The sequence below is a fragment of the bacterium genome (assembly GCA_030697795.1).
Taxonomy (GTDB): Bacteria; Patescibacteriota; Minisyncoccia; order JACQLN01; family JACQLN01; genus JACQLN01.
In genome coordinates this window covers 172004-278357 of the sequence record JAUYOV010000004.1, presented here as the reverse complement: position 1 = coordinate 278357, position 106354 = coordinate 172004, and the positions used below count along the sequence as shown (strand labels likewise).

The 106354-nt window shown below is 38.3% G+C and carries 115 protein-coding genes, 3 tRNA genes, 1 other RNA gene and 1 pseudogene (1 of these 120 only partly in view); 89 read left to right on the top strand and 31 right to left on the bottom strand.

What is annotated here, in order from left to right; genetic code table 11:
• From Q8Q95_02565 to Q8Q95_02430, 28 genes are all read left to right on the top strand, one after another.
• Positions 1-328 (top strand): hypothetical protein (locus Q8Q95_02565; GenBank protein MDP3764481.1); only part of this gene is annotated, 328 nt, incomplete at its 5' end.
• A gap of 7 nt (positions 329-335) precedes the next feature.
• Positions 336-602 carry a hypothetical protein gene (locus tag Q8Q95_02560; GenBank protein MDP3764480.1) on the top strand — a complete coding sequence of 89 codons (267 nt, stop codon included), beginning with the start codon at positions 336-338 and terminating at the stop codon, positions 600-602.
• Positions 603-749: 147 nt separating this feature from the next.
• Positions 750-1292 carry a hypothetical protein gene (locus Q8Q95_02555; protein MDP3764479.1) on the top strand — a complete coding sequence of 181 codons (543 nt, stop codon included), beginning with the start codon at positions 750-752 and terminating at the stop codon, positions 1290-1292.
• A 116-nt stretch (positions 1293-1408) separates the two neighbouring features.
• Positions 1409-2215: a ribonuclease H-like domain-containing protein gene (locus tag Q8Q95_02550; GenBank protein MDP3764478.1), complete on the top strand. Its 807-nt coding sequence runs from the start codon at positions 1409-1411 to the stop codon at positions 2213-2215.
• Positions 2216-2304: 89 nt separating this feature from the next.
• Positions 2305-2799 carry a ribonuclease H-like YkuK family protein gene (locus tag Q8Q95_02545; GenBank protein MDP3764477.1) on the top strand — a complete coding sequence of 165 codons (495 nt, stop codon included), beginning with the start codon at positions 2305-2307 and terminating at the stop codon, positions 2797-2799.
• Positions 2800-2956: 157 nt separating this feature from the next.
• Positions 2957-3277, top strand: a complete 321-nt coding sequence (locus Q8Q95_02540; GenBank protein ID MDP3764476.1) for a hypothetical protein — start codon at positions 2957-2959, stop codon at positions 3275-3277.
• A gap of 76 nt (positions 3278-3353) precedes the next feature.
• Positions 3354-3530 (top strand): hypothetical protein, encoded by a 177-nt coding sequence (locus Q8Q95_02535; protein ID MDP3764475.1) that lies wholly within the window; start codon positions 3354-3356, stop codon positions 3528-3530.
• A gap of 69 nt (positions 3531-3599) precedes the next feature.
• Positions 3600-4223: a ribonuclease HII gene (gene rnhB, locus Q8Q95_02530; GenBank protein ID MDP3764474.1), complete on the top strand. Its 624-nt coding sequence runs from the start codon at positions 3600-3602 to the stop codon at positions 4221-4223.
• Positions 4224-4332: 109 nt separating this feature from the next.
• A complete protein-coding gene (locus tag Q8Q95_02525) occupies positions 4333-5718 on the top strand; it encodes an MBL fold metallo-hydrolase (GenBank protein MDP3764473.1) in 1386 nt (461 codons plus the stop codon).
• A gap of 34 nt (positions 5719-5752) precedes the next feature.
• Positions 5753-10795: an AAA domain-containing protein gene (locus tag Q8Q95_02520; protein MDP3764472.1), complete on the top strand. Its 5043-nt coding sequence runs from the start codon at positions 5753-5755 to the stop codon at positions 10793-10795.
• A 111-nt stretch (positions 10796-10906) separates the two neighbouring features.
• The gene (locus tag Q8Q95_02515) at positions 10907-11377 is read left to right on the top strand and encodes a DUF4065 domain-containing protein (GenBank protein MDP3764471.1); all 471 of its coding nucleotides are present in this window, start codon (positions 10907-10909) and stop codon (positions 11375-11377) included.
• 15 nt (positions 11378-11392) lie between these two features.
• Positions 11393-11815 (top strand): hypothetical protein, encoded by a 423-nt coding sequence (locus Q8Q95_02510; protein MDP3764470.1) that lies wholly within the window; start codon positions 11393-11395, stop codon positions 11813-11815.
• 5 nt (positions 11816-11820) lie between these two features.
• The gene (locus tag Q8Q95_02505) at positions 11821-12057 is read left to right on the top strand and encodes a hypothetical protein (protein ID MDP3764469.1); all 237 of its coding nucleotides are present in this window, start codon (positions 11821-11823) and stop codon (positions 12055-12057) included.
• Positions 12058-12061: 4 nt separating this feature from the next.
• On the top strand, positions 12062-13207 hold the full coding sequence (locus Q8Q95_02500) for an aromatic amino acid transport family protein (GenBank protein ID MDP3764468.1): 1146 nt from the start codon (positions 12062-12064) through the stop codon (positions 13205-13207).
• A 119-nt stretch (positions 13208-13326) separates the two neighbouring features.
• On the top strand, positions 13327-13890 hold the full coding sequence (locus Q8Q95_02495; protein ID MDP3764467.1) for a uracil-DNA glycosylase: 564 nt from the start codon (positions 13327-13329) through the stop codon (positions 13888-13890).
• A 129-nt stretch (positions 13891-14019) separates the two neighbouring features.
• Positions 14020-15306 carry a S8 family serine peptidase gene (locus tag Q8Q95_02490; protein ID MDP3764466.1) on the top strand — a complete coding sequence of 429 codons (1287 nt, stop codon included), beginning with the start codon at positions 14020-14022 and terminating at the stop codon, positions 15304-15306.
• 71 nt (positions 15307-15377) lie between these two features.
• Entirely contained in the window at positions 15378-16016 is a 639-nt protein-coding gene (locus Q8Q95_02485) for an MFS transporter (GenBank protein ID MDP3764465.1), read from the top strand.
• A 73-nt stretch (positions 16017-16089) separates the two neighbouring features.
• Complete coding sequence (locus Q8Q95_02480; GenBank protein MDP3764464.1) at positions 16090-16338, top strand: hypothetical protein; 249 nt, start codon at positions 16090-16092, stop codon at positions 16336-16338.
• A 185-nt stretch (positions 16339-16523) separates the two neighbouring features.
• On the top strand, positions 16524-16748 hold the full coding sequence (locus Q8Q95_02475; GenBank protein MDP3764463.1) for a hypothetical protein: 225 nt from the start codon (positions 16524-16526) through the stop codon (positions 16746-16748).
• A 107-nt stretch (positions 16749-16855) separates the two neighbouring features.
• Complete coding sequence (locus tag Q8Q95_02470) at positions 16856-17068, top strand: hypothetical protein (protein ID MDP3764462.1); 213 nt, start codon at positions 16856-16858, stop codon at positions 17066-17068.
• Between the two features lie 6 nt (positions 17069-17074).
• On the top strand, positions 17075-17356 hold the full coding sequence (locus Q8Q95_02465) for a hypothetical protein (protein ID MDP3764461.1): 282 nt from the start codon (positions 17075-17077) through the stop codon (positions 17354-17356).
• Between the two features lie 132 nt (positions 17357-17488).
• Positions 17489-19255, top strand: coding sequence for a DNA polymerase/3'-5' exonuclease PolX (gene polX, locus Q8Q95_02460; protein ID MDP3764460.1), 1767 nt, complete (start codon positions 17489-17491; stop codon positions 19253-19255).
• Positions 19252-19674 carry an NUDIX domain-containing protein gene (locus tag Q8Q95_02455; protein ID MDP3764459.1) on the top strand — a complete coding sequence of 141 codons (423 nt, stop codon included), beginning with the start codon at positions 19252-19254 and terminating at the stop codon, positions 19672-19674. The genes polX and Q8Q95_02455 overlap by 4 nt, the downstream gene beginning before the upstream one ends.
• Positions 19664-19951 (top strand): MGMT family protein, encoded by a 288-nt coding sequence (locus Q8Q95_02450; GenBank protein ID MDP3764458.1) that lies wholly within the window; start codon positions 19664-19666, stop codon positions 19949-19951. The genes Q8Q95_02455 and Q8Q95_02450 overlap by 11 nt, the downstream gene beginning before the upstream one ends.
• A 55-nt stretch (positions 19952-20006) precedes the next feature.
• Complete coding sequence (locus Q8Q95_02445; protein MDP3764457.1) at positions 20007-20138, top strand: hypothetical protein; 132 nt, start codon at positions 20007-20009, stop codon at positions 20136-20138.
• 168 nt (positions 20139-20306) lie between these two features.
• Positions 20307-22076 carry a hypothetical protein gene (locus Q8Q95_02440; GenBank protein MDP3764456.1) on the top strand — a complete coding sequence of 590 codons (1770 nt, stop codon included), beginning with the start codon at positions 20307-20309 and terminating at the stop codon, positions 22074-22076.
• A gap of 55 nt (positions 22077-22131) precedes the next feature.
• Complete coding sequence (locus Q8Q95_02435) at positions 22132-23202, top strand: P1 family peptidase (protein ID MDP3764455.1); 1071 nt, start codon at positions 22132-22134, stop codon at positions 23200-23202.
• The gene (locus Q8Q95_02430; GenBank protein MDP3764454.1) at positions 23195-23896 is read left to right on the top strand and encodes an amino acid racemase; all 702 of its coding nucleotides are present in this window, start codon (positions 23195-23197) and stop codon (positions 23894-23896) included. The genes Q8Q95_02435 and Q8Q95_02430 overlap by 8 nt, the downstream gene beginning before the upstream one ends.
• A 40-nt stretch (positions 23897-23936) precedes the next feature.
• Here Q8Q95_02430 and rplT read toward each other — a convergent pair whose 3' ends face one another.
• The 6 genes from rplT to smpB all read right to left on the bottom strand — a co-directional run bounded on the left by rplT (position 23937) and on the right by smpB (position 26270).
• Entirely contained in the window at positions 23937-24287 is a 351-nt protein-coding gene (gene rplT, locus Q8Q95_02425) for a 50S ribosomal protein L20 (protein ID MDP3764453.1), read from the bottom strand.
• Between the two features lie 6 nt (positions 24288-24293).
• Positions 24294-24497 (bottom strand): 50S ribosomal protein L35, encoded by a 204-nt coding sequence (gene rpmI, locus Q8Q95_02420; protein MDP3764452.1) that lies wholly within the window; start codon positions 24495-24497, stop codon positions 24294-24296.
• 20 nt (positions 24498-24517) lie between these two features.
• Complete coding sequence (infC, locus tag Q8Q95_02415) at positions 24518-25009, bottom strand: translation initiation factor IF-3 (protein MDP3764451.1); 492 nt, start codon at positions 25007-25009, stop codon at positions 24518-24520.
• Positions 25006-25245, bottom strand: coding sequence for a GIY-YIG nuclease family protein (locus Q8Q95_02410; protein ID MDP3764450.1), 240 nt, complete (start codon positions 25243-25245; stop codon positions 25006-25008). Before Q8Q95_02410 ends, infC begins: the two co-directional genes overlap by 4 nt.
• A 156-nt stretch (positions 25246-25401) precedes the next feature.
• Positions 25402-25763, bottom strand: a transfer-messenger RNA (tmRNA) gene (gene ssrA / locus Q8Q95_02405).
• Positions 25764-25829: 66 nt separating this feature from the next.
• Positions 25830-26270, bottom strand: a complete 441-nt coding sequence (smpB, locus tag Q8Q95_02400; protein MDP3764449.1) for an SsrA-binding protein SmpB — start codon at positions 26268-26270, stop codon at positions 25830-25832.
• A gap of 207 nt (positions 26271-26477) precedes the next feature.
• On the opposite strand from smpB, the gene Q8Q95_02395 reads away from it, so the two are divergent.
• Positions 26478-27122, top strand: a complete 645-nt coding sequence (locus Q8Q95_02395; protein MDP3764448.1) for a hypothetical protein — start codon at positions 26478-26480, stop codon at positions 27120-27122.
• Between the two features lie 459 nt (positions 27123-27581).
• Here the strand turns inward: Q8Q95_02395 and Q8Q95_02390 are convergent, their stop codons facing one another.
• On the bottom strand, positions 27582-27953 hold the full coding sequence (locus Q8Q95_02390; GenBank protein MDP3764447.1) for a four helix bundle protein: 372 nt from the start codon (positions 27951-27953) through the stop codon (positions 27582-27584).
• Positions 27954-28006: 53 nt separating this feature from the next.
• Here Q8Q95_02390 and Q8Q95_02385 point away from each other — a divergent pair, with 53 nt between their 5' ends.
• Genes Q8Q95_02385 through Q8Q95_02375 form a run of 3 tightly spaced genes read left to right on the top strand, consistent with a single transcriptional unit; the run spans position 28007 to position 33239 of the window.
• Positions 28007-29002 (top strand): reverse transcriptase/maturase family protein, encoded by a 996-nt coding sequence (locus tag Q8Q95_02385; protein ID MDP3764446.1) that lies wholly within the window; start codon positions 28007-28009, stop codon positions 29000-29002.
• Between the two features lie 19 nt (positions 29003-29021).
• Positions 29022-32654, top strand: coding sequence for a class I tRNA ligase family protein (locus tag Q8Q95_02380; protein MDP3764445.1), 3633 nt, complete (start codon positions 29022-29024; stop codon positions 32652-32654).
• A gap of 6 nt (positions 32655-32660) precedes the next feature.
• Entirely contained in the window at positions 32661-33239 is a 579-nt protein-coding gene (locus Q8Q95_02375; protein MDP3764444.1) for a BsaWI family type II restriction enzyme, read from the top strand.
• Here Q8Q95_02375 and lexA read toward each other — a convergent pair.
• Positions 33231-34577, bottom strand: coding sequence for a transcriptional repressor LexA (lexA, locus tag Q8Q95_02370; GenBank protein ID MDP3764443.1), 1347 nt, complete (start codon positions 34575-34577; stop codon positions 33231-33233). The genes Q8Q95_02375 and lexA overlap by 9 nt on opposite strands.
• 218 nt (positions 34578-34795) lie before the next feature.
• Between lexA and Q8Q95_02365 the strand changes: the two genes are divergently transcribed.
• From Q8Q95_02365 to Q8Q95_02355, 3 genes are all read left to right on the top strand, one after another.
• Positions 34796-35056 (top strand): hypothetical protein, encoded by a 261-nt coding sequence (locus Q8Q95_02365; protein ID MDP3764442.1) that lies wholly within the window; start codon positions 34796-34798, stop codon positions 35054-35056.
• A gap of 179 nt (positions 35057-35235) precedes the next feature.
• Entirely contained in the window at positions 35236-35781 is a 546-nt protein-coding gene (locus Q8Q95_02360; GenBank protein MDP3764441.1) for a SprT family zinc-dependent metalloprotease, read from the top strand.
• 68 nt (positions 35782-35849) lie between these two features.
• Entirely contained in the window at positions 35850-36122 is a 273-nt protein-coding gene (locus Q8Q95_02355; GenBank protein MDP3764440.1) for a hypothetical protein, read from the top strand.
• Here Q8Q95_02355 and Q8Q95_02350 read toward each other — a convergent pair.
• Positions 36119-37813, bottom strand: a complete 1695-nt coding sequence (locus Q8Q95_02350) for a glycosyltransferase family 39 protein (GenBank protein ID MDP3764439.1) — start codon at positions 37811-37813, stop codon at positions 36119-36121. The two genes, Q8Q95_02355 and Q8Q95_02350, sit on opposite strands and share 4 nt — an antisense overlap.
• Before the next feature lie 173 nt (positions 37814-37986).
• Here Q8Q95_02350 and recO point away from each other — a divergent pair, with 173 nt between their 5' ends.
• Positions 37987-38532, top strand: a complete 546-nt coding sequence (gene recO / locus Q8Q95_02345) for a DNA repair protein RecO (protein ID MDP3764438.1) — start codon at positions 37987-37989, stop codon at positions 38530-38532.
• A gap of 96 nt (positions 38533-38628) precedes the next feature.
• Positions 38629-39402: a hypothetical protein gene (locus tag Q8Q95_02340; protein ID MDP3764437.1), complete on the top strand. Its 774-nt coding sequence runs from the start codon at positions 38629-38631 to the stop codon at positions 39400-39402.
• 240 nt (positions 39403-39642) lie between these two features.
• Here Q8Q95_02340 and Q8Q95_02335 read toward each other — a convergent pair whose 3' ends face one another.
• On the bottom strand, positions 39643-40638 hold the full coding sequence (locus Q8Q95_02335) for a reverse transcriptase domain-containing protein (GenBank protein MDP3764436.1): 996 nt from the start codon (positions 40636-40638) through the stop codon (positions 39643-39645).
• Between Q8Q95_02335 and avd the strand changes: the two genes are divergently transcribed.
• The 9 genes from avd to Q8Q95_02290 all read left to right on the top strand — a co-directional run bounded on the left by avd (position 40637) and on the right by Q8Q95_02290 (position 47027).
• On the top strand, positions 40637-40987 hold the full coding sequence (avd, locus tag Q8Q95_02330) for a diversity-generating retroelement protein Avd (protein MDP3764435.1): 351 nt from the start codon (positions 40637-40639) through the stop codon (positions 40985-40987). The two genes, Q8Q95_02335 and avd, sit on opposite strands and share 2 nt — an antisense overlap.
• Entirely contained in the window at positions 40987-41193 is a 207-nt protein-coding gene (locus tag Q8Q95_02325; GenBank protein MDP3764434.1) for a hypothetical protein, read from the top strand. The genes avd and Q8Q95_02325 overlap by 1 nt, the downstream gene beginning before the upstream one ends.
• Positions 41194-41482: 289 nt before the next feature.
• The gene (locus Q8Q95_02320; GenBank protein MDP3764433.1) at positions 41483-42868 is read left to right on the top strand and encodes a hypothetical protein; all 1386 of its coding nucleotides are present in this window, start codon (positions 41483-41485) and stop codon (positions 42866-42868) included.
• 42 nt (positions 42869-42910) lie between these two features.
• Positions 42911-43117 carry a DUF5678 domain-containing protein gene (locus Q8Q95_02315; protein MDP3764432.1) on the top strand — a complete coding sequence of 69 codons (207 nt, stop codon included), beginning with the start codon at positions 42911-42913 and terminating at the stop codon, positions 43115-43117.
• Positions 43114-43566: a retropepsin-like aspartic protease gene (locus tag Q8Q95_02310; protein ID MDP3764431.1), complete on the top strand. Its 453-nt coding sequence runs from the start codon at positions 43114-43116 to the stop codon at positions 43564-43566. Before Q8Q95_02315 ends, Q8Q95_02310 begins: the two co-directional genes overlap by 4 nt.
• A 40-nt stretch (positions 43567-43606) precedes the next feature.
• Positions 43607-44071 (top strand): 8-oxo-dGTP diphosphatase, encoded by a 465-nt coding sequence (locus Q8Q95_02305; protein ID MDP3764430.1) that lies wholly within the window; start codon positions 43607-43609, stop codon positions 44069-44071.
• Positions 44072-44138: 67 nt separating this feature from the next.
• Positions 44139-45494 carry a glycine--tRNA ligase gene (locus tag Q8Q95_02300; protein ID MDP3764429.1) on the top strand — a complete coding sequence of 452 codons (1356 nt, stop codon included), beginning with the start codon at positions 44139-44141 and terminating at the stop codon, positions 45492-45494.
• A 210-nt stretch (positions 45495-45704) separates the two neighbouring features.
• Positions 45705-46538 (top strand): hypothetical protein, encoded by an 834-nt coding sequence (locus Q8Q95_02295; protein MDP3764428.1) that lies wholly within the window; start codon positions 45705-45707, stop codon positions 46536-46538.
• A gap of 279 nt (positions 46539-46817) precedes the next feature.
• Positions 46818-47027, top strand: a complete 210-nt coding sequence (locus tag Q8Q95_02290; GenBank protein MDP3764427.1) for a hypothetical protein — start codon at positions 46818-46820, stop codon at positions 47025-47027.
• Here Q8Q95_02290 and Q8Q95_02285 read toward each other — a convergent pair.
• Positions 47001-47300 carry a four helix bundle protein gene (locus tag Q8Q95_02285; GenBank protein ID MDP3764426.1) on the bottom strand — a complete coding sequence of 100 codons (300 nt, stop codon included), beginning with the start codon at positions 47298-47300 and terminating at the stop codon, positions 47001-47003. The two genes, Q8Q95_02290 and Q8Q95_02285, sit on opposite strands and share 27 nt — an antisense overlap.
• 103 nt (positions 47301-47403) lie before the next feature.
• On the opposite strand from Q8Q95_02285, the gene Q8Q95_02280 reads away from it, so the two are divergent.
• From Q8Q95_02280 to Q8Q95_02215, 14 genes are all read left to right on the top strand, one after another.
• Positions 47404-48312, top strand: coding sequence for a reverse transcriptase domain-containing protein (locus Q8Q95_02280; protein MDP3764425.1), 909 nt, complete (start codon positions 47404-47406; stop codon positions 48310-48312).
• 34 nt (positions 48313-48346) lie between these two features.
• Positions 48347-49618, top strand: coding sequence for a pitrilysin family protein (locus Q8Q95_02275; protein MDP3764424.1), 1272 nt, complete (start codon positions 48347-48349; stop codon positions 49616-49618).
• Positions 49615-50655 carry an AI-2E family transporter gene (locus Q8Q95_02270; GenBank protein ID MDP3764423.1) on the top strand — a complete coding sequence of 347 codons (1041 nt, stop codon included), beginning with the start codon at positions 49615-49617 and terminating at the stop codon, positions 50653-50655. The genes Q8Q95_02275 and Q8Q95_02270 overlap by 4 nt, the downstream gene beginning before the upstream one ends.
• 100 nt (positions 50656-50755) lie before the next feature.
• Positions 50756-52237 (top strand): methionine--tRNA ligase, encoded by a 1482-nt coding sequence (gene metG / locus Q8Q95_02265; protein ID MDP3764422.1) that lies wholly within the window; start codon positions 50756-50758, stop codon positions 52235-52237.
• Positions 52238-52334: 97 nt separating this feature from the next.
• Positions 52335-53231 (top strand): TatD family hydrolase, encoded by an 897-nt coding sequence (locus Q8Q95_02260; protein ID MDP3764421.1) that lies wholly within the window; start codon positions 52335-52337, stop codon positions 53229-53231.
• Positions 53232-53301: 70 nt separating this feature from the next.
• A complete protein-coding gene (locus Q8Q95_02255) occupies positions 53302-55782 on the top strand; it encodes a class I tRNA ligase family protein (GenBank protein ID MDP3764420.1) in 2481 nt (826 codons plus the stop codon).
• A 108-nt stretch (positions 55783-55890) separates the two neighbouring features.
• A complete protein-coding gene (locus Q8Q95_02250; protein MDP3764419.1) occupies positions 55891-56541 on the top strand; it encodes an L-threonylcarbamoyladenylate synthase in 651 nt (216 codons plus the stop codon).
• A 95-nt stretch (positions 56542-56636) separates the two neighbouring features.
• Positions 56637-57872: a serine hydroxymethyltransferase gene (gene glyA / locus Q8Q95_02245; protein MDP3764418.1), complete on the top strand. Its 1236-nt coding sequence runs from the start codon at positions 56637-56639 to the stop codon at positions 57870-57872.
• Positions 57865-58401: a phosphatase PAP2 family protein gene (locus tag Q8Q95_02240; GenBank protein MDP3764417.1), complete on the top strand. Its 537-nt coding sequence runs from the start codon at positions 57865-57867 to the stop codon at positions 58399-58401. Before glyA ends, Q8Q95_02240 begins: the two co-directional genes overlap by 8 nt.
• A gap of 153 nt (positions 58402-58554) precedes the next feature.
• The gene (locus Q8Q95_02235) at positions 58555-59124 is read left to right on the top strand and encodes a CDP-alcohol phosphatidyltransferase family protein (GenBank protein ID MDP3764416.1); all 570 of its coding nucleotides are present in this window, start codon (positions 58555-58557) and stop codon (positions 59122-59124) included.
• 122 nt (positions 59125-59246) lie between these two features.
• The gene (locus Q8Q95_02230) at positions 59247-59510 is read left to right on the top strand and encodes a metal-sensitive transcriptional regulator (protein ID MDP3764415.1); all 264 of its coding nucleotides are present in this window, start codon (positions 59247-59249) and stop codon (positions 59508-59510) included.
• Position 59511: 1 nt separating this feature from the next.
• Positions 59512-61809: a heavy metal translocating P-type ATPase gene (locus Q8Q95_02225; GenBank protein MDP3764414.1), complete on the top strand. Its 2298-nt coding sequence runs from the start codon at positions 59512-59514 to the stop codon at positions 61807-61809.
• 47 nt (positions 61810-61856) lie between these two features.
• Entirely contained in the window at positions 61857-62876 is a 1020-nt protein-coding gene (locus tag Q8Q95_02220; GenBank protein MDP3764413.1) for a sulfite exporter TauE/SafE family protein, read from the top strand.
• 11 nt (positions 62877-62887) lie between these two features.
• The gene (locus Q8Q95_02215) at positions 62888-63277 is read left to right on the top strand and encodes a cupredoxin domain-containing protein (protein MDP3764412.1); all 390 of its coding nucleotides are present in this window, start codon (positions 62888-62890) and stop codon (positions 63275-63277) included.
• 48 nt (positions 63278-63325) lie between these two features.
• Here Q8Q95_02215 and Q8Q95_02210 read toward each other — a convergent pair.
• Together Q8Q95_02210 and Q8Q95_02205 are read right to left on the bottom strand one after the other, a co-directional pair.
• Positions 63326-63412, bottom strand: a tRNA-Leu gene (locus Q8Q95_02210).
• 8 nt (positions 63413-63420) lie between these two features.
• Positions 63421-63657, bottom strand: coding sequence for a GIY-YIG nuclease family protein (locus Q8Q95_02205; GenBank protein MDP3764411.1), 237 nt, complete (start codon positions 63655-63657; stop codon positions 63421-63423).
• A gap of 167 nt (positions 63658-63824) precedes the next feature.
• Here Q8Q95_02205 and Q8Q95_02200 point away from each other — a divergent pair.
• From Q8Q95_02200 to Q8Q95_02185, 4 genes and pseudogenes are all read left to right on the top strand, one after another.
• Positions 63825-64583 (top strand): annotated as a pseudogene (locus tag Q8Q95_02200) (AAA family ATPase).
• Between the two features lie 242 nt (positions 64584-64825).
• Positions 64826-65749, top strand: coding sequence for a ParB/RepB/Spo0J family partition protein (locus Q8Q95_02195; GenBank protein MDP3764410.1), 924 nt, complete (start codon positions 64826-64828; stop codon positions 65747-65749).
• Between the two features lie 72 nt (positions 65750-65821).
• Complete coding sequence (locus Q8Q95_02190; protein ID MDP3764409.1) at positions 65822-66079, top strand: type II toxin-antitoxin system ParD family antitoxin; 258 nt, start codon at positions 65822-65824, stop codon at positions 66077-66079.
• Positions 66076-66321, top strand: a complete 246-nt coding sequence (locus tag Q8Q95_02185; GenBank protein MDP3764408.1) for a type II toxin-antitoxin system RelE/ParE family toxin — start codon at positions 66076-66078, stop codon at positions 66319-66321. Before Q8Q95_02190 ends, Q8Q95_02185 begins: the two co-directional genes overlap by 4 nt.
• Here Q8Q95_02185 and Q8Q95_02180 read toward each other — a convergent pair whose 3' ends face one another.
• Positions 66322-67764 carry a RelA/SpoT family protein gene (locus Q8Q95_02180; GenBank protein ID MDP3764407.1) on the bottom strand — a complete coding sequence of 481 codons (1443 nt, stop codon included), beginning with the start codon at positions 67762-67764 and terminating at the stop codon, positions 66322-66324.
• Between the two features lie 121 nt (positions 67765-67885).
• On the opposite strand from Q8Q95_02180, the gene Q8Q95_02175 reads away from it, so the two are divergent.
• A complete protein-coding gene (locus tag Q8Q95_02175; GenBank protein ID MDP3764406.1) occupies positions 67886-68203 on the top strand; it encodes a hypothetical protein in 318 nt (105 codons plus the stop codon).
• Positions 68204-68241: 38 nt separating this feature from the next.
• On the opposite strand, the gene topA is transcribed toward Q8Q95_02175, so the two are convergent.
• Together topA and dprA are read right to left on the bottom strand one after the other, a co-directional pair.
• A complete protein-coding gene (gene topA, locus Q8Q95_02170; GenBank protein MDP3764405.1) occupies positions 68242-70293 on the bottom strand; it encodes a type I DNA topoisomerase in 2052 nt (683 codons plus the stop codon).
• Positions 70294-70411: 118 nt separating this feature from the next.
• Complete coding sequence (gene dprA / locus Q8Q95_02165; GenBank protein MDP3764404.1) at positions 70412-71488, bottom strand: DNA-processing protein DprA; 1077 nt, start codon at positions 71486-71488, stop codon at positions 70412-70414.
• A gap of 80 nt (positions 71489-71568) precedes the next feature.
• On the opposite strand from dprA, the gene Q8Q95_02160 reads away from it, so the two are divergent.
• Both Q8Q95_02160 and Q8Q95_02155 read left to right on the top strand, forming a co-directional pair.
• Positions 71569-71844: a hypothetical protein gene (locus Q8Q95_02160; GenBank protein ID MDP3764403.1), complete on the top strand. Its 276-nt coding sequence runs from the start codon at positions 71569-71571 to the stop codon at positions 71842-71844.
• A complete protein-coding gene (locus Q8Q95_02155; GenBank protein MDP3764402.1) occupies positions 71837-72196 on the top strand; it encodes a hypothetical protein in 360 nt (119 codons plus the stop codon). The genes Q8Q95_02160 and Q8Q95_02155 overlap by 8 nt, the downstream gene beginning before the upstream one ends.
• A gap of 4 nt (positions 72197-72200) precedes the next feature.
• Here the strand turns inward: Q8Q95_02155 and Q8Q95_02150 are convergent, their stop codons facing one another.
• The 6 genes from Q8Q95_02150 to Q8Q95_02125 form a co-directional block, all read right to left on the bottom strand.
• Entirely contained in the window at positions 72201-74123 is a 1923-nt protein-coding gene (locus tag Q8Q95_02150) for a CarD family transcriptional regulator (GenBank protein MDP3764401.1), read from the bottom strand.
• Positions 74124-74222: 99 nt separating this feature from the next.
• Positions 74223-75467, bottom strand: coding sequence for an ABC transporter permease (locus Q8Q95_02145; GenBank protein ID MDP3764400.1), 1245 nt, complete (start codon positions 75465-75467; stop codon positions 74223-74225).
• Positions 75454-76161: an ABC transporter ATP-binding protein gene (locus Q8Q95_02140; GenBank protein ID MDP3764399.1), complete on the bottom strand. Its 708-nt coding sequence runs from the start codon at positions 76159-76161 to the stop codon at positions 75454-75456. Before Q8Q95_02140 ends, Q8Q95_02145 begins: the two co-directional genes overlap by 14 nt.
• Positions 76162-77679, bottom strand: coding sequence for an efflux RND transporter periplasmic adaptor subunit (locus tag Q8Q95_02135; protein MDP3764398.1), 1518 nt, complete (start codon positions 77677-77679; stop codon positions 76162-76164).
• A gap of 347 nt (positions 77680-78026) precedes the next feature.
• The gene (gene pth / locus Q8Q95_02130) at positions 78027-78602 is read right to left on the bottom strand and encodes an aminoacyl-tRNA hydrolase (protein ID MDP3764397.1); all 576 of its coding nucleotides are present in this window, start codon (positions 78600-78602) and stop codon (positions 78027-78029) included.
• 108 nt (positions 78603-78710) lie between these two features.
• Entirely contained in the window at positions 78711-79724 is a 1014-nt protein-coding gene (locus Q8Q95_02125; GenBank protein MDP3764396.1) for an LCP family protein, read from the bottom strand.
• 100 nt (positions 79725-79824) lie between these two features.
• Here Q8Q95_02125 and lepB point away from each other — a divergent pair, with 100 nt between their 5' ends.
• The 10 genes from lepB (at position 79825) to ftsZ (ending at position 87610) form a co-directional block, all read left to right on the top strand.
• Positions 79825-80448 (top strand): signal peptidase I, encoded by a 624-nt coding sequence (lepB, locus tag Q8Q95_02120; GenBank protein ID MDP3764395.1) that lies wholly within the window; start codon positions 79825-79827, stop codon positions 80446-80448.
• Between the two features lie 95 nt (positions 80449-80543).
• Positions 80544-81821 carry a histidine--tRNA ligase gene (gene hisS / locus Q8Q95_02115; protein MDP3764394.1) on the top strand — a complete coding sequence of 426 codons (1278 nt, stop codon included), beginning with the start codon at positions 80544-80546 and terminating at the stop codon, positions 81819-81821.
• Between the two features lie 556 nt (positions 81822-82377).
• Entirely contained in the window at positions 82378-82710 is a 333-nt protein-coding gene (locus Q8Q95_02110; GenBank protein MDP3764393.1) for an HIT domain-containing protein, read from the top strand.
• 99 nt (positions 82711-82809) lie between these two features.
• Positions 82810-83067: a hypothetical protein gene (locus tag Q8Q95_02105; protein MDP3764392.1), complete on the top strand. Its 258-nt coding sequence runs from the start codon at positions 82810-82812 to the stop codon at positions 83065-83067.
• 137 nt (positions 83068-83204) lie between these two features.
• A complete protein-coding gene (locus Q8Q95_02100) occupies positions 83205-83453 on the top strand; it encodes a hypothetical protein (GenBank protein ID MDP3764391.1) in 249 nt (82 codons plus the stop codon).
• Positions 83428-83700, top strand: a complete 273-nt coding sequence (locus Q8Q95_02095) for a type II toxin-antitoxin system mRNA interferase toxin, RelE/StbE family (protein ID MDP3764390.1) — start codon at positions 83428-83430, stop codon at positions 83698-83700. Before Q8Q95_02100 ends, Q8Q95_02095 begins: the two co-directional genes overlap by 26 nt.
• A complete protein-coding gene (locus Q8Q95_02090; GenBank protein ID MDP3764389.1) occupies positions 83697-84149 on the top strand; it encodes a GatB/YqeY domain-containing protein in 453 nt (150 codons plus the stop codon). Before Q8Q95_02095 ends, Q8Q95_02090 begins: the two co-directional genes overlap by 4 nt.
• Positions 84150-84157: 8 nt before the next feature.
• Positions 84158-84553, top strand: a complete 396-nt coding sequence (ybeY, locus tag Q8Q95_02085; GenBank protein MDP3764388.1) for an rRNA maturation RNase YbeY — start codon at positions 84158-84160, stop codon at positions 84551-84553.
• A 159-nt stretch (positions 84554-84712) separates the two neighbouring features.
• Positions 84713-85942 carry a cell division protein FtsA gene (ftsA, locus tag Q8Q95_02080; protein ID MDP3764387.1) on the top strand — a complete coding sequence of 410 codons (1230 nt, stop codon included), beginning with the start codon at positions 84713-84715 and terminating at the stop codon, positions 85940-85942.
• 489 nt (positions 85943-86431) lie between these two features.
• A complete protein-coding gene (gene ftsZ, locus Q8Q95_02075; protein ID MDP3764386.1) occupies positions 86432-87610 on the top strand; it encodes a cell division protein FtsZ in 1179 nt (392 codons plus the stop codon).
• A 184-nt stretch (positions 87611-87794) separates the two neighbouring features.
• Here ftsZ and Q8Q95_02070 read toward each other — a convergent pair whose 3' ends face one another.
• Positions 87795-88010 carry a hypothetical protein gene (locus tag Q8Q95_02070; protein ID MDP3764385.1) on the bottom strand — a complete coding sequence of 72 codons (216 nt, stop codon included), beginning with the start codon at positions 88008-88010 and terminating at the stop codon, positions 87795-87797.
• Positions 88011-88080: 70 nt separating this feature from the next.
• Positions 88081-88311, bottom strand: a complete 231-nt coding sequence (locus tag Q8Q95_02065; protein ID MDP3764384.1) for a hypothetical protein — start codon at positions 88309-88311, stop codon at positions 88081-88083.
• Between the two features lie 326 nt (positions 88312-88637).
• Here Q8Q95_02065 and Q8Q95_02060 point away from each other — a divergent pair, with 326 nt between their 5' ends.
• Together Q8Q95_02060 and Q8Q95_02055 are read left to right on the top strand one after the other, a co-directional pair.
• Positions 88638-91490 (top strand): vitamin B12-dependent ribonucleotide reductase, encoded by a 2853-nt coding sequence (locus Q8Q95_02060; GenBank protein ID MDP3764383.1) that lies wholly within the window; start codon positions 88638-88640, stop codon positions 91488-91490.
• A gap of 224 nt (positions 91491-91714) precedes the next feature.
• A complete protein-coding gene (locus tag Q8Q95_02055; protein MDP3764382.1) occupies positions 91715-92242 on the top strand; it encodes a cob(I)yrinic acid a,c-diamide adenosyltransferase in 528 nt (175 codons plus the stop codon).
• A 466-nt stretch (positions 92243-92708) separates the two neighbouring features.
• Here the strand turns inward: Q8Q95_02055 and Q8Q95_02050 are convergent, their stop codons facing one another.
• The gene (locus Q8Q95_02050; GenBank protein ID MDP3764381.1) at positions 92709-93263 is read right to left on the bottom strand and encodes an elongation factor P; all 555 of its coding nucleotides are present in this window, start codon (positions 93261-93263) and stop codon (positions 92709-92711) included.
• A gap of 202 nt (positions 93264-93465) precedes the next feature.
• Between Q8Q95_02050 and Q8Q95_02045 the strand changes: the two genes are divergently transcribed.
• The 8 genes from Q8Q95_02045 to Q8Q95_02010 all read left to right on the top strand — a co-directional run bounded on the left by Q8Q95_02045 (position 93466) and on the right by Q8Q95_02010 (position 100318).
• Positions 93466-94617 (top strand): ComEC/Rec2 family competence protein, encoded by a 1152-nt coding sequence (locus Q8Q95_02045; GenBank protein MDP3764380.1) that lies wholly within the window; start codon positions 93466-93468, stop codon positions 94615-94617.
• Positions 94601-95449 carry an MBL fold metallo-hydrolase gene (locus Q8Q95_02040; protein ID MDP3764379.1) on the top strand — a complete coding sequence of 283 codons (849 nt, stop codon included), beginning with the start codon at positions 94601-94603 and terminating at the stop codon, positions 95447-95449. Before Q8Q95_02045 ends, Q8Q95_02040 begins: the two co-directional genes overlap by 17 nt.
• Positions 95450-95544: 95 nt before the next feature.
• The gene (locus tag Q8Q95_02035) at positions 95545-95895 is read left to right on the top strand and encodes a hypothetical protein (GenBank protein MDP3764378.1); all 351 of its coding nucleotides are present in this window, start codon (positions 95545-95547) and stop codon (positions 95893-95895) included.
• Position 95896: 1 nt separating this feature from the next.
• Complete coding sequence (locus Q8Q95_02030) at positions 95897-96265, top strand: hypothetical protein (protein MDP3764377.1); 369 nt, start codon at positions 95897-95899, stop codon at positions 96263-96265.
• Positions 96266-96310: 45 nt separating this feature from the next.
• Positions 96311-96748 carry a hypothetical protein gene (locus Q8Q95_02025; protein MDP3764376.1) on the top strand — a complete coding sequence of 146 codons (438 nt, stop codon included), beginning with the start codon at positions 96311-96313 and terminating at the stop codon, positions 96746-96748.
• 336 nt (positions 96749-97084) lie between these two features.
• Positions 97085-98158, top strand: coding sequence for a nucleoside monophosphate kinase (locus tag Q8Q95_02020; GenBank protein MDP3764375.1), 1074 nt, complete (start codon positions 97085-97087; stop codon positions 98156-98158).
• A gap of 302 nt (positions 98159-98460) precedes the next feature.
• Complete coding sequence (gene nth / locus Q8Q95_02015; protein ID MDP3764374.1) at positions 98461-99186, top strand: endonuclease III; 726 nt, start codon at positions 98461-98463, stop codon at positions 99184-99186.
• Positions 99095-100318 carry a hypothetical protein gene (locus tag Q8Q95_02010; protein ID MDP3764373.1) on the top strand — a complete coding sequence of 408 codons (1224 nt, stop codon included), beginning with the start codon at positions 99095-99097 and terminating at the stop codon, positions 100316-100318. Before nth ends, Q8Q95_02010 begins: the two co-directional genes overlap by 92 nt.
• Positions 100319-100348: 30 nt before the next feature.
• Here Q8Q95_02010 and Q8Q95_02005 read toward each other — a convergent pair whose 3' ends face one another.
• Together Q8Q95_02005 and murD are read right to left on the bottom strand one after the other, a co-directional pair.
• On the bottom strand, positions 100349-100567 hold the full coding sequence (locus Q8Q95_02005; GenBank protein MDP3764372.1) for a hypothetical protein: 219 nt from the start codon (positions 100565-100567) through the stop codon (positions 100349-100351).
• Between the two features lie 2 nt (positions 100568-100569).
• Positions 100570-101970 carry a UDP-N-acetylmuramoyl-L-alanine--D-glutamate ligase gene (gene murD / locus Q8Q95_02000; protein MDP3764371.1) on the bottom strand — a complete coding sequence of 467 codons (1401 nt, stop codon included), beginning with the start codon at positions 101968-101970 and terminating at the stop codon, positions 100570-100572.
• 124 nt (positions 101971-102094) lie between these two features.
• On the opposite strand from murD, the gene Q8Q95_01995 reads away from it, so the two are divergent.
• Positions 102095-102550 (top strand): hypothetical protein, encoded by a 456-nt coding sequence (locus tag Q8Q95_01995; GenBank protein ID MDP3764370.1) that lies wholly within the window; start codon positions 102095-102097, stop codon positions 102548-102550.
• A gap of 44 nt (positions 102551-102594) precedes the next feature.
• On the opposite strand, the gene Q8Q95_01990 is transcribed toward Q8Q95_01995, so the two are convergent.
• The 4 genes from Q8Q95_01990 to Q8Q95_01975 all read right to left on the bottom strand — a co-directional run bounded on the left by Q8Q95_01990 (position 102595) and on the right by Q8Q95_01975 (position 103735).
• Positions 102595-103071: a GNAT family N-acetyltransferase gene (locus tag Q8Q95_01990; GenBank protein MDP3764369.1), complete on the bottom strand. Its 477-nt coding sequence runs from the start codon at positions 103069-103071 to the stop codon at positions 102595-102597.
• Positions 103072-103151: 80 nt separating this feature from the next.
• Positions 103152-103222 (bottom strand) — tRNA-His (locus Q8Q95_01985).
• A 93-nt stretch (positions 103223-103315) separates the two neighbouring features.
• Positions 103316-103564, bottom strand: a complete 249-nt coding sequence (locus tag Q8Q95_01980) for a hypothetical protein (protein ID MDP3764368.1) — start codon at positions 103562-103564, stop codon at positions 103316-103318.
• Positions 103565-103663: 99 nt separating this feature from the next.
• Positions 103664-103735, bottom strand: a tRNA-Arg gene (locus tag Q8Q95_01975).
• A 172-nt stretch (positions 103736-103907) separates the two neighbouring features.
• Here Q8Q95_01975 and clpB point away from each other — a divergent pair.
• Positions 103908-106354: the 5' portion of an ATP-dependent chaperone ClpB gene (gene clpB, locus Q8Q95_01970; protein ID MDP3764367.1), read on the top strand. The gene runs 172 nt beyond the window's last position; 2447 of the gene's 2619 nt are visible here — the first part of the coding sequence; its start codon is at positions 103908-103910; the stop codon falls past the right edge of the window.

Below are 106354 nucleotides of genomic sequence, written 5' to 3'. Positions count from 1 at the left end.
TTTGCCTGTTCGTGTAGTTGTTAATGTGGAAAATACGGATGAAGGGCTTTGGGCTAAAATATCTACGCCAGATGGCAAACTTTCTAACTGTTATACTCAAGCTACTAATGCTACCGAACTGGTTGTAATGATAAACGATGCCATATTTACCCATTTTGAAGTACCGGAAAAGTTTAGAAAGAATCTTGGTTTTTATGTTCCTCTTTCTAATAAACATCTCCGTAAAGAAGAAATGTTTAATAAACTTGTTTCAATGGGGAAGCAGTTAGATGCAAAGGGAGGCAGTGAAACAACGTTAACTCTTAGGAAAGAAATGGCTTGTTTGTAAAATACATATGGCTAAGCCCAAGGGAAGTAAACCCAAGTTAGCCGCATGTACTCCCGAAGATGTTTTTAGCGCAATTAAAAAACTTGGAGGTTTTGAAATACGTTTTGAAAGTGCCAAGCATACTAAATTGATACACATAGCTACAGGCACCGCTTTCACTATTCCACGCCATTCTCCAGTAAACAAACATATGTTAAGAGACTTTGTTGAAAAGTTCTTGGTTGGTGTTTGTCGTTTAGACGAGAAGGAAATTTATAAACACTTGTGGTGTTAAATAATATGAACCAAAAATGATTTATTCGTTTAGTAGATTTTTAAGGCGTAATTGGTGGTTTTTATCTATTGGTTTGTTAGGCATGGAAGAAAATTAAATAGACTAAGATCTGATTCATCTCAAGATTTAAATTTTAAAAATAAGAACATGAAAATAAAAGAAATAATTTTGGCGCTGGCGATTGTGGTGGTGTTGAATCTATTTTTTAATTACGGAGTTTTTACTTTTTATAAAGAACCCAAGTTTGAAAATTTCTGTTCGGTCGAATTAACTCAAAAAGTTTATACCGAAAAAGCTTCGTGTGAAGCGGTGGGCGGGCAGTGGTATGAGAGCAATCAAGTTAATTACGACGGGCGAGTAATGTTTGTAAAACCTCAACCTCAATCGGGCGAAACTAGCTGGTGTGATTCTACAGCTAAATGTAAAGAAAGTTACGATACTGTCCGCGATGTTTACAATCGCAATGTCTTTATAGTTCTTGTTATTTTGGGCCTTATTTCGCTTGGTCTTGGGTTCTTGGTTATAAACGCATCTGCTGTAGCTAATGGCTTTTTAGGTGGTGGCTTACTCTCACTAGTAGTTGGAACAATAAGGTATTGGTCGGATATGAATGAATACTTACGATTTATAGTTTTAGGCCTGGCGCTCGCAATGTTGATTTGGTTGGGGTATAAAAAAATTAAAAATTAAAAATGAAAAAGTAAAAATTATTTTTAATTTTGAACTGTAATTTTTATATTTAATATTTTATTTTTTAATTAGCTTTGATCTTGTATCAAAGCTTTTTAAAATGGTAATATCTTTTAATGCCACAAGATAAAAGATTGGTTTTTGATGTAGAAACTCAAAAGGAACTTGCCGAAGTTGGTGGTTTTAGGAATGTTCATTTGTTAGGAATTTCTGTAGTTGGTGTTTACACTTACGCCGACGATACCTACAAAGCTTACGAAGAAAAGGATCTCTCCGAACTCGAAAAAGTAATGGCCGATGCCGGTTTAATAATTGGTTTTAATACCAAGCATTTTGATTACCAAGTTTTGCAGGCATATTTTAAAAATTTAGTTTTAGCCGAAATGCCTACTTTGGATCTAATGGAAAAACTAGAAGCGGTTTTAGGTTATAGGCCGGGTTTAGGTGCTTTAGCCAGCGCAACGCTGGGCGAGCAAAAATCTGGGCATGGTTTAGAAGCTTTGCAGTGGTACAAGGAAGGTAAAATAGACCAAATTAAAAAATATTGTCTGCAGGATGTTAAATTAACTAAAGATATTTACGAATATGGCCTAAACCACGGTTCGGTTTTATTTGAATCGCGCGTAAGTGGCTTACAAACCGTGCCGGCTAGCTGGAGCACCGCCAAAGAAAAAAAAGATATACAGGCGGTTTTAGCTGACGCTTTTAAAAATAAAAAGTTGGTAGAGATAGATTATGTTTCTATGAAAGCGGAAGATGGCGAAGAAGCCCGCAAGAAAAGAAACATAGAAATTTATTCTATAAAAAAAGATACCATAGAGGCTTATTGCCATACCCGCCAGGATAAGCGCTATTTTAAAGTCCATAGGATTTTAGATGCTAAAGTTATAAACGCAGAACATAAAATTCCAAGCTTGTTTTAAGGATTTTAAGAGGAAGGACCGCCCTTCTAGGAAGGGCGGTCCTTCCGTGGGCTAGCCATATCAGATAGAATTCGCTATATTGGCAAAGTATGATTGATAACAAATTTCACAGCCCATCCAAGGGCGTAATGCTGGTAGCCGATGTGATTCGCGATGTTTACGATTATCTTCGCGAAAGCGCTAAGCATAAATATCAAGTTATAGTGGGTACAGATTCTCAAGTCTATATAGATCGCACGGATTTTGTGACGGCCATTGTGGTACGGCGGGTGGGCGCGGGTGGGCGATATTTTTGGGCGCGCCAAGAACACAAAAATTTTAAAACCTTGCGTGAGAGAATTTATACTGAAACTTTAAAATCTTTAAGCGTGGCCGAGGTGGTTTATAAAAACCTTTTTGAATCTTTAAAAAAAGAAAACTTGCTAGATAATTTTAATTTCGAAATCCACGTAGATGTGGGTGAAAACGGCGCTACGCGCGAAATGATAAAAGAGGTGGTAGGTATGGTTAGGGGCAATGGCTACGAAGTAAAAACCAAGCCGATGTCTTACGGAGCTTTTGTGGTGGCGGATCGTCATACATAGATAGCTTTTAGCTTCTAGCTATTAGCTTTTTAGTAAATGCGACCGCAAAAAGGTTGTTTTTTATTGACTGCGCGCGTTCACTTGACAGGTTATATAAATAGTGTATAATGGGCATATTCAGTAAATAGACAGCACCTTTAATCCCTGGGAGGGTTTTATGGATACATTGAAAAGCTTGAAATTCTGGATTGTGATGGTTACCGCCATCGCCGTAGGGTCAATCACGCCCTTCATTGCACCGACTTTGATTGGTGCTGGGGTGATGTTGGTTTCTATCCTGATCATCTCGTTTTATCTGCGAGAAGAATCGGGAAAGGCCTATTTGACCCCGTTATTCACAAAGATGGGCCTTTTCATGGGATACGATGGCGGAAGCGCCGAATACCCAGAAAAACCCGGCCCCATTTTTAGAGGGGTCGGCATCGGATCCATTCTCTCATGGGTGGTGATTGTGACCGTTGCGTATATTACCAACTAGATCAAAACCATAAGAGCGGGAGGCTCTTATAAATCCTACGGAAAGGATTCCAAACATTTCATATGCGGAGGGGCATATGGAAGGCGATCAGATTCAAGTCAGAGTCATGGAAGCCATTCGCAGAGACGGCGAAGATATCCGTCACTCGGTGGCGGGTCACACGATTCGCGATGCCAGCGATCGGGAGATGCACTACGCCATGAGGCGTATTGGTCTTCTACCCGACTATCGGCTAGGCGAAACCCAGCACTAATATCAACACCTTTCAGCCCCGACGTAACATCGTCGGGGCTGATTTAATTCTTTGCGCTATAATCCATTCATGCACGATTTAGTTTTAGGCATAGACGAAGCTGGTAAGGGTTGTGTTATTGGTCCGCTTTTTTTGGGCGGTTTTTTAATTTCCGAAGAAGATCATTTAATAGATAAATTAAACGATCTTGGCGTTACAGACTCAAAATTACTGGTGGCTAAAAAAAGGGAAGAGATAGCAAAAGAAATTAAAAAAATAGCCCACGGTTATAAAGTTATTAAAATTAGCCCAGCCGATATAGATAAATATTCCATAAATGACTTAGAAATTAAATTTTCGGCTAAACTCATAAATCATTTTTTGCCCCACAGGGTTTATCTGGACGCGCCTGTGTCTGGAACTGGTATTAAAAACTATTGCAAAAATATTAGCTCGCTCTGTTTGAATCAAGATCATAAAATAATCGGCGCTAATAAAATGGATAGCTCTAATATTGCCGTAGCGGCGGCTTCTATTTTGGCTAAGTCGGAACGTGAAAAATATGTTAAAATTTTAAAAAAGACGTATGGTGATTTTGGTTCGGGCTATCCTTCGGATCCTGTAACAATAAAATGGCTTAAGGATTGGCAGAAATCACATGCGGAGTGGCCGAATATAGTGAGGAAGAAGTGGGCAACTTTAGAAAATATCTAATATCCAATTACTAATATCTAATTAATTTCTAATGTCTGAATGTCTAAATAATTTTGTCATTGGTTATTAGGATTTGATTAGAAATTAGGTATTAGTAATTAGAAATTTCATGAAATTATATTTCTACGGCGGGGCCGGTGTGGTTACTGGCGCAAATTATTTATTGGAATGTGGCGACACCAGAGTTTTAATTGACTGCGGTTTACAGCAAGGCGGCCGAATGGCTGAAAAAGAAAACTACGAAAAATTTGCTTACGATCCTTCAACCATAGATGCTGTTTTTATAACCCACGCGCATTTAGATCATGTGGGGCGCATACCCAAACTTTACAAAGAAGGTTTTAGGGGGAAAATTTTTGCTACGCATGCCACCTTGGATTTGGCCCGCGTTAACTTGGACGATTCCCTGCATTTGTTAAAAAGAGAAGCCGAAGAAACTGGTTTAGAACCATTATTTGACGAAAATGATCTTATAGAAATTTGGAAATTAACGCATGGGCGTTCTTACGGCGAAGAGGTTAAGGTAAATAAAAATATTAAAGCTTTTTTTAGAGACGCCGGCCACATTTTAGGCTCATCTATAATAGAATTTTATCTAAATGAAAGTAATCCCTCGACTACGCTCGGGACGTCCCGAAAAACTAAAATTGTTTTTTCGGGCGACTTAGGCAATTCGCCCACCCCGCTTTTAAAAAACACAGAAATTATAACCGAAGCCGATTATGTTTTAGTGGAATCGGCCTATGGCGATAGAACTCATGAAGATCGTTCGCGCAGAAAAGAAAAATTAAAAGCTATAATTGAATCTGTAGTAAAAAATGGCGGCACGTTAATGATTCCAGCCTTTGCTTTAGAAAGAACGCAGGAATTGCTTTTTGAATTAAATGATCTAGTGGAATCCGGCCGAATAAAAAGAATGCCGATTTTTATAGACAGCCCCTTAGCTATAAAAGCCACGGCCATATATCAAAAATATCCGGATTATTTTAATAAAGAGGCTGGTTATTTAATAAAGTCGGGCGATGATCTTTTTAATTTCCCGGGCTTACAGTTTTCTTTAACCACAGAGTCTTCTAAAGCCATAAACGAAGTTTTGCCGCCAAAAATTGTAATAGCGGGTTCGGGTATGTCGGAAGGCGGGCGAATATTGCATCACGAACGCCGATATTTACCCGATCCCAAATCCACACTTTTGATAATCGGTTATCAAACTCAAAATACCTTGGGTCGGCGCCTTTTGGATGGTGCGCAAGAAGTAAAAATGTTTGGCGAGGTTATTCCAGTGCGCGCCGAAGTTAAAGCTATCGGCGGTTACTCGGCCCACGCCGACCAAATTGGTCTTTTAAAATGGGTAAGTGCTATTAAAGGTGTTAAAAAAGTTTTTGTGGTCCAAGGCGAAGAAGGCCCGGCTTCAGTGCTAGCTGGTAAAATCAAAAACGATCTAGGGGTGGAAGCAATGGTTCCTCAAGTAGGTCAGATTCATGATTTGACATAATAGTGCTAATATTGATGATTAATAAAGTAGCTATATGGCAAACAAAATAGGTAACAAAACGGAACAAAATCAAAATAACGGCTTGGCTTTTATCAAAGAAGTTGCCAAGTATTTTATGGATTTCTTGGAAACAGATTTCCATAAACGGCGGAACCCAAAAAGAAGCATCCAATTACGCAATAGTTCAAATTTGCTCATTGGTCTTAATCTTAACAAATACCCATCTTTCAATACGCTCGCATGGAAAGCCGTTACTCGCGGCTTCGATTTTAATGTTTTGAATACCATTCAAGCGGGAGTTTATAGAACAAATATCCCTAAAAATCTCCTTGGTCTTATTGGGCTACAATTAGGCAAAATCAAGCCCAAGCAAATTTCGGAAATAATTGATAAGTTAGCCGAGGAAATAGAAAAATCGACTGCACCTCACCTAAAAGAATATGATCAAGCTCTTACGACCTCTCTTGAAGTAACAGAAAAAGTAATCAAAGCCGAACTCGTATTGCCGTTTATCAGCAACCTTGAAAAGTCGCTGGAAAATTTGAATTTAGGCGATGAAAACAGTATCTATCTCATGGAAGAAGAACTAACCGCTGTTCTTGTAGCGCCATTAGAAAACAAAATTTCTGAAATTGTAAAACTGATTTTGGCGAAGACAGAAGTTGATGTTGCAAAGCAAGTAAAAGAAGTTTTTGAAGTCAAAGATGTTAAATCAAGTATTGTTTCTTTCTTCGAGAATTTCCAAGTCGGCGATCTATTTGCCGAAATATACGAGATGGAAAGAAATAGGACGATTTTAGATAAGCAAGAATTTTATCTTTACTTTTGCGATATAACTTTCAACAATGCTAAATACCCAATTTTCTATATCCCGTTTTCTGTCAGCAAACAGAGCGACGCACTGACCGTCGAATTTGATTCGCAAGTTTATATAAACAAGAAAGCACTTGAATATATTACACAAGAATATAACAAAGAAACTAATCATCACGGAAATCTACAAAGCATAACGGATCGAATAATTTATCTTGCCCAATATAAAGAAAATTTTGGAGAATTGGTTGGCGAGATAATGAATGAGATTACCAACTTTTTTAAACTTGATAAGAAAATTAGCATAACAGACACAGAGCACCAAATTGCAAAAAGTCTTTGGGTGAGAGCGTCAAACGCCCGCTATATTGCCCTGTTTGATAAGTCGGACGAGGCGTTGGTTAATGACTATGAAGAAATTCTAAAACTTCTTGCCTCTGGAGATAGTATTTTGGCGGGAGCATTTAATCAACTCATTGATGATTTCATTTATAGCGAGCCCAAGTCCTTCAAAAAAGTTATAGACGATGAGTGGGACGAAACCGAAACAAGCGAACGCCTTGTTTTCAACAGTCCAATTCCGCTCAATAGTGAGCAACGTCAAATTTTGTCAGCCATCAAAAAAGACGATTGTAAATATATCATCGTAGAGGGACCTCCGGGGACAGGAAAAAGTCATACAATTACCGCGATTGCCTTTGATCATATTTTGAAGGATCAATCCGTCTTGGTTCTTTCTGATAAAAAAGAAGCTCTTGATGTTGTTGAGGATAAGATAACCGAAACACTAAACACAGTACGGTATGATAAGAATTTCCAAAATCCAATTTTACGGCTTGGCAAAACAGGGAGTACTTACAGTAAAATTTTGGCAACAACAGCAATTGAGAATATCAGAACCAATCTGCGGGCAGTAAAGAAAAATCATGACGCGCTTGAGTCAGATATTGAAAAAGTTGGAAATACTCTTAAAGAAGATTTACAAGCGGAGATTTTGGCCTACGGAGAAATTGATCTTAAAGAAATTCACGAGTTGATTGACCTCGAAACTTATTTTGAAGAAAAGGGGTTTCCGCTTGATATTGATGAGGCGATAAAGAATCCGGAATCAGCAGGCGAGTTAGAAGAACTACGATCTATTCTTGTAGATTTGAAAGTAAAATTGAAAGATTATGATTATGATTTTGACCCCAAAGCAAAACCGTCAGAGTTACTTATTAATAACATAAAGTCGGCATTATCTCTCTTGAAAAAATTTCAAACCGACTATGATAAATATTTTCAAGTTGCTGATATTCGGGACAAAGCGACTCGCTTACATAAAGATAAAACCGATTTCACTTTGAGCGGTGAGTCGTTTTTAGAAATTGAAAATTACAGAAACGAACTTTCTTCACACGATACTATATATAACTTACTCGGCACTGAAAAGCCGAGACAATTCGCAGACGTAGATAGTTTGTTGAAAGTTTTGTTTTTCATAAAAAATTGTATAGAAAATCTCAATTCAACTTTTGGACCGAGATTGTCAGAATTATCAATATCAGCAACTTTTTCTGATTTTAATTACAAGCAAATTCAATGGTTCATAGAACAATACGAGAGTTTAAAACTCCCTATCCTTGGCTATCTGTTCCGTGGCAAGCAGGTTGAGGAACTAAACGCAAAATTTAAAAAGACATTCAAAGCGGAAGAATTGAACGCCCCTCAAAAACTAACCGAGAAATTGAAAGAGATTAAACTGGTTGCCGAACAAATTTTTGACTATAAAAAAGACCTTCCCACAACTATCAGAACGATTGATTTGATCGAATCCCTTACCACTCTTATCAAAGACAGCGAGCTTCAAGAAAAATTCAAGGCCTTATTTACTTCGACAAATAAATATCAATCTGCAATCGCTCAACTTCAAAAAACTGATTGGTATAAATCATTCGCTCCAAAAGATATTGAGGAACTAAGGAAGCTTGAGATCGCAGGGAGTGCCGTTTCTGTTTTCACCAAATATAAAGCGATTAGCAACAAAAACTATAAGACAAGCGTTGATGGTATAGAGAAATTTCTAAACGACGATAATTTCTTAGCGGAAATAGAATCTTTGAAAGAATACTCTAGTTTCTTGGAGATTATTACGGACAGTTTTGAAGACTTAACCTATATTGTTTCTCTACTCAATCGTTATCCAAAATTTTCTAAGCAAACAAAAATAGATGAAACGAATATCAGCACATTTATTGATAATGAGCTTTTGAAGGTAGGCGATCTCGAATACTCAAAACTTATTAGATACTTGGGACTTCAACACAAAATAAAAAAGAATTTTGCAGATATTCCACCACTAAATTATGCGGGACAAAAACGAAGTATAGAGGAGTTAGTAACGGCTCAAATGACCCATCTTTTGGATAACAGGTTGATTGACTTCTACGATAATAACCGCACAACGGCCACAGCGTTGCGAGACATTATCAGACAAAAACGAAGATTTCCGAGAGATAAATTTCTAAAACTGAAAGAGGCATTTCCGTGTATTTTAGCTGGTATACGGGATTATGCAGAGTACATCCCGCTAGAGCCGGAGATATTTGATTTGGTAATCATTGATGAGGCGTCGCAGGTTAGCATCGCTCAGGCATTTCCGGCATTATTACGGGCCAAGAAAGTTCTCATTCTTGGTGATAAGAAACAGTTCAGCAACGTCAAGTCGGCACAGGCGCGCACTGAAACAAATAGAGAATATCTTAACGATCTTAAAGCTACTTTCCTTGAGTGTGTTTCTGATGAGGAAACCAATATGGTTAAGCTTGGTAAATTCAACATCAAAACATCTATTCTTGAGTTTTGCTCTTTCATCACTAACTACAATACTCAACTCCTCAAACACTTCAGGGGTTATAAAGAGATTATCTCCTATTCAAATAAGTACTTTTATCAAGACAGCTTGCAGGTGATGAAAATAAGAGGAAAAGCAATTGATGAAGTTTTGCGTTTCTCCTTTATCAAGCATGATGGTAAAAAAGAATTAACCCAAAATACCAATTCTCTTGAAGCGGAATTTATTATCTCGGAATTACAAAGGCTAAAAAAGGCTGATAGTAATTCAAGCGTTGGAATAATCACCCCGCACACCAATCAGCAGAAACTTCTTGTAGAGATGATTAGCAAGTTACTCGAAAAGGATTATTTCTACGACAAATTGAATCTGAAAATAATGACTTTTGACACTTGTCAGGGCGAGGAAAGAGACATTATTTATTACTCGTTGGTTGCCACTGAAGAAGACGACCATCTTTGGGGCGTGTTTATTAAAGATTTGAGCAATGTTGATATTGAAGAGGATGGAAAAATAAAAGCCCAAAGATTAAATGTTGGGTTGAGTCGCGCTAAAGAGTGTATGTACTTTGTGTTGAGCAAGCCAATTGAAAAATATAATGGCTCAATCGGAGAAGCGTTGCGACATTACTACTTTGTGCTTGCCGAAGCGAGGAAAGAACGGAGTATCAGCGAAACCGATGTGAAATCAAAGATGGAGCCAAAAGTCATGGATTGGTTTTACAAAACCGACTTTTGGAAGAAGCACAAAGACGACATTGAATTTATCCCCCAATTTGAATTAGGGAAGTACTTGAAGCAGTTAGAAAAAACTTATAACCACCCAAACTACATAGTTGATTTCCTTCTAGTTTATAAAGATGAAGGCCATAAAGAACACAAAATAATCATTGAATATGACGGATTTAGGGAACACTTTACAAACATTGACGAGATAAATGAGTTTAATTATGAGGATTATCACACCGAAGCTCATGTTTATCGAGAAAAGGTTCTAGAAAGTTACGGTTATAAGTTTTTACGAATCAATAAATTCAATGTCGGTGATGATCCCGTTGCAACGCTCAATGAGAGAATTGGAAATCTGATCAAAAACGGAGTGAGCAGACATAGCAGAATAAATCATATTCATGAGACGATTGAGGGCTTGCAAAATGGGGATATGAAAGAGTGCTCCAAATGCAAAGAGATAAGAACTGCCAATGATTTCAGGGATTCCTCATTGCTTACCAAATATGGTAGGTTCTGTAAGTATTGTAAGGGACATAGTTCATCGTACAGGGTTATGGGAACGACAAAAAGAGTTACAACGGTAACGAGCAATAAAATCTGCCCACGATGCGGAGCAAAAATGATTTTAAGAAATGGTAGACGCGGTAAATTTTATGGTTGTTCAAAATTTCCTTATTGTAAAGGAACACGATCTTATTAAAATTTAGTTCCGCCGCAAAATCCGTCCGTCCAAAAGTAGGTTGAGTAAATTTAGTGTAATATCGGGCGATAGCTTTGCCACCCGCTTGCTGTTTGCTATACTTAATTTATTATGATTCGCGGAATTTTGAGGGCACAAAAAATTGCTGACTATTTTCTCTGGAAAGCAAGTAATGAAAAAAAGGCAATTACAAATAAGAAACTGCAAAAACTACTTTACTATGCACAGGCGTGGTCTCTTGTCTTGCGTGACAAAAAACTTTTTAATGAAAAAATTGAGGCGTGGGTACACGGCCCTGCTGTGCGTGATGTATATTTTGAATATAAAAATTTTGGCTTTGGACCAATTGTTAAAAACGTGAGTAGTGAGGATATTGCGATGATTTCACAGGAGATAAAGAACTTTCTAGATCAAGTGTGGTCAGTGTATGGTAAAAAAGACGCAGCTTACTTAGAGTATCTTTCTCATTCTGAGATACCGTGGCAAAAAGCACGCGAGGGAATTGAATCAAGCGTTGGTTCAGAAAACGAGATTTCACTCAAAGACATGAAAGAGTTTTATGCCGCTAAGCTCAAGCAATAAAAATGTTTTTGAGCTATGACAATTCCAAAACCCGAAGAAGAACAATCGATAAGTTCAATACCCCAGAGGGTAACTGAAATTCCTCAACCAGAAGAAGCTCCGGAGGCAAAACCTCTACTCATTTCATTTGAACGCTATAATCGTGGCGAGTGCCAACTTGATGGAATGAATCCTAAAATGGCAAAAAAAGCACTTCGTGTAGTGCGTGATGTAGGGGTGAATATAAAAGCCGAAGATGATTTTAAAAAATGTTTACCAAAATTAGAAATTACCCCTATTAATAATAGTGGAAACTACAGGAAATTATATAAAGGGTTGTTTGATTTACCCGATGCTGAAATAAAAGAAGCAAAAATTGATTATGACAAAGGCCGTCTTTTCTTTTTTCTTATTGATAGGGTTTTTTATGTTGTTGCGATAAGAGAAAGTCACTATTAAGTGTAATGATTGAACAAAATTTTTCAAAACCTATCGACGGGCTCAGGTCTAAAAAATGGCTGTGGGCTGGTTTAATCATCACTGCGCTTAACCCAATTTTTTCGGGTGTAATTTTGGGTGCTTTATACACAACCGAACCGGGTTTAAAAAAATACGGTCGTATTATTTTGCCTCTCGCTGCAATTTGGGGCGCGATAGCTTTTTGGCTAACTTCTAAATATTTACCGGTAAGCACTATATAGAATTGTGCTAAAAACATTAAGCAATTTTACTTTAGCAGTTTCCACTCTGGTCGGAACCATAATTGGCGTGGGTATGTTTGGTTTGCCTTACACGGCCGCCATTTCTGGGATTGGACCAGTGTTATTTTATTTATTTATTTTGGGTATTTTAGTCATCTTGCTTCATTTAATGTATGGCGAAGTTGTTTTAAGAACATCTACCAAACATAGGTTGGCGGGTTACGCCGAGGTTTACTTTGGTTCATCAGGGAAAACAATTGCCAGCATTATATTTTTTATAAATTTATACTTAGCTCTTTTAGCCTATTTGGTGGTAGGCGGAGAATTTTTAAGGATTATTTTTTCTGGTTTTTTAAATTTTTCTTCGCAAGCTGGTTCTATCGCCTTAGCTATTATCGGTTTTACAGTTGTTTTTAAGGGCATGCGCTTAGCTGGCTGGACAGATTTTTTTCTGGTGGGGGCGATGATTTTATTAATTGGGGGGTTTGTTTTTTACGCTTTTGATATGGCTCGGCCAGAAAATTTAATAAATTTTTCTACTGTTGATTCACTGTTTTTTCCTTATGGCATAGTTCTTTTTGCTTTGGCTGGAGGTTCGGCCATACCAGAAATTAGATCTTTTTTTAAATCAAACGCCAAAAACTATGGCCGAGCCATTGTTTGGGGCACAGTTATTCCTATTTTAGTTTACGCGGTTTTTACAGTGGCAGTGGTAAGTATAAGCGGTGTTTCTACATCCAGAGAGGCTATAGCTGGTTTAAGCGATTTTCTGGGTAAAGGTTTTGTAAAATATGGCGCTCTAGTTGGGTTTTTGGCTGTCATAACTTCTTTTTTTACTATAGGTTTAAATTTAAAAAATTCTTTTCAGTTAGATTTTAAACTGCCCGTCTTGGCAAGCTTTGTTTTAACTGTAGGTGTGCCTATGTATTTGTTTTTCTCTGGTTTTTCCGATTTTATTAAACTAATTTCTTTGGCTGGGGGTGTTATGGGCGGGCTAGAAGCTTTGCTTATAATTCTGCTTTGGACGAGAGCCAGAAAAAAAGGTAATCAATCGCCAGAATATTCTTTATCTTTAAAAACTGGTCTTGTTTTTCTTTTAGCGCTAATGTTTGCATTAGGCGTTGCCTACGAAATTATATATACACTTTAAAATTTCCCCTACTTCGCTAAAGCTTCGCAGGGCGAGCAATATCTAATGCCTAATTTCTAATCAAAACCTAATGTCTAAATCAAAATGATAAAAAAGTTTAGTCATTAGTCATTAAAACCGTGGATAAAAAGTTAGAACTACAAAAACTCAAAGAAGAATTAGAAGAAAACAGTTTGTTGCCTCTGCGTGAATCCAATTTGGTTTTTGGTGAAGGTGATATAAATTGCAAAGTTATGTTTATAGGTGAAGCGCCGGGCTTTAACGAAAACGAACAGCGCCGACCTTTTGTGGGCAGAGCCGGCCAACTTTTAAATACTTTGATAGAAGGCGTGGGTTGGCAGAGGGCAGAAGTTTATATAACTAATATTGTAAAAAGAAGACCACCGGAAAATCGTGATCCACTACCCCAAGAGATAGAAGCTTATAAACCATATCTGACTCGTCAGATAGAAATTATAAATCCAAAACTCATCGTAACTCTAGGGCGTTTTTCTATGAACTATTTTTTACCTACAGCAAAAATTAGCCGAGATCAAGGCAAGGTTTTTAAGTTGGACAGTAGGTTTATAGCCCCAGTTTTTCATCCGGCGGCCGCTCTTAGATCTACGCAAAATATGGAGGCTTTAAAGGCAGCTTTTAAAAGAATCCCCAAGATACTCAAAAAGTGCGAGTCTCTACTTTAGTAGTAAGCTCTGTGGAAAATATGGTTTTTACACCGAAAATAAGCCCATTTTATGCCTGTTTTTGCATAGGGCTGTAGGCTTGACTTCTGTCACCCCAAAAGGGTACAATTGACGAACAATCTGCTTTTAATGTATAAAAAACCACAACTTAGGTTTTTTCTTGTTTTAACAGCTTTTTTAGCTGTTTTTCTGGTTTCCTCAAATATAGCCTTGGCTGTTTCTAAAAACTCCAATTTAGAAAACGGCCGATATTTAATTTCAACTAAAAGCTACTTTATAAAGTCTCTTTTTGGCGTTCAGCACGAATTTGATTCTGGTTTTACGGCCGACCTAACTTCGGGCGAAGTTTGGACACTAGAAAAAATATTTAAAATTAATGTTGTGCCTGTGCCTTTGTATAAAATAAATAGTATAGAGGTGGTTGATACTGTTTCGGCCAATGTGGACGGTGTTGTTTCTGAGACTGTAGCTTCTTTGCAAAAAGACGCTCAAAAAATAAAAGATAGAGATATTTTGCCTACAGCTGGAATTTCTTGGGGGGTGGCTACTGTATACAACGACGATTTTGTAACTTCTACTTCTGGCGGTAAAGGAGTTAATGTTGCTGTTTTGGATACAGGTGTTAATGTTTCTCATCCAGATTTAGTTAGCGACATAAAAGACTGTAAAGATTTTACGCGCGGATCAGTCCCTCGTTCTGCCTGTGAAGATAAAAATGGTCACGGTACGCATGTGGCTGGAATAATCGCGGGCGATGGCGGTTTTGATGCTAAAGGTATTTGGGGCGTGGCGAGCGAGGCTAATTTATTGGTCTACAAAGTTTGCCGCAACGACGGCACCTGTTGGGCGGACGATGTGGCTTCAGCCCTAGATTACGCAGCCAACATAGGTAAGGCCGATATTGCCTTTATGGGTTTGGGTGGAAATAGTGAAAGTTCTGTTTTAAAAAATTCTATAAATTCGGCTTGGAATAAAAATATTTTAATTATTACGGGCGCTGGTAACGATGGTCCGGATAAAGCTTCTATAGATTGGCCAGCCGCTTATAAAAATTCTGTGGCCGTGGGTGCTTTAACTGAAGATAAGATAACAGCTACTTGGTCTAGCCGGGGCGTAAACGATGGGGACTATATAAAAGAGGAGAGAGAAGTTTCTTTTATTGCCCCTGGTGTAAATATAGAATCAACTTGGGTTGATGGTGGTTATAGGTTTCTTTCTGGTACTTCTATGTCTGCGGCTTTTGTTTCTGGTCTTGCGGCTAAAATATGGAATGGTTCGGCTACGAACACAATGACTAATTTAGAAGAATTGAGCCGCGACGTTGGTTTAATAGGCGATGATAATGCCACGGGCTTTGGGGTAATTGTTTTACCAAGAAGCAAGGTAGAAACTCCTCCTGTGTTTTTATTACCCTAAAAAGTAAAATAAAAAACTAAGGCGTAAACTTATCCCGACTATTTAGCGGGATTTTTTGTTATACTATAAGAATGTTCACTGGCGTAAATCGCATTATAAAAGTAATAGTGGCAGCCGACTTTTTTTATAATTCGGCTTTTGCTTCTTTTGGTCCGGTGTTCGCAATTTTTTTAACAAATCAAATTGAAGGCGGTTCGGCTAAGGTGGCTGGTTTTGCCGCTTCAATTTTTTGGATAGTAAAATCTATTTTCCAACTGCCCATCGCGCGTTTTTTAGATAAAACCGATGGCGAACGCGATGATTTTTGGGCGTTATTTTTGGGTTATTTTTTGAGCTCACTTATTCCCATAGCTTATATTTTTGTTACAACGCCGATGCACTTATATATTGTGCAAGGTTTTTATGGTTTTATAATGGCGTGGGCGGTACCGGCTTGGTATTCCATTTTTACGCGCCATGTAGATAAATGGCGCATAAGTTTTGAATGGAGTTTGGATAGCGTGTTTTCAGTTGGGCTGGCCGCCTCGGTGGCTACAGCAGTAGGTGGTTATGTGGCCGATAAATATGGCTTTGTTACGCTTTTCCTTTCGGCTAGCGCCATATCTCTTTTGGCTTCATTGCTTTTGCTTGGTTTGCTTAGCCATCTTAGCCCTAAAAAACGCTACCAAGATAGAATCATACCCGAACGCCACCGCCGTATAGTTCAGTAGACTTATTTTTGTATATTTGGTAGATTTTGGCGTATATGAAGGTTTAATGTTCTTTTAAAAAAGGATGGTGTTTATGAAGTTACCTAAAAGGAAAGGAATTGCACGTAAATTCAAACTTTTTCACGGAAAATGGAAAATCGTCACAAGTAATAGGGATATTCCTGTTGAATTACACAAAGAATTGCGAAATAAAATTAATGTAGTTGACCACGAAATTTCTCTGGATTGTAAAGTGACTAGGTTAGTTTCTCCCTCGGGGAGTTTTTGGGAAGGCGAAGAAGCTATAACAAAAATGTTGGCCTGCCTAAGAAAGGTGGTGTAGTTATGAGAATTTTAAAAAGCATCGGCGAGCTGGTTGCCGTACTGGTCGGTCTTGTTCTTTGTTTGGGCTGGGGTTTGATTCGTGGTTATGCTCTAAACTGGATCCGCCCGATCGTAAAATTGGGATACCTTAGGAAATAAATCCAGGAAGGGCAGTCCTTCCGCAAACCAAAAAGGAGGTGGGTCATGTCTGAAGTTTTACTGTATTTGGTGGTTGGTTCAGTGTATAGCTGGTTTTATGTAAAAGAGAAGACACCGTCCGAATACAGGAAAGGATACTTTGTTCCGCGAGGTATATTTTTTTTGGTGTGTTTGGTAATATGGCCAGTTCTTTTGTTTATTGACGTTTTGATCTTCGTTTTAAAGTTTTTAGGTAAGTTGTTTTCTGGAGGGCCAAAGGCAAAAACATAATCTTGTAACAATCCAAAAAGGTCAATCCTTCCGAAACCACAGGCCTGATGGAAAATCCATCGGGCTTTTTATTTGACGGACAATCTGATAAGGTATATTTTTAAGATATGCCAAAGAAGAAAACTACAATTGAAGATCTAGCTAGAATGGTGGCTAAAGGATTTGAAGAAACCGCTACTAAGAAAGATCTCGGTGATTTGCGTTTGGAAATGAACAGACGTTTTGATAAGGTAGAAAATATTATCTTGATTGATCACAAACGCCGAATAGAGAAATTGGAATTGGATATAAAAGAGCTTAAAAATGCTCTAGCCATGTAAAATGGCGTGGCCATCACATGGCTTTACGCCATAGTTCTTTTAAAAAAGGAGGTTTCCATGGCCGCTTCAAAAGAAAAATCTTTCCAGATTTTAGACGAATATTTTTCCGAGACTCCCGACGAACAAATCGCCAAAGATATGGAAGAATACTGCCCTGAACTTGGCTCTGAAGTTGTTCCAACAATGCCACATGACGAAGGTAGCTGGGAAATGCTTTTGCCAGATGATCCAAAACCAGAAGAAGTTACGCGGCCACTATCGCGATGGCGTAGGTTCGTTCATCTTTAAACTTCAAAAAGGGCGGTCCTTTTGGAACTGCCAAACGGCTCAATGATGTTGAGCCGTTTTATATTTGTTACGCGACTTGCCCGCCAAAGTTTTGCTTAGCAAAATTTAGGTGGGCTTGCTAAGATATAAAAGATGATAAACCAAGAAATCGCCAAGATATTTAAAGAAATCTCTATATTGTTTGCTATGCAAGAGGTGGCTTTTAAGCCACAGGCTTTTGAACGCGCGGCCACGAATATAGAAAACCTAGGCGAAGACTTAAAAGATATATACAAAAGAGGCGGAACCAAAGCTTTAGAAGAAATTCAGGGTGTAGGCAAAAGCATGTCGGAAATGATAGAGGAATATATAAAAACAAAAAAAATAAAGGAACACTTAGCTTTAAAAAAGAAAATTCCGGTAGATATAGAAGGTTTAACCAGTGTGGAGGGTGTTGGGCCGAAAGGAGTTTATAAGCTATATAAGAAGCTAGGAATTAGGACATTAGGCGATTTAGAGAAGGCGGCGAAGGCGGGTTTAATAAAAAGTCTAGAGGGGTTTGGCGAAAAGTCCGAAGAGAAAATTTTAAAAGGTTTAGAATTTGTTAAAAAACATATCTACCGCTATGTTTTGGGTTTTGTTTTGCCGGAAATTAGGGAAATAATTTCACGCTTAGAAAAAAGCCAATATACAGAAAAAGTTTTATTATGCGGTTCGGCCCGCCGAATGCAGGAAACTGTGGGCGATATAGATATTTTAATAACTTCTAAAAAACCAAAAGAAGTTATGGATCTTTTTATTAAAATGCCCGAAGTTGGGCGAGTGGTGGCGAAAGGCGAAACTAAAAGTGTGGTTAAATTAAGAAATGGTTTAGAAATGGATTTACGCGTGGTGGTCCCCGAAAGTTTTGGGGCGGCCGCCCAGTATTTTACCGGAGACAAAAACCATAATGTTGAATTGCGAAAGATTGCTATAGATAAAGGATATAAATTAAACGAATACGGCCTCTTTAAGGTCGCGGAAAGGCGCGGATCAAAACGCGGATTTACGCGGAAAGAGGTTATGATTGCTGGTAAAACCGAGGAGGAAATATATAATAAACTTGGCTTGGATTATATTGAACCTGAACTCCGAACATTATCAGGCGAGATTGAAGCCGCTCAAAATCATATATTACCAAAACTCATTGGGTACAATGACTTGAAGGGAGACTTGCAGATTCAAACTACTTGGACCGATGGCGAAAACACAATAGAAGAAATGGCAGAAGCGGCTATGAAGATGGGTTTAGAATATATTTTAATAACCGATCATACAAAATCCCTTGCTATGACAGGCGGATCAGACGAGAAAAAATTAGAAAAGCAAATGTCTGCGATTGACGAAATTAACTATAAGCTAAAAGCTAAAAGTCGTAAGCTACGAGTTCTAAAGGGAGCAGAGGTTAATATATTAAAAGACGGTTCGCTGGATATAGACGACAAAACTTTAGCCAAGTTAGATATTGTTGGTGTGGCGGTGCATTCGTTATTTAACCTACCAAAAGCCGAGCAAACCAAAAGAATAATTAAGGCGATGGAAAACCCAAATGTAGATATTCTTTTTCATCCAACAGGCCGAATTATTAATAAACGCCCAGCTTACGAAGTTGATATGGTGGAGATCGTCAAGGCCGCTAAAAGAACGGGCACAGTTTTAGAAATAGACGCTTTTGCCGATAGGCTGGATTTAAAAGATGAGCATATAAGAATGGCTTTAGCAGAAGGGGTAAAATTGTCTATAGATTCTGATGCGCATCATACGGATCACTTTAAATATTTAGAACTTGGCATTGCGCAAGCCAGGCGTGCTTGGACCACGAAGTCGGACATCGTGAATGCTTGGCCATTAGAGAAGATGTTGGGATTTTTAAAAAAATGAAACACACAGAAAGCGCTGGCGGTATTGTGATAAACGAAAAAGGTGAGGTTTTGGTTGTAAGTCAAAAAAGGCCCGACCTAAATCAATCTTGGTCTTTGCCAAAAGGCCACATTGAAACAGGGGAAGATGGTTTGACTGCGGCAAAAAGGGAGATTAATGAAGAGTCCGGAGTATCTAGTTTGGAATTGATCAGAGATCTAGGTAGTTATAAGCGCCATAGAATTAACGCCGATGGAGAAGATGATATTTCTGAACTTAAAACAATTTACATGTTTTTGTTTAAAACTATAGAAAAGGATTTAAAACCTGTAGATCCAGATAACCCAGAGGCGAGATGGGTATCTAAAAATGAAGTCGCTAATTTATTGACTCACTATAAGGATAAAGAATTTTTCTTAAAAAATATAAATGAATTTTAAGGATAAAGTTTATAAATTTACACAAAAAATTCCAAAAGGGAAAATAGCCACTTACAAATCGGTTGCGATTTCTATTGGTTCGCCTCGAGCTAGTCGAGGGGTTGCGGTGGTGCTATCTAAAAATTTTGATCCTAAAATTCCCTGCCATCGCGTGGTTAGATCTGATGGTTCTTTGGGCGGTTATAACCGCGGCGGCCCAGCCCAAAAAGCAAAACTCCTTCAAGTAGAAGGAGTTGGCGTAAAAAACGGTAAAGTTGACTTACTGCATACTATTTGACCAAGCTCAGCCTAGTTGACTTAAGAATATAGTTAATATAGTATACTCATATACTATGAGTTTTATCAAAGCCACGCATTATACATATATGCCAAAGACCAGAACAATTAACTGGTTTACTTTGCGCTTACTTAAAGTTAGAAACCAAGGAGGTTTTGATAAAAATATAGCAGTCTACATGGTCTAATCCGATATATTTTATAAAGATAATCATCAAAACCTCCTTCCGGAGGTTTTTTAAGTTTTGGAAATTGGTTTGAGCATCTAAACTGGATGTTCAAACCAGTGTCCTAAAATTTAGGCCACTGGAAGTTCCTTAAAATCCTAACACTACTTTTATCCTAAGGAGGATAATATGTTACGCATTAACAATACTTTTCAGGCGCTCTTTAATACGCCGAGATTGTTTTTTACCTTAAAGGGTAATTCGGTAAGCGAGCAGGTTATTGGTGAACTTAAATCGATGCTTGGCAGTGAACAGGAGTGCATTGTTTTCACAGACGCCAATGAAGTTAAGGCTATGTTTGAAAGCGGAATTTCGCCAGATTCAGCGGTGGTTCTTTTTGACAGCGGTATGATTAAGCAGTTTAGCCCAACGACACAACTTCGTCCCGGTGAATCTTCAAATATTCCTAGTTGGGCATATGGTGCGCAATGGTGCGTTAGAGTTGGTAGAAGTTGTAGAAGAATTGAGGGCTGCGCTCGCCAATTGCGTGCCGATTTTGTTCGCAATTTCCAAGATCGTATTGGTATTGGTTATTATCCATGGGGCAAGCCTCGTCTCAATGAAAAACCTCCGATGAGTGTAAATTTAGGCGATGTATCTAAAGTAATTGGTAGGCTAAACAGTGGTCCGGATTTCGCCCAAGCCATAGCTGATCAAGAAAAGGTTTTAGAATTACCCAAGGATTCTAAAATAAGCTGGATAAGAATTCCTCCCGAACCTCTGGTTTGTGATGAAACTAGCTTAAAACAGATAATGATGGCATTTGATGAGTTTGAAGAATCGAGTTGTAAATTAACCTCTCTTGATAGCAGTGTTCCTGAAATGCTTTTTTCCGGTGTTGATCTTAATGGAGCGCTTAAGGATATTTATCTTTTTCCTACCAAAAAAACATTTTCGGTGCGTCGTCCCGATTTACATTTTACAGGCGATGGTGTATTCGCTTCAGAAAATGACGAGATGCCAGGTGGTTTTGCGGAGCTGGTTCATTTGGATCAAGCCTACGGAGTTAATCAGGATAGGTGGAGAAGATGTTTTGATTGGTTAGTAGAATCTGGGCCAATACTTTTTCTTGTGTCGCATAAGTGGAGTCTATGCTACATGCCCGAAATTAAGTGGTTGGTAGAAGACTTACGGAGACGCGGTTACCCAGCTTTTTTTCTTTCTACCGAACACCTAGATTGTCTCACTATTAATTCTCATGGAGTTTATTTGGGTGAGAAAAAGATCGGTACTATTTGGCGACAATTCCCAATCTTTGAAACCGAAGGTAACAAGTTAGGTGATTTGGTTTGTGCGGCCAGAGACGGTTTTGTGCGTATGGTGCCAGAGTTTGCTCATTTCGGAAACAAAGCTTGGTTTTCTATTTTTAGGAGCCGAGCAGATTTTTTCCGTCGTGAACTTTCTCTAGAATCTTTTTCTGTTCTAGATACGATTCTGCCAGATTCTCACTTGGTTCGTCCTCACAGTGTTCATAAATCTTTTCCGTGTTCTGTGGCTGGATTACACATTGTAGGTATTCTCCAGCTTATACATTTAGAGGAAGAGGAGAGAAACCGATTGGTGCTTAAGGTCTGTGGAGCGAATACTCTATCGGCCAGATCCTATGGTGTTTTGATTGGTCATGGTTTAACTAGCGATACTTGGTCAGACTGGATCAAAGAGCGCTTGGGTTTAAACCAGCCATTTATAGTTCAGCGTCGTTTGGAGAGCGGCGTTGTGCGTATACCGGTTATGAATACTCGCCGAAATTGTGGCGAAGCCTTTAGTTGTCGCATTTTGTTGCGTCCGTGGATGGTTGGTGGGGAGCTCGTCTCTGTTTCTGCTTGTGCTGTACCCTCAAATACTTTTAGGGTTCACGGCATGGTAGATATGGCGGTTGCTCCGGTAGTGTTTGGATAAAAAGTGCGCGGGCTTGAGGTGGAATAAAACTTCAAGCACGCGCCAATTTTAATAAATGAAAAACAAAGAAAATATATTAATAAAAAGATTCAAAGATTATGGCTTTAAAGTCGGTTTTTTGCCATGCGGCAAAAAAAATTCTATAGCCGATGTTTTAGGTGTAAGAGTTGGTCACTTTAATAAAATATCTGGTCGCGATATTAGAACTGGAATAACTATAATTGATCCTGGAATAAAAAATTTATTTAGAAAAAAAATTCCGGCGGCAATTTATGTGGGTAACGGTTTTGGAAAGTTGACTGGCATAACTCAAGTAGAAGAATTAGGTACTTTGGAAACACCAATTGCCCTAACCAATACTTTGGCGGTGGGGCCGGTAATGCGCGGTGTAGTAGATTGGGTTATAAAAAATTCACCAGATATTAAACCAATAGAAACTATAAATACTGTAGTTGGCGAAACTAACGATGGTTGGTTAAATAACATTCATAAAAATTCAATCGGTGCAGACGATGTGTTTAAGGCTTTTAAAAATTTATCGACTAATACAGGGGCGGGTTGTGTGGGAGCAGGTGTTGGCACGCGAGTATTTTCTTGGAAGGGTGGTATTGGCTCGTCTTCGCGTTTAATAAAAATTGGAAATAAAAAATATACATTGGGTGCTTTGGTTCAAACAAATTTTGGTGGAGCATTAAATATTTTAGGATTACCCATAGGAAAAATTCTAGGCGAAACCGATTTTGATAATTTTATTAAAACAGGCGATGGATCTTGTGTGGTTGTTTTAGCAACGGACGCTCCATTTTCAGCTCGCCAGCTAAAAAGAATAGCTAAAAGAGCGGTATTGGGTTTGGCTAAAACAGGTTCTGTGATGGCGCATGGTAGCGGAGATTATATTATAGCTTTTAGTACTAACAGAAATGGTATAGAGGGCGAAGGAGATTTGTCTAAATGTTTGCTCGATGCAGATTTAACGCAGTTTTTCTTGGGAGCCGTTGAGGCGGTGGAAGAGAGTGTTTACGATGCTTTATTTGCTGCCAAAACCACTACTGGTCGAGGAGGTAATACTTTAAAATCTATCCCTAAAGACCAAGTTATTGAAATAATAAAAAATAAAAATGGATAAAAAGAAAAAGTTATTTCGTTTGGGTGTTCTAGGTGGTATGGGGCCAATGGCGGGTATCTGGTTTCAAAAACTTATAATAGACTCAACGCCAGCCAAAAAAGATCAAGACCATATTCAAGTGATCTGTTTTACCAACCCTAAAATTCCAGATAGAACAATATCTTTGACTCAAGATGGTGGTAAAAATTATGTAAAAGAGGTTTGTAAATCGCTTAATGTTCTTGCTAAATCCGGTGCAAGTTTAGTGGCTATCACTTGTAATACTGCCCATGCCAAACTTAAAGAAATACAAAAAAATACTTCACTACCGATATTAGATATGATCGATCTTACGGTAAATAATGTCGCCAGTAATTTTGGCAGTGTGCTTATTTTAGCCACCGAGGCTACTGTAAGAGAAAAGATTTATCAATCAAAAAATGATTCTAATAAAATCAACTGGATCTGTCCGGATAAAAGAACGCAGCAGAAAGTCTCTAAGATTATTTACAGCATAAAAGCTGGATGCGAGAAAAATATTTTAGAAAATATTGTTAGCGTAATAAAAAAATTTGATGAAAATTCCGAAGCTGTTATTTTTGCTTGTACGGAATTTTCTTTGTACGCCGAAAAGGTAAGAAAATTTGTTAAGATTCCAATCGTTGACCCCTTAGAAGTATTAGCTAAAGAAGTGGTTAGGCTTAGCTACAAATAAAAATACCCCCAAGCTTGGGGGTATTTTTATTTAAGTTATATTATTTAACTTTTACTTTTTCTACAATTTTAGCAAAAACCTCGGGATTGTTTTCGGCGATGTCGGCCAAAATTTTTCGGTCTAACTCCACGTTGGCTTTTTTAAGGGCGTTTATAAAACGGCTGTAAGAAATTCCATTTTGTTTAGCCGCGGCACCAACTTTAATCTGCCAAAAAGTTCTAAAGTCACCCTTTTTCTTTTTGCGATCGTGATAAGCTTTGCTCCAGGCATGCAACAAAGCTTCTTTAGCCGCTCGGTAATGCGTATTACGTGACCACTTAAAGCCTTTGGTATATTTTAATAAATTTTTTCTGCGTTTAGACGCAATTGTTCCTCTTTTTACGCGTGCCATATTTTTTTAACTTAATCTTGCAAACGGCATTCTTTCTAAAATATTTTTAACTTCGGGTTTAGCCATAGCTGAACCTTTTCCTATGTTTCTTTTTCTATTACTAGATTTTTTAGCTCTAAAGTGATTCTGGTTTGGGGTTCTGTGCATAAGCTTTCCGTTCTTGGTTACACGGAATCTTTTCGCCATCGATTTGTTTGTTTTTGCACCCATATTTTTCTATGAATCAATATTTATTTATGTATAGTTATAGACCAACCGGAAGGCGAGCTAGTAGGCGAACCATCTGTTTTGTGAGTCTCGGCAATCATCTTCTCAAAAGCTATAAGCTTGGTTCTAGCTAAGTCTCTGAAGGCTTTTTCTCTGCCTCTTAGGAATATTTCTAACCTAACTTGATCACCCTTTTTTAAGAATTTATCAGCTAAACCAGCTTTTACCTCGGTATCGTGCACAGATGTTTTAAGCCCAATACGTACCGTTTTAAGCTCCTGCCTCTTGTTGGAGGCTTTCATTTTCTGTTCGGCTTTCCTTTGGCGGTATTCAAATTTACCATAATCTATGATTTTGGCAACTGGCGGGGTAGCAGTAGGGTTAACTTCGGCTAAATCTAGGCCTTTTTCTTTGGCCATTTTTAAAGCTTCCTGCAAAGTTAAAACGCCCAAGTTTTTGCCGGTTTCATCTATAACTACTAACTTTTCGGAACGTATTTGGTTGTTTATTTTCAAATTAGGTGTTTGTTAACGAAAGCGAAACCAGATCCAGATTTTATATACTTTTCAAATTTATAAGCCTTTTCTTTGTTTGAAAACGCAGAGTACCAGACTAGTTTAAAAGGTTTTTTAAAAGAAGAATATTTAGCTAATCCAGAATTATGCTCCAAGATTCTCTTTTTTAAATCAGCAGTAACACCTTTATAAAAACTGTTATCTCTTAAACTTTTTAAGACATATACGTAATACATAAAGGTTGTCCTACTTCGCTCCTCCTTCGTCAAAGACTACGGAGGACACGGTAAAGCTACGAAGGACACTGCTACTATTCTAATCTAACAAGATCGTTCAATTAATATAGCATGTCTTGTTTAGATTGGTGCGTGCACTGCGTAGCCTTGGCGTAGCAGTGGAGATGGCGGGAATTGAACCCGCGTACAAAAAATTTCTCGATTGAACTAGTACGAAGCCTAACCATTCTTAATTTAAGTTTAACCCTTAAAGAATGGTGAAAAAAATTAAACTTTTGGCGTTGTCTTAGCTTTCAAGTTCGCCTGGCCTGAAAGAGCGGCCCGAAAGGTTGGCACCGCACACTGTTTACTCGGGCGAAAACAGGGCGATGGCTGATAGATTTTAAGCTACAGCAAACGCTGGTTTATTAGCGCTAAATAAGTTTGCACTTACTATTTGTAACCAGTTTTATGAGTTTGTGGTCTACCTCAGCTTCGAATTCTTATCGATACGTTCCTTGTCGATTCATGTCATCCCCGATGTTAATCTTGTAACTCGCAACTTGTAGCTCGTATCTTTTTTCTGAAGTTTCAGGTTACAAGTTTCAAGATTTAAGTTCTCTGGCGATATCTCGGTCGGCGATACGTTTTTTAAGAACTTCTCTCTTATCGCCCTTGCTTTTACCTTTGGCTAAAGCAATTTCTAACTTGATTTGACCGTGCTTATTGTAAACTTTTAGAGGCACAATAGTCAAGCCTTTTTCCTTTGTTTTTCCTTGTAAATACTGGAGTTCTTTTTTGTTAAGTAAAAGTTTGCGCTTGCGTTCGGGGTTATACTGCCCGCTCATATTTTTAGGCTGGTAAGGGGCGATCATGGCTTTCACTAACCAAGCCTCTTCATCTTCTACTGTTATGTATGCGCCTTGTAAACTGTAATGATTATTTCTTATAGATTTAACTTCGCCTCCAAGCAACACCAAACCCGCCTCGAACTTTTCTAGGATTTCGTAATTAAAAAACGCCTTTTTGTTTGTTTTGGCCTCCATTGATTTTAGTTTAACACAGGTTACCGTTGGGTATTATTTGTATTTAAAATTAAGCTGAAAAAATGCTCACGAATCCTTCCAATAGTGCACTCTTGACTTCCATTTGACTATCTGCTACACTTGTATTGTACCTTAATAACTGGTTTATCTGGGGCTCCGGCAGATGTCCGGCATCTTAGATAGCCAAATAAAGAAAGGATTATCGTCATGGCACATCCTAGTGTCGCAGGCGAACTGTACGAAAGCATCACTGGCCAGCTTTTTGAAATTGGCCGACAGCTTCGTCAGCCCAAGGGTTATCCCTACGATCCGGCAAAACTCCAACGCTATTTGCAGAATGCGGTGGAGGGGCGTTTTGGAGATACGGTCTTAAAAATCAACCGCACCCAACCCTTCAACCCCGCCCAGTTTTTGGGCGAAGGTTGGAGCATCTGGAAAGGTCCAGCAGATGGCGATGGTCTCTCGGGCGAGGAAGAACAGGATGAGCGCTCTCTCAACCTCACCGAGCTAGACCTCTCCAACATCCAGTTAGTCACTTGCCTCAAAGAAGACGAGAGTGTCATCAAAGGTGAAGAGAAACTGAAGCGCCTCAAAGCCAAAAATTACGTCCGCCTAGATGCCAAAATCTTCCAAACTCTCTGGGAAAACAAGAGTCTTATTCCCGAAAGTTGGAAAGAAAAAACGAACAGCAATACCACCTTCATTTCCTTTGACGGCACCACCCTTCGCGGTCCGCTTGGCCGCCGCTACGTTCTTTGTCTCTGCTGGGGCGGTGGTGGGTGGGGCTGGTACTGCCGCTGGCTTGAGGGCGGCTGGAGTGCCTACGATCCTTCGGCCGTGCTCGCGAGTTAATAGTCCTTAGAATTCTAGAACTTTTAGATCCTTTGGACTTTGTACTCTAAATTCCCTACGACGTAATGTCGTAGGGAATTTTCTTTTGCAAAATGTTATTATGCAAATGGTATTAGGTGAATACGCGGGCGATTAAGGTTGCCTGCTACCGAAGCCAGTAACCATAAATCGAGAGTATTCCCGATTACGGTTGGGAATAGGGTGGTTTATGGAAGCTTAAAAAAATGAAGATACTCGGTATATAGCGCTAGGGTATTTTAGATACCAAATACGATACAACCCTAAGAGTATTCAAGGGGTGGTGGCATAGGTGGCGCTTTATACAATATATTCGCAGTCCGAATGGCAACCGCAACGTTCTTTATCTCTACTGGAACGATGGTGAGTGGGACTGGAACTACAACTGGCTTGAGAACGACTGGAATGCCAACAATCCTTCGGCCGTGCTCGCAACTTTCTTTATTTCTCTCTCTGCTTTTTGTGGGGAGAGTTTTCTTTATCCCGAGCTATGTCGAGGGGTTTTTGAAGCTGGCCATTCCAGCCACCCAGCATTTTGCCGATTTCTTCTAAAGGTTTTGATACGGCTATATATTTTTTATCATCTAAAGATTTAGTTTCCCATAATACTTGTAATAGGATTTTAAGCGTGTCTGTTTTGCGAAGGGCGTGCTGAACAAACGGGAGCTTCTTTTCTTGCGTTAGAAAAGACGCTGTAACTATCGCTTCAACTATTTCAATAAACATAGAGTCAATTCTGCGGCCAAGCGTGTAGCGATGCGCTTTGGGTAAAATCTGGTAGTATTGAAACCAGATAAAATAGAGATTTTTCATTTTATCAATCAGCGGTGGAAGTCTCGGGGGGGGGGGTTACTTAATGTAGAATTATGAAAACTCAATTGATCCATAGTTTTGAAGATGTTATTAGCGTTGATAATTTGTTATTGGCTTGGCAGGAGTTTATCAAAGGCAAGAGAAAAAGAAAAGATGTGCAGGAATTTGGCTTTAATTTAATGGATAATATTTTTCAACTTAACCAAGACTTGGTCAATTTCACTTATCGGCATGGCATTTACCAAGCTTTCAATATTTCCGACCCCAAACCCCGAAACATACATAAAGCCACAGTTCGGGATAGGCTACTTCACCACGCAATTTATCATATTCTTTACCCTTTCTTTGATAAAACATTCATAGCCGATTCTTTTTCTTGCCGAAAGAACAAAGGCACGCATAAAGCCCTGAATCGTTTTCAGTCTTTTGCTTACAAAGTTGGTCAAAATAACACTAAAACTTGCTGGGTCTTAAAATGCGACATTAAAAAATTCTTTTCCAGTATTCATCACAAAGTTTTGCTAGAGATACTAACTGAATATATACCAGACAAAAATATTATTTGGTTACTCAATAATGTTGTGTCCAGTTTTAAAACAAAACCCAATATTGGTTTGCCCTTGGGCAATTTAACCTCCCAGCTTTTGGTGAATATCTATATGAACAAGTTTGACCAGTTTGTTAAACATAAATTAAAAGTTAAGTATTACATTAGATACCCCGATGATTTTGTGGTTTTATCGCAAGACAAAGAATGGTTAGAGAACTTAATCCCAAAGATTCAAGAATTTTTAATTAAAAATCTCAAACTCACACTCCACCCCGACAAAGTTTTTATCAAAACTCTAGCTTCGGGTGCGGATTTTTTGGGTTGGGTTCATTTTACAGATCATAAAGTTTTAAGAACAGTTACTAAAAAACGGATGATGAAAAGAATTGGAGAGAACCCAGAGCCAGAAACGGTAAGTTCTTATTTGGGGTTGTTGAAGCATGGGAATACTTATGGAATTACCGATATTTTACTAATGTCTTATTTTCCGCTAGCTTAAATGATATATTTAAATCACTATGCGTCACGTTGATTTACCCCAAGAAGAAGAAAAAGTTTTAAAACATTGGCACGATAACGATGTTTTTGAAAAGACTTTAAAAGCCACTAAAGATGGTAAACCTTTCGTATTTTACGAAGGCCCGCCTACGGCCAACGGTAAACCAGGGCTCCATCATGTTTTAGCTAGATCGTTTAAAGATATTGTTTGCCGTTTTCAAACAATGAAAGGGCGCTATGTTTTGCGTCGGGCTGGTTGGGATACACACGGTTTGCCGGTAGAAATTGAAGTCGAAAAAAAATTAGGTTTAAAAAATAAGCGCGAAGTAGAAAAATACGGCATCGCTCAATTTAATAAAGAATGCCAAATATCAGTCTGGCAGTATAAAGATGAATGGGAAAAGCTAACGCGCCGCATGGGTTACTGGCTCGACCTTAAAAACCCATACATAACCTACGAACCGCAATACATAGAAAGTTTGTGGAATATTATAAAAAGAATTTACGATAAAAAACTTTTAGTTAAAGATTATAAAGTTGTGCCTTTTTGTGTTAGGTGTGGTACGCCCATCTCCAGCCACGAAGTGGCGCAGGGTTACGAAACAGTTACAGATAAGTCGGTCATAATAAAATTTAAAGTTAAAAATCCGCCAGCTGGCGGAGAAAACACTTTTCTTTTGGCTTGGACCACGACGCCTTGGACGTTACCGGGAAATGTTGCGTTAGCTGTTGGCCCGAAAGTTACCTATGTAGAAGTCGAAGCTAATGGTGAAAAATATATTTTGGCTCGCGATTTAGCGCCTAAAGTTTTTGGCGAGGCTAAAGTAGAATACAAAATAAATAAAGAACTAACTTCTAGCGAGCTTACTAGACTTTCTTACGAACCACTTTTTGCTGTTAAAGAGTTGGAATCCGAAAATTCGTACAGAGTTTACGAAGCCGATTTTGTAACTACCGCAGATGGTACGGGCATTGTGCATACAGCCGTAATGTATGGCGTCGACGATTTTGAACTCGGTTCCAAATTAAATTTGCCTAAATTCCACACGGTTAATCGTGAAGGAGTTTTTGTAAAATCTGTTCCTATAGTAGGCGGGCTTGCTGTTGTTAGTGAAAACAAAAAAGACCCCATAACCGAAAAAACGATTTTGTTTTACTTAAAAAAACAAAATTTGCTGTTTAATGAGTCAAGCTATAAGCACGAATATCCTTTTTGCTGGAGGTGTAAATCGCCCTTACTATATTACGCCCAAGAAAGTTGGTTTATAAAAATGTCGGCGTTAAGAAACGATCTAATTAAAAATAACGAAAAAGTTAATTGGGTGCCCGAACACATTAAAGATGGCCGGTTTGGCGAATGGTTACGCGAGGTTAAAGACTGGGCTATAAGCCGCGAACGCTATTGGGGAACACCCTTGCCAATTTGGGCATGCACCAAATGCGAACACAAAACTGTTATTGGTTCTTTAGCCGAGCTTAACGAACACCGCCTAGATTCTCCAACCACTTTAATTTTAATGCGCCATGGCGAAGCAGAATCTAACGCTAAAGGTATTTGCAGTGCTTACCCTGAAAAGATTTTAAACCCCCTAACCGAAAAGGGTAGAAAACAAGCAGAGGCATCCGCCCAAAATATAAAAAAACTTTTGGCGGCTAATAAGGTATCGGCCATATATTCATCGGATCTATTAAGAGCCAGAGAGACGGCTCAAATATTGGCGGACGAACTTAAAATAAAAGAAGTAATTTTTGATGAACGCTTACGCGAAATAAACACTGGCGAGTTTAATGGCGGGCCATTTTTGGAATATGAAAAATATTTTAATTCTTTTAAAGATAAATTTATTCGCCCCGCGCCGGCAGGCGAATCGTGGTTGGATGTGGCCAAACGGGTGCGCGAATTTATGATGGATGTTTCTAGAGAACACGCTGGCAAGAAGGTGGTTGTGGTAAGCCATATGGACCCCTTATTTTTAATGCAATTATCTAATGGAATTTATGGCGAAGACGAAACAAAACTTTTGTATCAAAACGCAGTTAAAGATTCTAAACTAGCTTTGTCCCCTGCCGAATTTACTTTTGTAGAAACAAATAACTGGCCCCACGATGAAGAAGGCAATTTAAACCTGCATCGCCCCTATGCCGATAGCGTGTTCCTTAAGTGTTCTATGTGTTCCTCGAAGATGGAACGTATAAAAGACTTGGCCGATGTTTGGTTTGATTCGGGTGCAATGCCGTGGGCGTCTCAAGTTTCCTCCTACGCCCACCCTTCGCTCAAAGCTACGGAGTGGCACAGCAAGGCTTCGAAGGACAAGAAAAATTTAAATATAAAAAATAAAAATTTACCGAAAGACCATTTTCCAGCAGATTATATTTGCGAAGCGATCGATCAAACCCGGGGCTGGTTTTATACTTTAATGGCGGTATCTACCGCTTTAGGCGAAGGTAATCCGTATAAGAATGTAATTAGTTTAAACCATGTTCTAGATGAAAAGGGCGAGAAGATGTCGAAGTCTAAAGGGAACATTGTAGACCCTTGGCTGGTGGGTGAGAAAGTTGGGTTCGATATGATGCGTTGGTATTTTTACACTGTAAACGCGCCGGGCGATAATAAACTTTTTAGTTTGCGCGATATAGAATCTAAAAAACGTAGATTCGCCGATACTTTAATTAATTCGTTTTTGTTTTTAGAAACTTATTACACCGAAGCTCCGAAATCTTTACTAGCCAAAACAGATATTTTAGATAAATGGGTTTTGATTAAAACAGAAATGTTGGAGTTCGAAGTAAATAAATTTTTAGAAAGCTACGACATTACTTCCGCTTCGCGTGCTATAGAAGCTTTTATAGACGAACTTTCTAATTGGTATATACGCCGTAGCCGCCGTAAGTTCCAAAAGCAAAATATAGATGCCGAAAAACTATCGGCTCAAAATACTTTAACCGAAGTTTTAAAACGCGTATCTGTTGTTATGGGGCCATTTGCGCCGTTTATATCGGAATGGCTCTATCAAGAATTACGCGGATTAACGCAAGGATCAGCGCGGATCAGCGCGGATAAAAATCGGCGTTTATCGGCGTTTGGGGAGTCGGTTCATTTGGAAAAATGGCCAAATACCAAAACTGTTAAGGCTTCCGATATTACGAAAGTCATGGATAGAGCCCGCGAAATTGTGGCGCTGGGGCTTGCCGAGCGCGCTCAAGCGGGTTTGCGCGTACGCCAGCCCTTAAATGCTTTATATGTTTCACCGGCTGATTACAATTTAATTGGCGATGTTCTATATATAGTTGCCGAAGAACTCAATGTTAAAAAAGTTTTAAGTGATAGAAAAATAGAAAAGAACAACGTTAATTTGGATACCGAACTTACGGCGGAGCTTAAGGAAGAAGGAATGGTTCGTGAAATGATTCGCAATATAAACGAAATGCGAAAAGAAGCCAAATTAACACCAGAAGATAAAATAATTTTACATTACGAACTTAACCAAAACGCCAACTTTAAAGAATTATTAACTCGTTGGGAACAAGTTATAAAAGCCGAAACTCGTTCTACACAAATTAACTTTGGCATAACCGAACACGAAAATTTCTTGGTCCACAAAGTTTGGAATTATGAAGGATTTGAAATCGGGGTGGGGATTAAAAATATTTAAAATAATATGCCTAATAACTACGAAACAAATAGTCAAAGACAAAGATATGTCCAAAAAAGCGGTAGAGCTTGGGAGCATTTTGTCAGAGATAAAGTAAATCAAGATTTGATTTCTCTTAAATCTAAATTAAAAGTCATAAGAGGTGATGATGCTAGAAATGATAGTAGTTTATGGAAAAAACTTAGTATTCCCGTTGGCAAAATTAATTCTAATCAAAGAATTTGGGGCGATATAGATCTTGTTGTAGTTGATGGAAACAACAATCCCGTTGCAATTATAAGTTGTAAAACTAGTTTACACGGAAGACTTTCAGAATCATTATTTTATGCTGTTGTTTTAAAAGATATGATTCCAAGTTTAAAATTTGTTTTCTCTACTCCTGACAAAGGAAGACAGCAAAGTGGGCGGTCTTGGCAGTCAGAATGGGGTAGTGAAGAAAGTCCAACAAAAGATAGACAACTAGGTTCCCATTATACAGACGGAATATATATTGAAAACAACAAAACTAAATTAGGAGGCAAGTTAAAAGCATTAAGTAGTTTAGCCAAAGACCTTGTTAATTGGTATTCAAACAAATTAAACTAACTTTCCTTGGTTAATTTCTTTTTCTAGTCTGTCTTTAGCGATTTTACAGTATTGAGGAGAAACATCTATGTGTATAAAATTTCTACCAGTTTTGGCGGCTACAGTTGCTACTGTGCCTGTTCCTCCAAACATATCCAAAATAGTACTATCTTTATAGGAATAGAATTTTACTAATCTATATATTAAATCTTCGGGAAATGGAGCTGGATGTCCTTTTCTTTGTCTTTCTGGCCAAATCTGCCAAAATCCATCGGAAAATTTCATAAACTCATCTTTGGTAATATCAGCCATTTTACTATCTCCATCTAAACGATCTTGATCTTTAGAGAAAATCAAAACATATTCCCAAGACGGAACAATATGTGGGTTGGCTGGGCTTTTAAAACTTCCCCACGCAGTTCGTTTTAGCATTGTTTGTTTGTACCATATAATTTCTGTTCGAAATTTCATTCCGAGTTTCCTGAGTTGAGCTATAAAATCGTGATGTATTGGTACAAAATCTTTTATACCAGTTGGAGCAATATTTATAGCAAATCTTCCACCAGGAACTAAAACTCTTTTTGTTTCCTGCCAAACTTTATACAACCAATCAAGATAGTCAGAATACTCCATTTTATCGTTATGATTATCATAGCTTTTTCCAACGTTATATGGCGGGGAAGTTATTGCTAGGTGTACTGAACTTTCTGGTATTTTTTTAATTGTTTCCAAAACATCGCCACAGTTAATTTTATTTACTAAGGTTTCTAGATTACGAATGACACTTATAACCCTGCCTTGTATTTCAAGTTGTTTTACAAATATTGGTTTGAGTTCTGGATTAGCTGGTTGAAGCCTAAAGCCATTTTTTTCTTTATATATCTTTTTTAATGTTGTTTCACTTCCATTTATAAGTGCAACTATACTATCTCCGTCTTTTGCAGTATCTTGCTTACGAACAATCACTGTATCTCCACTAAAAATTCCTTCGCCAATCATACTATTACCATTAACTGTTAAAGCAAAGTGTTCACCCTGTTGAGATAAAAGGTTTTTTGGTACTGATATTTTTTCTGGGATTTCATATGTTTCTATTGGTTCACCAGCCGTGATGGTTCCAACAAGGGGTACGGAAACCAATGTTTCTAAAGATTTAATTTCTATATTTCTTTTTTGATGTTTTTCTTTATTTATATAACCCTTACTTGCAATGGCATCTAGGTGCTCATTAATGGTGGCAGAGGAAGTAAGTTTAAAATATTTCCCGATTTCTTTATGGGAAGGAGCATAGCCTTTCTTATTGCTATATTTAGTTACAAAATCAAGGATTTGTTTTTGCCTAGGAGTTAGATTATTCATAACTTAATTATACTATTTTCAATACCGAAAATTAACCGAAAGTTATCCACAACCGATATAATTCAAGTGCAGATAATTTCATGTTTCTATAAGGTTATAAAAATATTTTACAGGAGTGGGAAAGTTGCGGTAAAATTAAATCAAGAACGGATTAAACTAATAAGAATCGGCTAATAACAGCCTGACATTCTCAAGTATGTTGGGATGTTGTAAATAAGATGAGTAAAGAAGTATTAAAATCAATTAATGTATTTGTTAAATTTGATCCAGTTATGGAAGCAATTACTGGTCAGACAGAAATGAAAATTATTATGAGTCATGACGCACCATTTATTTTTCTCTTGCATAGTATTTTTGCTTCTTATCCTGAAATCCAAAGACGGTACCCGCCGGGCAAACTAATAATGACGCTAAATGGTCAACGACCATCAGAGCACGAACTTCTTAATGATGGAGATAGAGTGGGTTTTTTCATATAAGACTCTTATCCAATGACCCCTACCAACTAGCAAGGACCATCCTTGCCAGAATGTGATAATTTTATGCCGCGAATTACATCTGTGACCGTTGAATGCAAATGTGGGGAGAAGATTTTTAAATATCATAAATTGGCACAAACGACAACCCAACATACTTGAGAATGTTGGTATGTTCTAAAATGGAAAAAATTAAATACACTCTAAAAATAAGTAAGAAAGCCAGAAGATTAAGGCTGGCTATTTATTGCGACGGCGCGGTGGTGTTAACCGCGCCTCATTCGGCTAACCAGAATTTTATAAACCAGTTTGTTAATAAAAACAAAAACTGGATTTTAAAAAAGTTAGAAGGTTTTAAGCCTTTTGTTCCAAGGGTGCCTGTAAAAAATACCAGAAAAGAATTTATTAAACACAAAACCCAAGCATTGGCGTTGGCTCAAAGCAGGGTAGAATATTTTAATAAGTTGTATAATTTTAAATTTAATAAAATTAATATAAGAAACCAGAAAACTCGCTGGGGCAGTTGTTCTAAAAAGGGTAATTTAAATTTTAACTACAAAATTGCGCTTTTGTCGCCAAGTTTTGCCGACTATATTATTGTTCACGAACTTTGCCACTTGGGCGAATTTAATCATTCGCATAATTTTTGGAATTTAGTGGCCAAAACAATTCCAGATTATTTGTCTATAAGAAAAGAACTAAAACACGGCGGTATTGCTTTTTATTAGGACGCTTCAGTGTTAAAATTAAAATATAACTTTAATAAAAGTCGAAAATAGTAATTAAAATTAATACTATGGCAATTAAATTAAATAAAAATAAGACGGGTTTGGCGGTGGGTTTGTTTATGGGTTTATGGCATGCGGTTTGGTCACTTTTGGTTTCTGCTGATTTTGCCCAAAGGTTTTTAGACATGGTTTATGGACTTCACTTCTTAAACAATCCCCATACTGTTTCGGCGTTTATGATGGTTAACGCTGTAAAATTGATTGTATTTACGGCCGTAATGGGTTATGTAATAGGTTTTGTTTTTGCTTTCATTTGGAACAAAGGGCACGGCCGAGATTAGTTAAGCGAGAATTTATAAACTTTAAAAGCAGGAATAGCGTTCGTTCCATAGCCGGTTATTGTTATAACCGGTTTTTGGTTGTTTTTTTGTAACAGGGCTTCAATATTTTTGGCATATTCTGTTGAGATGGTTGGTTTTAAAGGTGAAGCTTCTTCGGCCTTTACAAAGTAAAGTGTAAAGTCTTTAAAAGCCGAGACGCCGTTTTTTTCTATAATATTTTCAAAGTTACTCGCCGTCATAACAGGTATACCGTGGTAATATTGCCTTCGCGAAAAAAGCCAAAGTTGAGCTTGCAAAGCAATATTGTCGTCGTAAATTATGCCGGTTGGCGCCAGTGTGGCGGGGTATTTTTGTGAATAATCTTGTATAACTTTATTTAAATAAGGATTGAGATGTGTAGGTAAATTCTCGGGTCTGTTACCGTTAAAAACAGAATCGAAATATTTATCTAGTTTTACTACGCCGTAATCGGGTTTAGAAAAAGCAAAAAAGTAAAGTTCGCTGCAAATTATGGCAGTAAATATTAAACCAACACTTAAGAATCTATACGGTTTTTGCCATAAAAATAAAATAAACGCAGTTATAAAAAATATGGCAGGAATTACAAGTAAAGAAACAAAACGAATGGCTGAACCAGTTTGGGTTAAAAGTAAAATTATAAAAACAAAAGAAATTAACACTAAAGACAATTCTTTTCTTTGTTTTATGGTGGCGAAAACTAAACTAATCAAGACTATTACTAGGAATGGCATAGAAAACACTGCGGGCAAATTTTCGCCAATTTTAGAAAAAGGATCCTGGGTTTTGCCACCGAAAGCTTCAATGGGCCAAGGGGTATCTTGTTTTAGAAGATAAGCCAACTGCAGATCAAAATGCCCAAAGGTTTTGTAAGAATAAATGTTATAAACAATAACCGGCGAGAAAATTATTATAGCCAAAACGATAGCTAGGCAGATAGATCGCCAGGAAATCCTAGAAGGTTCAACCTTCCAGGAAGGTTGAACCTTCTTAATGACAAGAAAGACAAGGTAAGTTGGAATCAAAAAAACGGCGATATATTTGGTTAACATAGCCATGCCAAACGTTAAGCCAAACTGCCACCAATATTTTTTAGCTTGCGGTGAGCTTGCCGAATCCATCTCAAGCAGTTTTAAAAAGTAATAAATATTTAAAAGTATAAAAAAGAACAAAACAGATTCCAGCATGGCGAGTCGCGAAAGCGAAATATGGGCAAAACTTATGGCGGCAATAAAAGCGGAAATTAAACCGGCCGATTCTTTTTTAAAAAGTTTTTTGCCAATTAAATAAATTAAATAAACAAAACCCAAGCCGAAAATTGCCGAGGGTAAGCGTGAGATAAAAAGTGAATCACCGAATAAATTAAAAAATACTTTTTGAATTAAAAAGAATAAAGGCGGGTGGTCGTGGAAAGATAGTTTAAGCCACCATGGCATATTTGTACCACTCATGGTTCGGTTACTCTCGCCATCCATGAGTCCCTCGACTTCGCTCGGGATAAACCACTGTACCGGCGTGGTTTGGTATGGGCTTTCTAGGTAGTCCAGCCAGCCGATGGATCTAAAAGAATAAAAAGATTCATCAAAAAGGAGTTCGGCCGAACCCAAACCCCATAAGCGCAAAATACCCGCCAGAGCCATAATTGCTATTAAAATTTTACTATTCCTACTCATGTTTAATAGTTTAGCTTAAAAATTGCTCTTTCGCTCGCCAGCAAGTTTTTAAGAAAAATTATCACCCCTCACAGACGATATGGAGCCTCTTTATTTATATAAGATAGTCTTCTCCATAATGCTGTTCGGGATGATAATTTTAATTTAGGATACATGTTATACTTTTACCGTTTATGAAATCTATAGAAGGCATTATTTTAAAAAACACACCTCGCCGTGAAGCTGATGCGGTTTTTACACTTTATACCAAAGAGTTTGGCTTAATGGAACTGCAGGCTAAAAGTGTGCGCAAATATACCGGCAAACTTAGGCATGGCCTAGATATGTTTAATCATGCCGAAGTTTTTTTTGTGCCATCAAAACATATACCGATAATTACAGATTTTAAAATTAAGGATTCGCATTTAATTTTAAAGAATGATTTATACTGCCTAAAGTTGGCGCATTTTGCTACGCAAATTATATTTAGAATCTTTGAACCAGGTATGGGCGAAGAAAAAATTTGGCAACAAACCGCAAACTTCTTTTCTATTTTAAATAATAAATATGCTACTAGAGAAGGCTTAAAGGAGTCGGCTTATTTATGGTGTTATCATATTTTAGATTCCAATGGCTTAAACCCCAGAGCACCAGATTTTAAATTAGCTGATTCCACTATTCTTAGAACAAAGATAAAAGATATGTTTTTAAATAATTTTGGGGTTACTATTGACTTATAGTTGTCAATATGATAGTATGGTTATTAGTACTTAAAAGTTAGTAAAAACCGCGGTCCCGACGATTTCGGGATAACTCATTCCTATAGGAGGTACGCGATGGAAACCATCGTGAGCCGTACTCTGTCGGTGCACAAAGAGCATGAAGTGCTCCTAAAACTTGAGGCCGCTGGCCTCAACGATGAACTTGCCCAGAGAGTCATAGGCTCCAAGGGCAATGACCTTGCCACGAAAGTGGTTAGGCTTATCAGCAACGGCGGCTATGAAGCCACCACTTCGCAGAAAACGGCCCATCAGATAATGGGGCGCAACATGTTTGGGGTAGAGGAAGCGATTCAGTATCTCGGTGTAAAGCCCACGCGAGCGCAGATCTCGGCTTTGGCCGAAGTTCCGTTCACTGAAGCCGAGCTTACCGAGGCAAGAGACACGCATACCCTTGTCGCCATTTTTCCTCTCTCAATCCTGGACATCCGAGGCAAGGTCGCTAACAACGGTCAGCGCCTGTTTTATGAACAGGATTGGTACAACAAGGAGACTTTTGCCAAATACAAGGGCGAAGTCGGATGGCATCTCGTCCGCAAAACTCCGGTTATGGATTCCACGTCCAAGACTTGGGATGATCAGCAGAAGCTACTCGGCAAAGACGAGGAAACACCGAAGGCGCAAGTGGTGGTCTACGCCATCATTGGCCACTTCATGGCTACTGGTGAGCGACTGTTCGAACACACCTATGTCCGAACTTCGTCTCTTGACTCCGATGGCAGCCGCGTTGGCGTCGGCGATTTCGATCGGTTCGGCCTCTACTTCGACTACGACCATGACGATAACCGCTACGACAGTCTTGGCCTGGCCTCCTCTCGAAGTTCCAAATAGGGAGTTGAGTTTTGAAGTATTGAATCCCCGCACCAGAGCGTAGCTCGGTGCGGGGCAGGCTTTTGAATTTTGTTTCTTGAACCTTCGGAAAATCCGAGGGTTCAATTTTTTATAACCAATTATGTTATACTAAATTTATAATGAAAGAGAGTTCCAATTCCAACCAACCAACCAACCAACCAACCAACCAACCAACGTAATTTTTAATTGTGGAATTATAATTATTTTTTAACTCGTCCATCAAGACGGGTTTTCTTTTTTATTAAACCAAAACAAGTTTTTGATTTTTTCCGATAATTTATAACTATTAGCATGAGAAAGCACACCTAGATATGAATTTAGCGATTGTTCAGAAACTCCCTGCTGTATCCTTTTCATTATTCTTCTTTCGGTTCTAGGGCGCAAAATACAATAATGGGGAAATTGCACATAGCCCAAAAAATCAGTTCCTTGATGATATTTGCGCAGAATAACTTTATTGGGATGCAGACGTAGTTTTAGGTTTACATTTAAAAATTCCTGAATCTGGCTAAGCCACTGTTTTAGTTTTTCCAAATCGTTATAAATAATCACAAAATCATCGGTATATCTTATATAAAAGGGAATTTTTAAATGGTGCTTTATATATTGGTCCAGATTATTTAAATAAATATTGGCAAATAATTGGCTGGTTAGGTTGCCTATGGGCAACCCGGGTTTAAAACTCTCTACAATTTCTTTAATTAAGGCCAATGCTTTTTCATCGTATATTTTTCGATCAATAATATTTAACAAAATACCGTGATTAACTGATTGAAAGAATTTTTTAATATCGCATTTTAATATAAAGCATGGTTTATGATTGTTTTGGCTTATTTTTCTTAAAATTTTGTGTAATTGGTTTATGCCCTTGTGAGTGCCTTTGTTTTTTCTGCAGGAATAAGAATTAAAGATAAAAGTTTTTTCAAAAACAGGATTAAGGATATTAAAAACTGAATGGTGCACCACTCTGTCTCTAACCAATGCTTTGTGAATGTGCCTGGGTTTGGGGTCGGTTATATAAAAATTACTATAAGGACTATGCTTATATGTTTGATTTTTTAGTTCTTGGCACAAGCCTAAAATATTTTTTTCCAGCCTGTATTCAAATTGCATAACGTCTTTTCTTTTTTGTTTATCTTTTTTGAATTCTGCCCAAGCTAGAAACAAATTTTCGGCAGAGATTATTTGTTCGTATATATTTTGATAAATTTTCATGGATAGTTTTGATATTCCGCTATTTAAAAAAACCTACGATTTATATAAAGAATTTTATGCTTGTTTGAAAGGTTTTCCCAAGCAAGACAAGTATTCTTTAGGCGAGAAATGCAATTTGATTTTGATTGAGATATTGGGCTATTTGTTGGAAATAAGCAGTTTGGATAAGCTCAAAAGAGTAACATACTTAGAAAGAGTTAGTGTTAAGCTCAATCTTTTTAGGGTTTATGTCCGCTTGGCTAAAGATATTGGTGTTTTAGAGAATAAAAAATATATTTTAATTCAGGAAATGGTTAATGAGATAGGGCGGATGTTAGGCGGTTGGATCCGCTCGTCAAAAACTCATTGATGCAAAACCATAAAACCCTCCTAAAGGAGGGTTTTATGGTTGCAGATGGAAGTTCGAGAGGAGGCCAGGCCAAGATTGTCGTTGCGGTTATCGTCCCAGTTGTTGTTGATGTTGAGGCCGTTCTGATCGAAGTTGCCGACGCTAACGCGGTTGCCATCGGAGTCAAGATTTTGCTTGTTTCCATCCAATATCACCGGAAAGTATGAAATTTATGTTTCTTCTTTCCTGAATTTTACTTGGGAGCATCCGCCTTTGGCGGAATCTCCACCAAAAACAAGCAAGAAGTTCCATCTCCATTTTAGTTCGCACGCTATTAAACCCCGTAAGGTTTAATACTCTGGCGATTCTTTTACCGCCCGTAAAGCTTTGGCGGAAAGGCAAAAATGAGATATCCCGCGAGTTTGAACCATGGTTCAAACTGCATTAGCAGGATATGAATATTATAACATTCCTTTAGCGTGATATTTTTCTCTTGTTACGATACAATTCATCTATATGGCAGATAATTTAGAAGAACTACAAAAAAAGCTTTATACCGAAGAAAAACCGACTTTACCACCGGTTGAAAATATCGCTATTCCTATAGAAGAGCCTATTGTGCCTCCGCCAACAGTAGAAGATACAACTCCTTCGCCGGCTATTTGGAAAAAAATATTTCTAGGCGCGGGTGTTTTCTTTTTGCTGGCAGTAACTGTGGCAGTTTATGTTTTCTTTCGTGGTTTTTATGCTTTTAGAAAAGATCGTATAGAAATTAAAATAAATGCACCGGCCGAAGTTAGTGCGGGCGAAACTGTTACTTGGAAATTGCGATTGGTTAATAAAAACGAAACCGAATTAAAAGATGGTATTTTAACTTTTCAGTTTCCAGATTTTTCGCAGCCGGTAATTTCTACCGCTGAAGCTGATCAATTTAAACAAAGTATTTTAAAGCAAACTATCAATATTCCCGAACTTAAGCCCAGCGGTCTTTATGAAAGAGAGTTCAAAGCAGTTGTTTTTGGCGGTGATAATTTTGAAAGAAAGGCACAGGCAGTTTTTAATTTTAAGCCTTCGGCCGGCACCATTGTTTTTCAATCTATGGCTACGGCCTCTATAAAAATTTCTTCTTTTCCAGTAAGTTTAAACGTGGAATCCTCCGCCGAGACCATTTCGGGCGAAAACGTAGAGGTTAAATTTAAATTAAAAAACGAAGGCGAAGTTGCTTTTAATAACTTAAGACTGCGTTTGGAGTCACCAGCCGGTTTTAGGCTAATAGAATCTTCGGAAAAACTTTCTGAATTTAATAATGTTTGGAGACTAGATTCTGTTTTGCCTCAAGAAGAAAAAACCCTAACTATTAAAGGCGTGGTTACGGGTTTAGAAGGTGAAGGCAAGGTTTTTAGGGCTTTGGTTGAAGGCGCGGAGGGCACAAGTTGGAAAACATATAAAGAAGCCAGCGGCACAGTTAAACTTATTATGGCGCCTTTGGCTTTGTTTATAAATACTAGCCCCGACGGCATAACTTCAGCGCGCGCGAGTGAGACGATTACATATAAAATTGGTTATCAAAATAATTTAGATATTCCACTGGCTAATTTAACCTTAAAAGTTAAGTTTGATAGTGATAGTTTTAATTTAACTTCGGTGCAACCAAGCACTGGTTTAGATTCTGCTTCTAAAACCGTAATTTTAAACCGCGATAACACTTCCAATCTTTTTGGCCTAGAGCCCCTGGAAAAAAAAGAAATAACGCTAAAAATTAAAGTAAAAGATAGTGTGTCTAGTGGCGCTAAGTTACCAGTCACGGTTACTATAGAATCTACTACTAAACCCGAAGGCCTGGCGGTTGACAGAATATTTTCTAGTCAAAGTTTGATCTTAGAGACTAAAGGTGGAGATTGATTTTTTATCATATCTATGCAATAATAAGCAATAATAAAACTTATGAGAAAATCGACAAAATTGCCTGTTATAGATATTAAAAAATATGGCGGACAGCAAGTGGCTATTTTTGGAGGTAAAATAGTTGCCTCCGGTATCAATACAAGTGAGGTTATAGAAAAGGCTAGACAGCAATTGCCTAAGGTTCGTATTCAGGACATTCTTCTTGTCAGTGTACCCAAAAGTTTGATGGTGGTGTATCGCTTATGAAATCTCTGCATGTCTTTCCTTATGGGGTTCGTTTCCGCGAGAATGGGCGAATTGAGGCATTTCCTGCGGTGGAACTTTCAATTTGCGGGTCTGGGACAATGTGCCTACGCGCTATTTTTTATATTGATTCTGGAGCTACTACAACTGTTATCCCTTCTGGCGACGCCGCCGCGCTAGGCTTGGATTTGAGCGATAGTGAAAGGATTATGGTTAGAGGAATCGGAGACGAGACACTTATGGGTCACCGTTGCTATATTAAATTTAAGATTGACAATTTATTATTCAAGGCGCCAGCGATTGTAATGGATAACCCCGCCATCCCTAGGATCCTGGGCAGAGAAGGTATTTTTCCGCGCTTTGGTGTAGTGTTTGATGAATCTAAGCATAGGTCCGCTTTTATAGAAGTAAAGCGGGGAAGTAAAGTTATCGATGGTTTGTTTTTGGGATAAAAAATTTATACGGTGTACTTTTTATAGAGGAGAGTGAAATATGAAGAAGATTTATACTTTATGTGTTCCTTATAAAAATCAGCAGGTTTTACTCGGCATGAAAAAGCGAGGTTTTGGTGCTGGCAGATGGAATGGGTTTGGTGGAAAGGTTAAGGAAGGAGAAACTATCGAAGTTGCAGCTCAAAGAGAAATGCAAGAAGAATCGGGAATTGTTGTTGGTGCCTTGGAAAAAGTTGGTATTATGGATTTTGAATTCGAAGGTAATCCAGAAACTCTCGAGGTTCATATTTTCTGTGTAAAAGATTTTAGCGGGGAAATGGTTGAAAGTGATGAGATGAAGCCAGAATGGTTTAATATAAATAAAATTCCATTTGAATCTATGTGGCCTGCCGATAAGTTATGGTTTCCTATATTTTTAGAAGGTAAGAAATTTAAAGGGCATGTTCTTTTTAAGGATATAAACATAGTTTTAGAAAGCCAAATAGTAGAAGTATCGACTATATAGCTATCACCCGAAAGAATATCGGGTGATTTTTTTTGCTCACAAGCTATCAAATTGTTATAGTATTCTTATGGTAGATTCTATAGATAAAATTGTATCTTTATGTAAGCGCCGAGGATTTGTTTATCCTGGGAGCGAAATTTATGGTGGTTTGGCTAATAGCTGGGATTACGGGCCTTTAGGCGTGGAATTAAAAAATAATATAAAACAGTTGTGGTGGAAAAAATTTGTGCATGGTCGCGACGATATGGTTGGTTTAGATGCTGCTTTAATAATGAATCCGAAAGTTTGGGAGGCTAGTGGGCATCTTTCAAATTTTAACGATCCATTAGCAGAATGTGTTAAGTGTCACTCAAGGTTTAGGGTAGATGAACATGATAAATCCGAAGCACGAAATTCGAAATCCGAAACAAATACCAAATTACAAAACAAAAATAAATGTTCAAACTGTGGAGGAAATCTTGCTGAACCTAAGCAATTTAATTTGATGTTAAAAACTTTTCTTGGTCCAGCCGAAGATAGCTCTAATACGGTTTACTTTCGGCCCGAAACGGCGCAAGCCATGTTCGTTAACTTTAAAAATGTTTTAGATACAACCCGTAAAACAATTCCGTTTGGTATTGCTCAAATTGGTAAAGCTTTTAGAAATGAAATTACACCAGGGAACTTTATTTTTAGAACGCGCGAATTTGAACAAATGGAAATTGAATATTTTATTAAAAAAGATACTTGGCAAGAAAATTTTGAACATTGGCGGAAAGAAATGCTAGGTTGGATGGAAGATGTCGGCATAGATTTAAAACACGTGCACGAAATAGAAATTCCAGCCGAAGACAGGGCTCATTATTCTAAACGCACCATAGATTTTGAATTTGATTTCCCTTTTGGCCGAAAAGAACTTTATGGTTTGGCTTACCGCACCGATTTTGATTTAAAAAATCATGAAAAAGGCTCTGGGCAAAATTTAAAATATCGTGAACAAGGAGATGGTACATCTAGCGGCGAAGAATATTGGCCACATGTTATAGAGCCAACGTGGGGAGTAGATAGATCGTTACTTGCTATTCTATGTAGCGCTTACGACGATACTGATTCATCTCGCACTGTTTTAAAATTAAGCCCAAAAATAGCGCCTTACAAAGTTGCGGTGTTTCCTTTAATGAAAAATAAACCAGAACTTGTGGAGGCGGCTAGAAAAGTTTATGTGGGTTTGAAAAAAGAATTTGTGGTAGCTTGGGATGATCGCGGTAATGTTGGTAAACGTTATTACAGCCAAGATGAAATTGGTACACCTTACTGTATAACTGTAGATTTTCAAACTTTGGAAGATGAAACAGTAACGGTTCGGGATAGGGATACCACTACACAAGAAAGAATAAAAATTTCGGAATTACAAAATTATCTTTCAGACAAAATTTATAGTTAAAAACAATCTCGCACAAAAGACTCGATCCCGCTCCATAACGGAGCGGGATCTCGGAACCCTAAGGACTAGTAACTGAATAGTAGTATATTCTTAGTTTGTTTACAACCAAGTCAATTTGACACAAGATACAATAACTGCTATTATGTTATCAAGCTCAAATAGAGCCTAAATTGTACTCTTAAAACCTTTTAATCACAGGAGAAACTGGCTATGGCTAATGCCCCAGTCGGTGAGATGTCGGCGTGGTCCGGCGTGCTCAAAGATTTTTTCCGTCAGATAGATGACGGCAGTCACACTTTGGAAAGTGTTAAAGCTTTCAACGAACATCGCATAGTGTCTTTGCTGGTAGCTTTAGTGGAGGCAACACAGAAGAAGCTTCAAAAGTTCTTCCGTGTGGATGTTGATCCTCTGCCTCCCGAATTCACCGAAGAGAACTTGGCCAAGTGGGCTGGGTTCGACTTCAGGCCGGTATATCTGCCGATGGAAGGAATTGGCGAGAATTGCAAGCTCAAGAATTGGGTAAAACCTGAAAAATGGTTCTACCAGAAAATCGGGGAAGGCAAGCTCGCCCCCGACAGTGCCAAACTCTACAGAGGTTGGTATCTAGCTGATTTCACCGTCGGTGTGAATTACACCGACGGCACGCAAGTATTTTCCAATGACCCTCTCGCGCTAATCATCAGTAAATTGCGCGAAGAAGGAAAAATCGGCAAACACGATAATACTCCTTCGGGCTCTCGTTTTGCCATTACCAACGATGAATGGCGAGATGTGGTTTGTCCTGCTATCGCCGAAGCATTCGGTTTCAAACCCGAACAGGTTCGGTTGGAGCGGGCTGTAGAGTCCAATGCCATTGGCAATCTCTACGACAGCAATCGCGGCCGATTCAATATGTGGGAGTGGTTCGACGATAAGTTTGAGGACTCCAGCCGGCTTTACGGTGGTCACCGTGAGTACGGTGGTCTAGCCTACGTCAACTACGATTGGTCTAGCAATCGCAGCGGCAGCATAGCTGGTCGTCCTCTGGTGAGTTTCGCAAAGTAGGTTCTTTTCCCCTTGGGCTTTGGCCCTTGGATTTTCCCCCAACGTAAGTTGGGGGATTTTTTTATTTTCACAAATTTGGTAAAATTTTCCTTGAGTAAAGCTAATGAAGAATAGACTAAGGTTTATTCTCGCATTTACTCTCCTGTTTAAAACAGGAAATAACGAAACTCCTTGCTTTAAACTAGATCGGGTATTCTTAGATTATTTAAGAGTTGCCGAGTAAAAAACTATCCGTGGGATGCGGATTTCAGAAAATTTATATTTAGATTTTCGGTGATTATGGACGGTTTAAAGCAAAAATTTGAGGACTCCAGCCGGCTTTACGGTGGTAACCGTGAGAACGGTGGTCTAGCCAACGTCAACTACAATTGGTCTAGCAATCGCAACGACAACATAGCTGGTCGTCCTCTGGTAGTTTCCAAACAAAAGAGCGCCTTATTTTTTAGGCGCTCTTTGCAAAGTTTAGTTGGATTTTATCCAGCCACCTAACATACGACCTATTTCTAAAACCTTTTCCTCAACTAATAGATATTTTTTTATATTGATTGATTTGGTATCGTGAGCAAGACGGATAAGATACTTTAGAAGGTCATTTTTATCGCTACCTCTTATTAAGGTTTCACTTTTTCCATATTTTGATTGGTAACTGGCTGAAAGGATTAGTTCTAAAATTTCTAGAATGGTGTTCTCAATTTTTTGGCCCAAAGTAAATCGTTCCGTCTTGGGAAATATTTTCAAACATTCGTGGAATAATTTATACAATTCACAAATTTTATGCACCAGCGATATTTCAACTCCGTAGGGGGGGGGCTTTAATGGAGAAATTTTCCATAATATTTTTAAAAAAATTATTAGCTTAGAAAACTTGTTTTTAGCTTGGCGCGAATTTAAAAAAGGCAAAAGAAAAAGGTTGGATGTTCAAGAATTTGATTTTAACCTAGAAGATAATCTGTTTCAACTGCATAGCGAATTAAAAAATAAAACATATAAACACAGCCAGTATATTCCTTTTTATGTTACCGACCCAAAATTGCGTCATATCCATAAAGCTTGTGTACGCGACAGGGTTTTACATCAAGCTGTTTTTAGAGTTTTATATCCAATATTCGATAGACATTTTATGTTTGATTCTTATTCTTGCCGAATAGGCAAAGGAACACACAAAGCAGTAACAAGACTAGAAACTTTTTGTCGTAAGTTAAGCCAAAACAATAGCCAAACTATTTTTGCTTTAAAGTGTGATATTAAAAAGTTTTTTGATTCCATAGATCAAGATGCTCTAATTAAATTGATTCAACTAAAGATCAAAGACGATAATGCTGTATGGTTGGTTGAGAAAATAATAGGTAGTTTTAACAAAGGGTTACCCTTAGGCAATGTAACCAGCCAGTTATTTGCCAATATTTATTTAAACGAATTAGACCAATTTGTTAAACATAACTTAAAAGAAAAGTATTATATTCGTTACTGCGATGATTTTGTTATTTTAGGAAGTAATAAATATTATTTATTAAATCTGTCTTACAAAATTAATACTTTTCTTTTTGAGAATCTAAAGCTATTTTTGCATCCAGACAAAATAATTATTCGTAAATACAGGCAGGGTATAGATTTTCTGGGTTATGTGGTTTTGCCTAACCATAGGGTTTTGAGGACTAAAACAAAAAGAAGGATGTTAAGAAAGATTAATGAGAAAAATGTAGATTCGTATTTGGGAGTTTTGAGGCATTGTAAGGGTTTTAATATAAAACAAAAACTGCTATTCTATTTTTAAGATATAGTTTAAATATAATTTTAAAAAACAAATTATGCATAACTTTATAAAAGATGTTTGGCCGAATGGCTTAAGAGCGATTTATGTGCCAATGCAAGGCACGCAAACTTTAACCTTGCTGGTTTTAGCCGGCACAGGTTCTAGGTACGAAACTAAAGATATAAACGGCATCTCGCACTTTTTAGAACATATGTTTTTTAAAGGCACGACCAAGCGTCCGGGCAAATCGGATATTGCGCACGAACTGGATGCGGTGGGCGCGGCTTACAATGCTTTTACAGATAAAGAATTAACGGGTTACTGGGTCAAAGTTGATTCAAAACATTCCGATCTCGCCTTTGATGTGGTAAGCGATATATTTTTAAATTCTAAAATTCCGCAAGAAGAAATAGAAAAAGAACGAGGTGTAATTATTGGCGAAATAGATATGTACGAGGATACGCCGACGCGTAAAGTCGGTGACTTATTTGAAGAATTATTATATGGCGATCAGCCGGCGGGTTGGGATATTGCCGGCCGAAAAGAAGTTATTCGTTCCATTAACCGCCAGCACTTTATAGATTATATGGCTAAGCATTATCGTTCCAAAGGCGTGGTCGTGGTGGTGGCAGGTAACATTACCGCGGAAGACGCCAAAACCAAAGTGCAAAAATATTTTAGTGCGGTAAAAGAAGGCGATGTGCCCAAACCATTGCCCTGCGTGGAATCTCAAGATGCGCCCCAAATAAAAGTTTTTTATAAGGACACCGATCAATGCCATTTGATTTTAGGCGTGCGGGCTTATAATATGTTTGATCCGCGCCGTTGGGCTTTGGGGTTGCTCGCTACAATTTTGGGCGGAGGCATGTCTTCTAGATTATTTATTAGAATTCGCGACGAACTTGGTTTGGGTTATTACATTCGCGCCTCGTCCACACTTTCTTTGGATCATGGTTACTTCGAAGTAAGTTCTGGAGTTGATACGACTAGAGTATACGAAGCTGTAGAAGCCATAATGGCCGAACTTAAAAAGGTAAAAGCCAATGGAGTAGAAGAAAAAGAGCTCCAAAAGGCTAAGGATTTTATAAGAGGCGGAACTTTGTTGGGGCTAGAAGCTTCCGATGATTTAGCCTCATTTTTCGGCCTTCAGGAGGTACTAACCAACGATATATTGACAGTTGAACAAAAGTTCAGTATGATGGACAAGGTTACTTTGGCTGATGTAAAAAATGTCGCCGAAGATATCTTCCAAAACAAGAATCTCAACTTGGCCGTAATTGGCCCGCTTAAGGACAAGACAGGCTTTGAAGGGATATTAAAATTTTGAAATCTCCGTTAGCTCATACCGATATCAGCATAAACACGGAAACCCTACTCCGTGGTTTTGCTATTGTGCTGGGTTTAGCCTTAGTTTATTTAATCCGCGACGTCATAGCGGTGCTTTTGTTTTCTATAATAATTGCGGCGGCGGTGACACCTCTGGCTAATTATTTTCAGGGCAAAGGCATTCCCAGAACCTTGGGTGTTTTTGTTATTTACCTTTTAGCATTCTTGGTACTGGGCACAATACTTTATTTTATAATTTCTCCTTTGTCGGACGAATTAGGCAATCTTTCTTTAACTGTGCCGGTTTACTTTGATAAGGTGAATGGTTTTTTTAAGGTCATAAGAGATTCTGCGCCACAGTATGAACAATTGTTAAACAAGGTCCAAGATAATCTGGTGGCTATCAGTAACGATCTGGCGCATGTTTCTGGAAATATTTTTGGAGCTACCAGCGGAATTTTTGGCGGATTTATTTCTGCAGGTTTTGTTATTGTTATTTCTTTTTATTTAGCGGCCCAAGAACACGGTATTAGTATGTTTTTGCGTGCGGTTACACCCAAAGAAAAACAGCCCTATGTTTTGGGTTTATGGTCTCGCGCTCAATACAAACTGGGCCGTTGGTTGCAAGCGCAGTTGGTGCTTAGTTTAATAGTTGGCGTTTTAATTTATATTGGGCTTTTGATTTTTGGAATTAATCACAGAGTTCTCTTGGCTTTGGTGGCAGGTATTATGGAAATTATTCCAATATTTGGGCCGGTACTGGCCGCGGTGCCTGCTGTAATTTTGGGTTTATTAAAATCGCCCATAGTAGCCCTTTGGGTGCTTCTTGTTTACACTATTGTGCACCAGTTAGAAAATCATGTTTTTGTGCCTAATATAATGAACCGAGTTATCGGTCTTAACCCGGTTATCGTTATAATTTCTTTGCTGGTGGGTGGTGAACTTTTTGGCATACCGGGCATAATTCTTGCGGTGCCGGTAGCTGTAGTTTTAGTGGAAATTATAAAAGATTTTGGACATCATCACGAAGAAAATTAAATATGCCAATATACAAATGGATACGAATGATACAAATAAGTTACAAATATTCGTTAAATCCATTCGTATAATTCGCATAGATTCGTAGATTAGTATACTTATGAAGTTTTATATTACAACCGCCATTGATTATGTTAATGCGAAACCGCACATTGGACACGCTTTAGAAAAGATTCAAGCGGATGTTTTGGCGCGTTATCACAGAATAAAAGGTGATGAAGTTTTCTTTTTAACGGGTACCGACGAACACGGTGTTAAGATTTTTCGCGCAGCCGAAAGAGAGAATAAAAATGCACAGGAATTTGTAAACGAAAACGCAGAATATTTTAAACAGTTAAAAAATGTTTTAAATCTTTCTTGGGATGGGTTTATTAGAACAACCGATCAAGAAGTTCATTGGCCAGGTGTTCAAAAATTATGGCAGGAACTTTCGGAAGCCGGTGATATCTATAAGAAAAAATACAACGGGCTTTATTGCGTGGGTTGCGAATCTTTTAAAACAGAAAAAGATTTGGTGGATGGTAAATGCCCCGATCACCAAAAAGCACCAGAAACAGTAGAACAAGAAAACTGGTTTTTTAGGCTTTCAAAATATCAAAGCCAGATTGCTTCTAAAATTAAAAATGACGAATTAAAAATAATTCCCGAATCTCGTAAAAATGAAATTTTATCTTTTATAGAATCTGGTTTAGAGGATGTTAGCTTTTCTAGGCCTAAAAAAGATTTGCCGTGGGGCGTACCGGTGCCTGGCGATCCCGACCAAGTTATATACGTCTGGTGTGATGCTTTAGCTAATTACATTACAGCTATTGGCTATGGCGATGAAACCGAGCAATTTAAAAAACTTTGGCCAGCCGATCTTCAAGTTGTAGGCAAAGATATTTTACGTTTTCATGCGGCTATTTGGCCGGGTATACTTTTATCGGCTAGTTTGCCATTACCCCAAGCTATTTTTGTTCATGGTTTTATTTCGGTGGAAGGGCAAAAGATGTCTAAAAGTTTGGGTAATATTGTGGATCCTGTGCCACTGGTTCAAAAATATGGCACAGATGCGTTACGTTACTATCTTTTACGAGAAATTCCTTCTTACGATGACGGAGATTTTAGTTTAAGAAAGTTTGAAGATAGATATTCCGCAGACTTAGCTAATGGTTTAGGAAATTTGGTAGCGCGCACAGTTACTTTGGGCGAAAAAATAAACCCGGTAAAGTTTGATTTTGCTACGGATATAGAACCAGAAGTTAAAAAAGCTTGCAACGATTTTTATAAAGCATATGAATCTTCTTTAGACGAAATTAAATTACACGAAGCTTTAATAAATGTTTGGGGTTTGGTTTCTTTTGCCGATAAATATATTAACGATAAAAAACCTTGGGAAATTAAAGACGCCACGTCAAACGTGGTTTCAACTGAAAATCTTAGGAAAGTTATGGCTAATTCTGGCTACTTGCTAGGTGTTATACTAAATTTGGTTGAACCATTTTTACCAGAAACAGGCGAAAAAATTAGAAAACAAATCTGGTTTACAGAATCCGCAATAAACTTTAAGAAAGGCGAGAATTTGTTTCCTAGATTAAACTAGTAAAAATATCATTCCTCACAGACGATATGGAGCCTCTTTATTTATAAATTAGTCTTCTCCATAATGCTGTTCGGAATGATATTTTTTTCTCAAAAACATGCCAAAACTAATAGACGCACATACCCATATTCAATTTGCAGCCTATAAAGACGATAGAGACGAAGTTATTAAAAGATCTTTAGATGCTGGAATTTGGCTGGTAAATGTTGGCACACAGCTAGATACTTCTCTTGAAGCAATCAAACTTGCCGAAAAATATAACGAAGGTGTTTATGCCACGGTCGGTTTGCATCCGGTGCATACCGATAAATCTTTCCACGACCAAGCTGAGCTTGGTGAAGGAGGAATGGAATTTACTAGTAGAGGCGAAGTTTTTGATTACGAAGAATATAAAAAATTAGCTTTACATCCAAAAGTTGTGGCGATTGGTGAATGTGGTTTAGATTATTATGCCGATTTTGCTCGCGAACGGAGTGAGAGATTGCAAAATCGAGCATCCGCCGAAGCTTTTAGCGAAGGCGGATCAGTTGAGCTACGCCAGGAAAAACAAAAACTAACTTTTATAAAGCATATAGAATTAGCTCACGAAGTCAAAAAGCCTTTAATGATTCATTGCCGCGAAGCTTTTGATGATTTGATAGATACCTTAAAAGCTAATAGCTCCAAGCTACAAATTATCCCCGGTATTATCCATTTCTTTAGTGGCAACATAAAACAAGCGACCATGCTTTTGGATATGGGTTTTTATTTTACGTTTGGCGGTGTAGTAACCTTTACTCGCGATTACGATGAAATTATAAAAACAGTTCCGGTAAATAGAATTTTATTAGAAACCGATGCGCCTTATGTCACGCCCGCGCCTTATCGCGGGCAACGCAACGAGCCCGCCTATGTTATAGAAGTAGCCAAAAAAATCGGCGAAATAAAAGGCATTGATTTTGAAGAAGTTTCTCATCATACTGTTGAAAACACCCGCGCTATTTTTGGGATTTAATTTGCCGCATGCTTTTTAAGCAGGTTTTCTTGCTTTAAACCTTCTTTTTCGCTATTTTAAGTAGATGCAAATGGCTAAATACAACCACAAGAGAGTAGAATCTAAATGGCGCAAAAAATGGCTGGCCGAGAAGGTTTACGAACCGGATCTTAAAAACGCTAAGAATCCTTTCTATAACCTAATGATGTTTCCATATCCTTCAGCTGAAGGCTTACACGTGGGTAATGTGTACGCTTTTGTGGGGAGCGATATTTACGGGCGATTTAAAAGAATGCAGGGCTATAACGTTTTTGAGCCGATTGGTTTAGATGGTTTTGGCATACATTCCGAAAACTACGCTTTAAAAATTGGCGAACACCCGATGGATCAAGCCAGAGTTTCCGAGAAAAATTTTTATCGCCAACTGCAAATGATAGGCAATGGTTTTGCTTGGCACGAAAAACTAGAAACTTACGACCCTGAATATTATAAATGGACTCAATGGATTTTTATTCAGTTATATAAAAATGGTTTGGCTTACCGCAAAAAATCGGCGGTTAATTGGTGCCCTTCGTGTTTAACAGTTTTAGCCGATGAACAAGTAATAAGTGGTGAATGTGAAAGATGTAATACTAAAGTTATTAAAAAAGAATTAGAGCAATGGTTTTTTAGAATAACTAAATACGCCGATAAACTTTTAAAAGGTTTAGATAAAATAGATTGGAGCGAAAAAGTAAAAATAGCTCAAAAAAATTGGATAGGTAAATCGGAAGGTGCTTCTATAAAATTTCCCCTTACGCGGATCAACGCGGAAATTAACGCGGATCAACGCGGAATTTTTCTGCGTAAATCTGCGTCAGATCAGCGTGAATCGGCGTATTTGGAAGTTTTTACTACACGCCCAGATACAGTTTTTGGTGTAACGTTTATTGCAATTTCGCCCGAGAAAGCAAAGTCTTGGTTAGATATCGGCTGGCAAGCGCCGAATGAGGTCAGGGAGTATATAAAAAATAATATAACCCCGACGCCTCATGAGGGTCGGGGTCCAGAAAAAACAGGAGTTTTTTCTGGTATCTCGGCCATTAACCCAGCCAACAACGAAAAAGTTCCGGTTTGGATTTCGGATTATGTTTTAGCAGGTTACGGCACAGGCGCAGTTATGGGTGTTCCAGCGCACGATGAGCGTGATTTAGAATTTGCCCAAAAATTCAAATTACCAGTGAGTAGCGCACCTTTAGTCTCTATTGAAGAAGGAATAAAAAAGAGTGGAGGTAAAAAAACAATTCAATTCCGGCTTCGTGACTGGCTAATTTCCAGACAGCGTTATTGGGGTGCGCCTATACCGCTTGTTTTCTGTGAAAACTGCGCAGAAAAAATCAAATCTCAAAAATCAAATCTCAAAAATAAGGGAGAATTTAATTTGGGAGAGTTGGAAAATCCAGGTTGGGTTGTGGTGCCCGAAAAAGATTTACCGGTTAGATTGCCTTACATAAAAAACTTTAGGCCAACTGGTACGAGCCAGTCGCCTTTAGCGGCCGATGAAAAATTTTATAAAGTTAAATGCCCTAAATGCGAAGGTATGGCGAGACGCGAGACCGATGTTTCCGATACTTTCTTAGATTCGGCTTGGTATTATTTGCGTTATGCTTCTGTTAAAGAAAAGAAATACGCTTGGGATCAATCTGTAACTAAAAAATGGTGCCCGGTAGATATGTATATTGGTGGCGCGGAGCATTCTGTTTTGCATTTATTGTATGTGCGTTTTTTAGCAATGGTATTCAAGGACCTGCGTTTAACTAATTTTGACGAACCATTTAAAAAATTCCGTGCCCACGGTTTGTTAATAAAAGATGGCGCTAAAATGTCAAAATCCAAGGGGAATGTGGTTAATCCCGACGAATATATTAAAAATTACGGCGCCGATGTTTTAAGAATGTACTTAATGTTTTTGGGTCCGTTCGATCAAGGTGGTGATTTTAGAGATGGTGGTATAAAAGGGATAATCAGATTCTTGGAAAGAATCTGGAAAATTTCTAATTCCCAATTTCTAATTTCTAAACAAATCACCCTCCTTCGCTCTTTCAGAGCTTCGGAAGGGCAAGCAAATTCCAATATACAAACAAAGATACACAAGACAATCAAAAAAGTTACAGAAGATTTAGAAAATTTAAATTACAATACTTCGGTCTCGGCTTTAATGGTTTTGTTAAATGAATTTGAAGCCAATATAGAATCTGTTGGCAAAAGCGAACTAGAAATTTTTGCTAAGATTTTAGCGCCTTTTGCACCACATATGAGCGAGGAAATATTTAGAGAAATTTTAAAGAATAAAAAATCTATTCATATAGCGCCTTGGCCAAAGTTTGACGTTAAACTGGTCAAAGACAAGGAGGTAGACATAGTAGTGCAGGTTAATGCCAGAATGCGCGCGGTTATTAAAATGCCAGCAGATTCTTCTCAAAAAGAGGTTGAAACGGCGGCTAAAAACAACAAAAATATTTCTAAGTATCTTGTCTCCCCCGTAAAAAAAGTTATTTTTATTAAAGACAGGTTTATTAACTTCGTGGTATAGTGCAATGCCAATATACGAATGCATACGAATTATACAAATAGATGCACGAATAAAAATATTCGCATATAGTATTCGTATCATTCGCATAAATTCGTAAATTAGTATTACGTGAAAATTTTAGATATTCGAAACAATTTTTCTCCGGAACTGGCCTCTAAAGAAGCTGCGCTAGCGTTGTTAAAAGGGCGGGTAGTAGTTTATCCCACGGATACACTTTATGGTATGGGAGTTAATGCTTTTGATAACGATGCCATTAGAAAAATTTTTGCCATTAAAAAACGTTCCGATAAAAAACCATTGCCGGTTATGGTAAATTCCATCAGTATGGCTAAAGCCCTGGCGGTTATAGATAAGCCCAGAGAAAAAATATTAAAAAACTTTTGGCCAGGCCCGTTTACTTTTATATTAAAGAAAAAACCTAGTATTTCTTTTTTGCTTACCGCCGGCAGAAGTTCTATAGCCTTGAGAATGCCCGATAATTATTTTTGCCAAAGCGTTATAACAGATTTTGAAGGACCAATTACTGCAACTTCCGCCAATATTTCGGGCGAAGAGCCGTCTCAAGATCCGCAAGAGATTATAGAGCGTTTTAGCCGAGAAAATTCGCAACCGGATTTAGTGATTGATGGCGGGGTTTTGCCAGAATCCGATCCTTCCACCATAATTGATTTAACCACGGATAATGCCAGAATCGTTCGAATTAACCCAACCAACAAGGAAAATTTTTTAAATATTTTAAAAACAATACAAATTAAATAACTCCAAAATTTAATACTTCTTCGCTCCTGGCAAGGAGGAGCACCTTCATCCTCCCTATTTTAAGAAGTTGAACCTCCTTGAAGTCGCTCAGAAGTATCAAATTTTTACATAAGATGGATTCAAATATAGCCAAATTCTTAAAAGAAGAAGAACAGCGTCAAAATGAAACTATAAATTTAATCCCTTCGGAAAATTTAGTTTCAAAAAATGTTTTATTAGCCTTAGGTTCAGTTTTAACTAATAAATATGCCGAGGGTAAATCGCACCAGCGTTATTATTTTGGCAACAAAATTGTAGATAAAATAGAAGATGAAACAAAAAGTTTGGTTTATAAAGTTTTTGGAATATCCAATAATGACTGGGGTGTAAATGTTCAACCTTATTCGGGTAGCATTGCTAATTTGGCCGCCTATTTAGGGGTTTTAGAGCTAGGAGATAAGGTTTTGGCTATGTCTTTAGAACATGGCGGACATTTAACCCATGGGCATAAAGTAAGCTTTACCGGAAAATTATTTAAATTTGAACATTACGGCGTAGGCAAAGATGGTTTGTTGGATTATGAACTAATTTTGGATCAGGCTAAAAAATTTAAGCCTAAACTAATTGTGGCGGGCGCCACAGCATATCCTAGAATAATAGATTTTAAAAAGTTTAAAGAAATTGCCGATGCAGTTGGTGCAAAGTTGATGGTGGATTTATCACACATTGCTGGCTTAGTTATTGGCGGCGCGCATCCATCGCCACTGCCTTATGCCGATATTGTTACTACAACTACACATAAAACTTTGCGCGGTCCAAGGGGTGCCATAATTATTTCTAAACAAGAATTATCGGAAAATATAGACAAGGCAGTTTTTCCGGGCTTGCAAGGCGGACCACAATTACATACGATCGCAGCTATCGGAATTTCTTTAGAAGAAGCTAGTCAATCTAATTTCAAAGAATATGCAGAACAAGTTGTTAAAAATTCAAAAGCATTAGCTTCAGAATTAACTAATCTAGGTTTTTCTGTGGTATCTGGCGGAACAGATAATCATTTAATGTTGGTAGATGTTACGCCTTTAAAATTAACCGGTGACGAGGCTGGAAAAAAACTAGAAGAAGTGGGCATTGTAGTTAATAAAAATATGATTCCATTTGATCCGCGTAAGCCGTGGGATCCTTCGGGCATAAGAATTGGTATGCCTGCGGTAACTACGAGGGGTATGAAAGAAGAAGAAATGAAAAAAATAGCTGAACTTATACACAAAACCTTACAAAATAAAGAAGATTTAGGTAAAATAAGAGAAGAGGTTAAAAGTTTAGCTAGTAAATTTGTTTTTAATGGATAATATTTTTTTCGCTTCAATTTATAATTTATCTTTTAAGGATGTTTGGACCGATACGCTCATAATTCTTTTTGCGGCCTATTGGGAGTTTGTGGTGGTGGCGGTTTTGCTTTTTTATTTGTGGACTCCCAAGTTTAGAAAATCCGATTTAAAAATTAGAGCAGTTCATACCGGCATTGCTCTTTTTTCGGCTTTAGTCGCTAGATTCGGTGTAACCTCGCTAATCCGTTATTTTTATCCACGTGAAAGGCCGTTTGTCTTTGGCGGTTTGGATGCTCTTATAAATCAAAACCCATTAGAAGCTTCTTTTCCTTCGGGCCACGCCACTTTTTTTATGGCGCTGGCTGTTTATTTTTTCTTAGTTAAGCAACCCAAACTTAGTTTGTTTCTTTTTATTTCGGCTATTTTAATAGGTGTGGCTAGAGTAGCAGCCGGGGTTCACTGGCCGAGCGATATTGTTGCTGGTTGGGCAGTAGGTGCTGTTGTAAGTTATATTATTTTTGAACTTACTAAAAATAGGTTTGGTAAATAATATTTTATAGTCACTAAAAAATGCTATAGCATAAATTTGTGACCATTAGCTTGCGCTTGCCTTTGCCTATTTTAAGCCAATGTATTACTATATGTTGGCTTTTCCGTTCTTTAAAAAGATGGTGTGATTAACTCATCACAAAGGGGGAGAGAAATGAAGAATAATTTGGCCAACATGGTAACAGGGATCGGCGTAATTGCTGTAATACTTTTTATCACGCTCTTGTTTAAGGGTTATTCAGGCGGGATCATGATTTTTATGGTTGTGTTTATAGGCATTTCGGATTTGCTAGATGGTAAAATAGCCCGGAGCTTTAAAATTGTTTCTACACTAGGAAAATCTCTAGATAGGGCTAGGGATAAACTTTTTGCCTGCACGCTTTTTGGGTTTAAATTAAATCAACTTATAAATGAGTCAGGTACGGTTTCGGTTTGGGCTTCGGCTTTTTTGATAGCCATACTTGTATTTGAAGCGGGTTTAATAAGCACTTGGATTTTTGGTGTAAGCAGAAACTTGGATGTAAGCGCTCACGTTTGGGGCAAGAGAAAAATGTGTTTGTATTTTTTTGTAGCCGGTTTATTTTTTGTCGATAGTTACTTTGTGCCAGTTTTAGGCAAAACATTTTTTGATTATATGTTTCTCTTTTTTCTGTTTAGCTCCGCTGTTCTTGCTTTCTTGAGTTTATGGGGTTATGTAGAAAGATTTTTCCCCTCGCAAAAATAAAATCCCGCACCTTTTTAACAAAAAAGGTGCGGGATAAAAACAAATCTCCTTGATTGATATCGGGGAGATTTTTAACTGAAGGGTTGACCAATACCCCCTAGGGGTATATACTTAAAAACATTATGAGTCCAACAAAGAATAAAATAATTCATCGCTTAAAAATAATAGAAGGGCAAGTTAGAGGTTTACAAGAAATGGTTAAAAAGGATGTTTATTGCATAGATGTTATTACTCAAACTTCGGCCGTTAAACAAGGGCTATCTAATGCCGAAGATCTTCTTTTGGAAAATCATTTGGATAGCTGTGTATTAAAACAGGTATCTTCCGGCGAAAACAATAAAGCCAAAAAGGAGATATTGAAAGTTTATAAGCTTAAGCGAAAATAAAATGATAACCAAAACATCTAGAATCAAGGGGATGCATTGTGCTTCCTGCGCGGCCATTATAGAAAAAATATTTAAAAAAGTTGAGGGCGTGGAATCGGTAGAGGTTAACTATGGAACAGAAACGGCCAAAGTTTCTTTTGATGAATCTAAAACAAACCTAGAAACCATTTCTAAAAAAATAGAACCATTAGGTTATTCTTTGGCATTACCTCAGCCAACAGCTAAAGAAATGAATATGTCGGAAAGCGAACACGCTGAACATCTAGGTTTGAACCAAAGCAAAAAAGAAAAACTAGCTGAACTGTCTAATATGAAAAAAAAGTTAATAACAGCAGTTCCTTTGGCTATTGTTAGCGCTATTTTTATGGTTTGGGGAATTTTTTCTAAGTTAGGTGTAGCTTCCGAAATTCCTAATGCAGTAGAAAATGTTTTTCAAAATTTACTGCCTTTAATAGCGGCCTATACTTTGTTTTATATCGGCCAACCCTATTTAATGGGTTTTTATCGTTTTCTGCGCTATGGCAAAGCTAATATGGATACGCTTATTGGTATCGGTACTTTTGTGGCCTTTGCCTATAGCTTAATCATTACTATTTTTAAAGATGTTTTGGCTACTTTCATAAACACAGAAGATACATATTATGATGTTACAATAGTCGTTATCACTTTTATCACTCTGGGAAAATATTTAGAAGCGCGTTCTAAAATAAAAACAGGTGATGCCATAGAAAAACTTATTAATATGCAGGCGAAAACCGCCTTAGTTGTTCGAAATGGCCACGAACAAGAAATTCCAATAAGCGAAGTTATTCACGGCGATTTAATTTTGATTAAACCCGCCGGCAAAATTCCAGTTGATGGGGTAATAACCGAAGGAGCTTCTTACGTGGATGAATCTATGATTACGGGCGAACCTATTCCGGTTAAAAAAGACGTTGGAGAAAATGTTGTGGCCGGAACTATAAACACTAGCGGTGCTTTTACTTTTAAGGCCACTAAAGTAGGTTCCGAGACTATGTTGGCGCATATAATTAAAATGGTTGAGGAGGCTCAAGGCAGTAAAGCGCCGATACAGGCTTTAGCCGATAAAATTTCTGCTGTTTTTGTGCCGGTGGTTTTAGTTTTATCGTTCGTGGTTTTAGGTTTATGGCTTATAGTCGGCGCTCGTTATATGGATTTTTCGCAAGCGCTTTCATTTGGCCTGGTTTCTTTTGTGGGTATTTTGGTTATTGCTTGCCCTTGCGCGCTTGGTTTGGCTACGCCCACCGCGATTATAGTCGGCGTGGGTAAGGGCGCCAAAGAAGGTATTTTGGTAAAAGATGCGGCTACGCTAGAAAAGTTACATAAAGCTAATGTGGTGGTGGTAGATAAAACGGGAACTCTAACCAAAGGCAAGCCGGAGCTAGTTTCTGTTAAAAATTTTTCAGAAAAAAAAGACGAAGAATTAATTTCTATTTTGGCCTCGCTAGAAAAAAATTCCGAGCATCCCATAGCTTACGCAGTTATTAATTATGCTAAAGAAAAAAATATTTCTTTTGCTCAAATAAATAATTTCGAAGCTATAAAAGGTAAAGGTGTTAAAGGTTTAATAAATAATACAGAATATTATGCTGGCAACATTAAACTTATGCGCGATCTAAATATTCAATTTGATTCTAGCTTGATGGAAAAAGATACGGCTAACGGCAAAACTCCTGTAATAATTGCAGCCAAAGAAAAAGTTTTAGGTGTGGTTATGATAGCCGATGCGGTAAAACCAGAATCAGCCGAAGCCGTTAAACGTTTGCATAAATTAGGTATTAAAGTGGTTATGCTAACAGGCGATAATAAACAGACTGCTTTGTATATTGCTAAAGAAGTTGGTATAGATGAAGTTGTGGCCGAAGTTATGCCCGAAGATAAACTTAAAAAGATTAAAGAACTTCAATCGCAAGGTAAGATTGTTGTTATGGCGGGCGATGGTGTAAATGATGCTCCAGCTTTGGCTCAAGCCGATATTGGTATAGCTATGGCTACGGGTACAGATGTAGCTATAGAATCGGCTGGTATAACTTTACTGCACGGAGATATTTCAAAACTGGTTAAAGCGATAACGCTCTCTAAAACAACAATGCGCGGTATTAAGCAGAATCTTTTCTGGGCGTTTATTTATAACATTGTTGGCATACCTCTGGCGGCGGGCGCATTTTATCCATTTTTGGGTTGGCTTTTAAGCCCAGTGTTTGCTGGTTTTGCTATGGCGGCTTCTAGTGTTTCGGTGGTAGCAAATTCTTTGAGGATTAAAACAAAGAAATTATAGTTCGACGGGCTCACTATAAATAGTTCAACAGACTCACTACAAGTAATATGAAAACATACATATTTCACGTTAACGGTATGCACTGCAACGCCTGCGTGGCGCTCACAGAAAGCGAACTTGCTAATATGACCGAGGTGTCAAAAGCAAAGTCATCGCTTACAAATCATACTATAGAAGTGACTGGTGATTTTGGTGATAAAGAACCCGAACACATCGCGAGAGATTTAAACGAAGTCTTAAAACCGCACGGTTATATACTTTCTCTGGAAAAACAAAAACATTCAGTTAAATGGAAAGATTTTTTAATGGCGGGTCCAATAGCTTTAGGTTTTATTTTGCTTTTTATTTTTTTACAAAAGATTGGCTTAGTAAATTTGGTTAACAGTTCGGAAGTTGGCTTGGGCACGGCTTTTATTATTGGTCTGATAGCCTCTGTTTCTACGTGTATGGCAGTTGTCGGTGGACTAGTTCTTTCTATGTCCGCAAACTTTGCCAAAGAAGGAGATAAGATTCGTCCGCAGGTGTTGTTTCATATAGGACGGTTAGTATCGTTTTTTATTCTGGGTGGTGCTATCGGCCTGCTTGGCTCGGCTTTTCAGCTTGGATCAACCGTCACATTCGTTCTTAGTTTTATAGTGGCTTTAGTGCTTCTTGTGCTCGGCATTAATCTTCTGGATGTGTTCCCTTGGGCCAAAAAATTACAACCAACTATACCTAATTTTATTGGGAAGCGGGTGCATGGCCTCAAAAGTGTAAACCATACGCTTACGCCTCTTTTGGTAGGCGTTGCCACCTTTTTCTTGCCGTGCGGTTTCACTCAATCTATGCAGATTTATACACTAACTACCGGAAATTTTTTAGCAGGTTCGCTAATTATGGGTGTGTTTGCGCTTGGCACATTGCCCGTGCTTTTGCTTTTAAGTTTTAGTTCGCTCGGCATCCACAAAAAAGCGCAATCAGGAATATTTTTTAAAGCGGCGGGTTTGGTGGTAATATTTTTTGGAATTTTTAATTTAATTAATAGTTTGGTCGCAGTAGGGTTATTAAATCCAGTATTTAATTTTTAGAAACAAAGATTATGAAGTTAACAATTATTTCCATCGTGGTTTCGACCGGTATTATTTTTGCCACCATATTTTTTGCCAATAATAGAAATTCTAGCGGTGCGGTGGATAGCGTAGCTGTTTCAGAAATTATAGACGGCAAACAGATTATAGCAATCAAAGCCAAGGGCGGTTATACGCCTCGAAAAATTTTAGCTAAAGCCGATATACCCACGGTTATTAAAGTAAAAACACAAGGCACTTTTGATTGCACTTCGGCTTTAGTTATTCCAAGTTTAAACTACAGAGCCAATTTAGCTCCATCGGGTACAACCGAAATTGAAGTGCCACCCCAAAAGATCGGTTCGGTTATAAACGGAACTTGCGCTATGGGGATGTATGGTTTTTCTATAAAGTTTAATTAGAGATTTTATTAAAATTAAAAACAGACAAGTTAGACGCCTGTTTTTATGTGGTGCCCAGGAAGGGGGTCGAACCCTCATGATGTTGCCATCGCAGGATTTTGAGTCCTGTGCGTCTGCCAATTCCGCCACCTGGGCATGGTTATTTATTGTAAACTATCTAAAAATTTTCTTCCAACTCCGCTTTTTAAAAATTTTTCTCTCATCCTTGCTTCTTTATAGTCTTTATATTTTTCTGAATAGGTCAGTACAAAAGGAGCATAATTTCTTGTCGATTTGTTTTTGCCTGTATTATGTCTTTCCAATCTCTCATTTATGTTATTTGTTATGCCAACATATCGAAAGTTTTTATTTTTACTTCTAATTACATAAACAGATATCATTTGATTTTGAGTCTTGTGCGGTCGCCAAAGGCGACTAAATCTGCCACTTTACCCGCCTTTGGCGGGTCGCCCAATATTTAGGTATTTTCTAGTAAAAACGCTTCATTGTCAATGAAGATTTCTTAAGGTAAAATAAGTAATACCTAATTAAGTAACTAAGTAATTTTGTGTCTAGAACCATTTCTTTTGTTAACCAAAAAGGCGGTGTAGGGAAATCAACCAGCGTTATAAACGTAGGCGCTTTTTTGGCAGCGCATGGCAAGTCTGTTTTGGTGGTGGATTTAGACCCACAAGCTAATACAACTTCTGGTCTGGGCGTGGATCCATATCAAATAGAATGGAATTTGTATCATGTTTTAACTAATGGCTTATTACCCGAAGAAGCCATAAGAAAAACCGGTGTAATGGGTTTGGATCTTTTGCCGTCCAATACAAATTTAGCCGGCGCGGGCATAGAATTAGTAACTCAACCTAACAGAGAGTTTCGTTTGCGCGAAGCCTTAGGCCGAGTTTCCACAAATTACGATTATGTTTTAATTGATTCACCACCATCACTTGGCCTACTTACCATAAATGGTTTAGTTGCTTCCGATTACGTTGTTATTCCTGTACAATGCGAATATTACGCTTTGGAAGGCATTGGGCATCTTTTAAAAACTATAGAATTAATTCGCGATAATCTGGGGCATAATATTAATGTGTTGGGTGCGGTCTTAACCATGTACGATAAGCGCAACAGGTTAAACCGTGATGTGGTCAAAGAAATGAACAGAAATTTTCCGGGGCGAGTTTTTAATTCTGTTATACCGCGTTGTGTGTCTTTGGCCGAAGCGCCTTCTTTTGGCAAAACAATTTTACAATATGATCTTTATTCCAAAGGGGGCAAAGCATATAGACAGTTAGCCGAAGAAATATTAGGTTTAGAGAATGTTGGTGCGCCAGAAGTATCTGTTGCCACAGAAGCCGTTGCTGAAACTGCTATTGAAGAAAATATATCAAATACAGAAAGTATTAATAATTTAGAACCAGAAAGTGGTGTCGTGGCGACTATAGCAAGTAACGAGTTTGTTGATACAGAAATTGTTACTACGTTAGCTTCAGTGAATATAGAAAATAGTTCAGAAGTTTCTTTAGAAGAAAATACTAATCAAATTTAATTTAAAAAAATATGGCCCTAGGTAGAGGCTTGGAATCATTGATTCCTCAAAAAAAGAATGGTGAAGAAGTTTCTTCTCCCAAAGAACAAACTAATTTTTCTGTTCCAGCAAAAAGCGTGGTCACCACCGCCAGGCAAGAAAGTGTTTTTTATATTGAACTCGAAAAAATAAAACCAAATCCTTACCAGCCCAGAAAAGAATTTAACGAAACCGAACTTAACAGCCTGGCCGATTCTATGAAGCAATACGGCATGCTTCAGCCGCTTCTGGTTTCTAAAGTTGAGCTGGCTGTTTCTAGCGGCACTAGGGTGGAATATCAGTTAATAGCAGGCGAACGCCGCTTAAGGGCTGCGGGTATTGCGGGGCTTCGACAAGTTCCGGTAATCATTAAAAATCCCGACAATGCTACAAGGTTAGAAATAGCTTTAATAGAAAATGTTCAGCGTCAAAACCTAAACGCCATAGAAGAAGCTTTGGCTTACGAACGTTTGATGACCGAATTTAAGTTAACTCAAATGCAAGTAGCGCAAAAAGTTGGCAAAAGCCGCGAGGTTATAGCCAACAGAGTTAGGCTTTTAGATTTACCCTACGAAGTTCAGCGAAGCATTTCCGATGGGAAAATAAGCGAAGGCCACGCTAAAGTACTGCTCGCTATTAAAAATTCTGAACGCCAGATATTTTTAACCGACGAAATTATTAAAAAAACTTTATCGGTGCGCGAATTAGAAGATATTGTTCGCCAAGATGAATCTTATAAAGCCAAAACCGCAAGAGTCAGTGACCCTGAACTAGAAAATTATAAAAAAACAATCCAAGATACCTTAGGCACGCCCGTTTCTTTTTCGGGTAGCCGCGAAAAGGGCAAGCTCGCTATTAGTTTTTATTCTCAAGAGGATCTAGACAGGCTAATTAAAAAATTAACTAACCAGTTATAACCCGTTGATTTTAATATGTGCTCGGTATACGCTATCTGTATTACAATGTAATACAGATAAATTTATAAAAATATGCCTAGAGTAATTGTCTCTATATCGTTACCAAGAGAACTTAATTTAGAAATAGAGAAAAAGGTAAAAAGCGGTCGTTATGCTTCTAAATCGGAGTATTTTCGCGATCTTGTTAGAAAAAATTTACTTAAAGAAGAACTACTTTTAAAACGAGAAAAAAAGGCCGTAGCCGAGGGATTAAAAGATATCAAAGAAGGGCGAGTTTCAAAAGCTTTTACTAATAGTAGAGAGGCGATGAAATATCTTAGCCGCTTATGAAGGTTCGGTTTGCTGAGCAATTTGATAAAAATTTAGAGAAGTTACCTCCAGAGATAAAAAGAAAATTCAAAAAACAGTTATCTTTCCTTCTTAGAGATATAAGATATCCGTCATTACGATCTAAAAAGCGAGAAGAATTAGGGGACGTTTGGCAGGCAAGAGTAGACGATAACTATAGGTTCTTTTTTCAGATCCAAAAAGATGTTTATCTGGTTTTGAACATTTTAAAACATTCTGATTGATTAACTAACTAATCGTAACCTTTCCTTTATCTTTGTTCTCGCCTTTGAAGTTTTTATAAACTTTAACCAGTCGCGCGAAGGGCGCTGGTTTTTTGCGGTTACAATTTCTACAATATCGCCATCATTTAACGAATGAGTTATAGCCATAATTTTTCCGTTTACTTTAGCTTGAATACATTTGTCGCCAATATCACTGTGCACCGCATAAGCAAAATCTAGGGGCGTGGCTTCTTCGGGTAGTTCTATAACATCGCCTTTGGGCGTATATAAAAATATACGGTCTTTAAAGAAGTCTATTTTGGCATTTTCCCAAAAATCTTCGCTGGTTAAATTTTGTTGTTGCCATTCGGCCAGTTGCTTTAACCAAGAATATTTTTTAGCCAGCGGGCTTTTTGATTCTTTATAACTCCAATGGGCTGCAATACCATAATCAGCATTTTTACTCATCTCGTCGGTTCTTATTTGAAACTCTGTTATTTTTCCTTCTTCGCAAAAAACTGTGGTGTGGAGCGATTGATAACCATTGGGTTTGGGCAAGGCAATGAAATCCTTAATTCTATTTGGTAGCGGTTGCCAATATTTATGAAGTATTCCTAGTGTTTCGTAGCAGGAAACAATGTCGGGTACTATAACCCTAAGAGCCACCAGGTCGTACATTCTTTCTAAATCAAAATCGTATTTCTGTAATTTTCGCCACAGACTGTATAAATGTTTGGCGCGGGCGCTTAAGCGAATGTAACGAATGTTATTTTCTTTTAATATCTTTTCTACGGCTGGTTTAATTTTTTCTGTATATTTTTTATTTTCCGCAATTTGATTTTCTACAAAGTCTAAAAGGTTTATATATTCTTCGGGGTAAACATAAGGGAAAGCATAATCTTCCATTAGGCCTTTAACTTCGCCCATACCTAAACGGGAAGCAAGTGGTGCGTAAACTTCTAAAGCCTCGCGCGCGATTTTTTCTTTATTACCTTTAAAAGTAGCTAGTGTTTCTAAATTGTGGAGTCTGTCGGCCAGTTTAATCAAAACCACGCGGATATCTTTGGCTGTAGCCAAAATCATTTTATGAAAATTTTCTATGTAATTTCTTTGTCCTTCCGAAGCCTTGGCGGAGGAGGATTCACCACTATAATTAACTCGATGTAGCTTGGTTACAGATTGAACCAAAAAAGAAATATTTGCCCCAAATTCTTTTTCTAAAGTTTCTAATTTTGTTTTTGTATCTTCTAAAACATCATGTAACAGACCAGCCGAAATGGTTTCGTGGTCCATATTAAAATCGGCGAGTATTTGAGCAACAGCTATAGGGTGAGTAATATAATCTTCGCCCGAATCCCTTTTTTGCCCGATATGGGCGGTTTCAGCAAAAGTATAGGCCTTTTGTATTGTTTCGGCCTCGGTAGATAAATATTTAGCTAGTATTTTATCCAGTATTTCCTGCATATTCTAAGCCTATCAGATAAGCGAAAAGGGTGCTATTGACAAGAATTATGCTATATGCTAGACTATATACATAGTTCGTTCCATTCCTGTTTTACCACTACACAACCCGAGGGAGGGTGATATGGAAACCATGTGGTTGGTCATGCTGGCCATCATTCTGGTCATGCTCATTGTTGTGGGTATCAAGGCGTTCGGTGTGAATACACGGGAAGTTCTCGGAGTGGTTCCCGAGGTTTACGAGTCGCCGAACGATAAGGCTTTGGCCGATGTGAACAGGAGATTGCACGGGATGTGCCTCGTTCGCATCAATTTCGCTGGCAAGGCCATGACTGGTAAGTTCGTCGACGGTCGTGGCAAGCGGGTGAAGGTGGCTATCGATCTCAACGGTCGCCAGCATCTAGTGAGGCGTAAAACCCATCAGATGGAGTGGGTGCGGTAACAGTTCTTCAACAGCGCGAAAAGATGAGAAGCGAGTCCTTATGGATTCGCTTCTTTTTTATTTTCTACAACTTCTGGAGATTCTTCTTTCGGTTTTAATTTTGGATTAACCCAGCTAGCATATTTGCAATCGGGATAGCGCGAACAGCCATAGAAAGTTTTTTTGGTGCGAGTTCGTTTTACAATCACATCGCCATCTTTACAGTCTGGGCATTTCATATCTATTTTATTTAAAATTCGTTCGGTGTGTTTGCATTCAGGAAAACCGGTGCAAGCATAAAACTTGCCAAAGCGTCCTAATTTAATAACTATGGGTTTACCACATTCAGGGCAAATTTTGTCGGTAGGCTCGTCGTTTTTAAAATCTGATTTTTTTAGTTCGTCCATTTTTTCTTTTAAATTTTTTTCAAAAGGCTCATAAAATTCTCTTATAACCGGCACCCATTCTATTTTATTATCAGCGATGTCGTCCAGCTTTTCTTCCAGCTTGGCCGTAAAATCTATATCTACAATATTGGGAAAATGTTCAACCAATAAATCGTTAACGATGGTACCCATTTCGGTGGGTTTTAATTTTTTTTGCTCGTCTTTTTCTACATAACCTCTGTCTTGAACAGTAGAAAGAGTTGGGGCATAGGTGGATGGCCTACCAATGCCGTGTTGTTCCAAAGCTTTTATCAACGTAGCTTCGGAATATCTGGCGGGAGGTTCGGTAAAATGTTGTTCGGGTTTTAGATCTATTAAGTTTAACAGTTCGTCGGTTTTTAGTTGAGGCAGGATGGTTTCTTCGGTTTTTAAAGAATAAACTTTTGTAAAACCATCAAACTTTTTTGTTAAGCCATTAGCTCTAAAAATATGCTTGGATCCCGCCGCCACATCAACAGTTGTGGCATCAAATATGGCCGGTGCCATTTGGGTAGCCATAAAGCGTTGCCAGATTAAACGATAAAGTTTTAATTGAGCTGGTTCCAAATGCGAAGCCATTTCTTCGGGGGTGCGCAATGGGTCGGTGGGGCGAATAGCTTCGTGGGCTTCTTGGGCGCCCTTAGTTTTTGTCTTATATGTTCTATTTTCTAAATATTTTTCTCCAAAACTTTCTTTTATAAAGCTAGATGCCACACCAACAGCATCTGGCGATAAATTAAGCGAATCGGTTCTCATATATGTAATCAAGCCGGTTCTATCGCCTTTATGATCTATGCCTTCGTAAAGTTGTTGAGCTAGCATCATAGTGCGTTTAGCCGAAAAACCAAGTTTACGCGCGGCAGATTGCTGCAGTGTGCTGGTGGTAAAAGGCGGAGCAGGGTTTCGCTTGGTTTCTTTTTTCTCTATACTTTCTACTTTCCAAGCCGAATTTTCTAAAGCAGTTAATATTTTTTTAGCTTCGACCTCACTAGCTACCGCAAACTTGTCTAATATCTGATCATTGATCTTATGTAATCTGGCTTCAAATATTTCTTCTGTTTCGGATTTCGGATTTCGAGTTTGGAGCTTAGCCGTGATGCCCCAATATTCTTGTTTCTGAAATTTATTTCTTTCTCTTTCGCGTTCAACGATTAAACGAACGGCGACCGACTGCACACGACCAGCCGAAAGCCCGCGCGAAACTTTTTTCCAAAGAAGAGGCGAAAGCTTGTAGCCGACTAATCTATCTAAAACACGGCGAGCCTGTTGCGCGTCCACCATGTTTTGCTCTATTTGCCGCGGATGTTTTAATGCTTCCAAAATCGCTTTTTGAGTTATTTCATGAAAAACTATTCGCTCTATAATTTTTATTTTTTTATTTTTGATCTCGTTCAAGCCCAAGGCTTGAACGAGGTGCCAAGAAATAGCTTCGCCTTCGCGGTCTTCGTCGGTAGCTAGAATAATCTTGTCTGCTTTTTCGGCTAATTTTTTTAATAGAGCCACCTGTTTTTTGGCTTTGGTAGGAACTATATATTTAGGTTCAAAGTTGTGTTCGGTATCTATACCCAGTTTGCTTTTGGGTAAATCGCGCACATGACCAAAAGAGGACTCTACTTTAAAGTCCTTGCCTAAAAACTTTTCTATTGTTCTGGCTTTCGCAGGAGATTCAACAATTACTAGGTTCATGTAAAAATTTCTAATGTCTAATAACTAATTTCTAATCAACTTCTAAATCCTAATGATTAAAATTTAGACATTTAATAATTAGGTATTGATTAGGCATTGGTAATTAGAAATTTGTCATTTAGTTTAAAGTGTATATTTGCCCCCCCATATTTTTTATATATCCACCAAGTTCGAGTCCAGTTAACACGGAACTGACCACATGAGGCTTAAGTTTAGTTATTTGAATAATTTTGTCAATGTGGGCGGGTTCAATTTGAATTAAATTTACTATGGTTTTTTCTTCGGCGGTAAGTTTATCTAAATTAACTTCTATCTTTTCTTTGGTGCTTAATTTTTTTAAATTTAATTCTTGTAAAACATCTTCGGCGCATAACACTACTTTAGCACCATCTTGCAAAAGCTTATTGGTTCCGGCCGAGGTGGTGTTGGTAATAGGGCCAGGTACAGCAAAGACTTCGCGGTTGGCTTCTAGCGCTTGTTTGGCCGTTATTAAAGCGCCACCATCTATTTTAGACTCTATAACCAGTGTGCCTAAAGAAAGGCCGGCTATAATTCGGTTTCTGGCCGGAAAATTTTGTTTAAAAGCTTCGGTGCCGGCGGGATATTCGGAAAGTATTAAGTTATTTTTCTTTAACATTTCTGCGGCCAAGGGCTCGTTCATTCTGGGGTAAATTTGATCCACCCCGCAACCCAAAACCCCAATTGTTTTTCCACCGTGCTTTAGCGTGGCCATATGCGCTAAGGCATCTATGCCTTGAGCCAGGCCACTTACAATAGTTAAACCTGATTCCACGAGTTGAGGAATAAGAATATCTATAGCCGCGCGACCATAACCCGAGGGCGTTCTGGTACCAACTACGCCAATACTTTTTTCTTTTAAAAGATCAGCGTTGCCTTTCAAGTATAACAGAATTGGTGAAGAAGCTATTTCTTTTAGCAGTTTGGGATAACTTTTTTCGAAAAAAGAAATTGTTTTTATATTTAATTTTTCTAATTTTTCCCATTCCAATTTCGGATTTACCGTTTCTCTTTTGGCTAAAGCCTCTTTTATACTTTCGCCGTTAAAATCTAAGCGCAAAATTCTGCCCGCCGAGGCCTGCCACGCTTTTTCGGCAGTTCTAAAAACCGAGAGTAATTTTTTTATACGCGATAAGCCGTAAACAATGTTGAGTGCGTTAAGCCATAAATTGTCCATTGCTTGATAATATCATGCATTATTTGTTTAAATAAAAACAAATAGTTGAAATCAGAGGTTTTATGTGATTATATAGATATATGCTACTGGATAAATTTTATAATTTTATAGACAAGAATGAGACAGTTTATAGTGATAATTTGTCAACAGCCATTGATCTTGTTATGTCAGAAAAAGAAAGAGGTAGACTTAGCGATTCAGAGGTTAGTTTACTTGTACAACTAATTCTATCTAAAGAAGTTAATAATGAAATCTTAGAACTAGAAAGACATATTAGAGTTTTTAGTTCTAATAGTAAAGAAGGTAAACATTCTGTTTTTTTGAACTTATCTTCTCGAGAAAAAAAATATGTCTGAAGAAAATAAAAAAATAGTAAACGAAAGACCTCAGGGTACTTTAGTATCAGAAAAGGAAAGTTCAATGCAGATACTTTTACAAAAAGTTTTAGGTGATGGTTCTTTTTCTCCTAATGAAAAGCAGGTAGATGAAATATTGTCTCAACGTAGAGAAATATCAGGATATATACATAAGGATAGGAAAAGAGATTCGTCTGATAATAAGTTTTATTTTTTCTGTGCTCTGCTTGCCTGTATAGCTATAATTGTTTTGGTTTTATTCTTTGCTAAAGAATTCTTAACACAAGTGCTATCTTTAATTATAGGTGCATTTGGTGGATATGGTTTTGGTAAATCTCAAAACGGTAAGTAGTTGGTCAATTTTTTAATTTTTCCACGGCTTGGGAGAGCATTTCACAATAAAGATTAAGGCCGATTTGGTTGATGTGGCCTGATTGATTACGGCCTAAAATATTGCCGGCACCGCGAAGTTCCAAATCGCGTAAGGCAATTTTAAAACCATCGCCTAAGTTGGAAAATTCTTGCAGAGCCGTCAAACGGCTCTCGGCTAAACTAGAAATTGTTTTCTTATCATGAAGGAAATATACAACTGCTTTAATGTCGCGCCGGCCTACACGGCCACGTAATTGGTGGGCTTGGGATAGTCCCAGTTTTGTAGCATCAGATACAATCAAAGTATTAGCATTGGGGAGGTCAATACCATTTTCTATAATAGTTGTAGAAACTAAAACATTGCTTTGGCCACTTTTAAAACTTTCAATAGCTTCTATTATTTGTTTTTCGCCCATACGCCCATGCAAGCTCGTCAAACGGGCAATAGGCACGAGTTCTTTTAATTTCTCCATAACGGAATTTATTTTATGAATTCTATTTTCTAAAAAGAAAACTTGGCCTTGACGTGCCAATTCGTATTCAATAGCTTTTTTGATTGTATCCCAAGAAAAGTTTTCTATTTTTGTCTCCACTGCTTCGCGTCCAAGTGGTGGGGTTTGTATTTTAGAAATTGGTTTTAAATTAGACATAGCTAAATAAAGCGTGCGGGGTATAGGGGTGGCCGAGAGCATTAAAACGTCTATGTTAGCTTTCAATTTTTTAAGTTTCTCTTTTTGCAAGACGCCGAATCTTTGTTCTTCGTCTATAATCAACAGTCCTAAATTTTTAAATTCTATATCTTTAGAAAGCAGGCGATGTGTGCCAATAACCACATCTATCAATCCAGATTTTATTTTGCCCACCGAATCTTTGTTTACATCTTCCGGATTCAAACGACTAAGCATGGCCACACTCACACCGTGTTTTTCTAAACGGTTACTAAAAACACCAAAATGTTGGCGAGCTAAAATTGTAGTTGGCGCAATTAAAGCTACTTGCGCACCAGAAATTACAGCTTTAAAAGCAGAGCGAATAGCAAGTTCTGTTTTACCAAAACCAACATCACCCACTAAAACGCGGTCCATCGGTTTTTCGTTTTCCATATCGGCTTCTATTTCTTTCCAGCTTCTAGATTGATCCGGAGTTTCGGGGTATTCAAAATCGGCAATAATATTTTCCATCTCTGGTGCATTTTTAACAAAACTAAAACCACGAGAAGCTTCGCGGTTGGCGTAGAGTTGTAATAAATCTTTAGCTAATTTAACAACATCTTCTTTAGCTTTGGTTTTTATTTTGTGCCACAAGTTTCCGCCCAAACCATGAACCTTGGGGCGAGTGAAACCAACATATAAAGATATTTTTTTAACTTGTTCAAAAGGTAAAAAAAGCCTGTCTCCTTTGGCATATTCAATTTCGAAATAGTTTTCTAAATCGGCGGTAGCACCTTTTAAACGGCCAATGCCGTGGTCGATATGAACAACATAATCGCCAGCTTTAAAACGGGTATAAATTTTTTCTAGTTCGTTTAATTCGGTTTCGGAAGATTTTGTTTTTGGTTTTTCGAGTTCGGAAATAGCCTCGATACTGTTGCCATTAAAATCGAATGCTAGTGGAGTATCTAAATTTACAGGCCAGATGGTTAAAACAGAACCCAAAAAAGAAACTTCGCCTGGGTTTAAAACGGGATTCGCTTTGGTATAGCCAAAGTCGGCGAGTTCACGAATTAAGGCAAGGGGATTAATTTTTAAATCTTTTTCCAAAAGGCGAATGTGGTTGCGCCACCAAATATTTTTTTGGCTTAAAATTTTAATTTTGTTTTCATTTTCTTTGAACCACAAAACGCCCTGATTTCTAAATTCAGGGATATTCGCGGCGATAAGTATTGAATCTAATGCGTTTTTTTGCATCGCCTGCAAGTATTGTATGTTCTTTGCTTTTAAGAGTCAAAAACGCGAAAAACCTTAGGAAATCCATCGGAAGGACCGCCCTTCCTTTTGGCATAGTTTTTACTCGTACCGAAGGGCCTCGACAGGATTCTTTTTGGACGCCTGGCGGGCGGGGTAGATGCCAAAAATTAAACCAATACTGGTGGAAACTCCTAGAGCTAAAAGTATAGACGACATCGGCAAGGCGAATGTCCAATCGGCAACTGCAAATTTAGAAATTCCTAAATAAATTAAAAAACTAAAACCAGCGCCGCCGATAATTCCCACGAGCCCGCCAATAGACGTTAAAATTATAGCCTCGGTTAAAAATTGCTGCATTATGTCGCCATTAGTTGCGCCCACCGCTTTTCTTAAACCAATTTCACGTGTGCGTTCAATAACCGAAACCAGCATTATATTCATAATGCCAATTCCGCCTACTATTAAAGATATAGCGGCGATGGAAGCTAAAAATATTTTTAAGATAGAAGTTATATTGCCTAAAATAGCGAGAGCATCTTCTTGAGTGCGGATTTCAAAATCATCTTTGTCGGGATTAGTTATGTTGTGGTTTTGACGCAAAATAGAAGTTATACGAGATTTTATAAATTCTGTGCTGTAGCTATCGCTGCCTTGAATAAATGCGGCACCGTAATAATCTATACCCAGAAGCTGTTTTTGAGCCACCGACATCGGAATAAAAATTGTGTTATCTAAATCGGCGCCAAACATACCCGCACCTTCTTTTTTAAGAACGCCCACCACTTTAAAAGAGTGGTTTTTTAATCTGATGCTTTTCCCTACAGCTTCCTTTTGGCCGAATAAATTTTTGGTAGCTTCAGAACCCACCACCGCATTTTTTTCCATAGCTTCGTCGTCTCTGGAATTTAATAATCTACCTGTTTCGGCTTCAAGATTTATTATTTCAAAATATTCTCCGGTGGCTCCGGTATAAGTTACGGAGATATCGTTGTTGCTATAAATGGCCCGAGCTTGGCCGTGGACTTCGCCCGCCGCTTTTTCTATGGCAGGGTCTTTCCTAAAAGATGTTAAATCGCGTTCTTTTAAGGTTTTAATAATTATGCCAAAAGCCGAAGCCGGCGGGGAAAATTTAGAGCCTTGGGTGGCGCCGGGAATAACAAAAAGCAAATTCGAACCTATGTTTTGAACTTGGGAAATAATTAAATTTTGGGCCGAAGTGCCAATAGACATTAATAAAATAACAGAAGCAATGCCGATAACAATGCCCAGCATAGTTAACACGGCGCGAGTTTTGGCGTGTTTTAAACCGGCGAGGGCAGTTTTTAATGAATCATTTATTTTCATAGGTTTTAGAAAGAATGTCTTTAACTGTACCATCAAGTTCAATTTCGCCATCTTTTAGGCGAATCAATCTTTCGGCAAACTGGGCGGTGTAGGTTTCATGCGTAACTAAGATTATGGTTTTGCCGTTTTCGTTTAATTTTTTTAAAATCTGCATTATGTTTTCGCCCGAATGAGAATCTAAATTGCCGGTAGGTTCATCGGCAAAAATAACATTAGGGTTATTAACTAAGGCTCGAGCAATGGCCACGCGTTGTTTTTGGCCGCCAGATAATTTTCCAGTTTCTACATAAATTTTTTCCGATAAGCCCACATCGTAAATTGCTTTTTCTACAAGTTTTTTTCTTTCGCTCGGTAAAACGTTTGAATATAGCAAAGGCAATTCTACATTTTGATAAACCGAGGCTCGGCCTAGTAAATTAAAAGCTTGAAAAACAAAACCCATTTCTTTATTGCGAATATGGGCCAGTTCAGTGTCGTTTAGATCTTCCATTTTTTTTCCAAAAAAAGAATACGAGCCAGCGCTGGCTCGGTCCAGAAAGCTTAAAATATGGAGCAGGGTAGATTTGCCCGAGCCCGATGGGCCCATTACGGCCACAAACTCGCCCGAATCTATTTTAAACGAAACATTCTTTAAGGCTTGGGTTTCACTGCCGTCGTCTTTATAGTTTCTACAAATTTTTTCTACCAGAATCATCTAGTTTGTTTTAAGTCCAATGGTGGCTACGGCATCGCCTGCGTTTAAACCGGAAATAATTTCTACATTACCATCGCCCGAATAAATACCGGTTTTAATTTCTACTTCTTCTAAGTTTTTATCGTCGGCCGAGACTTTAGCGTTTAAGGGCAAGACCTTTTTATATTTTTTTACAAAAGTGCCTTTATCGTTTTCTAGGACTGCAAATTGAGGCAAGATTAAAACATTTTCTTTTGTTAGCGTTTGTATAGTTAGGTTTACCGTAAGACCACTTTTTAACCTAGGTTCGGCTTTTTCTAAGGCAATTTTTACTTTAAAGTTAGCCACGCCATCTACCACAGTTTCAGCGGGGTCAATATAAATTACTTTGCCTAAGAAACCTTCTTCGCCCAAAGCGTCAAAAGTTATTTTTACTGTATTAGCTAAAGAAATTTTAGCCACATCAACTTCTGGTATAAAAGATTCTATTTCGAGCGATGAATCCGAAATTATATTTATTAAAGGCGTACCGGCTTGAGCGATTTCTCCTTTTTTGGCATCAATTTTGGTTACTGTTCCGGCAATTGGGGAACGTAAAACAGCCTTATTAAGTTGAGATTGTATTAATTTAACACTGGCATTGGCGCGTTTAACTTGAGCCTCGGCCGAGGACAACCCTTCGCTGGTGGAGCCTGATTTTTTAAGATTTAAATTTTTTGCGGCTAAAGCGAAGGCTGACTCGGTAGAATTAAGGCTTTGATTGGCCGAGTTTAAAATAGATAAGGCCGAACTTATTTCGGACCTCGCCAAAGAAACATTGGTTTTATAAGTTTCGTTAGACGAACTGTTTACCGCGCTAGCTAATTTATCTAAAAAGTTTTTTACTTGGTTTAAATAAGAAGACGAATTGATTACGGCTTGGGAAAGATTGGCCGAAATTTTTAATTTAGAATTATAATTTTTCCAGTCGATTAAATTAGATTCTGTGGCGAGGCGCATATTTTCTACGTCGGTTCTTAGCTGGGGATCGGCCACGATAAAGTTTATTTTTGGATTAGCTGTTCTGGGGTTAGAAAAAATAATATCTATATCGTTATGGATGGCATTGTCGGCTTTGGTGTAGGTATCGTTAATTTTTTCTACCAAGTTTGTTTTGGCATCGTTTAAAGATGTTTGGGCGTTATTAAGTTCGGTTTCATAAATAGCCAACTCTTCGGAGCGCGTGCCTTTTTTAAGTTCATTGTACCTAGCTTCTTCAGATTCAAGTTCGGCTTGGGCTTGTAATAGTTGGGCATAGAGTTCGCTGGAATCTATTGTGGCTAAAGTTTGATTAGCCGCGACCTTGTCGCCTACAGAAACATTAACCTTTGCTATTTTTCCGCTTCTTTCAAAGCCCAACTTAACATCGGAATTTGGCACAGTTTTTCCGGTGACATTAACTTCTTGCGAGATTGTACCTCTTTTTACTTCTACAAAGCTTATATTTTTATCTCCGCCACTAGTAAATATCACTATTAATATTACTAATACAGCTACCATACCCAATATTATGAATAGACGAGGATGTGCCCCTATTTTGGAGATTACACGGTTATATATGTTCATACTTGCTGGATTTATTGCCAAGCCAATATAGCCTCTTGACAACAGAATGTCAAGGTGATATACTACACATAGTTCGTTTTTATGCTAGAAAATCAAGGCAGGCGGCAAAACAGGCGGGTTAAAAAATTGAGTACCAAAAAACACCCGTTTGAAAAGCCTATGAATTAAAAAAAATCGCCAAGGATTGTGAGCGTGTGATGGGTTTTGAGGAGTATGAGAAACTCACAGTTATCCTTTAGGCGCCTGCCGAATATCAAAAAGCCATCGCGGTGCGATGGCTTTTATTTTTGGCTGTTTATCTCGCTCATAGCTCGCGCAGGATTGGTGAGCCATATTTCTAGAGCGGGCAAAATATCTTTAAAGTTTTTATTAAGCACTCTCTCCTCGTTCGGGGAGAATTTTTTTAGAATAAAATCTATTAACTTTTTTCCATCTGGCTTCTTTTTTAAACCAATGCCGATTCTTAAACGCCAGAATTTGTCTGTTTTTAAGTTTTTAATTATAGAGTTTACTCCATTGTGGCCGGCGCTGGAACGAGCAAAACTCATTTTTATTCGGCCGAGTTCTATATCTAAATCGTCGTGTATAACTAAAATATCGGTAGGTTTGGGTTTTAGTTTTAATTGAGCCAGCGTTTTTTTTAAACTAATACCCGAATTATTCATCATCTCGTTGGGGAAAATCAAATATACTTTTTTACCATTGGCCTTTGTTTCCAACCACAAAGCATTTTTGCCTTCGCTAAAATCTTTTTCGCTCCAAGCGTTACGTAATTTAGACAAGTAAAACTCACCCGCATTATGACGGGTTTTTAATTGTTTTTCTTCGGGATTGCCTAGGCCTACAATTATTTTCATATAATTTTCAATTTTCAAATTCCAATTTTCAATCAAACTCCAATTAACCAATTTTCAAACGGGTTTGATAATTGAATCATTGAAAATTCATTGTAAATTGTAAATTGGTCATTGAGAATTTATAAAGCTAGTTATTGCTTTCTGTATATTAGCATAATCGAATTGCTTAGGTGTAGCTGTAAGCGCGTAGGCTGTTTGTTTGCCGAATTTCATTTTTTTTGAATCCACCAAGCCGTTTTCTGGGTTAAGGCTGAAAGTTTCTACTTTATCCAAATCTAAATTTTTGCTAAAGGCCCAAATATTTTTTAAATCTCCCAGAGTCAGGTCGGTTTTTACATTTTCTTGGACCATTTTAAAAATTTTCCACAATTTTGCAAAATCCCATATTGGGTTTAAAGAAAGAACTTTACCCTTAATGGCTTTTAAAACTGCTTGCTGATGTTCCATACGGTCGAAATCGCCCCCAGCGCTGTTTCGGGTTCTTACAAATTTAAGTGCGGTTTTGCCATCTAAATAACGCGAGCCCTTTTTTAAACTGAATGTTTCATAGCCACCATTATCTTTTGGAAAGTGCGTATCTTTAATATCTTCTTTAACATATACATTTAAACCGCCAACTTCGTCTATTACTTTTTCTACTGTATCTAGATCGAACAAAACAAATGAATTTATTTTTAAACCCGTTATTACTTCAACTTTATTTTTGATCAAATCTAGTCCATAACTAGGAGATTTTTCACTTCCAATTTTATAGAGCCCATTAATTTTTAAAACATCTTTACCATTTTTTACAGCTAGATCTCTAGGGATTGATATTATTTTTACTTTTTTAAGCGGGCCGTTTATATGCGCAATTAATATAGTATCGGTAAGTTCGGGGGCAATATGGTTACCGCCGGATCTGCCCAGAACCAAAATATTTCTTATTTCACTAAAATTGCTAGGGCTTTTAGAATCTTTTTGTAAAACAAAAGAACCTGCCGAAAAAGCATTAAATTTTAATTGGGGTAATTTGCTGGCATCGGCCACTAAAAAAATTTTATTAAAAACCCAAATATTGGCAGTAGCCAAAAAAACAACAAGCACTGCTAGATACCAGTAGTTTTTAAAACCTTTTTCCATGTTCAAATTTTAACATAAATACCATTGGCTTGGTGGTCAAAACATCATTCCTCGCAGACGATATGGAGCCTCTTTATTTGTATAAATGGTCTTCTCCATAATGCTGCTCGGAACGATATTTTTGATAGTTTTGCTTATTAGCACAAAAAATGCTATTATCTTGGTACAAATGGGCAATTTTTTTAAAGAAACAGGGGATTTTTTGTGGGAGACAATCAAAATAGTGGTTGTTTCTTTGCTTATTATTTTGCCGATTCGTTTTTTCATAATTCAGCCGTTTTTTGTGCGCGGCGAATCTATGTATCCTTCTTTTGGCGATAAGGATTATTTAATAATAGACGAACTATCTTATCGTTTTGATAAGCCTAAGCGTGGAGAGGTTATAGTGTTTAGATTTCCACAAGATCCCAGTCAGTATTATATAAAACGCATAGTCGGTATGCCGGAAGAAACGGTAGAGGTTAAAGATGGCAAAGTGGTTATTTATAACCGAGATAATCCTTTGGGTCTGGAATTACGCGAAAAATATTTAGAAGAAAATACCCCGGGTGATATGAAAATTAAAATGGACGATAACGAGTATTTTGTTTTGGGCGATAACCGCGATGCTTCTTCGGATTCGCGCCGGTGGGGGCCCCTTTACAAACACTTGATAGTAGGCAAGGCTTGGTTTAGAGTTTGGCCGGTTAGTAATGCGGGAACGATACAGAGTCCGATATATTAGGAGATTAGCTTCTTAGGATGTTAGGAATTAGGAAAGTTAAGAGCAAGAAATTCAAGGCTAATATCCTAGAAAGCTAACAAGCTAGAAAGCTAAAAATGGCGAAACAATTACTCTCAACCCCAACCGGTATGCACGATATTCTGCCCGATGATTTGCTTTATTGGGAAAAGATAAGACGTGAGACTTTTGATATGGCCGAATTTTATGATTTTGGTTTTGTGGAAACTCCAATTTTAGAAAATCAAGCCGTTTTTGAAAAAAGTTTAGGGGTATCGAGCGATGTAGTGGAAAAAGAAATGTTTACGCTTAAAACCAAGGGTGGCGACGAATTAGCTTTGCGCCCCGAAAACACCGCACCAATAATGCGAGCCTATTTAGAACACGGCTGGGAATCTTCGCCCCAACCGGTGAAGGTTTTTTATATGGGCCCGATGTTTAGGCACGAAAGCCCGCAAGCCGGCCGGTTTAGACAATTTCATCAATTAGGTTTTGAAGTTATTGGTTCGGAAGATGCTGTGATAGACGCGCAAATGATTCAAATAGCTATGAGTTTGCTCGCCGATTTTGGACTTAAGAATATGGTGTGCGAAGTAAATAGTCTAGGCGACAAAATCTGCCGAATTAAATATCGCCAAGCGCTTAAAGATTTTTTACGCAATAATCTTAAAAAAATGTGTGCTAATTGCCAGAGAAGATCTAAGGTTAATCCTTTAAGAGTTTTAGATTGCAAAGAAGAGGGCTGTCAAGAAATCATCGCCAAAGCCCCGCAGATTTTAGATTTTATTTGCGATGATTGCCGCAATCACTTTAAAAAGCTGTTAGAATTTTTAGACGAACTTGATATTCCTTATAACTTAAATCCACATTTAGTTAGGGGTTTGGATTATTACAATAAAACTGTTTTCGAAATTTATATAGAAGAAAAAAGAGGTTCGCAATCGGCTTTAGCTTCGGGTGGCCGATACGATGGACTGGCCGAAATGCTGGGTGGAAAAAATGTTCCAGCTATCGGCTTTGCGGCGGGTATGGAAAGAATAATTTTGGAAATGAAAGAAGCTAAAGCCAGAATTCCTTCTTGGCCACAGTATAGATTGTTTTTGGTTCAACTGGGGGATCTAGCTAAAAAGAAAAGCCTTAAGATTTTAGAAGAATTTAGAAAAGAGGGTGTTTTAATGGCGGAGTCTATAAGCAAGCATTCTATAAAATCGCAAATGAAAAATGCCGATAAGCTGGGCGTTAAACTAACTTTAATTTTGGGCCAGAAAGAAGCGTTAGACAACGAAATTATTATCCGCGATATGACTTCGGGCGTTCAAGAAACCGTGCCCTTGGCTAAGTTGATGGGGGAAGTTAAAAGGAGATTGAAGGGTTAATCTTCTCGCATAAAACTCAATCCCACTCCATAAATAGAGCGGGATCTCGGAGCCCTAAGGCCTAGTAGCTTTATGTTAGCAATATCCTTATTTTATACAAGACCTTGTTTACTAAACTCCTCGCCGGGGCCAAAAAACGGCTTAAAAGCTGATTATATGGTGCATATTACCTTCTGATAGTGGTGGTAGTTTTTGCGGGGCTTATCACTCTCCTCATCAAATGCTCGTAGCTTCCTTCCATGCTTCGGATCCATATATTGCCGTGAAGTATCTTAGCCGGTCGGCGCCATAAAACTCCGATCTTTTTATTTGTTCAACACTTAGTGTTGAACAAATACCCTGAACAAGTCTGCGAGTTGAAGGGTTACCAATAGCTCCGTTTAGGCATCATTCTTTTTTGACCGTTACCATTTTTTATTCTACTATCTAATGGTAGCAAACAAGCTAGTTTATAGTTATTAGTTACTGGTTGCAGTTTATTAGTTCTTAGTTAAAGTTTTACAGAACTAAAACCAGAAACTAAATAACTAAAACTGATAACTATCGACCATAAACCATGAATGACTGCATCTTTTGCAAAATTTGCCGACATGAGGTATCATCGGACATCGTAGCTGAAGATGATGAGATTGTCGTTTTTGAAGATATTCAGCCCAAAGCCGAGACACATTGGCTGATTGTGCCTAAAAAGCATATCCATTCGGTTTCGGCGGTTGGTCGGGAAGAGTGGCCTGTGGTGATGGGTTTAGTTAAAAAGGCGGCCGAAGTGGCTAAAGATAAGAATATTTTAGGCTATAAATTGGTTTTTAATGTAGGTCGAGATGGCGGGCAGGTTATAGATCACTTGCACTTGCATTTGTTGGCAGGTGGAAAGGTAGAACTACCTTAATTATACCAATATACGAATCTATGCGAATGATACGAATAGGTTACAAATATTCGTGAAGTCATTAGTATAATTCGTATACATTTGTAAATTAGTATATTTATGATTGAACTAAGAAAAAAAGATAAAGAATCAACTCCAAATTTATTGCGACGCTTCACCAAAAAAGTGAGGCAAAGTGGCGTTTTGCTTAAGGCGCGCCAGAATAGGTTTCGCATTCGCCAAAAAAGCAAACTAAAAAAGAAAAATAGCGCTTTGCGCCGTGAAAGACTGCGTGGCCTGCGAGCTGAACTTAGTAAGCTGGGCGAAATTGAACCAGGAGAGAAGATGGATTTGTCAAAAATAAAGCAGAAAAGATAAAAATCCTCCGCGAGTTTGTCGCTTGGAGGATTTTGTTTAGCACGAGAATACGATCGTATTCTCGTGCTATTTTTATTCAGGATGGCCATCTTATTGTCACGCTTGAGTTTTTGGTGTTTATGTTTATAATGTCAGATATGTCTAGCGTTACCATTAGTAAAAATAAAATAAAAATAGAAGGTGATAAGGTAGTGATGACTCTTAAGGAATATCATAAACTGCTAGAAAAATCAGCGACGGTTTATTATTTGAAAGGCAAACAAGCGCTAAGGCTGGATAAATTAGTGGAAGATGGATTGAAAGAGTATCACGAGGGTAAAACAATAACAGCGCCTTCTTTAAAGGAAGCTCTTAAAATTCATGCTCGGAAAAGAGGTAAGCGTTAATTATTCCAAGCGTTTTTTAAGACAGCTAGGCCGTTTGCCCAAACATTTAGTTGATCAAGCTCAAGAAAAGGAAAATATATTTAAGGCAAACCCTTTTGATTCGCGGTTGAATACTCATAAGCTTCACGGTAAAGATAAAAACAGCTGGTCTTTTTCCATTACGCATAAATACAGAATCAAATTTATTTTTCTTAACGACAGCACTGTTTTGTTTTTAGAAGTTGGCACGCACGATATTTATCAATGAATTTAAAAGAACAAATAAATTTTGATCTCAAAGAAGCTTTAAAGGCGGGCGATAGTTTTAAGCGCTCGGTTTTGGGTATGCTTAAATCGGCTATTCAAAACAAAGAAATAGAAAAGAAAAAGAAAGAAGAGGGTTTAACCGAAACGGAAACTCAAGAAGTTATTAGATCAGAACTTAAAAAGAGGCTAGAGGCTACTGCAGTTTTTAAATCGGCTGGCGAAAAAGAGAGGGCGGCTAGCGAAGAAGCTGAAGCCGAAATTTTAAAAAAATTCTTACCGCCAGAAGCTAGCGACGAAGATGTTAAAAAAGCCATTGAAAAAGCTATGGTCGAAGCCGGTTCAAAATCTAAAAAAGATTTTGGCAGAATAATGGGTTTAGCCGTTAAAGAACTCGCTGGCCGGGCTGATGGTAATAGAGTCAAAAATATACTTGAACCAATGTTGGAATAGAAACAAAAATGGAGCGCAATGTTAAATTTTCTTATGCTGGTATAGAGAAAAATAAAATATTGAAATCGGTAAATTCCTGTTTACCAAAAAATAAGACCGTAGCAGATTACGGCCTTGTTTTTGTTTCTAAAAAGAAAATGGCAGAACTTAATAAAAAATATCGCGGTAAAAATAAACCGACCAATGTTTTAAGTTTCGAAACTGGTGATGTTGTTATTTGCCCAGCTGTGGTGTCGGAGGAGGCAAAAAGGTATGGTTTTACACAAAAAAAATGGATGACGCGACTTATCGTTCATGGTATATTGCATTTAGCTGGATACAATCATGAAGCTCGAAAAGATGAGTTGGAAATGGAAGAATTAGAAAAAGCAGTTTTGAAAAAGTTAGGAGTTAAGCTTATCTAGTTTTCAAACTATTTCTCAAGAAAACATCATCCCTCACAGACGATATGGAGCCTCTTTATTATATAAATAGTCTTCTCCATAATGCTGTTCGGGACGATGTTTTCTTAGGCTTAGTATTTGATAGTTGTAAATTGATAATCGATAATTTTTTAAACTACTTTGGCACGAGAACACATCATCACCGCTTTGGATTTGGGTTCACACAAAATTAGGGTGGGCATTCTTTTAGTTGGTGAAGATTTAAAAGTTATTGGTTGTGGAGAAAGTTTAGCGAGGGGCATAAGGCGGGGGCAGATAATAGATATAAAAGAAGCGGTAGAATCAATTAAAGAAGCTGTAGCAGTGGCCTCTAAAAGCGGTAATGTAAAAATAACTCGCTTGTCGGTGGGTCTAAGCGGTCCTCATTTTAAGTTAATTAGTTCTCATGGTTCGGTTGCTGTTTCTAGGGCCGATGGTGAAATTTCTCTAGACGATATTAACAGGGTTTTAGATTCAGCCAGAGCCGTACCCTTGCCACCTAATAGGGAAATAGTTCACACTATTCCTATTTCGTACACTGTAGATGGCCTAGATAAGGCCAAGGATCCTACGGGCATGAAAGGCATTAGGCTGGAAGTTGATTCTATTTTGGTTTTAGGTTCTACGCCTGTTTTAAGATTGGTCAGAAAAGCTATACACGATGCAGGGTTAGAATTAGAAAATCTTATTTATGCTCCTTTGGCTGTTAGCCGGGCGGTACTTACTAAAAAACAACGCGAACTAGGCGTGGCGGTAGTTGATGTTGGCGTTGGCACAACCGGGGTTTCTATTTGGGAGGAATCGGAATTAAAACATGCCGGTGTGGTGCCGGTGGGCTCGGGTAATATAACTAACGATGTAGCGGTAGGGCTTAAGGTGGCGTACGAAGTTTCCGAAAGAATAAAATTGGAACATGCTTGCTGTATTTCTAGCAATGTTTCTAGAAGGGAACAAATTATATTAGCTGATTGGACGAACAACGATGCGGTTATACCAAAATGGGAGTTGGCTAGAATAGTTGAAGCACGTACCAGCGAAATTTTTGAAATGGTTAACGATGAAATTAAAAAATCGGGTAAACCCAATTTGCCGGCGGGCGTGGTGCTGACGGGCGGTGGCGTAAAAATGGATGGCTTGATGGAGCTTGCCCGCAAAAAATTAAAATTAAATATTGAAATTGGACGCGCTCGCGAAATTAAAACTGATTTCAGCGAACTTTTTAGCCCGGAGACTGCTACGCTGGTGGGAATTCTTCTTTACGAGAATGATAATGAGCTGGTTAAAAAAGATAAACCAAGAACAATGGAATCTTTGCCGGGTAGCGGTTTATGGCCAAAAATAAAAGACTGGTTTTCGGAGTTGATTCCGTAAGATGTTCGTGTTATCGTCACAGCAAGCTTGTTGATGTCGTGTGTATCCCAAATTTGCCAGCGCCATTAAAAGTTTCAGTTCTTTAACTTAAAAAAGGAAGGTGTATCGTGAAAAAATTTCTGTGGTGGTCTATCACGGACGGCGGAGGAGTAGCTACGCCACTTTGTAATCTCGCTTTCGGGTTTTCTTTTGTGATATTGGGTCTAGGGTTTGATGATGTGAGATGGATAAATATCTCCTTGATTGGTTGTGGAGTGTTGTTGTTTATAGGTTTTACCATTAGGGTACTGTTATACTGCCATTTTCGACTACAACATCCACGATGTCCGACTTCGTGAAAAGAATTTTTGAGGGTTGCCAAATGGTAACCCTCTTTTTATTTTGGCTATTGCTCTTTTATGAAAGGGCGCTATAATCCATAAAACAGTTTTTAGTTATTAGTTGTTGGTTTTTAGAAATTAGAGCTTAGAATTTAGAAATTTTCAAGGTATGCCTCAAGTTAAACCCGATGTAGAAACATTTGCCCGAATAAGAGTGGTGGGCGTGGGCGGTTCGGGCGGTTCGGCTATACACCGCATGATGGCGAGCCGTATTCAAGGCGTGGATTTTGTGGCGGTTAATACCGATGCTCAAGCTTTGCATCATTGTTTGGCGCCTCGCAAAATTCATATTGGCAAAAATACCACGCGCGGTTTGGGCGCGGGTATGAACCCTGATATTGGCCGGCAAGCTGCCGAAGAAAGCCGAGAAGATATAGAAGAGGCCATTCGCGGTTCCGATATGGTTTTTATAACTTGCGGTATGGGTGGCGGTACCGGCACAGGTGCGGCGCCCATAGTGGCGGAAGCCGCCAAGGAATCGGGCGCTTTAACTGTGGCTGTTATTACCAGACCATTTTCTTTTGAGGGTTTGCAAAGAAATCGCATCGCCGAAACTGGCATAGAAGAATTAAAAGAAAGAGTGGATACGATAATTGTTATTCCTAACGATAGGTTGCTTACGATTATCGATAGAAAAACTTCGCTGGTAAGTTCGTTCGAAATTGTAGATGATGTTTTGCGCCAAGCGGTCCAGGGCATCTCCGATTTAATTACCATGCCTGGTATTGTTAACGTGGACTTTGCGGATGTTAAAGCTATTATGAAAGATGCGGGCTCGGCTTTAATGGGCATAGGTCGCGCTACGGGTGATGACAGGGCTCAAGAAGCGGCGAGGGCGGCTATTAACTCGCCCTTGTTAGAGGTTTCTATAAATGGGGCTAAGGGTGTGTTGTTTAATATTTCTGGTGGGGCTGATTTAAGTATGAGCGAAGTCAACGAAGCCGCTCAAATTATTACTGAATCCATAGACCGCGACGCTAAAGTAATTTTTGGCGCGGTGCTAGACGATAAACTAAAGAAAGGTGAAATTAAAGTTACGGTAGTGGCTACAGGTTTTAATACAGAAGTTTCCGAAGCTAAATCCCTATTAAACGATGCCTCATCTTTTCTTAAAGCTAGAGAATCTTACGTACCCAGAAGAGACGATAGTAGCGAAGAAAATATTGTTTTAAAAACCGCCAAGCCACCAGGCAAAGCTTTTGAGGCCCAAGTTTCTTCGGTGAATGAAGAAGACGAAAACGACGACGAGTTTGTGGTGCCAGCGTTTATTAGGAGGAAGATGAAGTGAGTCCCGACGTTGCGTCGTGGGCGAATGAACCCCACATCGTCTTGCTATTCAATTATCTCGGGGCGAGTTTGTGGGGGTGAAGTAATTAGTAATTAAGTAATTTAGCACGAGAACTGCGATCGCAGTTCTCGTGCTATTGTATAAATAAAATACCGCCCCGATATTATCGGGGCGGGTTTGTTTTTTAGAAGACAGTTTTTATGAAGTCGAGTATGGAACTACTTTTTCTAAACTCTTTTATAACTTCACTTAGTATTTCAATTACTCTACCTATGGCAATTCCCATAAGTACTGCTAGGTAATACTTGTATGATCCGATGGGACATATTATCGGACCAACAAAAAAGGCGGCTATTAGTAGGAAAAGAAAGTACCATTCGTCCTTCCTGCCATTGTTCATTTTAGACTCCTTTTTAGAGGTTTGTTTTGTAGATCACTAATCTATTGAAGTCTCATTTCGATAGAAATGGTTAAACCGATAAAGTGATGAGCTCTTCACTCGATTCTTTCGTTTGCATCCCTACAAAGTTTATTTCTCGGTATGAATCATCCTCCTCTAAATAAGTGTTGGGAGTTCTTAGTGTGCCGTTGATGATAATCCAAAGCGCAAAGCATAGGGCATAGGCTTCAAGGCCTGCAAAAAATCCTATGGCAAAAATGGGAATCAGAGTAATCCTTGTTACATAATCTCTTTTTTGCATACGCCTTCTCCTTTTAGGATTTATAAAGGAACTCTATAAATTAAAGCAACTATGGTTATCTATTGTCAAACAGGTCTTTTATCTGTGAAACAACGTTAGACGTTGTGGATAAGATCGTTTTTTCTCTTTTAAAAGTTATAGGTGTAAAATAAGAAAGTAATTTAGTAATTTAGTAATTAAGTAATTAAATGCGGTTCGGATTTTTTGCAATTGGTCTTTGAGTTTAAAAATCTCTGGTTGTTTTGGTCGTCTGGAGATTTTTTGATTCAAGGTTCAATCCTTAATAAGGTGTTTCTGGTTGCAGACTAACGAATCTCATAAAAAATATGAGAAATTCTGCTGTGGCCAATCGCGTCAATCACGTCAAACGTGATTCACTAGTTAATCGTATTAAGGGTGATTCCAAAATATCTTTGGTTAAACGATATTTTACTAAACCCAGTGTTCATCCCTACGATGAATTTAAGTGGGAGAAGCGGGATATAAAAATATCTGGCCCGCAGGGCACATTGGTGGATGCCAAAAATTTAGAGTTTCCCAAATTTTGGTCGCATAACGCGGCTAGCATTGCTGGTTCTAAATATTTTCGCGGTTCGGGCGACAAACGTGAAACTTCGGTTAAGCAAATGATAAACCGCGTGGTAAAAAATATTACCGCATGGGGAGAAAAGTCCGGCTATTTTAATACCAAAAACGAAGCTAAAACTTTTGAAAATGAATTAACTCATTTATTGGTTTACCAAAAAGCGGCTTTTAATAGCCCAGTTTGGTTTAACGTCGGCATAAAAGAAAAACCGCAATGTTCGGCCTGCTTTATTTTAAGCGTAGATGACAATATGGAATCCATTATGGATTGGATTTCCACCGAAGCCAGAATTTTTAAAGGCGGATCGGGGGCGGGCATAAATTTATCAGCATTAAGATCTTCCCGAGAACCATTGTCTCATGGCGGTTTTTCTTCGGGACCGGTTTCGTTTATGCGCGGAGCAGATTCGGTGGCTGGTATGATTAAATCGGGCGGAGCTACCAGGCGCGCCGCCAAAATGGTTTTGTTAAATATAGATCACCCCGATGTAATGGAATTTATCCGTTGTAAAGCCGAGGAAGAAAAAAAAGTTCGGGCGTTTATTACTACCGGTTATAATATGCAGAACTTAAACGAGCCAGCTTGGGCGTCTATTCAATATCAAAATGCTAACAACTCTGTTCGGCTTTCTGACGAATTTTTAAAAGCAGTAGAGGAAGATAAAGAATGGCAGACTAAATTTATTAAAACAGGAAAAGTGGCCGATACCTACCAAGCCCGCGAACTTATGCATGAAATATCGCAAGCCGCTTGGGAATGTGCCGATCCCGGTGTGCATTACAAAACCACCATAGACAGGTGGCATACATCTTCTAACACGGGGCCGATCAATGGCTGCAATCCTTGCAGTGAGTATATGCACCTAGATAATTCGGCCTGTAATTTGTCGTCTATAAATTTAATTCATTTTTTGGATAAAGATGGAATGTTTAAAGTGAAGGATTTTGTTCAGGCGGTGGATATTATGATTTTGGCTCAAGAAATTATTGTGGGGCATTCTTCGTATCCCACACCTAAAATTGAACAAGTCGCCCACGATTTTAGAGAGTTGGGTTTAGGTTTTACAAACTTGGGCGGACTCTTAATGGCTAAAGCTTTGGCTTACGATTCCGATGCGGCTCGCGCTTGGGCGGGTGCCATCACCGCGCTTATGAGCGGTGAAGCTTACAAGCTATCTGCGGTTATAGCTTCAAAAATAGGCGCGCATAATGGCTATGAGGTAAACAAAGAACCGCAGTTAAAAGTTATCGGTATGCATCGCGATAAAGTAAAAGAAATAAGTGTAAAAGCGCTTGATGATAAAAAACTTTTAAAATCTGCGGGCGAGACTTGGGTTGAGGCCTACAATTTAGCCAAAAAATACGGCGTTAGAAATTCTCAAGTTACAGTTATTGCGCCCACCGGCACGATTGCTTTAATGATGGATTGCGCTTGCACGGGTGTGGAGCCTCTGTTTGCGCCTTTGGTTTATAAACAGCTGGTGGGCGGCGGTTATATGAAATTTGTGGCCGATACCATTCCTTTCGCCTTAAAAAAACTTGGCTATTCTTTAAATCAAAGTAAAGAAATAATGAAATATATAGAAGATAGGGGCGTGGTGGAAGGCGCGCCAAGTTTTAAAGAAGAACATTTAGCTATTTTTGATTGCGCGGTTAGGCCACAAGCCGGTACCAGATCCATCCATTGGCAGGGTCACGTTAAAATGGTAGCGGCGGTTCAGCCATTTATTTCTGGCGCAATTTCTAAAACTTTCAATATGTCTGAAGAAACTACCGTAGAAGAAATTCAAGACGCCTATATGATGGGTTGGAAACTGGGCTTAAAAGCTTTTGCAGTGTATCGCGATGGTTGCAAAGCCGCGCAACCTTTATCTACCAAAAAAACAAAAAGTCTGCCAGCTGGCGGAGAAACCAAAGCCCAATTAACTTTAAATATTGCGCCCCAACAGCGGAAGCTGCCATCCATTCGCAGTTCGGAAACGCATAAATTTACTATCGCGGGGCATCAAGGTTTTTTAACGCACAGTATTTACGATGACAGTACTTTAGCCGAAATATTTATTCGTATTGCCAAGCAAGGTTCAACCTTGGCCGGTTTATTAGATACATTTGCCATTTCTGTTTCTATGGCCTTGCAACACGGCGTGCCCTTAAAAAAATTGTGTCATCAGTTTATACACGGGCGTTACGAACCGATGGGTTTTACCGAAAACCAAAATATTCCAGTAGCTAGTTCCATCACCGATTATATTTTTAAATATTTGGCTTTGAGATTTTTACCGGCCGATGATTTAGCTGAATTTGGTTTGGATTCGACCAATAGAATAGAAACTCATTTACCGAAAATCGGAACACCCACAGAAGGGAACAGTTTAATTATGGAAAGTTTAGCTAGTAAAGAAACGGTGGTGGTGGAGGTCCCTCGACATGGCTCGGGGCAAGCAAAACTAGCAAGCGAACCTATAGCCGTAAAAAAATCGGTTGGTGTAATTTATGCCGGTACAGTTTGCAAGCTTTGTGGCGGCATGATGATTCGCACGGGCACTTGTTTAACCTGCCGGCAGTGCGGGGAGGCCAATGGGGGGTGCTCTTAGAAAATCAAAAATAAAATCTCCCCACTTCGCTCCTCCTTCGCGCAAGGCTTCGGAAGGACAAGGTAAAGCTACGAGGGGCAAGCAAAAATCAAAACTAGCGAATAAAAACACCGCTCGGGTTACCGAGTGGTAACAAAACCTTACCCAGCTACCTTTTTAAGGTAAAAAGGTAGCTGGGTGCTCAAATTTAATAACTAATCGCTTCGCTCTTAGATAAATTTGGCATGCTAATTGTTGTAACAGGAAACGGTAAGGGTAAGACTACTAGCGCTCTCGGACAGGCTTTGCGTGTGGTGGGCGAGGGTGGCCGAGCCATAATGTATCAGTTTATAAAAGGACCTTGGGTTTCTGGAGAAGATAAATTATCAACCACCTTCAATATTCCACCTTCTACTTTCCAGATTATAAAAGGCGGAAAAGGTTTTGTTGGAATTTTAGGCGACCCTTATCCGCGCTCGGTACACATTAAGGCTGCCGAAGAAACTTGGGCTATAGCCAAAAAAGCTATAGAATCTAAAAAATATCAGTTGGTGGTTTTAGACGAAATTAACGTAGCTATAAAATTAAGCTTGCTAAAAATAAGCCCGGTGTTTTCTTTTTTGAAAAAATACCGTGGAATTGTTAATATTATGGTTACAGGGCGCGATGCTCACGCTAAGCTTATAGATTTAGCAGACTTGGTTTCGGAAGTTAAAGAAATAAAACATCCTTTTAATAAGGGGGTTTCAGCTCGAAAAGGTATGGAATACTAAAAATTATAAGCTCTAAATTCTAATTTCTAAACAAATCCCAACGTCTAAATCCCAAATTTTATAATTTTCACTTGTGATTTAGAATTTGTTTAGGATTTAGTGCTTAGGGTTTAGTATTTATTTAAGATGTTATGGTTATAGGTCTAATAATTGGTTTTTTGGCAGGTCTTTTTCTAGGCGGAACAATCGCCGTAATTTCGTCTGCAAATTGGGAGGAAATTACAAAGTTTTTTTCTGGAAAACAATAAAATGCTTACTGGCTTATTAATTGGCTTTATGGTGGGGTTAGTGCTTTCTCTTTTAATTGCTTTGGCTATGGCTTCAAAAAATGGTTTTTAGTTTTTCCGCCTCCGCATCTCTTTATAAACTTATATACAATATAAAGTTTTAACTCTTGATCGATATTCAAAAGTCCGCCCTTAGCAATGCTACGGCGGACTTCGCATATTTTATATAAATTTTTGTGCTACGCTTCTTGGGCTCGACGAACGTAAGTGCCGGTTCTAGTATCTACCTCTATTTTTTCTCCAGCTTCAATAAACAACGGAACTTTTATTTCGGCGCCGGTTTCTAAAACGGCGTCTTTTAGCGCGCCTTGCACCGTGTCGCCTCGGGTGGCTGGCGGAGCATCTTTAACTTCTAAAATAACTTTAATGGGTAGTTCCAAAGAAATTGGCTTACCTTTAAATACAAAAATATCCACCGGCGTATCTTTTTTTAAGTAATTTATTTTGTCGCCTAAAATTTCTTCGGTGAATCCCATTTTTCCTGCGTCCTCGGTTTGAAAAAAGAATTCATTTTTGGTGCGGTAAGTAAATTTAGATTTTAAGCGCTCAATTTCGGCTTCTTTGATACTGTCGGACTGTTGGAAAGTTTCGGCGCGAACCTTGCCCGTAATTACATTACGGATTTTGGTTTGCATAACTGGCCTACGTTGAGCTACTTTATTAAAGTTAGACTCCAAAACTTGGTAGGGTTCGCCCTCCAAATCTATCAAAACACCGGGCCTTAGATCATTCATTGATAGCATATTTTGGTAAAAAATGACTAATTTCTAATTACTAATAACCAATCAAATCCTAAGCACTAAATCCTAAACAAATTCTAAATTATAAGCAACAATTAAACAGTTTGGAATTTAGACATTGAGATTTGTTTAGAAATTAGAAATTGGGATTTAGAAATTTAACTTGATATAGCTTTTGCGAGTATACTTTAAAGTAATGAAATCATCAAGGGCATTAATTGGAATGTGTTTTGGGTTTTTAATGGGCGTGCTATTTCAATCAATTGTCGGTTTTTCTTTTTGGCTCTTTTTTATTTTAATTTTAATAGCTGTAATTTTTTCTATTTTTGAAATTTGGGGCGGGTCCGGTAGATCGTTTTTATTTTTCATTCTTTTACTTTCTTGCGCTCTGGGTTTTTTTCGGGCAGGGACTTACCATGAGGATTTTTCCAAAGAAGAAAAAACTTTTTGGCACACCTCGCGTGAATATTTAGTCAAACGCACCAAATCTATTTTGCCCCAAAACGAAGCCTCACTTTTTAACGCTATGGTTTTTGGCTACGAAAAAGATGTGGCTCAAAAAATTAAAGAAGACTTTAACATAACCGGTACGCGGCATGTTTTAGCGATTTCCGGAATGAATATTTCTATAATTGCCTTAATGCTAATGAGTTTTGGGCTTTGGTTAGGTTTGTGGCGCAAGCAAGCTTTTTATGTGGCAGTTATTGCCGTAATTATGTTTATATTTTTAGTGGGTGCGCCAGCTTCGGCAGTGCGGGCGGGTATTATGGGTATACTTTTACTTTGGGCCAAAAATAAGGGCAGGTTGGTGCAGGCTTGGCGGCCCATAATGTTGGCCGCATTTTTTATGGTGGCGTTAAACCCCAAGCTTTTAGTTTTTAGTATTGGGTTTCAGCTTTCTTTTTTGGCGGTTATTGGCATAATTTATTTTAAAAATTTTTGGGCAAGGGTTTTATTTTGGGTCCCCACAAAACCAGCGCGCGAACTTGTTGTGCTTTCTATGGCAGCGCAAACAACCACTTGGCCTATTATTTTATATAACTTTGGTACACTTTCGGTTATAAGCCCCATAGCCAATATTTTTGTGGTGCCCCTGCTTAACCCTATAATGTTTTTAGGTTTAGGATTTGTAACAGTTTTTTGGTCTAGCTATTTAGCGCAAATATTTTTATGGCCGGTTTGGCTTATTTTAAAAGTAAATATAAAGATTGTAGAATTTTTTGCTTCGTTTTCTTGGGCGAGTGTTAATATGGGAAAATCGGGCTTAGCCATTTTAATTTTTTATCCCTTTCTTTATTTGTTTTGGAAGTATTTAGAAAATCACGGCTATAATGATCCACTTAACTAAAAGTTTTGTTTTAGGCATATTAATTTTTCTTACAGTTTTAATTTTTTGGTTTGTTTTGGAAAAAGAAAATCAAAAAGCTCAAGTTATTTTTTTAGATGTGGGCCAGGGCGATAGCCAGTTAATAGTTTTACCAAGTGATATTCAAATTTTAATAGATGGCGGGCCGTCGGCCGGTGTTTCGGCCAAGATTTCGCGCTATATGCCTTTTTACGACAAAGACATAGAACTTGTTATTTTGTCCCACCCCCACGCCGATCACTTGCGTGGTTTAGTATCTATTTTAAAAGATTATAATGTTAAAAATTTTATGTTGGCGGGCGCTAATTATGAAAGTAAGGTTTACGCTGATTTTTTGGCAGTCTTAAAACTGGAAGGTTCTAAAATATATTTAGCCCAAGCTGGCGATACAGTAAGCTTTGTCCAACACCAGGTGTTGGACAAAAATGTGCAAAATCTGATTTTGCACATTTTGGCGCCGGTCAAAGAGACTCTCGGTGTAAATTTTAAAGGCATACATGAATCTATGATTGTTAGTGAATTAAACTTGGGCCACAAAAAGTTTTTGTTAACAGGCGATATGGATGAAGTTTTAGAAAAAGAATTAATCAAGTCAAATATAGTTTCAGATGTAGACGTCCTAAAGATAGGGCATCATGGTTCTAAAACTTCTACATCGGAAGCTTTATTAAAAATTACCAAACCCGAAGAAGCTATTATACAAGTTGGTAAAAATTCGTATGGTCACCCCACGCCGTTAGTGTTGGATAGGTTAAATAAGTTTGGAGTTAAAGTTTTTAGGAACGACCAATTGGGTGATGTGGTGTATCGTTAATTTTGATCTCATTTTAGTTAGCATTTTAAATTTAAATAACGTACACCGAGCATACGATCGTATGCTCGGAGTACGGCGTATGAAAATGTGAAAAAATGGCCCCAGTAGTAGATGCTTCGCCGAGCTCGGCTTTGCATCACTACGGGGCACATATTTTCAGCTACTCGTTAAAAACTCATAGGAAAATATGGCTTAAAATATGGGTTTATTTGGGTTATTTACTCGCTATTGACTTTTATCATTGTGATATGGTATCATTTCGGCATAATTTGTTCTTCAAAAACTTGTTTTTAAACTCACTAATGGAGGGGGTTAAAGTGAAAAGGATGACTATGCCAGTGTGGGAGTGGTGGGTCAGGCAGTATGGTTGGAGCGTGGTGATCAGTGTCTGGATTTCCCTGCTGGTTGGGTTCAACCTTGTAAGATTCATTAAACAGGAGGGGTAAAATGAAAACCGCAAAAAAAGAAAAAAAGGAAAGTTTTTCTGTCGGGAATTCAGTTGCGTGGAGGGAAGGCAAGCGGATTGAAGAGTATAGCGAAGGACCTTTTCGGGTTTCGGAGGTCATACCAGTTCCTCCGTTACACTGCGAATGCGGAGCAGATGAATTTTACAAGTCTGGCCAAGATCCGTGGCCCGATGAAATGATAGAGCACGACGATCCATGCCCGAAGAATATCGGGAATTCCGTAGGCCACCACCAGTGGGTCAAGGTTGTGGATTCTGAAGGGAGTTCTGTTGGTGAAAGTTCTCTCTATAGTGCAGAAGTAGGCACTCCCGGCGCAACTTTTTCCGGAGCTTTTTTCAGGAAGATCTAACCCTCGGACAAATCGTCCGCAATCCCAATCAAAGGAGGAAATATCATGATGGCAAAAAAGGAAAGAGAGAGAGAGTTTCATGTTAGTGATGTATTGAGCATTATCACGGGACGTGTCGTTTCCACTCGGCACACCGATGGCGTGTACGACATTCTGAACTTCATGACCGGCGACAACCTGTTCGCTCACCAGTTTCCAAGAGCAAACGACGAATGCAAACCTTGGCTTTTGAGGTGGTTCCCCGAACTCGCAGAGGCCGGTACACCGAATAATCTCGCTCGGCTGGACGAGTTGATCTCCAACGCGAAGTATCGGAACGAACCGACGGAGAACGGCGTTGCTATGTGGCTGAAGTGGATGACTGAACAAGGAGCCTGCAATCTCAAGGAGAAATACAAGGTTCAGCAGATTCCGCAGGAAGTTCACCAGCACAAGAATCCGATTGAGGAAGTTGCGGAAATGATTGGTCAAAAAAAGATATAGTTATCAAGGTTTGACCTTGATGTAGCTCCCGGCGAAAGTCGGGGGCTCCCCGTAGCAGAATTTCCGAAAGGCTTTTTAACGAAAGCCGGAAAAATCGGGAATTCGCTAGCAGGGTTTCACCCCGTAGTAGACTCGCCCAAGGCGGTCACTACGGGTTTTTATTTTTTATTGAACACTTGGTGTTTAATAAAGTTTAATAAATCCACTTTTAATGTGATCGCCTGAAAAGTGGACAAGTGGTTTATTTTAACAAATGCATATCGGAAATTCACTAGCGGGACTTTGTTTTTTCTTAAAATCTGATATACTACGAAATCGTTAATATAAAAACAAACAATGAATAATTCTTCTTTCCCGATTTTTAAAACAAAAGTCAGTGGTGTTAAGCAAGTTTTTAAGCTAGAGGACCCAGCCGATCGCCAAAAATATTTTAAGTTAAAAGCTGGCGAAGATATTAAAAAAATACAAAAATATTTAAAGAAGAATACCTTCGTAGGTTTTTTACTAGGCAAAAAGAATTCTGGTAAAGGCACTTATACTAAACTTTTTATGGAAGCGGTTGGCAGCGACAAAGTTGCCCATATTTCTATAGGCGATATTGTGCGCAGTGTTCACAAAGAATTGGGCGATAAAACTAAAAAGAAAGAACTTATTGAATTTTTAAAGAGACGTTATAGAGGGCCGATTACAGTGGAAAAGGCATTGGAAATTATTTTAGGCCGCGATACTAAATCGCTTTTGCCTACAGAAGTTATTCTGGCTTTAGTAGAGCGTCAAATTAGTATGCTAAAAGGCAAAGCCATCTTTATAGATGGTTTCCCTCGCGATTTAGATCAAATTTCCTATTCTCTTTATTTTAGAGCCTTGATGGGCTATCGCGACGACCCCGATTTTTTTGTGTTTATAAACGTTCCAGAGTCTGTGATGGACGAGCGCATAAAATTTAGAGTAATTTGCTCTAAGTGCCAGACGCCCCGCAATATTAGGGTTCTTGCTACAAAAGAAGTTGGTTATGACGAAAAAACAAAACAATTTTATTTAATTTGTGATGACGTCGGTTGTAATGGAGGCAGAATGGTGCCTAAGGAGGGTGATAGTTTAGGCATTGAAGCAATTAGAGACCGAATAGAAGTTGACGATAAAGTTATGAAAACTCTGGTGGGATTAAATGGCATTACTAAAATTTATTTACGAAATTCTGTGCCAGTTGATTCAGCTAAAAAGTTTGTAGATGATTATGAAATTACACCATGTTATCGTTACGAACTGGATAAATCTTCAAATAAAGTAAAGACAATCCAAGAAACGTGGACAATTAAAGATGATGCTGGAGAAAAATCTTACAGTTTATTGCCAGCAACTGTGGCGGTGGGGCTTATAAAACAGGTGTCAAAAGTTTTAGGTTTATAAAGTTGGGATAAATTAAAAAATCCGAGAATAAAATCTCGGGTTTTTTAATGAACTTGGTCGGGATTTTAAAAGTGTGTTCAGCCTAATTAATAGGTGGGTTTCCGCAACGATCAACGCCCGAACGAATCAGCACGCAGTCGCAATTTAGGAATCCCTTGAACAAATAATTTTGAGCTAAAACTTTTAAAATCCTGTATTCCGACTTTTCATCGGAACCAACCACCAAGTTCACTTTTATTATAGTCCTGTAATATACCAAAGCAAGACGGGTTATCCACTTTAAATTTTGCTATAGTATCTATATGAGTTTTAGACAATTTGCACAAGATTTTACAAAAACCGAATCGCTTTTAGAAAAGAAAAAACGGGCGCTTAAGGTTATAAAATTTTTAAAGAATAAATTTCCCGAAGCTAAAATTGCCTTAAATTTTGAAAATCCTGTTCAACTTTTGGTGGCAGTTATTCTTTCGGCGCAATGCACAGATAAAAAAGTAAACCAAGTTACAGAAAATATATTTAAGAAATATAAAACCACTAAGGATTTTTCCAAACTAACTCAAACGCAACTAGAAAAACTAATTCATTCGTGCGGTTTTTATCGCGCCAAAACTAAAAATATACTTGGCGCGGTTAAGCTTGTTGAATCTAAATTTGGTGGCAAAGTTCCAAATACAATGCTAGAAATTCTCACCTTGCCCGGGGTAGCCCGAAAAACCGCTAACGTGGTTTTGGGGAATGCCTACAATGTTGTTGATGGTATAGCTGTGGATACGCATATGATACGTATAAATCAAAAACTTGGATTCACAAAGGAATCCAATCCAGTCAAAATAGAAAAAGACTTAATGCAAATAATTCCTAAAAACGAATGGTTTAGTTATACTTATAGAATAATAAACTATGGTCGCGCTGTTTGCCCAGCACGGCATAAAAAGTGTGAATGCGAACTTTATAAAATCAAACCCTCCTACGCCCCTCCTTCGCACAAGGCTTCGCAAGGGCGCGGCAAGGCTACGAAGGGCAAGTAAAATTTTTAACAAGCGAGTTATTTTGCTCGTGGTTTGTCTTTTGGTTTTGGCTGTGGGCATACCAGCCGAAGCCGGCAAGGTCAGCGATATTAAAAAAAGAGTAAGAAGCAAGGTTTCGGTATTTTTACCGCAAACTCGGCAAAATCAATTGCAATCTGTAAAAACGGGCATATTTTTTAGCCCGATGGAAACCGTTATTTTAGGCGGACCAGAACAAAATGGCGTTATCCAAAATACTAAAGTTGATTTTGTTTTAGATGGCTGGCAGGTTTTGCCATTTGAAAAAACCACTCGTTTTGAGGTGTGGCTTATTGGCTACGATACGGGTTGGCGGGCGGTTAACGGCAAAGTTTCTTATAATCTGCCCTCCGGTAAAAAAACCTATACGCTTTTGGCGCGGGCTAAAAACTCTAAAGGTGAATTTGATAATACCGCCGCCGCTAGGACTTTTTTGGTGAATGTTTCTAACTATTTTGGAAAAATTAAAATTAACAACGTTAATTATAGAGGCTCTGCCGGCAAGCCTCACTACGAAAAAATATCTATAGTTAATCGGGCTAGCGATTTAGGGGTTAATATTACGGGGTGGTTTTTAAAAACAAAACGTTTTAACAATTCGTTTGAAATTCCGAAAGCTTCAAGGGTGTTTAACGCCCGAGATCTAAACGCCACAGATAACATTGTTTTAAATAAGGGAAACATTGCCGATATTTATGTGGGCAAGAGAAGCCCGTTGGGCGTAAATTTTCAGGAGAATTCTTGCGATGGCTATATGGCGAGCGCCTTTGAAAGTTATGATTCTTTATCTGGCGGGGGCAGGTGTAATTTGCCCAGCCCGTCGGATTACAATAGTTACAGTATTTCTTGCCGAAGATATCTGGAAGGCCTAAATTCTTGTAGGGAGCCAAAGTTAGAATATTTTAGTTTTATTAACGAACCTTCGTGCCGGGAATTTATTACTAAGAATTATAACTATCAAGCCTGCGTAGATAGGTCTAAAAATCGAGCTAGTTTTTATTTGGGCAAATGGAAAGTTTATTTGGGCCGTAATCACGAAATTTTAGACGATTTAGACGATACTTTATATTTGTATGATTCTAACGGGTTATTGGTAGATTCGTTTTCGTATTAAAAAACCACCGCCTTCGGCGGTGGTTCCGGTTTATCGGAGCATTTCATCTGCAAGATCCCGTATTTCTGGGTTGACTTTAGGGTCATCCAGAATTCTTTGTCGACACTCTGCGATCATACCGATGGGATGTACTCTTGAACCCGCTAGACTTTCGATAGCCAGCTCGGCAAGTTTTGTTGGCGATGTATCAGGAGGCAGAGGTTTTGAATTTGGTACGGCAATAAAATAGGCTTGTTCCAGAATATCCACATTTAACTCCTTTCTTTAAAGAACTGGTTGAACCGCTCTCCACGGTCGAATTCGTTTTTGAATTTTTCAAACGAAGCGGCCGAGGGTGAAAACAGTAATACCTTTTTACCTTTTATTAATTTCGCATGTTTTAAGGCCGAAGTCAAAAGAATATTAAAATCTAGATAGAGCTGGGGTCTAGATTTTTTAAAATATTTTTCGCCAAGCGAGTCCAACATTTTTTTAGTAGCCGAACCATCTAAAAGGAAAAGATTGGCTGGTTTTATGTGTTTTTTAACAGCGCGAGCCCATCCGCCAACTGGCGGATTAAATTCTAAATTTTTACTAGTGCCGCCGGTTATCAATACTATCGAGGTTGAACCTCGATAGGCGAATCTGTTTAAAGCGGCGATGGTGGCATCGGGCGAGGTGGCGGTGGTGTCGTTTACAATCGTCAAGCCATCTTTTTGATAGATAATTTCTTGCCTAAATTTTATTTGAGGCAGGGTTTTTACGGCTTTTTTTATCAAGTTCCAATCCACGCCAGCTAAGTTAGCGGCCAGAGCTGCGATCACAAGATTTTGCAAATTATGTTCTCCCATGTTCAACACTAAGTGTTGAACAAAAGATTTGTTAAACCCTGGAGGTTTAACAATGCTGGAGTAAATGATTTTGCTTTTGGTCCGCCAACTGGCGGATTGTTTTAAGAAGAATTTGGTCCAAGGATTTTTTTTATTCAAGATCAAAAAATCATTTTTAGTTTGATGTTTAAAAATATTGGCTTTGGCTTGGGCGTATGCCGTCAAATTCTTATAACGATTCAGGTGATCGGGGTAGATGTTGGTAATAACGGAAATGTGAGGAGATTTTTTAGAGACAGGCAAAAGTTCCAAGTGCCACGAGGATAACTCAACCACCACTGGGCTTTGGCCATCTAAACCATCTAAAACACCAAGCATTGGACTATCGGAAGAGTTTCCGGTTAAAACAGAATTTGGATATTTTTGATTTAAAAAGTGAAGAATCCAATTAACTGTGGTGGTTTTTCCCCGCGTACCTGTTACGGCAATAATTGGGCTAGAACAAAGATTAAAAAAAAGCGTGGCTTCGTTTTCTAAAGTGACACCCGCTTCGCGCGCGATTTTTAAAAAGGGGCTTTCTTTAGGCACTGCGGGATTAACAACTATAATTTGGTTATTTTTAAAATCGGATTCGTTGTGTTTGCCTAAAACCAGTTTTACTTTTTTTATCGCTGGACCAAGCGCTTTAATGGAACCAGCTAAATCAGCGCGCGATTTTAAATCGGTTACCGTAACTTTGGCGCCATGTTTAACTAGCCACTTAGTTGTGGCAATTCCACCACCCAAAAGACCTAAACCCATAATCAGCACTTTTTTGTTTTTGATATATTCGGAAGGAGGCATTGATACACTATAAATGACATAGATTTTGTGGGCAAATTTTACTATTTACTTATTTTTTATAATATTATATAGTCTCACAAGATCCTTTAAATAATGTTCCAATCTAAAAAAGGAGAATTTTGAAATGAATAAGCCTCTTTATCAAAGGAAGTTGCCGAAAGATTCTAGCCATGTTCATTCTTCTGAAAGTTTCATTTCTTTTCTAGAATCCCTAGACAAAAAGGAATGGATAGTCTTGATAGATGACTTGGCGATGGAGTCTATAAGAGCTGATTCTTTGTTAGGCTTTTCTCAAAAGAGTGGATTTGGTACTTTGGTTGAAATAGTGAGCTTCTTTAGGAGAATAAACGAAAACTCTTTAATCAATTTAGTCGAAGCCATTAAATTTGCAATTTTGAAGGGTATTAGAAAGGGTTCTAAAAATAGGAATTTGAGATATAAAAATATTCAGTACTTGATTAGAGTATTGGAACTTAAGATGGATACCTTCCCGTTACTTTGCGTAGTTTCTATGGTTGGTTTTGTTGATATCAAAATCAGACGAGGTTTCGCCAAATGTGTGGATAGGTTAAGTCAATAAAAATGAGTGAGTAGTAAAACTCCCGACGAAAAGTCGGGAGTTTTTTAATCCAATTTTAATTGCATTACTAGATCGTAATCGGAAAAGCCTAGTTTTCTGTAAAATTTAATAGCTTTTTCATTTTTTGATGTTGGTATAACAGAAATATAGTTAACTTTATTTTGGCGGCACCAGTTTATAAAATCAGACGTTAATTTTGCGCCTAGTCCAGCGACTTGGTGTTCTGGTTTTATATAAATACTTTCCAGTTCCGCATATTTTCCTTCCACCCTCCACGGTTGGCGTTTAAAAATTGCTCCAAAAATATAGCCTACAAGTTGGCCAGATTTGTCTTCGGCTACTTCTGTAAAGCTATCTTCTGCGGATATTCTTGTTTTAAAATATTCTTGGCCGTCTGGGCTCATGGTCCAGTTTAAGTTGGCGGTCGGGTCAAATTTATGTTGAACATTAAAAAGTTCCAAATTTAGTTTGGAAATTTCGGCGAGGTCGTCGAGTGTGGCTTTGCGGATAGTGAGTTCCATAAGTAAGTCGAATAGGACTAATAAGTCCAATAATGGGATGAAATGGGTGAAAAGAGGAAAGAAAGGGGAAAAAGGGAATGGGAGGCATATGGGATTCGAACCCATGACAACAGGTCCACAACCTGCCGTGTTACCACTACACCAATGCCTCCATAAAATAGCTTACAGCCTATAGCTTATAGCTTTATAGACAAAAACTCAACCTGATTTTAATAGGTCAAATAGGACACATAAGACGAATAAACTATTCTTCCAGTTTAGAAACTAAAGCGCCTTCACGAACTTTTTGGCTTACCTTAATGCCAACAATGTCTCCGGCTTTGGCCACAGAAACTGACTGATGATCCACTTGCATTTCTTCTACGGTTTGATCAAATTCGGTTTTACCGCCTGCCAATTTAATTTTATCGCCAACTTTTAGGGTGTCCGAAAGCTCAACTATGGCGACACCGGCTTTGTTGTAGTAGTGGGTTATTTTTCCGATAGGTTTCATGTTTATGTAATACTAATATACGAATTCATTCGAATGATACGAATGAAACACGAATTAATTATTATAAATCGACCTTTAAAAAATGTTAAAATTGATATGTGCCCCTGGAGGGAATCGAACCCCCATCAAGACCTTAGAAGAGTCCTGTTCTATCCATTGAACTACAAGGGCTGGTTGACTACAATTTCTAGGATTGTTATGCTATTATCACTTAGATAGTTAGAGTGATAATTAACTAGGGAGTTAGGAGTTAGATACTAGGCATTAGGAAAAAAATGAGTATTAAATCCCCAGTTTGCATTACTAATATCCTAACATCCTAAAATCTAACAAGCTAGCCCATATGAACTTTGGTAATTTTACCACTAAAGCCCAAGAAGCCTTTCAAAAAGCCCATTTTTTAGCTCAAGAAAAAGGCGGAGAACAAATTAATTCTCTGCATTTGCTTTTGGCGCTGTTAAGGCAGGAAGAAGGTTTGGTTTCTACCATTTTAAGAAAAATAGAGGTAGATGTTTCGGCTATAGAAAAAGTTCTTGAACAAGAATTAAATAAGCTGCCCAAAGTTATTGGCGGGGGAATTTCACAACTTTTTTTAAGCCAGGATCTGGCTTTAATAATTGAACAAGCGCAAAAAGAAGCGGCTAAGTTTAAAGATGAATATGTTTCCACCGAACATTTGCTTTTAGCTTTGCTAAGCGTGCCTTCGCGCGGCAAGCAAATTTTAGAAGACGGCGGCGTCAAGAGCGATCATATATTGCGCGCCTTAAAAGAAATAAGGGGCGAAGAAAAAGTGACCTCACCCGAACCCGAGCAAACTTACCAAGCTTTAGAAAAATATACGCGCAATTTAACCGATTTGGCTCGGCGCGAAAAATTGGATCCAGTTATTGGCCGAGATGCCGAAATTAGGCGCGTGATGCAAGTTTTATCGCGCCGAACTAAAAATAATCCAGTTTTAATTGGTGAAGCTGGTGTGGGTAAAACTGCCATAGTAGAGGGTTTGGCTCAAAGAATTGTTTCGGGCGATGTGCCCGAAAGTTTAAAAGACAGAGAAGTTGTGGCTTTAGATATTGGTTCTCTTGTGGCTGGCACAAAGTTTCGCGGTGAATTTGAAGAAAGATTAAAAGCCATATTAAAAGAAGTAAATCGGGCTGAAGGCAAGATAGTTTTATTTATAGACGAATTGCATACCCTTGTGGGCGCGGGCGGCGCCGAAGGCGCCGTAGATGCTTCTAATTTATTAAAACCGCCCTTGGCCCGCGGAGAACTTCACGCCATTGGAGCTACCACTTTAAAGGAATATCAAAAGTATATAGAAAAAGATCCCGCCTTTGAAAGAAGATTCCAACCTATAATAGTTAGCGAGCCTTCCGAAGAAGACGCTATAGCAATTTTGCGCGGTATTAAAGAAAAATACGAAGTGCATCACGGTGTGCGTATAACCGATGTGGCTATTGTGGCGGCGGTAGAATTATCGCAACGCTACATCTCGGACCGTTTTTTACCAGATAAAGCGGTGGATTTAATAGACGAAGCTACCTCGGCTTTGCGTATGGAAATAGATTCTATGCCAGATGAATTGGATATGTTAACGCGCGAATTGCGTAGATTGGAGATAGAAAAAGAGGCGCTAAAAAAAGAAAAGGGTACAAACGACAAGCAAAAGAAAATAAAACACGAATTAGCTAACCTAAAAGAAAAATTCCAAGTTTTGGAAGCACAGTGGTTGCGCGAAAAAGAACTTATCACCAAGATGCGCCAATCTCAAAAAGAAATTGAACGCTTAAAAGGGGAGGCTGAAATCGCGGAGCGCGAAGGCAAATTAGAGCGCGTGGCCGAAATTAGATATTCGGAAATTCCGGCTCTAGAAAAAACTGTTAAAGATTCTTCTCAAAAATTTGGCGAACTAGAAAAAACAAATAGGTTGTTAAAAGAAGAAGTAGGCGAAGACGATATTGCCGAAGTGGTGAGCCGTTGGACCGGTATTCCCACGAGCCGTCTTTTAGAAGAAGAATCTAAAAAACTCACCCGTATGGAAGAAGAATTGGCTAAACGAGTTGTTGGCCAAAGAAAAGCCGTAGAAGCCATAGCTAATGCCATTAGAAGAGCCAGAACCGGTTTAAACGAAAGCACAAAACCGATCGGTTCGTTTATATTTTTAGGTCCAACGGGTGTGGGTAAAACAGAATTAGCGAAGGCCCTCGCTGAATTTATGTTTAATGATGCCAATTCTTTAATTAGAGTGGATATGTCGGAATATATGGAACGACACGCCGTGAGCAGGCTTGTCGGCTCACCGCCAGGCTACGTGGGCTATGAAGAAGGCGGGCAATTAACCGAAAAAGTTCGCAAAAAGCCATATAGCGTTATTCTTTTTGATGAAATAGAAAAAGCTCATCCGGAAGTGTTTAATACTTTGCTTCAAGTTTTGGATGATGGCCATTTAACCGATGCTAAAGGCAGAAAAGTTAACTTTAAAAACACTGTTATTATAATGACGTCTAATTTGGGTACGGAAATTGTTAACGAATATCACGGGCTTGGTTTTTCTCATAACGATGGTAAGGCCGAAGAAAACGAAGTTAAAGAAGTAGAGGCTAAAATAATGGAAACTCTAAAAAAACATTTTAGGCCAGAGTTTTTAAATAGGCTAGACGAGATAATAATATTTAAAGCCCTAGGCCAGGAAGAAATAGAGAAGATTATAGATTTAAGACTTGAGGAAGTTAAAAAGAGACTAGTCCATAAAGGTATCAAGCTAAAAGTTTCGGCTGAACTTAGGGAACATAT

What these genes read in the sequence shown, in the direction of transcription:
- Q8Q95_02260 (MDP3764421.1), top strand. Translation starts at nt 52,335, where the DNA reads ATGCCAAAACTAATAGACGCACATACCCATATTCAATTTGCAGCCTAT.
- hisS (MDP3764394.1), top strand. Translation starts at nt 80,544, where the DNA reads ATGGCGAAACAATTACTCTCAACCCCAACCGGTATGCACGATATTCTG.
- Q8Q95_02225 (MDP3764414.1), top strand. Translation starts at nt 59,512, where the DNA reads ATGATAACCAAAACATCTAGAATCAAGGGGATGCATTGTGCTTCCTGC.
- Q8Q95_02105 (MDP3764392.1), top strand. Translation starts at nt 82,810, where the DNA reads ATGATTGAACTAAGAAAAAAAGATAAAGAATCAACTCCAAATTTATTG.
- Q8Q95_02195 (MDP3764410.1), top strand. Translation starts at nt 64,826, where the DNA reads ATGGCCCTAGGTAGAGGCTTGGAATCATTGATTCCTCAAAAAAAGAAT.
- recO (MDP3764438.1), top strand. Translation starts at nt 37,987, where the DNA reads ATGAAATCTATAGAAGGCATTATTTTAAAAAACACACCTCGCCGTGAA.
- Q8Q95_02410 (MDP3764450.1), bottom strand. Translation starts at nt 25,245, where the DNA reads ATGTATTACGTATATGTCTTAAAAAGTTTAAGAGATAACAGTTTTTAT.
- Q8Q95_02390 (MDP3764447.1), bottom strand. Translation starts at nt 27,953, where the DNA reads ATGAAAAATCTCTATTTTATCTGGTTTCAATACTACCAGATTTTACCC.
- Q8Q95_02125 (MDP3764396.1), bottom strand. Translation starts at nt 79,724, where the DNA reads ATGGAAAAAGGTTTTAAAAACTACTGGTATCTAGCAGTGCTTGTTGTT.
- Q8Q95_02445 (MDP3764457.1), top strand. Translation starts at nt 20,007, where the DNA reads ATGAGTTTTATCAAAGCCACGCATTATACATATATGCCAAAGACCAGA.
- rpmI (MDP3764452.1), bottom strand. Translation starts at nt 24,497, where the DNA reads ATGGGTGCAAAAACAAACAAATCGATGGCGAAAAGATTCCGTGTAACC.
- rplT (MDP3764453.1), bottom strand. Translation starts at nt 24,287, where the DNA reads ATGGCACGCGTAAAAAGAGGAACAATTGCGTCTAAACGCAGAAAAAAT.
- Q8Q95_02335 (MDP3764436.1), bottom strand. Translation starts at nt 40,638, where the DNA reads ATGAAAATTTATCAAAATATATACGAACAAATAATCTCTGCCGAAAAT.
- Q8Q95_02065 (MDP3764384.1), bottom strand. Translation starts at nt 88,311, where the DNA reads ATGCAAAAAAGAGATTATGTAACAAGGATTACTCTGATTCCCATTTTT.
- Q8Q95_02435 (MDP3764455.1), top strand. Translation starts at nt 22,132, where the DNA reads ATGAAAAACAAAGAAAATATATTAATAAAAAGATTCAAAGATTATGGC.
- Q8Q95_02100 (MDP3764391.1), top strand. Translation starts at nt 83,205, where the DNA reads ATGTCTAGCGTTACCATTAGTAAAAATAAAATAAAAATAGAAGGTGAT.
- Q8Q95_02215 (MDP3764412.1), top strand. Translation starts at nt 62,888, where the DNA reads ATGAAGTTAACAATTATTTCCATCGTGGTTTCGACCGGTATTATTTTT.
- Q8Q95_02520 (MDP3764472.1), top strand. Translation starts at nt 5,753, where the DNA reads ATGGCAAACAAAATAGGTAACAAAACGGAACAAAATCAAAATAACGGC.
- Q8Q95_02455 (MDP3764459.1), top strand. Translation starts at nt 19,252, where the DNA reads ATGAAACACACAGAAAGCGCTGGCGGTATTGTGATAAACGAAAAAGGT.
- dprA (MDP3764404.1), bottom strand. Translation starts at nt 71,488, where the DNA reads ATGGACAATTTATGGCTTAACGCACTCAACATTGTTTACGGCTTATCG.
- Q8Q95_02365 (MDP3764442.1), top strand. Translation starts at nt 34,796, where the DNA reads ATGAGTAAAGAAGTATTAAAATCAATTAATGTATTTGTTAAATTTGAT.
- Q8Q95_02555 (MDP3764479.1), top strand. Translation starts at nt 750, where the DNA reads ATGAAAATAAAAGAAATAATTTTGGCGCTGGCGATTGTGGTGGTGTTG.
- Q8Q95_02380 (MDP3764445.1), top strand. Translation starts at nt 29,022, where the DNA reads ATGCGTCACGTTGATTTACCCCAAGAAGAAGAAAAAGTTTTAAAACAT.
- Q8Q95_02230 (MDP3764415.1), top strand. Translation starts at nt 59,247, where the DNA reads ATGAGTCCAACAAAGAATAAAATAATTCATCGCTTAAAAATAATAGAA.
- Q8Q95_02540 (MDP3764476.1), top strand. Translation starts at nt 2,957, where the DNA reads ATGGATACATTGAAAAGCTTGAAATTCTGGATTGTGATGGTTACCGCC.
- metG (MDP3764422.1), top strand. Translation starts at nt 50,756, where the DNA reads ATGAAGTTTTATATTACAACCGCCATTGATTATGTTAATGCGAAACCG.
- Q8Q95_02485 (MDP3764465.1), top strand. Translation starts at nt 15,378, where the DNA reads ATGTTCACTGGCGTAAATCGCATTATAAAAGTAATAGTGGCAGCCGAC.
- Q8Q95_02145 (MDP3764400.1), bottom strand. Translation starts at nt 75,467, where the DNA reads ATGAAAATAAATGATTCATTAAAAACTGCCCTCGCCGGTTTAAAACAC.
- Q8Q95_02475 (MDP3764463.1), top strand. Translation starts at nt 16,524, where the DNA reads ATGTCTGAAGTTTTACTGTATTTGGTGGTTGGTTCAGTGTATAGCTGG.
- Q8Q95_02110 (MDP3764393.1), top strand. Translation starts at nt 82,378, where the DNA reads ATGAATGACTGCATCTTTTGCAAAATTTGCCGACATGAGGTATCATCG.
- lexA (MDP3764443.1), bottom strand. Translation starts at nt 34,577, where the DNA reads ATGAATAATCTAACTCCTAGGCAAAAACAAATCCTTGATTTTGTAACT.
- ftsZ (MDP3764386.1), top strand. Translation starts at nt 86,432, where the DNA reads ATGCCTCAAGTTAAACCCGATGTAGAAACATTTGCCCGAATAAGAGTG.
- Q8Q95_02450 (MDP3764458.1), top strand. Translation starts at nt 19,664, where the DNA reads ATGAATTTTAAGGATAAAGTTTATAAATTTACACAAAAAATTCCAAAA.
- Q8Q95_02375 (MDP3764444.1), top strand. Translation starts at nt 32,661, where the DNA reads ATGCCTAATAACTACGAAACAAATAGTCAAAGACAAAGATATGTCCAA.
- Q8Q95_02290 (MDP3764427.1), top strand. Translation starts at nt 46,818, where the DNA reads ATGGACGGTTTAAAGCAAAAATTTGAGGACTCCAGCCGGCTTTACGGT.
- Q8Q95_02020 (MDP3764375.1), top strand. Translation starts at nt 97,085, where the DNA reads ATGAATAATTCTTCTTTCCCGATTTTTAAAACAAAAGTCAGTGGTGTT.
- Q8Q95_02525 (MDP3764473.1), top strand. Translation starts at nt 4,333, where the DNA reads ATGAAATTATATTTCTACGGCGGGGCCGGTGTGGTTACTGGCGCAAAT.
- Q8Q95_02185 (MDP3764408.1), top strand. Translation starts at nt 66,076, where the DNA reads ATGAAGGTTCGGTTTGCTGAGCAATTTGATAAAAATTTAGAGAAGTTA.
- Q8Q95_02070 (MDP3764385.1), bottom strand. Translation starts at nt 88,010, where the DNA reads ATGAACAATGGCAGGAAGGACGAATGGTACTTTCTTTTCCTACTAATA.
- Q8Q95_02325 (MDP3764434.1), top strand. Translation starts at nt 40,987, where the DNA reads ATGCAAAACCATAAAACCCTCCTAAAGGAGGGTTTTATGGTTGCAGAT.
- Q8Q95_02155 (MDP3764402.1), top strand. Translation starts at nt 71,837, where the DNA reads ATGTCTGAAGAAAATAAAAAAATAGTAAACGAAAGACCTCAGGGTACT.
- Q8Q95_02350 (MDP3764439.1), bottom strand. Translation starts at nt 37,813, where the DNA reads ATGAGTAGGAATAGTAAAATTTTAATAGCAATTATGGCTCTGGCGGGT.
- Q8Q95_02220 (MDP3764413.1), top strand. Translation starts at nt 61,857, where the DNA reads ATGAAAACATACATATTTCACGTTAACGGTATGCACTGCAACGCCTGC.
- Q8Q95_02560 (MDP3764480.1), top strand. Translation starts at nt 336, where the DNA reads ATGGCTAAGCCCAAGGGAAGTAAACCCAAGTTAGCCGCATGTACTCCC.
- murD (MDP3764371.1), bottom strand. Translation starts at nt 101,970, where the DNA reads ATGCCTCCTTCCGAATATATCAAAAACAAAAAAGTGCTGATTATGGGT.
- Q8Q95_02550 (MDP3764478.1), top strand. Translation starts at nt 1,409, where the DNA reads ATGCCACAAGATAAAAGATTGGTTTTTGATGTAGAAACTCAAAAGGAA.
- Q8Q95_02505 (MDP3764469.1), top strand. Translation starts at nt 11,821, where the DNA reads ATGATTGAACAAAATTTTTCAAAACCTATCGACGGGCTCAGGTCTAAA.
- ybeY (MDP3764388.1), top strand. Translation starts at nt 84,158, where the DNA reads ATGGAGCGCAATGTTAAATTTTCTTATGCTGGTATAGAGAAAAATAAA.
- Q8Q95_02180 (MDP3764407.1), bottom strand. Translation starts at nt 67,764, where the DNA reads ATGCAGGAAATACTGGATAAAATACTAGCTAAATATTTATCTACCGAG.
- Q8Q95_02510 (MDP3764470.1), top strand. Translation starts at nt 11,393, where the DNA reads ATGACAATTCCAAAACCCGAAGAAGAACAATCGATAAGTTCAATACCC.
- Q8Q95_02310 (MDP3764431.1), top strand. Translation starts at nt 43,114, where the DNA reads ATGAAATCTCTGCATGTCTTTCCTTATGGGGTTCGTTTCCGCGAGAAT.
- Q8Q95_02045 (MDP3764380.1), top strand. Translation starts at nt 93,466, where the DNA reads ATGAAATCATCAAGGGCATTAATTGGAATGTGTTTTGGGTTTTTAATG.
- Q8Q95_01995 (MDP3764370.1), top strand. Translation starts at nt 102,095, where the DNA reads ATGAATAAGCCTCTTTATCAAAGGAAGTTGCCGAAAGATTCTAGCCAT.
- Q8Q95_02175 (MDP3764406.1), top strand. Translation starts at nt 67,886, where the DNA reads ATGGAAACCATGTGGTTGGTCATGCTGGCCATCATTCTGGTCATGCTC.
- Q8Q95_02235 (MDP3764416.1), top strand. Translation starts at nt 58,555, where the DNA reads ATGAAGAATAATTTGGCCAACATGGTAACAGGGATCGGCGTAATTGCT.
- Q8Q95_02440 (MDP3764456.1), top strand. Translation starts at nt 20,307, where the DNA reads ATGTTACGCATTAACAATACTTTTCAGGCGCTCTTTAATACGCCGAGA.
- Q8Q95_02295 (MDP3764428.1), top strand. Translation starts at nt 45,705, where the DNA reads ATGGCTAATGCCCCAGTCGGTGAGATGTCGGCGTGGTCCGGCGTGCTC.
- rnhB (MDP3764474.1), top strand. Translation starts at nt 3,600, where the DNA reads ATGCACGATTTAGTTTTAGGCATAGACGAAGCTGGTAAGGGTTGTGTT.
- Q8Q95_01980 (MDP3764368.1), bottom strand. Translation starts at nt 103,564, where the DNA reads ATGAAACCTATCGGAAAAATAACCCACTACTACAACAAAGCCGGTGTC.
- pth (MDP3764397.1), bottom strand. Translation starts at nt 78,602, where the DNA reads ATGAAAATAATTGTAGGCCTAGGCAATCCCGAAGAAAAACAATTAAAA.
- Q8Q95_02490 (MDP3764466.1), top strand. Translation starts at nt 14,020, where the DNA reads ATGTATAAAAAACCACAACTTAGGTTTTTTCTTGTTTTAACAGCTTTT.
- Q8Q95_02360 (MDP3764441.1), top strand. Translation starts at nt 35,236, where the DNA reads ATGGAAAAAATTAAATACACTCTAAAAATAAGTAAGAAAGCCAGAAGA.
- Q8Q95_02340 (MDP3764437.1), top strand. Translation starts at nt 38,629, where the DNA reads ATGGAAACCATCGTGAGCCGTACTCTGTCGGTGCACAAAGAGCATGAA.
- lepB (MDP3764395.1), top strand. Translation starts at nt 79,825, where the DNA reads ATGCTGCTCGGAACGATATTTTTGATAGTTTTGCTTATTAGCACAAAA.
- Q8Q95_02255 (MDP3764420.1), top strand. Translation starts at nt 53,302, where the DNA reads ATGGCTAAATACAACCACAAGAGAGTAGAATCTAAATGGCGCAAAAAA.
- avd (MDP3764435.1), top strand. Translation starts at nt 40,637, where the DNA reads ATGGATAGTTTTGATATTCCGCTATTTAAAAAAACCTACGATTTATAT.
- Q8Q95_02205 (MDP3764411.1), bottom strand. Translation starts at nt 63,657, where the DNA reads ATGATATCTGTTTATGTAATTAGAAGTAAAAATAAAAACTTTCGATAT.
- Q8Q95_02095 (MDP3764390.1), top strand. Translation starts at nt 83,428, where the DNA reads ATGCTCGGAAAAGAGGTAAGCGTTAATTATTCCAAGCGTTTTTTAAGA.
- Q8Q95_02160 (MDP3764403.1), top strand. Translation starts at nt 71,569, where the DNA reads ATGCTACTGGATAAATTTTATAATTTTATAGACAAGAATGAGACAGTT.
- Q8Q95_02305 (MDP3764430.1), top strand. Translation starts at nt 43,607, where the DNA reads ATGAAGAAGATTTATACTTTATGTGTTCCTTATAAAAATCAGCAGGTT.
- Q8Q95_02275 (MDP3764424.1), top strand. Translation starts at nt 48,347, where the DNA reads ATGCATAACTTTATAAAAGATGTTTGGCCGAATGGCTTAAGAGCGATT.
- Q8Q95_02320 (MDP3764433.1), top strand. Translation starts at nt 41,483, where the DNA reads ATGGCAGATAATTTAGAAGAACTACAAAAAAAGCTTTATACCGAAGAA.
- Q8Q95_02240 (MDP3764417.1), top strand. Translation starts at nt 57,865, where the DNA reads ATGGATAATATTTTTTTCGCTTCAATTTATAATTTATCTTTTAAGGAT.
- Q8Q95_02430 (MDP3764454.1), top strand. Translation starts at nt 23,195, where the DNA reads ATGGATAAAAAGAAAAAGTTATTTCGTTTGGGTGTTCTAGGTGGTATG.
- Q8Q95_02470 (MDP3764462.1), top strand. Translation starts at nt 16,856, where the DNA reads ATGCCAAAGAAGAAAACTACAATTGAAGATCTAGCTAGAATGGTGGCT.
- Q8Q95_02050 (MDP3764381.1), bottom strand. Translation starts at nt 93,263, where the DNA reads ATGAATGATCTAAGGCCCGGTGTTTTGATAGATTTGGAGGGCGAACCC.
- Q8Q95_02395 (MDP3764448.1), top strand. Translation starts at nt 26,478, where the DNA reads ATGGCACATCCTAGTGTCGCAGGCGAACTGTACGAAAGCATCACTGGC.
- topA (MDP3764405.1), bottom strand. Translation starts at nt 70,293, where the DNA reads ATGAACCTAGTAATTGTTGAATCTCCTGCGAAAGCCAGAACAATAGAA.
- Q8Q95_02035 (MDP3764378.1), top strand. Translation starts at nt 95,545, where the DNA reads ATGGCCCCAGTAGTAGATGCTTCGCCGAGCTCGGCTTTGCATCACTAC.
- Q8Q95_02060 (MDP3764383.1), top strand. Translation starts at nt 88,638, where the DNA reads ATGAGAAATTCTGCTGTGGCCAATCGCGTCAATCACGTCAAACGTGAT.
- Q8Q95_02480 (MDP3764464.1), top strand. Translation starts at nt 16,090, where the DNA reads ATGAAGTTACCTAAAAGGAAAGGAATTGCACGTAAATTCAAACTTTTT.
- Q8Q95_01990 (MDP3764369.1), bottom strand. Translation starts at nt 103,071, where the DNA reads ATGGAACTCACTATCCGCAAAGCCACACTCGACGACCTCGCCGAAATT.
- Q8Q95_02025 (MDP3764376.1), top strand. Translation starts at nt 96,311, where the DNA reads ATGATGGCAAAAAAGGAAAGAGAGAGAGAGTTTCATGTTAGTGATGTA.
- polX (MDP3764460.1), top strand. Translation starts at nt 17,489, where the DNA reads ATGATAAACCAAGAAATCGCCAAGATATTTAAAGAAATCTCTATATTG.
- Q8Q95_02535 (MDP3764475.1), top strand. Translation starts at nt 3,354, where the DNA reads ATGGAAGGCGATCAGATTCAAGTCAGAGTCATGGAAGCCATTCGCAGA.
- Q8Q95_02090 (MDP3764389.1), top strand. Translation starts at nt 83,697, where the DNA reads ATGAATTTAAAAGAACAAATAAATTTTGATCTCAAAGAAGCTTTAAAG.
- Q8Q95_02515 (MDP3764471.1), top strand. Translation starts at nt 10,907, where the DNA reads ATGATTCGCGGAATTTTGAGGGCACAAAAAATTGCTGACTATTTTCTC.
- Q8Q95_02135 (MDP3764398.1), bottom strand. Translation starts at nt 77,679, where the DNA reads ATGGTAGCTGTATTAGTAATATTAATAGTGATATTTACTAGTGGCGGA.
- Q8Q95_02190 (MDP3764409.1), top strand. Translation starts at nt 65,822, where the DNA reads ATGCCTAGAGTAATTGTCTCTATATCGTTACCAAGAGAACTTAATTTA.
- Q8Q95_02545 (MDP3764477.1), top strand. Translation starts at nt 2,305, where the DNA reads ATGATTGATAACAAATTTCACAGCCCATCCAAGGGCGTAATGCTGGTA.
- Q8Q95_02355 (MDP3764440.1), top strand. Translation starts at nt 35,850, where the DNA reads ATGGCAATTAAATTAAATAAAAATAAGACGGGTTTGGCGGTGGGTTTG.
- Q8Q95_02385 (MDP3764446.1), top strand. Translation starts at nt 28,007, where the DNA reads ATGAAAACTCAATTGATCCATAGTTTTGAAGATGTTATTAGCGTTGAT.
- smpB (MDP3764449.1), bottom strand. Translation starts at nt 26,270, where the DNA reads ATGGAGGCCAAAACAAACAAAAAGGCGTTTTTTAATTACGAAATCCTA.
- Q8Q95_02030 (MDP3764377.1), top strand. Translation starts at nt 95,897, where the DNA reads ATGAAAACCGCAAAAAAAGAAAAAAAGGAAAGTTTTTCTGTCGGGAAT.
- Q8Q95_02315 (MDP3764432.1), top strand. Translation starts at nt 42,911, where the DNA reads ATGAGAAAATCGACAAAATTGCCTGTTATAGATATTAAAAAATATGGC.
- Q8Q95_02150 (MDP3764401.1), bottom strand. Translation starts at nt 74,123, where the DNA reads ATGCAAAAAAACGCATTAGATTCAATACTTATCGCCGCGAATATCCCT.
- Q8Q95_02300 (MDP3764429.1), top strand. Translation starts at nt 44,139, where the DNA reads ATGGTAGATTCTATAGATAAAATTGTATCTTTATGTAAGCGCCGAGGA.
- nth (MDP3764374.1), top strand. Translation starts at nt 98,461, where the DNA reads ATGAGTTTTAGACAATTTGCACAAGATTTTACAAAAACCGAATCGCTT.
- Q8Q95_02055 (MDP3764382.1), top strand. Translation starts at nt 91,715, where the DNA reads ATGCTAATTGTTGTAACAGGAAACGGTAAGGGTAAGACTACTAGCGCT.
- Q8Q95_02140 (MDP3764399.1), bottom strand. Translation starts at nt 76,161, where the DNA reads ATGATTCTGGTAGAAAAAATTTGTAGAAACTATAAAGACGACGGCAGT.
- Q8Q95_02040 (MDP3764379.1), top strand. Translation starts at nt 94,601, where the DNA reads ATGATCCACTTAACTAAAAGTTTTGTTTTAGGCATATTAATTTTTCTT.